The organism is Rhizobium sp. CRRU65 (assembly GCF_048551595.1).
In the GTDB taxonomy this organism is placed as follows: Bacteria; Pseudomonadota; Alphaproteobacteria; order Rhizobiales; family Rhizobiaceae; genus Rhizobium; species Rhizobium leguminosarum_J.
On the sequence record NZ_JBLYZH010000004.1, the window covers coordinates 332,870 to 448,212 of the forward strand.

Here is a 115,343-nt window from a genome sequence, read left to right on the forward strand (position 1 = left end):
CGTGCAGCAATGGGCACAGGGCGGTTATTTTTTCCCCGGTTTCGAAGGCATCTCGGGTGACGACGCCGTCCAGCTTTTCATTTCCGGGCAGGGCGCGTTCCTGATCTCCGGGACCTGGTATTTCGGTGACATGCAACACAATCCGGATATCGGCTTCATGGCGATTCCCGCTCCGAAGGGTGTTTCCAAACCCATGAGTGTCGGGGGCGTGGATCTTGCCTGGGCGATAACGAGCCTTGCCAAAAGCAAGCCGACACAGGACCTAGCCGGCGCATATATCGATTATATGGTCTCAGAAAAGGCTGCTGAAACCTGGGCCAATGCTGGCTATCTTCCGGCTACTTCGCTCGCGGCTGACGCAAAGCCAAAGCTCACGCCGCTCCTCACTTCCGGCATCGAAATGTGGAAGACACTCAACGCAAACGACGCTCTCGGCCATTACCCCGATTGGTCGAGCCCAACGATGCTGAAGACAATAGACGACAACACGCCGCTTCTTCTGTCCGGCAATATCACGCCCGAAGCCTTTGTCGATGCTATGGACAAGGATTATCAGGCGTACCTGAAGGACAAGAAATAAAAATTGCGGGCGCTGGTCACGGCCGTCCCTGGCGGTCGTGGCCTCAGTCGGGTCGATCCAAATAAATGAGCACTGCGATCGGCTTGCTGCGCGATGACCACAGCTTTGGCTTTATGGAGTAATGGATGAAACGCTCCGCACTTGACGGCTCGCAACGGACCAATTTTATCTATTTATTGCCTGGATTGCTGTTCTACGCGGCTTTTGTCTTTGGACCGATCGTCGCGGCTTTGGGTTTGAGCCTGACCAGTTGGGACGGCTTGAGCATGCCCAAGTGGGTTGGTTTGGGCAATTACGCCGATCTTTTTTCTGACAGCCGTTTTTATATTGCCTTGCGTAACAATGCCGAGCTTATGATCTTCTATTGTGTCCTGCCGCTCGTGCTCGGCATAACTCTTGCCGCTTGCGTCTGGAATCTGAAGCAGCGCGAACAACTCGCCCTGCGCACCTTCCTGTTCCTGCCTTATATCATGCCGACTGCCGTGTTGGGCATCATCTGGGCATGGCTCTACAATCCTGCATTTGGCCCGTTCAATCAGTTTCTGAGAGCAGTGGGGTTGGGCGCCTTGGCACTCCCGTGGCTGGGAAATTTCAATTTTGTGCTTCCCGCGGTCGGGATCGTTGCCACCTGGTATTTCTTCGGTTTTTGCATGGTCATCTTCCTGACCGGAATTCAGCGCATCGACCCGTCTCTTTTCGACGCTGCCAAGGTCGATGGCGCTTCGGCGCGAAAAACCTTTTTCTGGATAACGCTGCCGCTTCTCTTGCCTGAAATAAGGGTGGTTTTGCTGCTGACGGTCATAGCGTCAATCAAAAGCTTCGACCTGATTTTTACAATGACCAGGGGCGGACCCGCCAACGCGACGCTCGTGCCGAACATCTACATGTATCAGCTTGGCTTCGAGCTTAATCGGTTCGGCGCTGCGGCGGCCATCGCCATTGTCGGCGCGGTCCTCACATTCGTCATCAACTATGCAATTCACCGATTTGTGGGATCGCAGAACAAAGGACGGGCTTGATGAGCCGTTGGTCTAACATCTCCGCCGGTACGCTATTCCTTCGCCTTGTCCTCTGGCTTCTTGCCTTCGTGACGATCACGCCGTTCCTGCTTCTGCTTCTGACCTCGATAAAGAGCAAGGCCGACGTTCTGCAGGGTGCATTCGCGCTGCCGGCATACCCGCATTTCGAAAATTACGTCGATGCCTGGAATGCCGGACATTTCAACATTTACTTCTGGAATTCGATCATCGTTGTCATACCCGTCGTTGCTGCAAGCGTCTTTTTGGGCCTGCTGACTGGTTTTGCCTTCGCCTACCTGTCGTTTCCGTTCCGGCGCACGCTGTTCGCTATCCTGACGCTCGGCATGATGGTGCCGGCGGAAGCCTTCATCATCCCGCTTTATTACGAAATGCGGTATCTGGGATTGATCAATACCTATGCGGCTCTGATTTTGCCGCAGATCGCGATGTCGATACCGTTCTCGACGATCTTCCTCGCCAGCGCGATGCAGCAACTGCCGGAAGAAGTTCTCGAAGCGGCGGTTCTCGATGGCGCCGGACGCTTCCATATCCTGCGCAAGATCGTTATCCCACTCATGGTGCCGGCAATGTCGACACTGGCGCTGTTCCTGTTCATATGGACCTGGAACGAGTTTCTCATTCCGTTCATTCTGGTCAATGACGACGCCTATCGGACGCTGCCCCTCGGCATGTTGTTTTTCCAGGGACGTTACACCGTCAACACGCCGGTTCTGACCGCCGGCGCGGTGATTGTCATTTTCCCGCTCATCGTGACTTATCTGGTTTTCCAGCGACGGTTCATTGCCGGCCTGACGGCAGGAGCGACGAAATAGACAGCCGATTCGGTCGGCGGCAAGACCCTACGCCGCTCCCCTCATTCTTCGTTCGCGCTTGTGGCGCACTTCCAGCGCCGCGCAGCCCCAGACCGTGCCAAGCAGCAGATAGACATGGCGCCAGTGGTCGATATCGATGACGTTGCCGATTGTCGCATGGCCGAGAACCGAGATCCAGGCGATCATCAGGAACGGCTGCCACGGCCGGTCGAGCAGCAGGTTTCGGAAGCCGAGAGCCAGCGTCCAGACAAGCATGCCGACATAGCTGACGAAGCCGAGCCAGCCATAGGAGGTGAGCGATTTCAGCCAGATATTGTGCTCGTCCTCGGGAAACATCGTGCCGAACACCAGCGGGCCGATGCCGAGCGGCCGCTCCATCATCATCGTGAAGCCGATCCGGTGGCGCTCGAAGCGACCGAGATGTTCGCCGTCATATTGCTGTACCAGCTGGGCGCGCGCCGAAAACAGTTCGGCGACCTTCGGGATCTGCAGCGCCACCAGCAGCGACGCGATCAGCATGATGATCGCCGCCAGCGACAGGACCAAGACGCGCAAGCGAAAGGCGCCGCTGCGCTCCTTCAACAGCATGATGAAGATCAGCAGCACCACGCCGAGCGCAAAGAGCCCCCAGGCGGCGCGAGAAAAGGAGAGGAAAATGCCGAGCGCAAGCACCAGCAGGGCGGCGGCCTTCAGCGGCGATTTCTTCAGGTCGCCGACCAGGATGCCGTGGACGAGATAGAGCGATGGCGGCACCAGGAAGGGGCCGAAGACGTTGGGGTCCTGGAAGGCGCCCTTGGCACGGTCGTAGAGCGTGAAGATTTCCGCGCCCGGAAAGGCGTGGAAATAGCCGAGTATGCCGAGCGCGGAGGTGGCGACGGCGGCAAAGGTCCAGGCATCGAAGATCAGCGGCAACCGCTTGTGGCTGTCCTCGATGATTGCCGCGTAGAAGACCGCCGTCAGCGCCAGGAAGGTCGACACCGCGATATACATCGGCGCGGTTGCCAGGTCCTTCATCTGCGTCAGCGACAGCATGCCGCCGATATTGAAGGTCAGCAGCAGGGCCAGCAGCGGCGCCACGCCGCGCGAAATCCTGAGGCCCAGGATGAACCAGAGGCCGATCAGCCCCGCCATCCAGAGTTCATAAGGTGCCGGCTCGTCGATCACGAAACCGGAAAGGAAGACGCCGAAGGCGACGAAGGCCGAGCCGATCAGGCGCAGCGTCATCCGCTGCGGTTGGGCGACACGGGGATATGTCGCCTCGATCGCGGTCAATAGGCGTTTTCCGTGTTGAGCAGCCGGATCGGTGTCAGGAACAGGATCTTGAGATCGAACCAGAGCGACCAGTTCTCGATGTAATAGAGGTCGTAGGCCGTGCGGAACTTGATCTTCTCGTCATTGTCGACTTCGCCGCGCCAGCCGTTGATCTGCGCCCAGCCGGTGACGCCCGGCTTGACGCGATGGCGGGCGAAATAACCCTCGACGACATCGCCGAAGGCGCGGTCGCGCGCCTGAGCGAGAACGGCGTGCGGACGCGGGCCGACGAGCGAGAGATCTCCCCTCAGCACGTTGAAAAGCTGCGGCAGTTCATCGATCGAGGTCTTGCGGATGAAGCGGCCGACGCGGGTGACACGCGGATCGCCCTTGGTCACCGCTGCCTTGCCGGTGGGGTCGGCCATGTTGGTGTACATCGAGCGGAACTTGAAGACGTTGATGATTTCATTGTTGAAGCCGTGGCGCTTCTGCATGAAGAAGATCGGGCCTTCCGACGTTGCCTTGATGGCGATCGCGGTCGCGACCATGATCGGCCAGAGCAGCGCAAGTGCGACGATCGTGAAGAAGATGTCGAAACCGCGCTTGGCGACGGAATCCCAGTCGCGGATCGGCTTCTTGAAAATATCGAGCATCGGCACCGAGCCGACATGCGAATAGGCGCGCGGCCGGAAGCGCAGCCGGTTGGCATGCGCGGCAAGGCGGATATCGACCGGCAGAACCCAAAGCTTCTTCAAAAGGTCGTAGATACGGGCCTCGGCCGACAGCGGCAGGGCGATGATCAGCATGTCGATGCGCGTTAGCCGCACGAATTCGACGAGTTCGGCGACGGTGCCGAGCTTCGGATAACCGGCGACCATGATCGGCGAGCGTTTCTCGCCGCGGTCGTCGAAGATGCCGCAGATGCGGATGTCGTTGTCGGCCTGCTGTTCGAGGACGCGGATCAGATCCTTGGCCGGCTCGCCGCCGCCGACGATGACGGCACGGCGTTCCATGATGCCGTTGCGCGCCCAGTTGCGGATGCCGTAGGCGACGAGGAAGCGCTCGGCCGCGAGGAAGAGAGCGCCCGCAGCAAACCAGACGATATAGGCATCGACCATCGCCGATGTCGTGCCGCGAAGAAGTGCGAACAGGCCGGTGGTGAGGACAAACGCGATCGTCCACGCAACGAGGATGCGCGGTATCAGACGCAGCTTGGAGCGAAGTGCCGGAATTGTGTAAGTATCGGCAAGCTGCAGGCTGATGACGGTCAAGGCCGAGGCAATCGCCGCCATGCCCGCCCGCATCAACGGGGAATCGCCGCCGTCGCCTGGGCTGAAATAATAGGTGATCAGAGCTATCGCAAAGAGCGCCAGGAATTCGAGCAGCCGCAATTGCCCGATGATGATCGTTGGCGAACGGGTTCCGTCACGGAACTGTTCGGCGATCTGCCGGGCATAGGGGTTGATCTCAGTCGGATCGGAAGGCTTCTCCTGACCCGCTTCGCCGCGCACCTCGATGTCGGAAACCTGCTTGTGCAGTGCGTCCACGTCGAATTGATCGCCTTTTTCCAGCTTGTTCATGGGGTTTCATCGCTCGTTGTTACCCAAGCGAAATAGCAGAAAGCCCCTAAGAAACATTTACGAGGCCACAGGCAATACTTGGCCGGCAGCGGGATTGACGAGCTCTTGGTACAATTTCAGGACATCACGCGCCATGACGGCGGAGGAAAACACCGCCTTCACCGCCTCGGGCTTCGGCATCGTCCTGGCGTGCCAGTCGGGCGTGCTCAGCGTTTCAGCCATGACGCGGGCGAGATCGTCGGAATTGCCGGGCTCCACCAGTGCTGCGCTTTCGGCGCCGAGCACCTCTGGAATGCCGCCGACACGGCTTGCGATGATCGTCTTGCCGGCGCCTAGCCCCTCGAGCACAATATAGGGCATGGCTTCGGCGCGCGAGGGAACGACGAGGTTCTGCGCCATGGAGAAGGCTTCGTGGACCCGCATTGCCGGCAGCATGCCGATGCGTTTGCCAAGGCCGCGTTCGACCATCATCTCACGGTAGCGGTCGCGATCCGGCCCGTCGCCGATCATCAGCGCCGACAGTGGCCTGCCGAGCAGCCGTTCGGTCTTGGCGAAGGCATCGACAAACAGATCGGGACCTTTGAGGTCCCGCAGCATTCCCACATAGATGAAATGCACGGCATCCGAGCGGGTCGGGATCGGCTCGAAATCGCGCTCGCCAATGCCGTTGTAGATCAGTCTCGTCTTCGTCCGCGGCTTACCCACCTTGCGCGCATAGATGTCGCGCTCATATTCGCAGATGAAGACCAGCGCATCGGTGAAATATTCCTGCAGGCGCTCCATCCTGAGGACGAACTGTCCGCTGAGCGAGGAGCGCGAATAATGCAGGCTTCCGCCATGCGCGGTATAGAGGCGGGCTACGCGATACCTGTTCACCCGCAACGCTGAGCCGGCAAGTCGCGCGAGCACACCGCCCTTGGCGCCGTGCCCGTGCAGCACATCCGGCCGCAAACTTTTGATTTTCTTGTATGTATCCCACATCGTCGCAATATCGGACGGGCTGATCGACCGCCGGATCGGCACGCGTGTCAGGCCGAGCGAGAGATAGGGACGGATATCGTCGAACAGGCTGTCCTCGTACTCGCCGCCGGTCGAGCTGTCGCAGAGGATGCCGATTTCATGGCCGGCCTTGCTGTGTTCCTCGACGAGATCGCGGACATGGCGGAAAATTCCGCCGACCGGCGACCTGAAGCAATGGAGGATGCGGAGCGGCTGCTGTTCTGCCATCGCTCAGAAAAGCCGTTCGCGAACGTAGATCGTGTCACCTGCGATGATCGGTCCCGATATGTTGATGCGGCCTGTCAGCACCTGTCCGTTGATCTTGCGGGTAACATCGACCATGCGCTGGTTGGCGCGGCTGGTGAAGCCGCCGGCAATCGCGATCGCATTCTGCACCGTCATGCCGGGAACATAGGCATACTGGCCGGGCTGGCCGACTTCACCCATGATGAAGACCGAACGGTAGCGATCGACATCGATGGTGACGTCGGGATCGCGAAGATAGCCTTGCTGCAGTTTCTGGGCAATCTGGCCTGAGAGTTGCTGCAGGGTTCGGCCGCGGGCAGGGACCTGGCCGATGAGCGGGAAGGCGACATAGCCGGCCTGATCCACCGTATAGGTGTTGGTCAGGCTTTGCTGGTCGAAGACGGTGATGCGCAGCCGATCGCCGCTATCCAGTGTATAGGGCTGGATGGTGGCCTCGTTGAAGGCCTTCGGCGCCGGCTTGTACGTCGTGCAGCCGCCCAATGCTGCCGTCATGGCTGCAAGGCTTAGGGCCAAAAGGATCTTGGGCTGGACGACAGACATCCGCTTGTGCTCACAAAAATGAACTCGGTGCAGTCGTTATCGATCCGTTAGGGTTAATGCCCGGTAAAGGGTGCGTGCAATTTCCCGGTTTCCTTCATCGATCATCGCTCTTTGCCGGTGAGATCGCCATTAACCGTTGAGTTACCATGGTCGTTTACGCTTACGGCACCTTTGTTGTGGAGTAAGAGCATGTCCGGCGTAGCTCGTGATCAGGATGTGGACATCGACCTCGGCCAGTTGGTCCGTGCGGTCTGGGCGCGCCGTCTGCGGATTTTGACAATCACCCTCGTGGGGGCGGGCGTCGCCTTTGCCGGCGCCAAGATCATGTCGCCGCAATATCGCACCGAAACACGTATCCTCATCGAACCTCGGGCGCCGGCCTTCGCCAGCACGCAGCAGATCAACGACGCCAGCGCCGGCCCTCTGATGGATGAGCTGAACATCGCTAGCCAGGTGCAGCTTCTGCAATCGGCCGATCTCCTCAAGAAGGTCATCAACGATCTGAAGCTCTATAACCTGCCGGAATTCGACGATGCCGCCAGCGGTTCAGCCATGAGCAGCATCCTGGTGAAGCTGCATCTGAAGAAGAACCCGCTGGAAAATCCGCCGGAAGAGCGCGTCATCGACGCCTTCGTCGAACGCCTGCAGGTCTATCAGGTGCCGGGTTCACGCGTCATCGGCATCAATTTCACCTCCAAGGACCCGAAGCTCGCCGCCGCCATCCCGAACGCGATGGCGAATGTCTATCTTTCGACCCAGAGCGGCGCCAAGCTCGATTCCAACTCCGAGGCGACCCGCTGGCTGGAGCCGGAGATCGAAGGCCTGCGCCGGAAGGTCAGTGAAGCCGAGAAGAAGGTCGCCGAATACCGTACCGCGCACGGGCTGTTGCAGACGAACGGCACGACCACTTTTCCGGCCCAGCAACTGAACGATATCTCCGCCGAACTGACACGCGTGCGGGGCGACAAGGCCAATGCCGAGGCGAGGGCGCAGGCGGTGCGCAATGCGTTGTCTTCGGGCGAAGCCTCCGATACGCTGCCCGACATCATGTCCTCCCAGGCGATCCAGCGGCTGAAGGGGACGGAATCCGGCCTGCAGTCGCAGATCTCCGATCTGCAGACCAGCCTTCTCAACAACCATCCGCGGCTGAAAAGCCTGCGCGCCCAGCTCTCCGATATCCGTACCCAGATCCGCCAGGAGACGCAGAAGATCCTGGCGAGCATCGAAAACGAGTCCAAGGTCGCGGATCTCCGCGCGAGCGAACTCGAGCGCCAATCGGACACGGTGCAGGCCACCAGCGCCCGCGCCGGTGAGGACGAGGTCGGTCTCAACGCGCTGGAGCGTGAGGCGAACGCCCAGCGCCAACTGCTCGAAACCTATCTGGTGCGCTACCGCGAGGCCGCCTCCCGCGCCGACAGCAATTCGAGCCCAGCCGATGCCCGGATCGTTTCCAAGGCCGTCGAGCCGGTCGATCCTTATTTCCCGAAGGTGGTGCCGATCGTCGTCGTCGCTGCCGTCGCGACGCTGATCATGAGCGCCATCGTCATCATGCTGGCCGAACTCTTCAGCGGCCGGGCGCTCCGCCCTACAGATCTGGCTTCAGAGACAATCGAGGCAGAAGCGGTCGTCGAGGAAAAACATATACCGCAGGCCACTCCGATCGCCGCTACCGCCGGAAAACCCGTTCAGCCGAGTATGCTCGCCGTCGTCGCGGAGGAAGAGGATACGATCGAGGACGTGAAGGTTGCCGATGAGGCGCCAGAGGACGAGCCGGAGGATGACAACGAATTCTCCGTCGCCTCAGTTGCGGATTATCTCACCGGCAGCCGCGCGCCGCTGGCAATCGCCATATCTCCGACTGGTGACAGCGGCTCGGCGGCGACGGTTTCGCTGACCCGCATGCTCGCCGATGCCGGTCACCGCGTCATCCTGATCGATATGACCGGCTCCGGCTACCCCACGGAACTGATGGCCGAGGACCCGGCCGCCCTTGGTGTCACCGATCTGCTTTGCGGCGAGGCTGCCTTCGGCGATACGATCCACGGCGACCGCCTTTCCGATGCCCATCTCATTCCCCAGGGCCAGAGCGACGTGCGCCGCGCCATGCGTGGTGTCGACCGACTGTCGTTGCTGCTCGATGCACTCGCCGCCGCCTATGACCTCGTGGTGGTCGAATGCGGTTCGGCCGATGTCGCCGGCGTCTCGCGGCTGACGCGCAGCCGGGACGTCGAGATCATTCTCTCGCTGCCTGAGGTCGAGGAGACCATTTTCGTTGCACTGATGACGGAATTCCAGGCTGCCGGCTATGAGCGCGTCGTGCTGATGTCGGGCGGCGAAGCGGCCGAACAGACCCTCGGCCGGGCTGCTTGAACGGCTAGCCGATCCGTGCCCGGATGCCTTGGGCGAATTTATAGAGCTTCGGGCGCGCCTTGATGTGCGCCTTGCCGTGGGTGACGATCCGGTGAGCGGCGCCGGCGACGACGCCGAACGGCGATACCGGCAGCACCACGTCATAATGCGCGGTCTCGACCGGCGCCCAGGAACGCTTGTAGGTCTGGTCGCCGAGGCCGAAATCGAACAGTGCGACACCCTTGCCATGCAGTCCCGAGATGGTCTGCCAATAGAGGAATTCGCCGGGGCTAGTATCCGGCACGAGCTCTTCGTCGATCGCGCCGAACTGGCAGATGATATGGTCACCCTTGCGCGAGATGCCTGATATCGCGGCGATCTTACCCTCAAGTTCGCCCTTGAGCCGGAGCATATGCATCTGCAGCCCGAAATACTGCCTGGTGTCGTCCCGCTTGTCGATGAGACCGTGCAGGAAGGTCTGCGTCTCCCTATCGGCAAAGACGTCGGGCAGGCCAAGGCTGGCGAAACGGGCGCTTTTCAGGCGGAAGAAGATATCGAGCAGGCCGTGCTGTTCTTCCGATTTCCGAGGAATGAGGTATTCGAAGCCGCCGGCCGCCTCGAGCCGCTTCGACTGAACACGGAATTTCTTGCGCCGGTTCTTGGCGTTGAGCTGCTTCAGCGTGTCCTCGAAAGCGGGAAGGAACGGCAGCTGATAGGCGTGATTCTGGTTCTGCACCACCGGCAGCCCGGCGAGCGGGCTCTCGCGCCCACGCCATTCCAGCGGAATGTTCTGCAGCAGCAGCAGATCGGCGCGGCCCTTCAGCGCATGCCGGAGCCGGCCGGCGAACTCATGGGGGGCGATGGTCCTGCCGGCTTCGGCAAAGCTCTCTGCGAATAGGCCGGTATTGATATTGCTGTGATCGGCGGCGATGAATTTCGCCGTCGTGAGCCCGCGAGACTTGACGATCTCGGCCGGCAGAATGAAGGCGGTCTGACCCGCATGAGTGCCTTTGAGGATCGCAAGCGGCCGCTGGAAGGCGCTCACCCAGGCGGCGCACCAGTCGTAGCTCTGATGCAGGGACTGGAGATTGTCGCGCTCCAGCGCCCGCCACTCATCCTCCAGCGGCTGCATCGTATCGAAGACTTCGATGTCGATTTCAGCCATGGCGAGTTTCATGCTCAGCTGGCGCAGGCGCGAAATGGCCGTATCGGCCAGCGCCACGTCGTCGGACGGCTGTTCATGGACATCGAGCTTTTGCGTCTGCACGATTTTCTCCGGTCAAGAATGCTGAACGGGAAGGTAGGTATGCCAGACGTATATTTGGTTTAACCGCACGCGCTGGGCGAGGTTTTCCGCGGATCACGGTTATTCGGCCGTTAATGGCCCTAAAGCATGTCGCGCAAAAGTGTGCCGCGGTTTTGCGACAACGACATGCGTAAAAACAAAGACCTAAAGCGCGACAAGCGAATCTGAAAGATCGCGACGCGCTTTAGCGCAGCGGGGGGCCGGCCATCCATTTGATGATAACCATCGCCGGCAACACCCAGAGCAGGCCGGTGAGCAGGAAATAGAGCAGATGTCCCCACCAGGGCGCGTTGCCGAGCGTCGCCACCGCGATCGTATTCGCCACCAGCGCATAAACGAGCACGAGCACGATGATCAGGATCGTGCCGATGAATTTGCGGAGGCGGACGGGCATCGGTTATCTCTCGGCATGGAGGGGCGAACCGGCGCGACGGCATGCCGCAAAGGTTCGGGGCTTGTTTTGCATGAGCCGGTGGGGCAAATCAACTGCCGGATAGAAGGAGACATCATGGCCGTCGCAAACCTGACCACGGAACAGGCGATCCTGAGCGAAATGCGCAGGCAGAATCGCGACCGCCGCGCCCTGCGCTTCTGGCTGGGCTTCGTGCTTTTGGCGCTCTTCTGTCTCGTGCTCGTCGGCGGCGCCACGCGGCTGACCAATTCCGGCCTGTCGATTACCGAGTGGAAACCGATCCACGGCGTCATCCCACCGCTGTCGGCTGCCGAATGGGAGGAGGAATTCCGCCTCTATCAGCGCATTCCCGAATTTCAGCAGTTGAACAGTTCCATGACCGTCGATGAGTTCAAAGGCATCTTCTGGTGGGAGTGGGCGCATCGGCTGATCGCCCGCGGCATCGGCGTGATCTTCGCGCTGCCGCTGATCTATTTCTGGCTGACGGGGCGGATCGAAAAGCGTCTGCGCTGGCCGCTCGTCGGCATCCTGGCGCTCGGCGGCCTGCAGGGTTTTATCGGTTGGTGGATGGTGTCCTCGGGCCTTTCCGTCCGCACCGACGTCAGCCAGTACAGGCTGGCGACGCATCTCGTCATGGCCTGCCTGATCTTTGCCGGCTGCATGTGGATCATGCGCGGTCTCTCCAGACATTCCGACGATCCGGCGCCGACCGGAAGCTCGCGCGGTTTTGCCGCGGCGATCGCCATTTTCGCGCTATTCCAGATCTATCTTGGCGCGCTGGTGGCGGGGCTCGACGCCGGTTTCTCCTACAATACCTGGCCGCTGATGGATGGTGCCGTCATCCCCTCCGATCTGCTGATCCAGCAGCCCTTCTGGATCAATGCCTTCGAGAACCCGAAGACGGTGCAGTTCATCCACCGCATCGGCGCCTATACGCTCTTCGCATTGACGCTGATCAACATGATGATCGCCCTTCGCGCAGCACCTTGGACCACCCACGCACGCCGCGCCATCGTGCTTTTCGCGCTGGTGACGTTGCAGGCGGCAATCGGCATCGCCACGCTGCTGATGCAGGTGCCGCTTCACTGGGGCCTGCTGCATCAGGCCGGTGCGCTGGTAGTTTTCGGTTTCGCCGTCGCCAACTGGCGCGGTTTTTACGGCGAATATCCGCGTGGGACGATGATCGCCGAGCGCGATTGAGGCGAGTGGCCGTAGCTCGGGGGATCTACCGCAGTACGCTGTCGAGCAGCGGCATGCCGATGATGGCGGCGGCGGCGATCAGGACGTAGCAGGCGATGCGGAAGGTCCGTTCTTCGGCAAGCCCGAACAATTTCGAGCCGCCATAGAGCCCGACCGCATAACTCGGCAGAATGACGGCGGTGAGCGCGAAGACGGCAGGCACGAACAGTCCGCCGAAATAATAGCTGATGGCGCTGAAGACGGACGAAATCGAGAAATAGAGCACCACATTCGCCCGGACGCGGGTGAAATTACTCTTGCCGCCGAGCCAATAGGCGACAACCGGCGGCCCGCCGAGCTGCGCAGCGCCGCTGAAAAGCCCGGCAATCAGCCCGACGCCGCTGGTGAGTGGTGCGGACGCCTCCCCGTGATAGCGCCATCCCGATACCAGCAGCGCAAGCAGGCAGATGGCGATGATCGTGATACTCCCGCGCAAGAGCAGCGGATCGAGCAACGTCAGGATCGCCGTGCCGGCTGGGATGCCGAGCGCAGCACCTGCCGCCATGACGAAAACCTCGGGTCGGTTGGCGCCGCGCCAGGCCGGCGGGATCATCCCGAGTGACGCAATGCCGTCGATGACGAGCAGGATCGGTGAGATCAGCTTCGGGCCGACGATCGCGCCGCCGAGCGGAACGAAGATCAGCGCGGCGCCAAAGCCAGAAAAGCCGCGGGCAAGCCCGGCGATGAAAGCAAAGGCCATCAGCGCATAGATGCCGTGGTCGGGCAGGGCGGCCGTAAACCATGCGTGCACGCCATCGACCAGCGCATCGAGCGTCATGACATCAGGCTCCGTGATTCGGGAATGGCGGGCAAGGAAGGTCCGCTCTCATAGCCCAATCGTCGCCGATGATCGAGCCGAAAGCGATGCTGCGGCCGCCGAGGGAGGCGGCCGCGAGAAAGATCGTGATGAAGACATCGGCGCAAGGCTCGAGCGGCATCCACGTCGATGCCGTCGTCTGCGCCTTACGAGGCGAGCATCAGGTCCATGTTCTGGACGGCGGCGCCCGATGCGCCCTTGCCGAGATTGTCGAGCAGCGCCACGAGGTTCACCTGCGAAGCGCCTGCGGTGCCGAAGACGAAGAGCTTCATCGTGTCCTTGCCTTCGAGCTCGATGGCATTTACGCGGGGCAGGGCCTTGCTTTCGGCCAGCGGCACGACACTGACGATATCCTGGCCGGCATAATGGGCAACGAGGGCCGCATGGATGTTTTCCATCGTCGTGCCCTCGGCGAGATCGTCGAGATGCAGCGGCACCTGCACGATCATGCCCTGCGCGAACTTGCCGACCGACGGCGAGAAGATCGGTGCGCGATCGAGCAAGCCGTGCACGGTCATCTCGGGCACGTGTTTATGGGTGAGCGGCAGGCCGTAGAGGAAATGCGGCGCGGAGATCGCATCCGGGTGATCCGGGTTTTCCATCTGCGCGATCATCTGCTTGCCGCCGCCGGTATAGCCGGAGACCGCGTTGACCGTGATCGGATAGCCGTCCGGCAGAATGCCGGCGGCGCGCAGCGGCCGGATGAGGCCGATCGCTCCGGTGGGATAGCAGCCGGGATTGGCGACGAAACGGGCGGCAGCTATCTTGTCGGCCTGCTGCTTGTCCATTTCGGCAAAACCATAGGCCCAACCGGGATTGACGCGGAAGGCGGTCGAGGTGTCGATGACGCGCACATTGTTGTTGGCCGAAACCATCTGCACCGCTTCCTTCGACGCATCGTCGGGCAGGCAGAGAATGGCGATGTCGGCGCCGTTCAGCATATCCTCGCGCAAGGCGGCGTTGCGCCGCTCGGCTTCGGGTATGGACAGAAGTTCGACATCGCGGCGGCCGGCCATGCGCGTGCGGATCTGCAGACCCGTCGTGCCGTGTTCGCCGTCGATGAAGATTTTCGGTGCCATGTTAAACCTGCGCTTTCAATGGGTTCTGAAGGTTTCCGGATTCAGTTTGAGGATGATAGGTCAGCCTTGTGACACGGCGATGGCGCGTCGCTCGGCATGAAGCCCCAGCATATACATCGCCACCGTTGCCCCCGCAATGGCGGTGATATCGGCGTGATCGTAGGGCGGCGATACCTCGACGACGTCGGCGCCGCGAATATCGAGCTGGTGCAGACGCTGCAGCACCGAGAGGATCTTGGCGCTCGAAGGTCCGCCTGAAACCGGCGTGCCGGTGCCCGGCGCAAAGGCCGGATCGAGGCAATCGATATCGAAGGTGAGATAGGCCGGCGCCCCGCGCGTATGGGAGATGATCGCCGAGGCGATATCGCTGGCGCTCATCTCCTCGACCTGATGACCGTAGAGAATATTGACGCCGCAATCCTCTGGCGCATGGGTGCGGATGCCGATCTGGATCGACCGGTCTGGATCGATGATGCCTTCGCGGGCGGCTCGCGCCACGAAAGAGCCATGGTCGATGCGCCGTTCCTCGTCGAACCAGGTGTCCTGATGGGCGTCGAACTGCACGAGCGCGAGAGGGCCATGTTTTGCCACATGGGCTTTCAGCAGCGGCCAAGTGACGTAATGATCGCCGCCAAGCGTCAGCAGGAAGGCGCCGCTATCGAGGATGACATTCGCCTGGCGTTCGATAGCGGCTGGCGTGTCCTGATGATTGCCATAGTCGAGCAGGCAATCGCCGTAGTCGATCACCGCCATGTCGGCGAAGAGCTCGCGGTTGAAGGGGTATTGCGCATCATTGTCGAAGATCGCCGAGGCGCGCCGGATCGCCTGCGGCCCGAAGCGTGTGCCCGGCCTGTTCGATGTCGCGGCATCGAAGGGAATGCCCCAGACGGCGACGTCGACGCCGGCGAGCTCCTTGGTGAAGCGGCGGCGCATGAAGGACAGGGCGCCGGCAAAGGTCGGGTCGCTGGCAGCGGAGGTGAGGCTGGTCGCCGTAAAGGCGTGGTCAATCGATCTGTTCGCCAAATCATGCTCCTTTTTCGGTCGCAAAATCATAGTCGCGTTCGATACGGACGCTGCATTGCAGGATCGCCGTTCGACGCCAGAGCGTCGGGTCTCTTGCGAAGGCCGATCCCCCGCGCGCAGAAAGGCGTAGGCGAGGTGCGGACGGATTTCAAGCAATCGTTCGGACGACGGCCGCTCGTTATCGTCGAGCGACCGTCATTCGCTCGCTGCCTATCGGACCGGCTCCCGCAGGCACCACAATCCAGCCAGCGTCGTCAGCGCGGTCGCTGAGACATAGCCCACGAGTGGCCAGGCGCTGTCGCCGCCCGTATAAACCCAGAAGGGAAGACTTGTAAGGATCGCGCGGAGAGCGATCTTGGCGGTGACGGCAGGGCGGGTTTCGTGCCATCGCATACCGGCGTTGAAAAGCGCGGCAACCGAAAGGAGGCCGATGACGAGGAAGATGGCGCGCCAGCCGAAGCGATCCGCGATCGCGGCTCCGATGATCGGGCCGAGTGCGGGCACGAAAGAGAGGATGGAGCCGAGAAGGCTATAGATCGTGCTGCTTTCGGGACGCCCGGCGTAGACGTCACGCACGGTTGCGAAAGTTGCGACGAGGGTCGCCGACGCGCCGACTGCTTGCAGCAATCTCAAGACCACGAAGATCGGGGCTGACGAGGAGCCGGCAAGCAGGAAGGATGACGCGGCAAAGAGTGCAGCACCGCCAAGCAGGACAGGCCGTCGTCCGATAATATCGGAAATTGGGCCGAAGACGATCTGGCCGACACCGAGCACGAGCATGTAGAGGCTGAGGGTCAGTTGGATGACCGCCGGCGAAGTGCCGAGCGCCTCCGGCATGACCGGCACGATCGGCAGATAGATATCCATGGCGAGCGAAGCCAGGATGTCGAAAGGTGCCATAAGCAGCAAGGCTGCCGGCAGGGAATAGGTCCATTGCTGGATTTTGGGACAAGACATGGGAAAGAACCCGCTCAAATGATTTCATTCGGCGGCGATCTGTCTCTTCATCAGTATCGGGATTGACCGGACAGACGCCGCAACAACAGGGCAGAGTTGTTGCGGCTTATTTGTCTGCGGACTTGGTTGTTCCCATGATTCGACCCTGACTGCGGCTTCGCTCATTTCCGAAGCACTTTGCCAAGTTTCTACCAGCGGAGCTGGAATGCGACAATGGCATGCCGGCACGCTTCCGATTGGTTTAAACAGCGCAAAACAAAAAGGCCGGGTTGCCCCGGCCTTCGTAAATTCCGTCTGTCCGAAGCGATTAACGCTTGGAGAACTGGAACGAGCGGCGGGCCTTTGCCTTGCCGTACTTCTTGCGTTCGACGACGCGGCTGTCGCGGGTCAGGAAGCCGCCCTTCTTCAGTACCGCGCGCAGGCCCGGTTCGAAGTAGGTGAGCGCCTTGGACACGCCATGGCGAACCGCACCGGCCTGGCCGGAGAGGCCGCCGCCGGCAACGGTTGCGACGATGTCGAACTGGCCGTCACGGGCAGCCGCAACGATCGGCTGGCGCAGGATCATCTGCAGCACCGGACGTGCGAAATATTCCGCGAATTCCTTGCCGTTGACGGTGATCTTGCCGGAGCCCGGCTTGACCCAGACGCGGGCGACGGCGTTCTTGCGCTTGCCGGTCGCATAGGAGCGGCCGAGCGAATCGACCTTGCGGACGTGGGCCGGAGCAGCAGCTTCGGAAACCGTGCCGAGATCCTTCAGGGAGGAGAGGTCAGCCATATCAGGCGCTCCTTACGTTCTTTTTGTTGAGCGCGGCAACGTCGAGGGCGACCGGCTGCTGGGCTTCATGGGGATGGTTGGAGCCGGCGTAAACGCGCAGGTTCTTCATCTGGCGACGGCCGAGCGGGCCACGCGGAACCATGCGTTCGACGGCCTTTTCGAGGACGCGCTCCGGGAAGCGGCCTTCGATGATCTGGCGTGCGCTACGTTCCTTGATGCCACCGGCATAACCGGTGTGCCAGTAGTAGACCTTGTCGGAATACTTCTTGCCGGTGAAAACGACCTTTTCGGCATTGATGACGATGACGTTGTCGCCGTCGTCAACGTGAGGCGTGAAGGTTGCCTTGTGCTTGCCGCGCAGGCGCATAGCGATGATGGAAGCGAGACGGCCAACGACCAGCCCTTCGGCGTCGATGATCACCCACTTCTTCTCCACCTCTGCAGGCTTCTGGGAGAAGGTTGCCATAGTGAATACTCTCTTTTGGGACCCTTGGCCCGAAGGCTTGAAGGGCGTTTCTTGTTGCTTGGATTGGCAGGCACGAGGCATGCCAAAAAGAAAGCAGCCCGGATAGGCTGCGTTCTGGCGCGGTGTATAAAGGGAATGTGATATCGGGTCAATATCGATTTCCCGAAGGTTTAGAAAAATTTTGTAGCAAAAACAGATACTTAGATATGTGGTATTTTGATACCTCACATTTCCGCGGTCGCGGACTGCTGCGCTTGACGTTTTTCACGTCGTCTCTGCCGGTTTGAAATAGCATCCGACGGTCGAAAGCGGCTCTTAACCTTTGAACGCGCGCAGACACTTCATCATTTCGCGAAGGCCGCGTGTCAGATGTTTGTCCCGGCGCAGCACCATGCCGAGGCGGCGCGTGAGCCGCGGGTTCAGCGATGAAGTCGTCACCAGGCCGGCGCGGTCGCGCTTCAGCGCCAGCCCCGGCAGGATCGACCAGCCGAGCCCCACGGCGACCAGCTCTTTGATCGCCTCGATGCTGCCGAACTCCATCGCAGGCCGGATCCTGGTATCCGGTGCAGCCAGCCACGCGTCGATTGCGCGCCTGGTATTGCCGCCCTCATAAAGCAGCAGCGTCCTGTCGCGCATGAAGGCGGCGTCCGGTCCGTTTTCGGGCATCAGGCTGCCCGCGGGGGCGACGGCCAGCAACTCCTCCTCGTAGAACGGCTCGATCTCGAAGTTCCGTCCCGATGCCGGCAGGGCGACGACGGCGATGTCGAGGCTGTTGGCCTCCAGATCGCGCAGAATGTCGTCGGCATCGCCGATGCGCACGGTGATTTCGAGGCCGGGCATGGATTTTCTGGCGACGGCGATGGCGCGAGGAAGCAGATGGATCGACGCCGTGCCGCCGCTGCCGATGCGCACGTGGCCGCTGGCGCCATCTCTATACGGCATCATCGCTTCTTCCGCGGCAGCCGATTCCTGGAGCAGGCGCCTTGCATGCACGAGCAGGTCGAGGCCTGCCGCGGTCGGCTGCGCCCGCCGCCCGACGCGCTCGATCAGCCGGACGCCTAGCCGCTGTTCGAGCCCCTTCACCTGCAGGCTGACGGCCGGCTGAGTCAGGCCTTCCTTGTCGGCCGCAGCCGTAAAGCTTCCGAGATCGGCGACATTGACGAAGGCGGCAAGCTGATCGAGATGGAGAGGCATACAAAAGAAATCCTTATGCATATCATAATATCCATAAGCTTCTTTTGCTGCATCTTCCAGCGCATCTTTCACCCGCTGAAGAAAGGAAGAAAGACATGGCCCTGGAATTAAGCGGGATCCCTGACACACCTCGCGATATCGTTCGGTCGAGACTTCGCGGGATGGCGCGATGGAGCCGGCGGCTGCTGATGACGGTCGAACATCACCTCGAAAAGCGCCGCAGCCGTCGCACGCTTTCGGAACTCACCGACGACGAGCTTTGCGATGTCGGTCTGACCCGTACGCAGGCGAAGGCCGAGACATCGAAATCGTGGTTCTGGTCCTGACGGCGGTGGTCTGTGCGGAAGAAGGATCCCGCTCGAAATTGCCGGCGCCTTGTGGCAGAAAGGCGATCTGGAATCGAGCGCAGGGAGCAGCACATGGCCGAAATCGTATCCTTCCGGAAGGACGCCGGAGCGGAAGAGGGCGGCTTGCTGACCCGCTCGCTGCGCGACGGCGTGCTGCGGCTCGTGCTCAACAACCCGCCGGCCAATGTGCTTTCGATCGCGCTTCTCGAAGCGCTGCTGGAAGAGCTGGAGACGGCCGGGACGGAGCCGGGTGTACGCGTCGTCGTCATCGCCTCGACCGGCAATGTCTTTTCCGCCGGGCATGATCTCAAGGAACTCACGGCCCATCGCGCCGATGAAGACCAGGGCGCCGGTTTCTTCGAAAAAACCTTCCGGCTCGCTGCCGATCTGATGCTGAAGATCGCGCATCTGCCCAAGCCTGTCATCGCCGAGATCGACGGGCTTGCAACGGCTGCGGGCTGCCAGCTCGTTGCTTCCTGCGATCTGGCGATCTGCACGGACAGTTCGACATTCTGCACCCCGGGCGTCAACATCGGCCTGTTCTGTTCGACGCCGATGGTGGCCGTTTCCCGTGCCGCGCACCGCAAGCAGGCGATGGAGATGTTGCTGACCGGCGAGACGATCGACGCCTCGACCGCCAAGGATTTCGGCCTCGTCAACCGTATCGTGCCGAAGCAGTATCTGGCGCAGGTGGTTTCCAAATATGCGGCTGTGATCGCCAGCAAGTCGCCGCTGACGCTGAAGATCGGCAAGGAAGCCTTCCACCGGCAGCTCGAACTGCCCGTGGAGGCGGCATATGATTATACCGCCAGGGTGATGGTCGAGAACATGCTGACTGAGGATGCGCAGGAAGGGATCGGCGCCTTCCTTGGCAAGCGCAAGGCCGAATGGACAGGCGAGTGATCACGCCAGTCTCAGAAGCAGCCCGCCGATCGCGATGACGACGCCGGCGACGTAGCGCCAGATGCTGGCTTTTTCCTTGAAGACGGTGATCGAGATCACCAGCGCAAACAGGATTGCGGTTTCGCGCAAGGCTGCGACGGTCGCGACCGGGGCTTTCGTCATCGCCCAGAGTGCCAGCCCGTAGGAAGCGATCGAGCCGGCGCCGCCGATAAGGCCGCGCCACCAGTTGCGACGAACGTGACGCATCACAGCGAAAGCGCCGCGCTGGGACGCTGCCCAGGAAAACAGCAGCACCGGCGGCAGCAGCGACATCCACAAAGTGTAGGAAATCGCATTGCCGGAGATGCGCGCGCCGATTCCGTCGACATAGGTGTAGCTGGCGATGACGCAGGCATTGGCAAGCGAGAGGATGACGGCCCGGCTGCCGCCGCGCCGCGCCTCCAGGGCGAGTGTCAGCACGCCGGCCGAGATCGTCATCGTGCCGGCAAGGGCGCCGCCGGAAAGATTTTCCTTCAGGATGAAACCGCTTGTCGCGGCGATCAGGAGTGGCGCGCAGCCACGCATCAGCGGATAGACAAGGCCGATATCGCCAGCCCGGTAGGCGGCGGCGACCAGTTGAAAATAGGCAAACTGCAGGATGGCAGAGGCGCCGATGAACGGCCAGGCCGAGGCGTCCGGCAACGGCAGGAATGGCAGGAACGGCAGTGCCGAAACCGCGCCGCCGGCCGAGATCAGCGCCGCATCGAGGGACTTATCGCTCCCCGCCTTGATGATGGCGTTCCATGTCGCGTGCAGCAGTGCGCCGAAGAGAACGAGCAGGATGACGTCGAGAGGCAAGGGAGTAATCCGGAAAGGATGAGAGGAAGAGGAACACACCTCGCCTTCGGCGTTTCAAATTCCTGAAAAGACAACTTGGATTTGCACGAAAATGCGCGGCGGCGGTCGCTTATGCGTTCATATGTCGAATAGCATTCTTTCAGTATGTGAACAATGGCGACTCATTTTAGCAATTTTTACGTGCGCGCGACATGCGTTCAATCCATGCGATCCTTTCAACTATGAGCTGTTTCTAATGGATGCGGGAACAAAGAGCGATGGTATCGCGAACAAAAAGAGAAAATCTCTAGAGGAATGCGAGAACCGTTTATTCTATGGTACTGAAATATAGATATTATTCTATAACTTTGATATACGGGAAAATTAAAGCTCCTGATTGTGCAATCGTTACGAAATCGCACCGCGGGATTGATCACAAACCTTTCGCAACCGCGAAAGGCGCGCAGTTCCTGCGTCCGCCATGACGGCGAAAAACATCAGAGCTGATGATTGGGAACGAAGAGCATCCCGTCAAGGTTGTCGATGTTCTGGCAGTTCAGCACTTGGCAGCGAGGAGTGTCTTTCGAAGGGATATGCGTCCATTCCGCATAATCGGTCGCGTCGCAATAATTGCTGTTGCGGACATAGCGATCGTAGAGCGGCAAGCCACGGGGAGACTGGTAGCGGAAGATGACCGCGCCCTGATTGTGGATGGCGGCACGCACGCTGGCACAGCTCATGGTGAGCGGATTGTAGCGCGAGATCGCCGACGCCGGCGATGCGGCGAGCACGAGCATGAGGGCAAGAGCGATTTTTTTCATCGAATCATCCTCAGGAAGTATCCAATTCATATATACGGGAAAGACAGCAGCCGGTTTCATGGAAACCCAAAAAAACATGCCGGCCGTGCCGAAGGGCTCTCGGGAGTTGGAGAAGCGGACATGAATCACGACGCCTACACGGATGATTACCTCGCCGGAATCCTGCATTCGATAAAGACCATAGCGCTGACCGGCGCCTCGCCCAATCCGGCCCGGCCGAGCAACGGCGTCATGGGCTATCTGCTGTCGCGCGGCTACGAGGTCATTCCCGTCAATCCGGGGCAGGCGGGCAAACAGATCCAGGGCCGCACCGTTTATGCCCGGCTCGCCGACATTCCCGTGCCGATCGACATGGTCGACGTATTCCGCGCCTCCGAATATCTGGATGGGGTCGTCGAGGAGGCACTGGCGCTGAGCCCGCTGCCGAAGATCATCTGGTCCCAGCTTGGTGTCCGCGACGATGCGGCTGCGGCAAAGGCGGAGGCTGCCGGCATCCAGGTGGTGATGAACCGCTGCCCGGCGATCGAGTATCCTCGTCTTATTGCCTGAGTTGCGGTCCGCGGAGACGGATTTTCCACGGAACGCCCATGGGTTGAAACGGATCGCGATTAACTTTCGCAAGCGACAGGCTATGATCCTGGACGTCAGCAATAACGGGAGGACGACATGGCCAAGAACGATCCGGGATTCAACACGTTGGCGATCCATGCCGGTGCGCAGCCCGACCCAACGACTGGGGCGCGGGTAACGCCGATCTACCAGACGACCGCTTTCGTCTTCAATGATTCCGATCATGCCGCCGCACTCTTCGGTCTGCAGGCTTTCGGCAATATCTATACCCGCATCATGAACCCGACGCAGGCGGTACTCGAGGAGCGTGTCGCAGCGCTCGAGGGCGGAACCGCAGCCCTTGCCGTCGCCTCCGGCCATGCGGCGCAGGTGATCGTCTTCCACAATATCATGCGTCCTGGCGAGAATTTCATCGCTGCCCGCCAGCTCTACGGCGGCTCGATCAACCAGTTCGGCCACGCCTTCGAGAATTTCGGCTGGCAGGTGCGCTGGGCCGATGCCGCCGATCCGGCAAGCTTCGAAAGCCAGATCGACGATAAGACGCGCGGCATCTTTATCGAAAGCCTGGCCAATCCCGGCGGTACCTTCGTCGATATCGCCGCCATCGCCGACGTCGCGCATCGCCATGGCCTGCCGCTGATCGTCGACAACACGATGGCGACACCCTATTTCATCCGTCCGATCGAACACGGCGCCGACATCGTCGTGCATTCGCTGACAAAATTTCTCGGCGGCCACGGCAATTCCATGGGCGGCCTCATCGTCGACGGCGGCACCTTCGACTGGTCGAAATCAGGCAATTACCCGATGCTGTCGAGCCCGCGGCCGGAATATAACGGCATGGTTCTGCACGCGACTTTCGGCAATTTCGCCTTTGCGATCGCTGCCCGCGTGCTTGGCCTGCGCGACCTCGGGCCGGCGATCTCGCCCTTCAATGCCTTCCTGATCCTGACCGGCATCGAGACGCTGCCGCTCAGAATGCAGCGCCACAGCGACAATGCGATCGCCGTCGCGAAATGGCTGAAGGCGCACAGCAAGATTGCCTGGGTGAATTATGCCGGCCTCGACGACGACCCGAACCACGCCTTGCAGCAGCGCTACTCGCCGAAGGGCGCCGGCTCCGTCTTCACCTTCGGCGTCAAGGGCGGTTATGAGGCGGGCAAGACGCTGGTCGAGGGGCTGGAGCTCTTCTCCCATCTCGCCAATATCGGCGATACCCGTTCGCTCGTCATCCATCCGGCCTCGACGACGCACCGGCAGTTGACCGACGAGCAGAGGATCGCTGCCGGCGCGGGGCCTGACGTGGTTCGCCTTTCCGTCGGCATCGAGGACGTCAAGGACATCATCGCCGATCTCGAACAGGCGCTCTCGAAGATCTGAGATCAACGAAGTCTATGGTGACCATGACAAACTTTCTCACCTTCAGCATCGACGGCGTCGAACCCGAGTTCGGCGCCCCTGAAGCCGATCGGATTATCTCCGGCGATCCGCATTTCCGTACCTGGAATCTGGAGGAGGCCGAAGGCGGCCTCTATTCCGGTATTTGGGAGGCGACACCGGGCAAGTGGCGGATCGTCTACGAGGAGTGGGAATATTTCAGCCTGCTGTCCGGCCATTCGATCGTGACGGAGGACAGCGGTGAGCCGGTTCATCTGAAGGCGGGCGACCGGATGATCCTCAGACCCGGCTTCAAGGGAACGTGGGAAGTCGTTGAAACGACTCGCAAGGACTATGTGATCAAGGTTTGAGCGGGCCAGCAGACCGACGCTGACGATGGCGGACGGTCCCGATTTGCGGCGATGACGGCCCGTTTCTGCGAATGGCGGCGCCTCTTTCCCGGATAGCACGCTTTTAACCAAACCCATTAATCGGGCCTACATCGGCAAATGCTAAACCTTATCTGCAGCGCATTGCGGACATGATGTCTCCTGCCGTCCCACAGACATGGCCTTGCAATTAATCTTTGCGGAATTTGCATGTCGTCGAATCTTGCAGCCAGGCACGTTCGGACTCAAACGTCTTCCATCATTGCGACAACCGTCTGTTTCCTTGTCGTCGCCCTCGTATTGACTGGCCTGATGGCGCATGTCGTCGTCACCATGACCCGCTCAGTGAACGAGATCGACGATGCCAGGGCCAGTCGCGCCGCCCGCGCGGCGGTCGCAGCCTTTGTGGCTCGCCTGAGCGGGACAACGACGGACAATGCCATATGGGACGATGCCTATAGTGCGGTCTCATCTCCGGCCGCTGCGGATTGGGCCTATGAGAATTGGGGAAAAACCAGCGAGGATTATGCGCTTTATGACGGCGCGATCGTGACCGGCCCTGACCGGTCTTCGATCGTCTCGGCCTATGCCAAAGGCAAGCCCTTCCAGCCGAGCACGTTTTTCGGGGAAGCTTTTTATCAGCAGATCAATGCTGCTGCCGCTCCGGCGAAGGCGCCGGTGGTCAATTTCATCAAGACCGAAAGCGGTATAGCGCTGATCGCCTCGCAGGCGATCCAGCCGTTCGAGACCGCCGCCGAGGTTCCGAAGTTCAGCGTGCTGAGTTTCTATAAGGAGTTTACGTCGGAGGTTCTCGACACTCTCTCCAACGAACATGAACTCGAGGGGCTGAGCCTCGAGACGACCCCCAAGCCGGGATCCCTGAACACGCCGATCACCGACATGAAGGGAGCCGTCATCGGCTATCTCGTTTGGCCGAGCAAAGCCCCCGGAAGCGCCGTGTTTCATCAGGTCTATCCCTATGTTGCAGCTTCTACCGTCATCCTTTCACTATTCTTGATCGGCGTTCTGTTGGTTGGCGCATCCGAGGCGCGGCGCCTGCGCCAACTGGCGCAAACAGCTCGCTTCGAAGCGAGCCATGACAGCTTGAGTGGCTTGTTGAACAGACAGGGGCTTCTCCGCCTGCTGGAGGATCTGGAGAGCCGGGATCCTTCATCGCCGCGGCTTTACTTGGTTGACCTCGACGGCTTCAAGGCGGTCAACGATGCTTGGGGACATGCGGTTGGGGATGATTTGATCCGGATCGTCTCGAACGCGCTGATGACCAGTCATCCCGAAGTCCTGGCCGCGGCCCGGCTGGGAGGCGATGAATTCGCGCTGGTGCACGTTGGATCCACTGCAGGCGAAGAGATCGAAGAGGCGATTCTGGCGCTGTTTGCCGAGCCCTTCAAAATTGACGGGCGAACGATCGAAGTTGGCGCAAGCATCGGAGCTGCGGCGCGCGATGGAGACATATCGCCTTTGGAGCTTCTTCGCAGAGCCGACATGGCCCTCTATCGTGCCAAGGCAAATGGCAAAGGTCAGGCGATTGAATACGACCCCGAACTGGACCGGGAACGCATACGGGTCGCCGAGCTGGAAGGTCTCTTGAAAAACGCCATCGTCAGCGGCGCAATCGAAGCCGTTTTCCAGCCTCTCGTCTCTGCTTCGACCGGTGCTGTCACCGGTCTTGAAGCACTGGCGCGCTGGAAAACTGCAACGGGAAACATCAGCCCGGAAATATTCATCCCTCTTGCTGAAAGATGCGGCCTCATCGATGCCCTTGGCGTCCATATGCTGAGAACGTCGATCGGGCATGCCAAGAGCTGGCCCGGTCTGACTTTGTCGGTGAATGTTTCGCCGATCCAGCTCTGCAATCCGGAATTTGCTGCCCAAGTGATCACGATCCTGCAGGAGTTGGATTTCAATCCAAACCGCCTGACACTGGAAATCACTGAGGGCGTTCTGATGACAAATCCGGATCAGGCCCGTCGGTCGATAGACCAGCTCAAGCGCGTCGGCATAAAGTTTGCTCTTGATGATTTTGGCTGCGGCTACGCCAGCATCGGTGCATTGCGGCAGTTTGGGTTTGATCGCATGAAGATCGACCGCTCGCTGGTGTCCGCTCTCGATGAAACCGCAAATGGCGCCGATATTCTTCGGGCAACCATCTCCCTGGCGACTGCTCTGCAGATTCCCGTGACCGCGGAAGGTATTGAGAATAGCCGTCAGGCGGCGATCTTGCGAGACGCCGGCTGCGATCAGCTTCAAGGGTATATGCTCGGAAAACCCATGTCGGCATGCGACATATCCAGCAGGCTGCAAGAAGAGTCGGCCGCGTGATCTCGTAAAGGCCACGAATTCGGCATCGGGCCTGAGCGGCCCGGCATATCGAAATCCTGAAAACGACATTTCCAGGCGTCGCTGCGGCAATCCACCACAGCCATGCGTCAATCTATCCCAATGTTTTTGCTAAGGCTTTGTTAAGTCCGCGATTCAACGAAAAGGCCGCAACTGCAGCATTTGAGGCACGGCCTCACGTTCGGTTGCAACCGTCAAATTCCGTCATCAAACTGTAATAAAACGCGCCTAGCCCGCCTGCTGTGACGAGCGTTTCAGCGCCCCAGACAATGGACACCCCCTCCATGGCGCTGGTCTCGTTGTTTTTCAAATCCATTAGGGAAGCGCTTCATATGCTCACCAAGAAACTTCTTTCGGCCTGCCTCGGCGCCGGCCTGGTTGCCGCTCTGGCGGTTTCGGCGTCCGCCGCCGATATCACCGGCGCCGGCTCCACCTTCGTTTATCCCGTCCTCTCCAAATGGTCTGCGGACTACAACAAGCAGACCGGCGACAAGCTGAACTACCAGTCGATCGGTTCGGGCGGCGGCATCGCCCAGATCAAGGCTGCAACGGTTGACTTCGGCGCTTCCGACGCTCCCATGAAGCCGGAAGACTTGACGACTGGCGGCTTTGGTCAGTTCCCGCTCGTCGTCGGCGGCATCGTGCCCGTCATCAACGTCAAGGGTATCAAGTCGGGCGAACTGAAGCTCACGGGCAAGGTTCTCGCCGACATCTACCTCGGCAATGTCACCAAGTGGAACGACAAGGCCATCGCCGATCTGAATCCCAGCCTGAAACTGCCCGACAGCCAGATCGCCGTCGTCCACCGTTCGGACGGTTCGGGCACCTCCTTCAACTGGACCAACTACTTCTCCAAGGTCAACGAAGACTGGAAGAGCAAGGTCGGCGAAGGGACCGCCGTCAACTGGCCGGTTGGTATCGGCGGCAAGGGCAATGAAGGCGTCGCCGCTTACGTCACCCGCGTCAAGGATTCGATCGGCTACGTCGAATACGCCTACGCCCTGCAGAACAAACTGCCCTACGTTCTGATCCAGAACGCCGCAGGCCAGTATCCGAAGCCGAATGCGGAAAGCTTCTCGGCTGCTGCCGCCAGCGCCGAATGGACCAAGGCTCAGGACTTCTACCTGATCATGACCAATGCTCCGGGCGAAAAAGCCTGGCCGGTGACCGCCACGACCTGGGCGATCATGTACAAGGAGCCGAAGGATGCGGCGCGCTCCAAGGCTGCCTTCGCCTTCTTCAAGTGGGCGCTCGAAAACGGCCAGAAGGAAGCCTCTGCCCTCGATTACGTTCCGCTTCCGGAAACTCTCGTGAAGCAGATCGAGGATTACTGGACGGCCTCGTTCAAGGGCTGATCCTGACGAAACTGCGGTCGGGGCGGGAAGCGAGGCTTTCCGCCCCGAATGTCTTTGACACCCCTCAAAGCATCAGAGCGTACGGATATGAGCGAAGCAATGGCATCGCTGCCCGCCACAACCGCGGGCGTGAAGCGCCGCGACGGCGCCGCAGGCGATCGTATTTTTTACTGGATAGTTTTCGGCTGCGGCCTGTTTGTTCTTGTCGCACTCTTCACAGCGGCGTTCTCCATGGTCTGGGACGGGTTTCTCGCGTTCCGGACCTTCGGCTTTGGCTTCCTGACCGGCATGGAATGGGATCCGGTTGCCCAGCGGTTCTCGGGCCTGGTACCGATTTACGGCACGCTGGTCACCTCGGCGCTCGCCATGATCATCGGCGTTCCCGTGAGCCTCGGTATCGCCGTTTTCATTACCGAAGTTGCGCCGCGCTCCATTCGCGGCCCGATCGGCGGTGCCATCGAGCTTCTCGCCGGTATCCCCAGCATCATTTACGGCATGTGGGGTCTCTTCACCTTTGCCCCCTTCATGTCGGACTACGTCCAGCCGGTGCTGATCGACTGGCTAGGCCCGATCCCGGTAATCGGCGCATTGTTCACTGGCGCCCCGCTCGGCATCGGCATGCTGACGTCGGGCATCGTGCTGGCAATCATGATCATCCCCTTCGTCTCCTCGGTCACGCGCGACGTCTTCCTGGTCGTCCCAGCGCAGTTGAAGGAATCGGCCTATGCGCTTGGTTCGACCAAGTGGGAAGTGGTGCGCGACATCGTCATCCCGCACACCCGCACCGCGGTCGTCGGCGGCATCTTCCTTGGTCTCGGCCGCGCGCTCGGAGAGACCATGGCGGTCACCTTCGTACTCGGCAACACCCATAACATCGCGGTGTCGCTGATGGAGCCCGGCACGTCGATCGCTGCGACGCTCGCTAACGAATTTGCCGAAGCTTCGGATGACCTCTACAGGTCGTCGCTCTCGGCGCTCGGTCTCATCCTCTTCGTTGTCACCTTCATCGTTCTGGCGGCCGCCAAGCTCATGCTGGTGCGCATGGCAAGACAGAGGGGAGAGTAATCATGACCACTCATTCGGGTTCCCTATACCGTCGTCGCCAGATCGGCAGCATGATCGCACTGTCGCTCTGCGGCATCGCCACCGTGGTCGGCCTGGTCTTTCTGGTTTGGATCCTCTGGACGACGCTGATACACGGCTTGTCCGCGCTCAGCCCCAGTCTCGTCACGGAAATGACGCCGCCGCCCGGCGAAGATGGCGGCGGTCTCGCCAACGCCTTCATGGGCAGCCTGATGATGGTCGCTCTCGCTGTTATCATCGGTACGCCGATCGGCGTGCTGGCCGGCACCTTCCTGTCGGAGTTCAGCCGCGGCAAGAAGATTGGCGAGGCAATCCGCTTCGTCAACGATATCCTGCTTTCGGCGCCGTCGATCATCATCGGCTTGTTTGTCTATGAACTGGTCGTCCGCCCGACGTCACGCTTCTCCGGCTTTGCCGGCGGCATCGCGCTCGCCTTCATCTTCCTGCCGGTCGTGGTGCGCACGACCGACGAGATGCTGCGGCTGGTTCCTGATGTCATGCGTGAGGCAGCACTTTCGCTCGGCATCCCGCGCTGGAAGGTAACGGTCAACATACTCTACCGCGCTGCCTCCACAGGTATCCTGACCGGTATCCTCCTTGCGATCGCCCGCATTTCGGGCGAAACCGCGCCGCTCCTTTTTACGGCTCTGAACAACCAGTATTGGAGCTTGGACATGTCGCAGCCGATGGCGAATATTCCCGTCGTCATCTTCCAGTTCGCTATGAGCCCCTATGAGCAATGGCAGAATCTTGCCTGGGCAGGTGCCTTTGTCATGACGGCGATCGTGCTTCTCCTCAGCGTCGGCTCCCGCGCCATCCTCAACCGCAGGAATACGAAATGATGCTTGAGAACAAAGCCTTCGAACCTCGTCCCGCCCACCTGGCCACAAGAGTCGACAAGATGGCGCTGACCGGCGTCAACTTCTATTACGGCGAAACCCACGCGATCCGCGACGTCACCCTGAGCTTTCCCGAGCGTCAGGTCTCCGCTCTCATCGGCCCGTCCGGCTGCGGCAAGTCCACGCTGCTGCGCATCCTCAACCGCATCTACATGCTCTACCCGAAGATGCGCGCCACCGGCTCCGTCACGCTCGACGGCCAGAACATCCTCGACCCTGGCTATTCGATGAACGAACTGCGCGCCCGCGTCGGCATGGTCTTCCAGAAGCCGGTGCCCTTTCCGATGTCGATCTACGACAATATCGCCTACGGTATCCGCCACCACGAGCGCATCTCCAAGGCCGAGATGGACGTCCGCGTCGAGCAGGTGCTGCGCTCGGCAGCGCTCTGGGAAGAGGTCAAGGACAAATTGAAGGGCAGTGGCCTCGGCCTTTCCGGCGGCCAGCAGCAGCGCCTCTGTATCGCGCGTGCCGTGGCGCTTCGCCCCGAGGTGCTTCTCCTCGACGAGCCGACCTCCGCCCTCGACCCGATCTCGACTGCCAAGGTGGAAGAGCTGGTCGCCCGGCTGAAGACGGAGTTCACTATCGTCATCGTCACCCACAACATGCAGCAGGCAAGCCGCATTTCCGACAATACCGCCTTCATGTATCTGGGCGAACTGGTGGAATACGGCCCGACCGCCGAGATCTTCCAGTCGCCGAAGGTCAAGCGCACGGAAGACTACATCACCGGCCGCTACGGCTGATCTGCGACCCCGGGGGAGGAATGGATCACCATTGCAGATCCAGCCGGTCCAGCCCGTGGAAATGGTAGACATCCTTGACCACAGGTGTCTTTGCCAGCCTCAGACCGGCCAGCCGTTCGAACAGGATCGGCAGCACGACGTTGAGTTCCAGCCGCGCCAGCGGCGCGCCGATGCAGAAATGGATGCCGGCGCCGAAGGAGAGGTTTGCCGCCTCGTTGCGGTCGGGCTTGAAGGTGAGGGGATCGGTGAATTTTGCCGGGTCGAGATTGGCGGCGGCGAGGATGAGGCTGACCTTGTCGCCGCGCTTGAAGGAGATGCCGTCGATTTCGGCCGGCTCCAGGGCCCAGCGCTGGAAGATATGAACAGGCGCGCAGATGCGCAGGGTTTCCTCGACGGTGCGCTCTGTCGTGGCCTCGTCCCGGAAAAGTTCCGCCGGATCGCCGCCGCTGTCGAGAATGGTGCGCACGGAGTTGCCGATCTGGTGCACGGTCGCCTCATGTCCCGCATTGAGCAGCACGATCGTCGTCGACACGAGCTCCTCCTCGGTCAGATACTGGCCCTTGTGCTCGGTGTGGATCATGTGGGTCAGCAGGTCGTCGCGCGGTTCGGCGCGGCGTTCGGCGATCACCGTCTTCACGTAGTCGGAAAATTCCTTCGATGCCCGTTCGGCCTCTTCCTCCTGCCCGCGCGTACGGCCGAACATGTACATGCGGACATAGGCGTGCGACCAGGTAAGCAATTGCGGTCCCATCTCCTCGGGGATGCCGATCATCCGGGCGATCATCGTCACCGGGATGATGTCGGCAAAGGCCGAGAGCAGCTCGAGCTCACGCTTCTCCGCGAAGCCGTCGATCAACCGGTTGGCGAGTTCGGCAAGCTCCGGCTTCATCTTCTCGACATGGCGGGAAACGAAGGCGCGGTTGACGAGCGTGCGCAGCCGCGTGTGCTCCGGCGGTTCGAGTTCGAGCAGGGAATAACGTTCCGAAAGATCAAAACTGGCAAGATGCGGCGTCGGCTCGGCAAGCCCGAGCTCCTCGCGGCTGGCGATATGCAGGATCTGCCGGCCGAAGCGCCGGTCGCGCAGCAGTCCGTTCACATGGTCGTAACCGGTGAAGAACCACTGTTTTTGCTCGCTCCAGTAGAAGGTCGGGCAGTGGGCGTGAAGTGCGGCATAGACGGCGTTCGGGTCGCCGTAGAAAGCCGGGTTGCGGCTATCAAGCGAGACATGACGGTTGGCGCGGTCGATCGAGAGAAAGGATGGGATCATCATGCGCCGAGCCTTATCGGATTTGCCGGACCTCGGAAAGATGTGAGGCGCGAGGGATCCCGGACTACCCGGCCCGTGACAGCGTGCCCATGCGTCGTAGCGCCTCGACCTGGTCGTCGACCGTCGGCACAAGTTCGCCGGCAGTGCAGCTCGGCGTGGCCGGTGCAGGGGTTGCGGCCTCCGCTTCGCCGAAGGTGACCGTGCAGTTGCGACCGGCGGCCTTCGCCGCATAGAGCGCCCGGTCGGCGGCCGAGATCAGCTTGTCGATATTGGCTTCGATCGAGGAGGCGAGCGCGATGCCGATGCTGACCGTGACCGGAACGATCGCTTCGCCGGTGCTGACGGGAAGACGGCAGAATTCGGTGCGGATCGCTTCGGCGATCGCCTCGGCTTCCGTCTGGTCCGCGACTGCGGCGAAGGCGGCGAATTCCTCACCGCCCATGCGGCCGAAGATGTTGTTTGGAATATACTGGCGGGCCATGCGCGCAAAGGCGGTCAGCACGGCATCGCCGGACTGGTGGCCGAAACGGTCGTTGACGCGCTTGAAATGGTCGAGATCGAAGAGAATCACCGCGACCTGGCGCTGCTCGTTATGAGCTCTTTCCTGGATGCCGTCGAAATAGCCGAGCAGGCCGCGGCGGTTGAGCACGCCGGTCAGCGAATCGGTCAGGGTGAGGGCACGCAGGTGCCGTTCGGAACGCTCCATGATCAGCCGGCAGGTGAACGCGAAGGCGATGGTCAGCAGGAAGGCGCTGGCCATGGCGGAGGCGCCGCCGAGATTGGTCGCCTCGATATCGCTCGGCAGCGTCAGCGCCATCGTCACTGCCGAGCCGAAGCACAGGCAGCCCTGGATGACGAACACGCCCATCAGCTTGATGCGGGTACGCTCACGGCGCATGTCGCCGGCGGCGACCGCCATCGCGAGTGCCGTTGCACCCGTCGCCGAAGCAAGGTTGTAGAGCACCACCCGGTTTGAATAATCGCTGTTGACCCAGGGCAGGAAGACCCCGGCGAGCCAGATTGCCGGCGGCAGCAGTGCCCACCATTCGATCCGCTTGCGGTCGAGCGCCAGAAAACCCGCCACCCAGGCGCTCTGGCCGAGCAGGGCGATGGCATTGCCCGCCTCTATGGAAAGCACGCTGGGGATTTCGCCGCGCAGCGCGACCATCGCAAAGCCGATGCCGGTCAGGAGGAAGCCCAGGCCCCAATAGAGATAGGCCTCATTCCTGACGTTGTGGCGCCAGGCGACGAACAGCACCAAAGCGAGCGTCATGGCCTCGGAACACCAGATGGCGAGACCTGTAGCAATATTGAACACGGCAGCAACCCCTTGTCTGTCAGTTCGCATCCTTGCCGAGGAAGCTCGCCACTTCCTTAATGCTGCTGCGCTGCGGCATGGTTTTAGGCCGATATCTGCCGGTAGGCTTTCCGTCGGGTAAACGTGTATAAGCACAGTCGAATGGAGTAAGCCTTCCTTCATCCTGTCATGGAGAAAAGCCGGGGGAGACCGTACCAAGGGCTCGCCGTTAACAGGCGTTTGGGGGAAAGAGGCTACCAGGAGCCGAAGTTCAATGCATGTCGCCCGGAAGTGTGCCGCGGTTCCGGGATAACGACATGCATGAAAAGTAGGAGCTTAGCCGCCTTGCCCCGCCTTCTTAACGTTATCCGCATGCGTGTCTTGAAGAGGAGGGCCGGGACACTCTATGTAAGGGTAAGATATTTTTTCTTTGATTCCCGGCGTCGGCCGGCGAGACGTTGACAAAGGACGCACATGAGAAACCCAGTCGATACCGCAATGGCCCTCGTTCCGATGGTCGTGGAACAGACCAACCGCGGTGAACGCTCCTACGACATCTATTCCCGCCTGTTGAAGGAACGCATCATCTTCCTGACGGGTACCGTCGAGGACCATATGGCGACGCTCGTCTGCGCCCAGCTGCTTTTCCTCGAGGCCGAAAACCCGAAGAAGGAGATCGCCCTCTACATCAATTCGCCCGGTGGCGTCGTCACCGCCGGTATGGCGATCTACGATACGATGCAGTTCATCAAGCCCGCGGTTTCGACGCTCTGCATCGGCCAGGCCGCGTCCATGGGCTCGCTGCTGCTGGCGGCCGGCCACAAGGACATGCGCTTCGCCACGCCGAACTCCCGCATCATGGTGCATCAGCCATCGGGCGGCTTCCAGGGCCAGGCGTCAGACATCGAGCGTCATGCCCGCGACATCCTCAAGATGAAGCGCCGCCTGAACGAGGTCTACGTCAAGCACACCGGCCGCACCTACGAGGAAGTTGAAAAGACGCTCGATCGTGACCATTTCATGGATGCGGACGAAGCCCAGAGCTGGGGCGTGATCGACAAGGTTCTGACGTCGCGCCTCGAAATGGAAGGCGAACAGGCCTAGTAATTAATAGGGATGGTGTTTTCCTCGCCACAGTTCTATCCCATTTGTGATTGAACAAGGGCTTTCATACGGCGACGAAGACGCTAATAGTAGCTATTAATGCTATGTTGAATTTTTATGACATAGCATTCGGCATTCGAAGGGGAGTTCGTTGCCGCCGGGACCAGGACATGATTGGTTGGGCCCGGTTCGTAGCCCCTGAAGCCCTTCTCGGCAAAGGCTCCGGAAACGGAGTGCCGCCAGGAGCTGATAGAGTGGACCGCGATTTCGCCTTGAAATGCGGCGTGCTGGAAGGAAAGTGATATGAGCAAGGTCAGCGGCAGCAACGGCGGCGACTCCAAGAACACTCTTTATTGTTCGTTCTGCGGAAAGAGCCAGCACGAAGTCCGGAAACTGATTGCCGGACCGACCGTCTTCATCTGCGATGAATGCGTCGAATTGTGCATGGACATCATCCGCGAGGAGAACAAGTCCTCGATGGTCAAGTCCCGCGACGGCGTTCCGACGCCCCAGGACATCATCAAGGTCCTCGACGAATACGTCATCGGCCAGCGGCAGGCGAAGAAGATCCTGTCGGTTGCCGTTCACAACCATTACAAGCGCCTGGCGCACGCCTCCAAGAACGGCGAAGTCGAGCTGGCGAAGTCGAACATCATGCTCGTCGGCCCGACCGGCTGCGGCAAGACCTATCTTGCTCAGACGCTCGCCCGCATCATCGACGTTCCCTTCACCATGGCCGACGCGACGACGCTGACCGAGGCCGGTTATGTCGGCGAGGATGTCGAAAACATCATCCTGAAGCTGCTGCAGTCGGCCGACTACAACGTCGAGCGTGCGCAACGCGGCATCGTCTACATCGACGAAGTCGACAAGATTTCGCGCAAGTCCGACAACCCGTCGATCACCCGTGACGTCTCGGGCGAGGGCGTGCAGCAGGCGCTGCTGAAGATCATGGAAGGTACGGTCGCTTCCGTTCCGCCGCAGGGCGGACGCAAGCACCCGCAGCAGGAATTCCTGCAGGTCGACACGACGAACATCCTGTTCATCTGCGGCGGCGCTTTTGCCGGCCTCGACAAGATCATCTCTGCCCGTGGCGAGAAGACCTCGATCGGCTTCGGCGCCTCGGTCAAGTCGCAGGATGACCGCCGCGTCGGCGAGGTCCTGCGCGAACTGGAGCCTGAAGATCTGGTCAAGTTCGGCCTCATCCCTGAGTTCATCGGCCGTCTGCCGGTTCTGGCGACGCTCGAGGACCTCGATGAGGACGCGCTGATCCAGATCCTGTCCGAGCCGAAGAATGCGCTGATCAAGCAGTATCAGCGCCTGTTCGAGATGGAAGACGTGGAACTGAACTTCCACGAGGACGCTCTTCGCGAAATCGCCCGCAAGGCGATCGTGCGCAAGACCGGCGCCCGCGGCCTTCGCTCGATCATGGAGAAGATCCTGCTCGACACGATGTTCGAACTGCCGACGCTGGAAGGCGTGCGCGAGGTCGTCATCTCCGAGGAAGTGGTGCGCGGTTCGGCCCGTCCGCTTTACATCTATGCCGATCGCCAGGAAGAAAAGGCCAACGCTTCGGCGTGAGCTTGGGCTTTCGTGTGATTATTTTGGGGGCTTGCCATTGGCAGGCCCCTTTCTATTTGAAAAACCATGCGAAGCGCTGTTAGTATTTGCCGGTGGGAACCGAAATTGCCTTTGCCGATGTTGCGGAAGGGGTCGTGCTTGGCAATGATGCAATGATCCGTAAGCCTCTTGCTGGCGTTTGCATTTTAGCCGGGTCGGAAGTGGTAAGCGCCGGTCCAGCCACGCGCTTCATAGTGTTGGCGTTCCGTTGTAATAAAGCTGTCACATCCGAGGGACGCGGGCGTTAGCGTGGCTTGAAAAGCGTAGTCAGAACCTCCACTTGTAGCAACAAGTGAGATTGCCGGCCGGTCCCAAGCGGCCGTGCAGAGAGCCCGGCAACGGGACGATGGAAAGGACATAAAATGACGAAGAAAACGTCTGTAGCGAGCAGCACCGCCTACCCTGTTCTGCCCCTGCGCGACATCGTGGTTTTCCCGCATATGATCGTGCCGCTGTTCGTCGGACGGGAAAAGTCGATCCGTGCGCTCGAAGAGGTCATGGGTTCCGACAAGCAGATCATGCTGGTAACGCAGATCAATGCTAGCGACGACGATCCGGATCCTTCCGCGATCCACAATGTCGGCACCGTGGCGAACGTGCTGCAGCTCTTGAAGCTGCCCGACGGCACCGTGAAGGTTCTGGTGGAAGGCCGCGCCCGCGCCGAGATCGACACCTATACCAGCCGCGAGGATTTCTATGAGGCGCTCGGCCATGTGCTCGAGGAGCCGCACGACGATCCGGTCGAACTGGAAGCCCTGTCGCGTTCGGTCGTCTCCGAATTCGAGAGCTATGTGAAGCTCAACAAGAAGATTTCGCCCGAAGTGGTCGGCGCCGCCAGCCAGATCGACGACTATTCCAAGCTCGCCGATACGGTTGCCTCGCATCTGTCGATCAAGATCACCGAGAAGCAGGAGATGCTGGAGACCACCAGCGTCAAGCAGCGCCTCGAAAAGGCTCTCGGCTTCATGGAAGGCGAGATCTCGGTCCTGCAGGTCGAAAAGCGCATCCGTTCGCGCGTCAAGCGCCAGATGGAAAAGACCCAGCGCGAATACTACCTCAATGAACAGATGAAGGCGATCCAGAAGGAACTCGGAGACGGCGAAGAAGGCCGCGACGAGATGAGCGAACTGGAAGAGCGCATCTCCAAGACCAAGCTGTCCAAGGAAGCCCGTGAAAAGGCCGATGCGGAGCTGAAGAAGCTGCGCCAGATGAGCCCGATGTCGGCGGAAGCCACCGTGGTGCGCAATTATCTGGACTGGCTGCTCGGCATTCCCTGGGGCAAGAAGTCGAAGATCAAGGCCGATCTCAACAATGCCGAGAAGATCCTCGAAGCCGATCACTTCGGTCTCGACAAGGTCAAGGAGCGCATCGTCGAATATCTGGCCGTGCAGGCCCGCGCCACCAAAATCAAGGGCCCGATCCTCTGCCTCGTCGGCCCTCCGGGCGTCGGCAAGACCTCGCTCGCCCAGTCGATCGCCAAGGCGACCGGCCGTGAGTATGTGCGTATGGCGCTTGGCGGCGTTCGTGACGAAGCCGAAATCCGCGGTCACCGCCGCACCTATATCGGCTCTATGCCCGGCAAGGTCATCCAGTCGATGAAGAAGGCTAAGAAGTCCAACCCGCTATTCTTGCTCGACGAAATCGACAAGCTCGGCCAGGACTATCGCGGCGATCCGTCTTCGGCTCTGCTCGAAGTGCTCGATCCGGCGCAGAACATGACCTTCATGGATCACTATCTGGAAGTCGAATACGACCTGTCGGATGTGATGTTCATCACGACGGCGAATACGCTGAACATTCCAGCGCCTCTGATGGACCGCATGGAGATCATCCGTATCGCCGGCTACACAGAGGATGAAAAGCGCGAAATCGCCAAGCGGCACCTGTTGCCGAAGGCCATCAAGGAACATGCGTTGCAGCCGGAAGAATTCTCGGTCAGTGACGACGCCCTGATGTCGATCAGCCAGCATTACACCCGCGAAGCCGGCGTCCGCAACTTCGAGCGCGAGCTGATGAAACTCGCCCGCAAGGCGGTCACCGAGATCATCAAGGGCAAGACGAAGGCCGTTCACGTGACGGCTGCCAACATCTCCGACTATCTGGGCGTCCCGCGCTTCCGCCATGGCGAAGCAGAGGGCGAGGATCAGGTTGGCGTCGTGACCGGTCTTGCCTGGACGGAAGTCGGCGGCGAGCTGCTGACCATCGAAGGTGTGATGATGCCGGGCAAGGGCCGCATGACGGTCACCGGCAATCTGAAGGAAGTCATGAAGGAATCGATCTCGGCAGCGGCCTCCTATGTCCGCTCGCGCGCTGTCGATTTCGGCATCGAGCCGCCGCGCTTCGACAAGAGCGACATCCACGTGCACGTGCCGGAAGGCGCAACCCCGAAGGATGGTCCCTCGGCTGGTGTCGCCATGGCAACCGCGATCGTCTCGATCATGACCGGCATCCCCGTGGACAGGCATGTGGCCATGACCGGTGAAATCACGCTTCGTGGCCGTGTGCTGCCGATCGGCGGTCTCAAGGAAAAGCTGCTCGCAGCGCTTCGCGGCGGCATCAAGAAGGTGCTGATTCCGGAGGAAAACGCCAAGGACCTGGCGGAGATTCCTGACAACGTGAAGAACAACATGGAGATCATCCCGGTATCCCGCATGGGCGAGGTGATCAAGCACGCGCTGATCCGGCGGCCGGAGCCAATCGAATGGGATGGCACGGTGGAAACGCCGGTCATCACATCGGTCGAAGGCCTCGATGAGACAGGCGCAACCATAGCGCATTGAGTGGCCTTTGCCACATTTATGCCCAATTGGCCCAAAACACGGAAAAAGGCTGGCGGAAACGCCAGCCTTTTTTGTGAAAACGTCATGTAGACGCTTGCTTTTCCTTGATTTGCAGGGCTTTTGGGTTTTCGGCGGGCCTGATGAAACCTATTCTGCGCCTAGCTTACTTTTGAGTCGTTTCATACCATTTAGAAAGGGGTGGAAACATGAACAAGAATGAACTCGTGTCCGCAGTAGCCGAAAAGGCAGGACTGACGAAGTCTGACGCGGCTTCCGCTGTTGACGCGGTTTTCGACGTTGTCCAGGCTGAACTCAAGAACAAGGGCGACATTCGCCTCGCGGGTTTCGGCAGCTTCACCGTTTCTCATCGTGCCGCATCGAAGGGCCGTAACCCGTCGACGGGCGCTGAAGTCGACATTCCGGCTCGCAACGTGCCGAAATTCACGCCCGGCAAGGGCCTGAAGGACGCCGTCAACGGCTGATCTGAGATTATCCGCCAGCCGGAAACGAGACCGGTTGTGTAGGATTTGAGAGGGGTTCGGCTTTGCCGGACCCCTTTTGTTTGGGCGGATCTTGCCGTCGCGGGGGCTTTGATCTACGACAGTTCTGTTCTCAGGGCGGGGTGAAACTCCCCACCGGCGGTAAGGGTTTCGGCCTGAGCCCGCGAGCGCCTTCTTTCGCGCCCATGCGGAGGAGGGGTCAGCAGATCCGGTGTGATTCCGGAGCCGACGGTTAAAGTCCGGATGGAAGAGAATGAGTGTCGGCCACGCGGAGGGCAGGGTTGCCCTGTGTCGCTTGGTCGTGGCTCATGCGTCCTGATTTATGTTGGTCCCTGTTTTGGATGAAAGACATGAATCAGACTTCTGTTGCCGTCGAGCCGTCCCGCGCCGTTGTCGGTGCCATCTGGATGGTCCTTGCCGGCATTGCCTTTTCGCTTCTCAACGTCGTCACCCAATGGCTGACGATGAAGCTTGCCTTTCCCTCGGCGTCCGCAGCCTTCTGGCAATATGGCTTCGCCTTCCTGTTTTCGCTGCCGTTCCTGAAGAGGCTCGGCCTTGCGGCGATGCGCACGCACTATCCTTGGCGTCACCTCGCGCGCGTCGCGCTTGCCGCGCTCGGCGTCGAGGCCTGGGTCGCCGGCCTTGCCACGGTGCCGATCTGGCAGGCGATCGCACTGGTGATGACCTCGCCCTTCTTCATCATTCTGGGCGCCCGGCTTTTCCTCGGGGAGCGCGTGGGCCCGGCCCGCTGGGCCGCGACGGCAGCGGGTTTCACCGGAGCGATGATCATTCTGCAGCCATGGTCTGATGGTTTTGGCTGGGCGGCTCTCTTGCCTGTGCTTTCGGCGCTGCTGTGGGGCGCCTCGTCGCTGATCACCAAGAGCCTGACAGGCATCGAACGGCCAGAGACGATCACCGTCTGGCTGCTCGTTCTGCTGACGCCGATAAATGGCGGGCTGGCGCTTGCGGCAGGCTTTGCAGTGCCGACGGGCGCAACCCTTGCCCTGTTCCTGCTGGCGGGGCTGCTGACCGCGGTAGCGCAGTATTTCCTGACGCTAGCCTATGCCGCAGCGGATGCCGCCTATGTCCAGCCGTTCGACGATCTGAAGCTGCCGTTGAACGTGCTGGCCGGTTGGCTGTTCTTCGGTTATGCGCCGGCGGGTTATCTCTGGCTGGGAGCGGCTCTCATCTTGTCTGCTTCGCTGTTCATCATGCGAAACGAGATGCGCCGGGAGCGCAAACCAGAGCCTGACATGATCTGACGCAAAATGCCGCATCTGTCATGCCTCTGTCATGCCGCTCGCGCAGAAAACTCATGTTTCGAATGTTCGACACATGGGGGATTTCATGACAATTTCATCGCGCAAGGCAGCGCTCGCTGCCGTGCTTCTCGCATCCGTCGCCTTTCCGGCCGCGGCCGAGCCGGTTTTCAACCGCATCGCTTCCTTCCCGGTCGCAGAGAACCTGCCTGTTGATAAGGACAAGCTTTCGGTGAGCTCCGCCGAGATCATCACCGCGACCGAAGACGGCAACACGCTGATCTATAGCGACAGCCCGCTCGGCGCGATCGGCTTTATCGACATTACCGATGCCAAGGCCCCGAAGGCCGGCGGCGCGCTGATGATGGACGGCGAGCCGACATCGGTCACCTGGAGCGCCGGCAAGGCACTGGTTGCCGTCAACACCTCCGAAAGCAAGGCCAAGCCCTCGGGCCGTCTCGCGATCGTCGACGTGGCGACCAAGAAGATCGAAAACACCTGCGATCTCGGTGGTCAGCCGGATTCGATCGCCCTCAACAAGGACAAGACGCTAGGCACCATCGCAATCGAAAATGAACGCGACGAAGACATCAATGACGGCAAGATCCCGCAGATGCCGGCCGGCGATCTCGTCGTCTTCCAGGTCAAGAACGGCACCGTCGATTGCGGCACCATCAAGCACGTGACGCTGGCCGGGCTTACCGGCGTCGCCCCTGAAGATCCGGAGCCGGAATTCGTCGCCTTCAACAGCCTGAACGAGATTGCCCTGACGCTGCAGGAAAACAACGAGATCGTCATCATCGACGCCAACACGGCTGAAGTGAAGACGCATTTCTCCGCCGGCAGCGTCGATCTCACCGGCATCGACACCAAGCGTGACGGCGCCCTGAAATTCTCGGGCGAAGCCAAGGGCGTGCCGCGCGAGCCCGATGCCGTGAAGTGGCTTGACGACAACCGCCTCGTCGTCGCCAATGAAGGCGACTACCAGGGCGGCTCGCGCGGCTTCACCATTTTCGACAGGACGGGCAAGCTTCTCTACGAATCGGGCGCATCCTTCGAACGCGCCGTCGCCCATATCGGCCACTATCCGGAAAGCCGTTCGGGATCGAAGGGCGTCGAGCCGGAAGGCCTCGAAGCCGCCAAGTTCGGCGACGACAAGTATTTCTTCCTGCTCGCCGAACGTGCCTCGGTCGTCGGCGTCTATAAGGATACCGGCGCCGATCCCGAACTCGTCCAGCTGCTGCCATCAGGCATTTCGCCGGAAGGCGCGATCGCCATTCCCGCCCGCAATCTTCTTGCGACCGCCAACGAGCTCGATCTCGGCAAGGACGGCGGCACGCGCTCGCATGTGATGATCTACGAGCGTTCGGAAGGCGAGAAGGCCTATCCGCAGATCGTCTCCGCCGAGAAGGATGGCAATCCGATCGGCTTTGCTGCCCTTTCGGGTCTCGCCGCCGTTCCGGGCAAGCCAGGCATGCTCTACGCCGTCAGCGACAGCGTTCTGGGCTCGCAGCCGACGATCTACACGATCGACGCCAGCAAGAAGCCGGCCGTCATCACCGACGCCCTCGTCGTCAAGCGTGACGGTGCCCCGGCTCAGAAGCTCGACATCGAAGGCATCGCGGCTGCCGCCGATGGCTCCTTCTGGCTCGCCTCGGAAGGCTACAGCGAGCGTCTCGTCCCGCACGCCCTCTACAACGTCAATGCCAAGGGCGACATCAAGGCCGAGATCGCGCTGCCGAAGGAGCTCGTCGCCAACGAAATCCGCTACGGCTTCGAAGGCGTGGCCATTGTCGGCACCGGCGACGACACCACGCTTTGGATGGCGGTCCAGCGCGAGTGGAGCGACGACGAGAAGGGCTTCGTCAAGCTCGTCTCCTACAATCCGAAGAAGAAGGAATGGGGTGCCGTTCGCTATCCGCTCGACAAGACGGAAAGCGGCTGGGTCGGTCTGTCGGAAATTTCGGCCGAGGGCGACAGCGTCTACATCATCGAGCGCGACAACCTCGTCGGCGATGCCGCCAGGCTGAAGAAGCTCTACAAGGTCGCGATATCAGAGCTGAAGCCCGCCAAGCTCGGCGGTGAGCTGCCGGTCGTCAAGAAGACCGAAGCCCACGACTTCCTCGGCGAGCTGAAGTCTGCCACCAACGGCTATGTGTTGGACAAGCTCGAAGGCTTCACCTTCGACGCATCGGGCAAGCCCTACGCGGTCACCGACAATGACGGCGTCAGCGACTCCTCCGGCGAGACCCTGTTCTTCCCGGTCGACCTGGTCGGCACGAACTGAGCTTCTGACGGTTCCACCACATGAAAATGGCCGGGTAAAACCCGGCCATTTTTTCGTTTCGGAGTATTGGATTCCTACCAGCGCTGATGCACATGCGGCGCGATCAGCCGCTCGTAGATCTCGCGCGTTGCGGCCATGACATCGGCCGAAAGCGGCGCAAGGTCGGCGGCGGCCGCGTTGGCCTTGGCCTGCTCGGCATTGCGGGCGCCGGGGATGACGACGGTGACGGCGTCGCTCATCAGGATCCAGCGGAGCGCGAAGGCAGCCATGGTCGCGCCCTCGGGCACCAGCTTGCGCACCTCTTCCACCGCCTGCAGGCCGACCTCGAAGGGAACGCCGGCAAAGGTCTCGCCGACATCGAAGGCTTCGCCGTTGCGGTTGAAATTGCGGTGGTCGTCGCTGGCAAAATGTGTGTCCCGGGTGATCTTGCCGGAGAGAAGACCGCTTGCGAGCGGCACACGGGCGATGATCGCCACATTCCTGCGGCGTGCTTCCTGGAAGAACAGATGGTCGGGGCGCTGGCGGAAGATGTTGTAGATGATCTGGATGCTGACGACGCCGGGATATTCGATTGCCTTCAGCCCGTCTTCGACTTTTTCGACGCTGACGCCGTAACCCTTGATCTTGCCGGCCTTCTGCAGCGCGTTCAGGCCCTCGAAGATCTCCGGCCGGTAAAGCGCGTCGCGCGGCGGGCAGTGGAGCTGCACGAGGTCGAGGCTGTCGACGGCAAGATTCGTCAGGCTGCGGTCGATAAAGCCTTCGAGATTAGCCTTTGTGTAGCCTTCGGCGACATGCGGGTTGAGGCGGCGGCCGGCCTTGGTGGCGACCATCGGCCGTTCACCGCCACGCGTCTTCAGCACGTCGGCGATGATCTTTTCCGAGCGGCCGTCGCCATAGACATCGGCCGTATCGATGAATGTCATGCCGGCATCGAGCGCGGCATTCAACGCCGCGCGTCCGTCCGCCTCGCTGATATCGCCCCAGGAGCCGCCGATCTGCCAGGCCCCGAAGCCGACATTGGTGACGGTGAAAGGCATGCGGCCAAAAGCATGGTGTTTCATGAAAAATCCTCCCTACAGCATGTCGCCCAGAAGTGTGTGGGGACAACGACATGCATAAAAACAAAGAGCCAAAGCGCGTCGGATGATTCAAGCAAGATGCGACGCACTGATGAAAGACAATGGCACTATCAGCCGGGTGACTTTGCGGCAATTGTCGATCCGGCTTTGATTGGTCGCCTCGATGAAATAACGTCGCGATATAAGGCTTCAACCGCAATGGATGGAAAAGGACAGATCATGGAGATCAAACCCGCCGGCTCTCGCCCCTCGACGAAGCCACCGGCCGATTATTTCACCGGCGCCGTTCGCCAGGATCCGCTGATGGAAACGCCGGCGCCGGCACGGGCGAGGGCGGTCTCCGTCACCTTCGAACCCGGCGCCCGCACGGCCTGGCATACGCACCCGCTCGGCCAGACGCTGATCGTGACATCAGGCAAGGGCCTCGCCCAGAGTTGGGGTGGGGACATCCGCGAGATCCGCGCCGGCGATACCGTCTGGTTCGCGCCGGGCGAAAAACACTGGCACGGTGCTGCCCCGGATACGGCGATGACGCATATCGCCATCCATGAAGCGCTGGACGGCAGCCACGTCGACTGGATGGAAAAGGTCAGCGACGAGCAATATTCCGGTAAAATTTGAGCTGATCAGAGTCGCTTCAGGCAATAGGAAAAATGCGCGTGCGATTCGACCGTCAGGAACTCGAATTGCCAGCCGTAATCCTTGCAGAACTTGGTGACCGCCTCGACGACGCCGTAGACGATCGGCTTGACCGTATTGCCGGTGCAGAAATCATGCCCGGCAATGCGCCCCGTCCGCTTCACTTTCTTTTCGCAGAGCAGCAGTTCCTGCCAGGTGAGCTCGAAGGAATGATCGGTATCGATATAGGCCCAGTCGAGGAAATCGTCCTCGAATTCGGCAAGCTTTTCGAGTGAGGTCCCTTGCATCAGGTGCAGCCGGCCGGCCTCGATCTCGGCCGCGAAATTCGTGTGGATCGAGTCGAGCCCGGAGCTGTAGCGATCCATCGACCAGGGATCGATGAGGTAGAGTTGCGCCGGGCGGTTCTTTTCCAGGATCTCCGCCGTATATTCGCCGAAGGCTGCTCCCACCTCGACGCCGATGCCGCCGTTCGGAATCCGATAGAGCAGCTCGCCGCGATCCGGCAGCAGACGGGCATTTTCCATGTGGTGGGCGCTGAGCGGGGTGCGCGGCATGCTCGCCCGGAGCGCCTGCCTTTCTTCACGTGTCTTCATCTCTGATCTCGGGATTGCGGGCGACTGACGGCGGCCCTGATGCGGTTTGACGGGATGGTAGGAGCAGCCGGCACCGATGACAACCGCATGACAGGAATTTGCTTCTTTCGAACAAACCGCTAAGTTCCATCTGTGAACTGACGAAAAAGCCTCGGGAGGAGCGATTTCATGAAACGCATGTGGCCTGAAGAATTCAACGCCATCATCAGCGGAGCTGAGGAGGTGATGTTGGAAACACCAGCCGAGGCCGGCGAAGCGCCGCTGCAGCGCAAGGCGCTGAAGGCGCGAATCACCATGCAGGATTACGAGCGGATCTGGCCGCTCGCCGAAATGCGCTTCCGGCTTGGCGAAAGAGATGGCAAGGCCATCACGCTGATCACCACCAATCCCCATTACCACGCCTGGCACCCGAAGGACGGCGGCAGCGTCGATTCCGTGTCGGACAGCGGCCGCCATTACAAGACGGATTATCTCGTCGTGCACTTCCTGCTCGATGACGTGAAGGAAACATCCCCCGCTTGATGTTGCTCAGATCCGGTGCCGGCCACGGCACCGGTCTTCTGTTGACGCCGAGTTGATCCCGCCGCTGATGACAACGGCGGCGATATCGCTAAGTTTGGCGAACCATATCCTTACGAAATTGGAGGTTCCCGTGACGGGCAATGTGCTGGATATCCCGGTCAAGACTGTGGATGGTCGTGAGACCGCGCTCAACGAATACAAGGGCAGAGTGCTCTTGGTCGTCAATGTCGCCTCGAAATGTGGGCTGACCGTCCAATATGAGGGGTTGGAAAAACTCTATGGGGAAAAGCGCGAGCGCGGCTTTGTCATCGCTGCCTTTCCCGCCAATGACTTCAAGGGCCAGGAGCCCGGCACCGACGCCGAGATCCTCGATTTCTGCACCAGCACCTACGACGTCACCTTCCCGATCTTCTCGAAGATCTCGGTCAAGGGCGAGGCCCAGCACCCGCTTTACCGGCAACTGACCAAGTCGGGCGTGAAGACGACGGGTGACGGACCAATGCGCGAACGCTTGAAATCCCATGGGCTGACCGGCGGAGATGAGGAAGACATCCTCTGGAACTTCGAAAAATTCCTGATCGGCCGCGACGGCAAAGTCGCCGCCCGATTCGCGCCGGATGTGACGGCGGATGATTCGCGGCTGGTTTCCGCTGTGGATAAAGAACTCGCGAAGGCATGAATGGAGGGCGATGAGCACCCACCGGACAGCGGGATGCTCATCGCTCCGATCACGCTCTCACATCTCAGTCGGAGAAAACGAGAAAGCGCATCCGGCGCCGTTCCAAGATCCTCAGATCCCAAGCACGGTCACAAGCGGGGGCGTAAAGTCCTTGAAGCCCACTCTCGGCCAGTCACACCTCTTGTCGAATTTCGTCTTTGGTTCGTGGCGCTGACATTGCGGATTCGTCTTGAATGCATATCCGGGCAGGGTGACGTATGTGGCGCTTGGCGCGCCAAGGGCAATCGCGATGCACAGCATCAATGCGGAGCGCAGGGTCCTCATGGCACACCTCCAGGCGTGATGAACCTTCAAGCGCGGAGACTTTCCGGGCCGCGAATATTCCCACTTTTGCCGGCCCCTATCCATTCGCCCAATAGGAGGTGGCGCGGCGGCCGGGAGTAGTCCGTTTTGGTAGAGCGCTGGCTTTTCAGGCGGCGGGCCGCATCTGAACTTGCCGGCGTGACGCCTTGCTGCGCTGGAACGTGTTGCCGAACGCTGCCTCGAATTCGTGGTCGACAGTCTCTGCAGATGTAGGTGAACGTGTGGGAGCCAACCCTGTCGCGAGGCCTCGTAGGAGGCGACGCATAGCGATCACGATGTCACATCTGCGTCAGAGAAAATGAGAAGGCGCATCGGGCGCCGCTCATAAATGAAACGCGGTTTTGGAAAAACGAAAACGTATATTCATCGCCGCTTTGACCGCTGTCTTTGAAAGACGCGGGGAATCGGCTGATTGTGCTTAAGACGCCGCGCTGGCTGGTTTTCTTGATTTCCAGGCTGCAGGCTGAATTGTCGGCATCGACCGAAAAATTAATCGGCAGATCTGACGGCATTCTCAGGAGATAGGTCCTGGCTTCACGCGCCGGGGTTTCTCCCGAGGTCGTGATCGTCTGGTTTGCGGCAGACAGGAAAACCTCTAGCGCCGGCTCTCTGGCAATGCACGGTGGCGCAGCCACGCTGGCGAGAAGCAGCGCAGAGATGATCGCAACGGTTTTCATGAGGTGTCTCCTGACGAAACACCTTGCGCAGATCGTGACCGGATTAGCGAGCTAATTCGGGAGCCTAAGTCTGATGAACAAGCAGCAGGAAGGTTTGGAAATGGTGGGCGATGACGGACTCGAACCGCCGACATCCTCGGTGTAAACGAGGCGCTCTACCAACTGAGCTAATCGCCCATCGCAAACGAAGCCGGATCGGCCTGCCGCGTTGGTGGCCGTGATCTATGCGGATCGCGGCAAAACCGCAAGAGTGTTTGTGAAGATTTTTTGATTTTTTTGGTGGTGTCCCGCGTCTTGCAATGCCGCTCAGGTTCGGCTCGGCTGTGGAAAAGTGAGGGGAGGGTGGCGAGCATCTTCGTTTCGAAGGCGCTGCGTCTGCGCCTGAGCATCGCTGCAGAAGACGGAAGTGCCGGCTTTTGTTCGTCTGGCACCCAACCCGCCGAAACAATTCGCGAACTGTCATGGTTTTGTCTCCAAACCTGCTTGACACTAAAAGGCGAACCCCGTAGTTAGCCGCTCATCGAAACGGGCAGCCGTTTTGGAGAGGGTGCTAGGGCATCCGGACTGCTTGAAATGAATTGCGGGTGTAGCTCAGTTGGTTAGAGTGCCGGCCTGTCACGCCGGAGGTCGCGGGTTCGAGCCCCGTCACTCGCGCCATTTCAAGTCTTGTAAAACGCAAATGCGATTTGTCGTTTGTCCGGTTGTCTTTATCCTCGCGGCCGCAAAATGGCCGATCAATGCGCGGGTGTAGCTCAGTCGGTTAGAGTGCCGGCCTGTCACGCCGGAGGTCGCGGGTTCGAGCCCCGTCACTCGCGCCATTTCTTCCGAAAGCCATGCAGTTTCCAATGGTCAGGCATGCAGGTTCAAACGGCTTGCACGGATTTGTCGCGACATCGTTGCATCTGCTTGATAATGTCCGCGCGACACGCGTCGAATTGCCTCTGTAAAAGTCTTGCGCCGGGGCCTCGGCTGCGCTAACCACGGCTTGTTGCAACGCACGTTCGCTTGCCGGGCATTTGCCCAAATGCGCCGCCTGGCGTCACCGGCAAGCAGGGATGAACATGATGACTGAACTGCTCAGTTCTTATATTCCGATCGCTATCTTCATTGCTATTGCGCTCGTCATCGGCCTGGCGCTGCTCATCGCGCCGTTCGCCGTGGCTTTCAAAGCGCCTGATTCGGAAAAGCTCTCGGCTTACGAATGCGGCTTCAACGCTTTCGATGACGCCCGCATGAAGTTCGACATCCGCTTTTACCTCGTGTCGATTCTCTTCATCATCTTCGATCTCGAAGTCGCCTTCCTCTTTCCCTGGGCCGTGTCTTTCGGTGCCATCGGCTGGTTCGGCTTCTGGTCAATGATGGTCTTCCTTCTCGTGCTGACCATCGGCTTTATCTATGAATGGAAGAAGGGAGCCCTGGAATGGGAGTAGCCCCTGTGAGCAATCAGCCGCTCGTCGCCCAGCAGCCGAAGGGGATCATCGATCCCTCGACCGGCAAGCCGGTCGGCAGCAACGACCCATTTTTCGGTGAGATCAACAACGAGCTCGCCGACAAGGGTTTTCTCGTCACCTCGACCGACGAACTGATCAACTGGGCCCGCACCGGCTCGCTGATGTGGATGACCTTCGGGCTTGCCTGCTGCGCCGTCGAAATGATGCAGCTGTCCATGCCGCGTTATGACGTCGAGCGCTTCGGTTTTGCGCCGCGCGCCTCGCCGCGCCAGTCCGACGTGATGATCGTCGCCGGCACGCTGACCAACAAGATGGCGCCGGCGCTGCGCAAGGTCTACGACCAGATGCCCGAGCCGCGTTATGTCATCTCGATGGGCTCCTGCGCCAATGGCGGCGGCTATTATCACTATTCCTATTCGGTGGTGCGCGGCTGTGACCGCATCGTGCCGATCGACATCTACGTGCCGGGCTGTCCCCCCACGGCAGAGGCGCTGCTTTACGGCGTGCTTCTGCTGCAGAAGAAGATCCGTCGTACCGGCACGATCGAACGCTAAGGGTTAAGGACAAGGCATATGAGTGAAGCCCTGACTGAGCTTGCGTCCTACCTTGGCGAAGCGCGCGGCAACCTGATCGCCGCATCGCAGATGAAGTATGGCGAACTGACGCTGACGACGACGGGTGAAAACCTGGTCGCACTTCTGACCTTCCTGCGCGACGACGCCAAATGCGGTTTCGTCAACCTGACCGATATTTGCGGCGTCGACTGGCCGCAGCGCGAGCTGCGTTTCGATGTCGTCTACCACCTGCTGTCGCCGAAGAAGAACCTGCGTATCCGCGTCAAGGTCGCAACGGATGAAGATACGCCGGTCCCGTCGGCCTGCCCCGTCTATCCGGGCGCCGACTGGTTCGAGCGCGAGACCTGGGACATGTACGGCGTGCTCTTCACCGGCCATCCGGACCTGCGTCGCATCCTGACCGACTACGGCTTCGAAGGTCATCCGCTGCGCAAGGATTTCCCGACCACCGGCTTCGTTGAAGTGCGCTACGACGACGCGGCAAAGCGCGTCGTCTACGAGCCGGTCGAGCTGAAGCAGGAATTCCGCAACTTCGACTTTATGTCGCCATGGGAAGGCACGGAGTATGTGCTGCCGGGCGACGAAAAAGCGAAGCAATAATTCAAGGTGGTTGGTGGGCTTAGCCCGCCATTCACTAGTTATCTGAGAACGCGAGCCCATCGCCATGACAGAACATAACGTCCGCAACTTCAATATCAATTTCGGACCGCAGCATCCGGCGGCGCACGGCGTTCTTCGTCTTGTCCTGGAGCTTGACGGCGAAATTGTGGAGCGTGTCGATCCGCATATCGGCCTTTTGCATCGCGGCACCGAGAAGCTGATCGAGACCAAGACCTATCTTCAGGCCGTGCCCTATTTCGATCGCCTCGACTACGTCGCACCGATGAACCAGGAACATGCCTATGCGATGGCCGTCGAAAAGCTGCTCGGCATCGAGATCCCGATTCGCGGCCAGCTGATCCGCGTTCTCTATTCGGAAATCGGCCGCATCCTGTCGCACCTTCTGAACGTCACGACGCAGGCCATGGACGTCGGCGCGCTGACGCCGCCGCTCTGGGGCTTCGAAGAGCGTGAAAAGCTGATGGTGTTCTACGAGCGCGCCAGCGGCTCGCGCATGCATGCCGCTTATATCCGTCCGGGCGGCGTCCACCAGGATCTGCCCGAACAGCTCGTGCAGGATATCGGCGCCTGGTGCGATCCGTTCCTGAAGGCGCTCGATGACATCGACAACCTGTTGACCGGCAACCGCATCTTCAAGCAGCGCAACGTCGATATCGGCGTCGTCTCGCTGGAGGAATGCTGGGCTTGGGGCTTCTCCGGCGTCATGGTGCGCGGTTCGGGTGCGGCCTGGGATCTGCGTCGCGCCCAGCCCTATGAATGTTATTCCGATCTCGAATTCGATATCCCGATCGGCAAGAATGGCGACAACTACGACCGTTATCTGATCCGCATGATCGAGATGCGCGAATCGGTCCGCATCATGAAGCAATGCGTCAACCGCCTGCTCTCGGATGCCAGGACCGGTCCTTTCTCGTCGATCGACGGCAAGGTCGTGCCGCCGAAGCGCGGCGAGATGAAGCGCTCGATGGAAGCGCTGATCCACCACTTCAAGCTCTACACCGAAGGCTACCATGTGCCGGCCGGCGAGGTTTACGCCGCCGTCGAGGCGCCGAAGGGCGAATTCGGTGTCTATCTCGTCTCCGACGGCACCAACAAGCCCTATCGCTGCAAGATCCGCGCGCCCGGTTATGCCCATCTGCAGGCGATGGACTTCATGTGCCGCGGCCACCAGCTTGCCGACGTCGCGGCCGTCCTCGGCTCGCTCGACATCGTCTTCGGCGAGGTGGATCGCTGATGCAGCTTCTGCCGCTGGCCGTCGTTATCCTTCTTTCGGCATCCGGGGTTTCGGCTCAGGAATCCGATAGCCTCGGCACGCCGCTCGGCCATAAGGAAGAGACGCCGCCGGCGCAGCAATCGTCCATGGGTGAGCTTTTGTCCAAGGGCTATCAGATCAAGGCTGCCATTCCGAACGGCAGCAAATTCGTAGTGTTTATGCAAAAAGACCAGTCGGCCTATGCCTGCGAAATGCAGTCTTTGACCGCTTCGCGGTGTGGAACCTTAAACTGACAAGGCGTGAGAAAGAATGTCCGTTCGTCGATTAGCCGAAGATCAATTTCAGCCTGCCGCATTCGCCTTCAGCGATGAGAATGCGGTCTGGGCGGACAAGACGATCCAGAAATACCCCGCCGGCCGCCAGCAATCGGCGGTCATTCCGCTGTTGATGCGGGCGCAGGAGCAGGACGGCTGGGTCACGCGCGCGGCGATCGAAAAGATCGCCGACATGCTTGATATGGCCTATATCCGCGTGCTCGAGGTCGCGACCTTCTATACGCAGTTCCAGCTGCATCCGGTTGGTACCCGCGCCCATGTCCAGGTCTGCGGTACGACGCCCTGCATGCTGCGCGGCTCGGAAGCGCTGATGTCGGTCTGCAAGAGCAAGATCCATGCCCATGCCTTCGAGCGCAATGCCGAAGGCACGCTATCCTGGGAAGAGGTCGAATGTCTCGGGGCCTGCGTCAACGCCCCGATGGTGATGATCGGCAAGGACACCTATGAAGACCTGACGCCCGCGCGTCTCGAAGAGATCATCGACGTCTTTGCCGCCGGCAATGGCGCCAGCATCAAGCCCGGCACCCAGATCGACCGGGTGTTTTCGGCGCCCGAAGGCGGCCTGACCTCGCTGACGACGGAAGAGCCGAAGGCAAGGACGCGTGCCAAGAAGGCCGATGCCGAAACCGTATCGGCTCCAGTCGACGCCGCGCCGGTTCCTCCCTCCGAGGCCGCCCGCCCGAAGAGCACCGATGCCGAGACCAATGCTGCCCTGAAGACTCCGGCGACGGCGCCGAAGGCGGCTGCGAAAAACGCAAAGGCAGCCGAGCAGCAGCCGATATCAGGCACGGCGGCTGCCGAACCGGCGCCGAAAGCTGCCGTCAAGGCTGAAGCCGCCTCGGCGGAAAAGCCTGCTCTGACCGACAAGAATCGGCCGGCCGGCATCGAAAAGCCCGCCGCACCTGATGATCTGAAGATGATCTCGGGTGTCGGCCCGAAGATCGAGGCGACGTTGAACGAAATCGGCATCTTCACCTTCGCGCAGGTCGCAGGCTGGAAGAAGGCCGAACGCGAATGGGTCGATGGCTATTTGAATTTCCGCGGCCGCATCGAACGCGATGACTGGGTCAAGCAGGCCAAGGCGCTCGCCAAGGGCGGGGAAGCGGAATATATCAAGGTCTTCGGCAAGAAGCCGCGGTAAGAGGTGAAGCATGTTACAAGATAAAGACCGCATCTTTACCAACATCTACGGCCTCAAGGACAAATCCCTGAAGGGCGCGATGAGTCGCGGCCACTGGGACGGCACCAAGCAGATCCTCGAAAAGGGCCGCGACTGGATCATCAATGAGATGAAGGCGTCAGGCCTTCGCGGTCGTGGTGGCGCCGGTTTCCCGACCGGCCTCAAATGGTCCTTCATGCCGAAGGAAAGCGACGGCCGGCCGCATTATCTCGTCGTCAACGCCGACGAATCCGAGCCTGGCACCTGCAAAGACCGCGACATCATGCGCCACGATCCGCATACGCTGATCGAAGGCTGCGTCATCGCGAGTTTCGCGATGGGCGCCAATGCGGCTTACATCTACGTGCGCGGCGAATATATCCGCGAGCGCGAAGCGCTGCAGGCGGCGATCGACGAATGCTATGATTATGGCCTGCTCGGCAAGAACAACAAGCTCGGCTGGGACATGGATATCTTCGTCCATCACGGCGCCGGCGCCTATATTTGCGGCGAGGAAACCGCGCTGCTCGAAAGCCTTGAAGGCAAGAAGGGCCAGCCGCGTCTGAAGCCGCCGTTCCCGGCCAATATGGGTCTCTACGGCTGCCCGACGACGGTCAACAACGTCGAATCGATCGCTGTTGCGCCGACCATCCTGCGCCGCGGCGCCGGCTGGTTCTCGGCCATCGGCCGTCCGAACAATGTCGGCACCAAGCTGTTCATGCTCTCCGGCCACGTCAACAAGCCGTGCACGGTTGAAGAGGAAATGGGCATCACCTTCCGCGAACTGGTCGACCGCCATGCCGGCGGCATTCGCGGCGGCTGGGATAACCTGCTTGCCGTCATTCCAGGCGGGGCATCCTGCCCGATCGTTCCGGCCAAGGACATCATCGATTGCCCGATGGATTTCGACGGCCTGCGCGGCGTCGGCTCTTCCTTCGGTACGGCCGCCGCGATAGTCATGGACAAGTCCACCGACGTCATCAAGGCGATCGCCCGTATCTCCGCCTTCTTCAAGCATGAGAGCTGCGGCCAGTGCACGCCCTGCCGCGAAGGCACGGGCTGGATGTGGCGTGTGATGGAGCGCATGGCCAAGGGCAATGCCCAGAAGCGCGAAATCGACATGCTGTTCCAGGTGACGAAGCAGATCGAAGGCCACACCATTTGTGCGCTCGGCGATGCCGCGGCATGGCCGGTGCAGGGTCTGATCCGTAACTTCCGTCCCGAGATCGAAAAGCGCATCGACCAGTATACGGCGAGCGCGCTTGATCACGGTGCGGTTCTGGAGGCGGCTGAATAATCATGGCGGACAACGCATCCAAGAGTGGGAAGAAGGAAGAAGTCGCCGATTTCGCGGCCGGTTTCGGCCGTCTAGCCGCCGAGATGCTGGAAAATGCACGGGCGATGCCGGTGCATCCGCTGATGGCGCAGCCCGCGGCAGCCTTTGCCGCCGCAACGGCGATCGGCTTTGGTTTCTCGACCCAGATGGCCGGCGCTTTCTTCGGTGCCTGGCAGAGCGCCCTGGAAACGACCGGCAAGGTCGCCGCCGCCCTCGATGACACGCCGCCGGACAAACTGAAGCCCGATGTCGATATCCGGCCGGAGAATATTCGCTCGGAGGTCAAGGCTTTCACCAAGCCGCCGGCCGACAAGAAGGCAAGGCCGACATTGACTGTCGTCAAGCCGGTCAGCGAGTCGATCCCACCCAGCCAAACGAAGACCAGCCAGCCAAAGCCGGCGGTGAAGGCAAAACCGGTTGCGCGGGGGAAGGCCGACGATCTCAAGCTGATTGCCGGCATCGGCCCGAAGCTGGAGCAGGTGCTGAACGCCAAGGGCGTTCGCAGCTTTGCCGAGATCGCTGCCTGGACCGACGAGGAAATCGCCGGGTTCGACGCTGAACTCGGCTTCAACGGCCGCATCGGCCGTGACGACTGGACCGGCCAGGCGAAAGTTCTGGCGGGGCGGAGCCGCAGAAAGAAATGAACTATCCGGCCGTGTCGATCGGCCGGAAAGATGGGCAGGTCGGCGGACGGGCGGGGGCCTGAAGATGCCGGTGCGGGTTCCGGATCTGGAATGCGCGACAGAGAATTTGGGCGACATCAGATGTCGGCAGGACGAAAGATCCGGCTTGGCAATGAGAGTGTTGCAAAAATAGGTTTGTTTGCCGTCATCAGGCAAACGGGAAACAGGACTGAGCGACGATGGCAAAACTGAGGATTGACGGCAACGAGATCGAAGTTCCGGATCATTTCACGCTATTGCAGGCGTGCGAGGATGCCGGTGCCGAGGTTCCGCGCTTCTGCTTCCATGAGCGCCTGTCGGTTGCCGGCAATTGCCGCATGTGCCTTGTCGAGGTGAAGGGCGGCCCGCCGAAGCCGCAGGCTTCCTGCGCCATGAGCGTGCGCGACATCCGCGGCGGCCCGAACGGCGAACTGCCTGAGGTTTTCACCAACACCCCGATGGTCAAGAAGGCCCGCGAAGGTGTGATGGAATTCCTGCTGATCAACCATCCGCTCGATTGCCCGATCTGCGACCAGGGCGGCGAATGCGACCTGCAGGACCAGGCGATGGCCTTCGGCATAGACACCTCGCGCTATCAGGAAGACAAGCGCGCCGTCGAGGACAAGTATATCGGCCCGCTCGTCAAGACGGTGATGAACCGCTGCATCCACTGCACGCGCTGCGTCCGCTTCACCACCGAGGTCGCCGGCATTTCCGAACTCGGCCTGATCGGCCGCGGCGAGGATGCCGAGATCACCACCTATCTCGAACAGGCGATGACCTCCGAGCTGCAGGGCAACGTCGTCGACCTTTGCCCGGTTGGCGCACTCACCTCGAAGCCCTTCGCCTTCACCGCGCGCCCGTGGGAATTGAACAAGACCGAATCGATCGACGTCATGGACGCCGTCGGTTCGGCAATCCGCGTCGACACTCGCGGCCGTGAGGTCATGCGCATCCTGCCGCGCGTCAATGAAGCGATCAACGAGGAGTGGATCTCCGATAAGAGCCGCTTCATCTGGGACGGCCTTAAGACCCAGCGCCTCGACCGGCCCTATGTTCGCCGCGACGGCCGCCTGCAGCCCGCCACCTGGGCCGAAGCCTTCGGCGTAATCAAGGCCGCCGTCGGCGCCACCTCGGGCGACAAGATCGGCGCGATATCAGGCGACCTCGCTTCCGTCGAGGAAATGTATGCGCTCTCCGAACTGGTGAAGTCGCTGGGGTCGGTCAATCTCGACTGTCGCCAGGATGGGGCGGCACTCGATCCGTCGCTCGGCCGTTCTAGCTACCTGTTCAACCCGACGATCTCGGGCATCGACCAGGCCGACGCGCTGTTGATCATCGGCGCCAATCCGCGCTTCGAGGCAGCCATCCTCAACGCCCGCATCCGCAAGCGCTGGCGCCGCGGCAAGTTCCCGATCGGCGTCATCGGCGAGCGTGCTGAACTGCGCTACAGCTATGATTACCTCGGCGGCGGTCCCGACACGCTGAAGGATCTGGTCGACGGTACCCACGCCTTCGCGGACGTGCTGAAGAATGCCGCCAAGCCGATGATCATCATCGGCCAGGGTGCGCTGGCGCGCACCGACGGCGCCGGCGTTCTCGCCAGTGCTGCCAAGCTCGCCGGCTCGGTCGCCGTGGTCGCCGAAGGCTGGAACGGCTTTGCCGTCCTCCATACCGCTGCCTCGCGCGTCGGCGGTCTCGACCTCGGCTTCGTGCCGGGCGCCAAGGGCGTCAATGCCGCCGAGATGCTGACGGCGATGGACGTGCTCTTCCTGCTCGGTGCCGACGAACTCGACTTCACCGCCAAGAAGGCCAAGCTCACCGTCTATATCGGCTCGCATGGCGATAACGGCGCGCACCATGCCGACGTCATCCTGCCGGCGGCAGCCTATACCGAAAAGTCCGGCACCTGGGTCAACACCGAAGGCCGCGTCCAGATGGGCAACCGCGCAGGTTTTGCGCCGGGTGATGCCCGCGAGGACTGGGCGATCATCCGCGCCCTTTCCGACGTGCTCGGCAAGAAGCTTCCCTTCGATTCGCTCAGCGAATTGCGTGTCCGGCTCTATGCCGCTTTCCCGCATTTCGCTGCCATCGACGAGATCGCCGAAACCGATAGCGCCCAAATTGCCGCAGTTGCGAAAAAAGCCGGCAAGATGAACAAATCCGGGTTTGCGTCGCCGGTGAAAGACTTCTATTTGACGAACCCGATAGCGCGTGCCTCGGCTGTCATGGCGGAGTGCTCGGCATTGGCCCGCAACAACTTCAAAGTCGCGGCAGAGTAAGGGCAGGGGACTATGGATTCTTTCTTTTCGACCTATGTCTGGCCGGCGATCATCATGATCGGTCAGTCGCTGCTGCTTCTCGTCTGCCTGCTCGTCTTCATCGCCTATGTACTGCTCGCCGACCGCAAGATCTGGGCGGCCGTGCAACTGCGCCGCGGCCCGAACGTCGTCGGTCCCTTCGGCCTGTTCCAGTCCTTCGCCGACCTTTTGAAGTTCGTCTTCAAGGAACCGGTCATTCCGGCCGGCGCCAACAAGGCGGTGTTCCTGCTTGCCCCGCTGGTGACGGTGCTTCTGGCGCTGTCCACCTGGGCGGTGGTGCCGCTGGCCGACGGATGGGTGATCGCCAACATCAATGTCGGCATCCTCTATATTTTCGCGATCTCCTCGCTCGAGGTTTACGGCATCATCATGGGCGGCTGGGCTTCGAACTCGAAGTATCCGTTCCTCGGCGCGCTGCGCTCGGCGGCGCAAATGGTGTCCTATGAAGTCTCGATCGGCTTCGTCATCGTCACCGTGCTTCTCTGCGTCGGCTCGCTGAACCTGACCGATATCGTCAATGCGCAGCATACCGGCCTCGGCACCATGCTCGGCCTGCCGGCGTCGTTCCTCGACTGGCACTGGCTGTCGCTCTTCCCGATGTTCATCATCTTCTTCATTTCGGCGCTCGCCGAAACGAACCGCCCGCCCTTCGACCTCCCGGAAGCCGAATCGGAACTCGTCGCCGGCTTCATGGTCGAATACGGCTCCTCGCCATACATGATGTTCATGCTCGGCGAATATGCGGCCGTCTGCCTGATGTGCGCGCTGACGACGATCCTCTTCCTCGGCGGCTGGCTGCCCCCGGTCGATATCTGGATCCTCAACTGGGTCCCAGGCATCATCTGGTTCACGCTGAAGGCCTGCCTGGTGTTCTTCATGTTCGCGATGGTCAAGGCCTTCGTTCCGCGCTACCGCTACGATCAGCTCATGCGCCTCGGCTGGAAGGTATTCCTGCCGCTGTCGCTCGCCATGGTCGTCATCGTTGCATTCGTGCTGAAACTGATGGGTTGGGCATGATCATGCCCACTCTCGTTTCCGGCAAAATTGGAGGTTGAAGATGGCAAGCTTGTCCGGCTCCATCAGCTCGCTGTTTCTCAAGGAATTCGTCGGCGCGTTCTTTCTGTCGATGCGCTATTTCTTCCGCCAGAAGGCGACGATCAACTATCCCTTCGAAAAGGGTCCGGTTTCCCCGCGTTTCCGCGGCGAGCATGCGTTGCGCCGTTATCCGAACGGCGAAGAACGCTGCATCGCCTGCAAGCTCTGCGAGGCGATCTGTCCTGCCCAGGCGATCACCATCGAGGCCGGTCCGCGCCGCAATGATGGCACGCGCCGCACGGTGCGCTACGACATCGACATGGTGAAGTGCATCTATTGCGGCTTCTGCCAGGAAGCCTGCCCGGTCGACGCGATCGTCGAAGGCCCGAATTTCGAATTTGCGACGGAAACCCGCGAAGAGCTCTACTTCGACAAGGCGCGGCTTCTGGACAACGGAGACCGGTGGGAGCGCGAAATCGCTCGCAACATCGCGATCGACTCGCCGTACCGCTGATTGAGATTTTGAAATGCCGCGGTGGAGCGCAGTTGCTCCTGTCGCGGTCAATATGCACAGGAGCTTTTGCCGGTTAGCGCCAGCGAAAGCTCCATCGGGCAGGGAAACTCCCGGCTGCCCGGGGGAAGATGAAAAAGGCACCAACATGGGTCTGCAGGCTCTATTTTTCTATCTTTTCGCCTTTGTCGCGGTGGCGTCGGCGTTCATGGTTATCTGGGCGAAGAACCCGGTTCACTCGGTTCTGTTCCTGATCCTGGTGTTCTTCAATGCGGCTGGCCTCTTCCTGCTGCTCGGTGCCGAATTCCTGGCGATGATCCTGCTTGTCGTCTATGTCGGCGCCGTCGCCGTCCTCTTCCTCTTCGTGGTGATGATGCTCGATATCGACTTCACCGAACTGAGGGCCGGCGTTCTCGAATATGCGCCGATCGGCGGGCTGATCGGGGTGATCCTCGCAGCCGAGCTGATCGTCGTCATCGGCGGCAGCGTCATCTCGCCTGAGATCGCCAAATCAGTCGCCATGCCGATCCCGGCGCTAAGCGAGCGCACCAATACGGCCGCCCTCGGCGACGTGCTCTACACTAACTACGTCTATTTCTTCCAGATCGCCGGTCTGGTGCTTCTGGTCGCCATGATCGGTGCGATCGTGCTGACGTTGAGACACCGCACCAACATCAAGCGGCAGAATATTCCCAGGCAGGTTGCCCGCACGCCCGCCACCGCCGTCGAGGTGGTTTCGGTCAAGCCCGGGCAGGGCGTCTAAAGGCAGGTCAAGGAACAAAGAACATGGTCATCGGACTTTCCCACTACCTGACGGTCAGCGCCATCCTCTTCACGCTCGGCGTCTTCGGCATCTTCCTGAACCGGAAGAACGTCATCGTCATCCTGATGTCGATCGAACTGATCCTGCTCGCCGTCAACATCAACATGGTCGCCTTCTCCTCCTTCCTGAACGACATCGTCGGCCAGGTCTTCGCGCTGTTCATCCTGACGGTCGCGGCTGCCGAAGCGGCGATCGGTCTTGCAATTCTCGTTGTCTTCTACCGCAACCGCGGCTCGATCGCGGTCGAAGACGTCAATATGATGAAGGGCTGAGTGGCTCATGTTCCTCTATAAGGCTATCGTCTTTCTTCCCTTGATCGGTGCGATCGTCGCCGGCCTTTTCGGCCGCGCCATCGGCGCCAAGGCTTCGGAATATGTCACCAGCGGCCTGATGATCATCGCCGCCATCCTGTCTTGGGTCGTCTTCTTCACCGTCGGCATGGGTCATGCCGAAGGCGGCCCGATCAAGGTCGAGGTGCTGCGCTGGATCCAGTCCGGCGGCATCGACGTCTCGTGGTCGCTGCGCGTGGATACGCTGACCTCCGTCATGCTGATCGTCGTCAACACGGTCTCGACGCTGGTGCATGTCTATTCGATCGGCTACATGCATACCGATCCGCATCGCCCGCGCTTCTTCGCCTATCTCTCGCTCTTCACCTTCGCCATGCTGATGCTGGTGACCGCTGACAACCTTGCCCAGATGTTCTTCGGCTGGGAAGGCGTCGGTCTCGCCTCCTATCTGCTGATCGGCTTCTGGTTCAAGAAGCCGTCGGCGACGGCCGCGGCGATGAAGGCCTTCATCGTCAACCGCGTCGGCGACTTCGGCTTCGTGCTCGGCATTGCCGGCGTCTTCGTGCTGTTCGGCTCGATCAACCTCGACACGATCTTCGCCAATGCCTCGAACTTCGCCCCGCATGAAGGCGGCGGCGAAGCGGGCGAGGTGATCCTCAATCTCTTCGGCATGCAGCTCGACAAGGCGCATGCGCTGACCGGCATCTGCCTGCTGCTCTTCATGGGCGCGATGGGCAAGTCGGCGCAGTTCCTGCTGCACACCTGGCTGCCTGACGCCATGGAAGGCCCGACCCCGGTCTCGGCCCTCATCCATGCCGCCACCATGGTCACCGCCGGCGTCTTCCTCGTCGCCCGCATGTCGCCGCTCTTCGAATTGTCGCCGGATGCGCTGGTTGTCGTCACCGTGATCGGCGCGATCACCGCCTTCTTCGCGGCAACCGTCGGCCTGGTGCAGAACGACATCAAGCGCGTCATCGCCTATTCCACCTGCTCGCAGCTCGGCTACATGTTCGTAGCGCTCGGGGTAGGGGCCTATGGCGCGGCGATCTTCCATCTTTTCACGCACGCCTTCTTCAAGGCGCTGCTCTTCCTCTGCGCCGGCTCGGTCATCCATGCCGTCGATGGTGAGCAGGACATGCGCTACATGGGCGGCCTGCGGCCGCACATCAAGGTGACGTTCTGGATGATGATCATCGGCACGCTGGCGATCACCGGCGTCGGCATTCCCTTCACGCCGATCGGCTTCGCTGGCTTCTTCTCCAAGGACGTGATCATCGAGGCGACCTATGCATCGCATTCGCCGGTCTCGGGCTTTGCCTTCTCACTGCTGGTCATCGCGGCTCTGTTCACCAGCTTCTATTCCTGGCGCCTGATCTTCATGACCTTCTTCGGCAAGCCACGCGCCTCGCACGAGGTGATGCACCACGTGCATGAGTCGCCGCAGGTCATGCTTGTGCCGCTCTATCTGCTGGCGATCGGCGCAGTGCTTGCTGGCGTGATCTTTGAAGGCCGGTTCTACGGCGAGGAATATGCCGAGTTCTGGAAGGGGGCGCTCTTTACCGGCGCCGAGAACGAACTGGTCGAAGAGTTCCACCATGTTCCGGCGCTCGTGGCTTTGAGCCCGTTCATCGCCATGGTGCTCGGTTTCGTCACCGCCTGGTACATGTATATCCGCTCGCCGCAGACGCCGCGCATCCTGGCGCAGCAGCACCGCGTGCTCTACCAGTTCCTGTTGAACAAGTGGTATTTCGACGAACTCTACGACTTCCTCTTCGTCCGCTCCGCCAAGGCGCTCGGCCGCTTCCTGTGGAAGAAAGGTGATGTCGGAGTCATCGATACCTATGGCCCGAACGGCGTCGCCGCTCGCGTCGTCGCCGTCACTGATCGCGTGGTCCGCCTGCAGACCGGTTACCTCTATCACTACGCCTTCGCCATGCTGATCGGCATTGCGGCGCTCGTTACCTGGATGATGCTCGGGAGTTCCTTCTGATGACCGATTGGCCTATTCTTTCAACGGTCACCTTCCTGCCGCTCGTCGGCGTGGTGCTCCTGCTATTGATGAACGGCGAGAGCGAAACCGGCCGGAAGAACGTGCTGTGGATCTCGCTGATCACTACCGTCTTCACCTTCGTCGTCTCGCTCTTCATCTGGATCGGCTTCGACAATGCTAATCCGGGCTTCCAGATGCTCGAGAAGCATGACTGGCTCGGCACCGGCATTGGCTACCACCTCGGCGTCGACGGCATCTCGATGCTGTTCGTCATCCTGTCGACCTTCCTCATGCCCTTCTGTGTGCTGGCGAGCTGGCTCTCGATCGAGAAGCGCCTGAAGGAATACATGATCGCCTTCCTCATCCTCGAAACGATGATGATCGGCGTCTTCGTTTCGCTCGATATCGTGCTCTTCTACGTCTTCTTCGAGGCGGGCCTCATTCCGATGTTCCTGATCATCGGCGTCTGGGGCGGCAAGGACCGCGTCTATGCGAGCTACAAGTTCTTCCTCTATACGCTGCTCGGCTCGGTGCTGATGCTGCTCGCCATCATGGCGATGTACTGGCAGGCCGGCACGACCGATATCACCGCGCTGCTCGCCTACAAGTTCCCGCCGGCGCTGCAGACCTGGTTATGGCTTGCCTTCTTCGCCTCCTTCGCGGTGAAGATGCCGATGTGGCCGGTCCATACCTGGCTTCCCGATGCCCACGTTCAGGCGCCGACGGCTGGCTCGGTAATCCTGGCCGGTGTGCTGCTGAAGCTCGGCGGCTACGGTCTCATCCGCTTCTCGCTCGGAATGTTCCCGGTGGCGTCCGATTATTTCGCGCCACTGGTTTTCGCACTGTCTGTGATCGCCATCATCTACACCTCTCTGGTGGCGATGATGCAGGACGATATCAAAAAGCTGATCGCCTATTCCTCGGTGGCGCACATGGGCTATGTGACCATGGGCATCTTTGCCGCCAACATGCAGGGTGTTCAGGGGTCGATCTTCCAGATGCTCTCGCACGGCATCGTCTCCGGCGCGCTCTTCCTCTGCGTCGGCGTCGTCTACGATCGCACCCATACCCGCGAGATCAACGCCTATGGCGGCCTCGTCAACAACATGCCGAAATATGCCGTGGCGATGATGGTCTTCACCATGGCCAATGTCGGGCTTCCCGGCACGTCGGGCTTCGTCGGCGAATTCCTGACGCTGATCGGTGTCTTCCGCGTCAACACCTGGGTAGCGCTCTTTGCCGCCACCGGCGTCATCCTCTCGGCTGCCTACGCGCTCTGGCTTTATCGCCGGGTGATCTTCGGCGCGCTGGAGAAGGAAAAGCTGAAGGCGCTGCTCGATCTTTCTCCACGCGAGCAGCTGATCCTTTACCCTCTGGTCGCGCTGACCATCTTCTTCGGCGTTTATCCGGCTCCGGTCTTCGATGCGACGGCCGCCTCGGTGGATCTGCTGGTCAACAACTACACGGCCGCCGTGCACGCAGCGCAGAATGTTGCGCTGTCTATGAAATGATGACGGGACTTATTGGACATGACCGCTGAAACAATTCTCCTCAGTCTGCATCTTTCCGTGCCGGAGCTCATCCTCGCGGTCGGCGCCCTTGTCCTGTTGATGGTCGGCGTCTTCTCAGGCGAGCGGTCGGGCCTTGTCGTCACCGGCTTGGCGATCGTCCTGCTCCTGGCCTCCGGCCTGTGGCTGCTCTTCGTGCCCGCAGAAGGCCTTGCCTATGGCGGCGTCTACATGGCCGACGGCTTCTCGCGCTTCATGAAGCTGGTGGCGCTGATCGGTTCGCTGGTCGCCATATTCATGTCGATCGGCCACGCCCGTGAAAATCAGCTCGACAAGTTCGAGTTCCCGGTTCTCCTGGTGCTCGCGACCCTTGGCATCCTGCTGATGATCTCGGCCAACGACCTGATCTCGCTCTATCTCGCGCTGGAACTGCAATCGCTGGCGCTCTATGTCGTCGCAGCGATCAACCGTGACAGCCTGAAGTCGACCGAAGCCGGTCTGAAATATTTCGTCCTCGGCGCGCTTTCCTCCGGCATGCTGCTCTATGGCATGTCGCTGGTCTACGGCTTCACCGGCCACACCCACTTCTCCGAAATCGCCCAGGCGCTGTCCGTCGAGGGCGCGCGTTCGCTCGGCCTGATCTTCGGCTTGGTCTTCATCCTCGCCGGCATCGCCTTCAAGATCTCGGCCGTTCCCTTCCATATGTGGACGCCGGATGTTTACGAAGGCGCGCCGACACCGGTCACCGCATTCCTTGCCGCAGCACCCAAGGTTGCTGCCATGGCGATGATGACCCGTATCGTCATCACCGCCTTCCAGCCGGTTCTGGCGGACTGGCAGCAGGTCGTCGTCTTCATCTCGATCGCCTCGATGCTGCTCGGCTCGTTTGCTGCGATCGGCCAGAAGAATATCAAGCGACTGATGGCCTATTCCTCGATCGGCCACATGGGTTATGCGCTGGTCGGTCTTGCCGCCGGCAACCAGACCGGCGTCACCGGCGTCATGCTTTACATGGTCATCTACATGGTCATGACGCTCGGCACCTTCGCGATCATCATGTCGATGCGCCGCAAGGACGGCACCGTTGTCGAAAATGTTGATGATCTCGCCGGCCTCTCCACAACCAACCCGTTCATGGCCGTGGTGCTGACGGCGTTGATGTTCTCGCTCGCCGGCATCCCGCCGCTCGCCGGATTCTTCGCGAAGTACTTCGTCTTCGTTGCCGCTATCGAAGCCAAGCTCTATGCGCTCGCCATCATCGGCGTTCTCGCCTCGGTCGTCGGCGCCTACTACTATCTGCGCGTCATCAAACTGATGTGGTTCGATGAGGCGACCGGCGAATTCGCCCGTGTCTCCGGAGCGCTGCGTCTGGTCTTCGGTCTCTCCGGTTTCTTCGTCACCGCCTATGTCCTCATCGGCGGCCCGATCGGCGGCGCGGCAGAGCTTGCCGCTGCGACGCTCTTTTGATGGCTTCCGACGGACGGCGCCGGATATCGCTCGGCGATTTCAGGCACGAGGCTCTGTCGGAAACATCGTCTACCAACAGCGAATGCCTCGCCCGGGCTCGGGCGGGCGATGGCGGTAATCTCTGGGTGACCGCCGAGAGGCAGACGGGCGGTCGCGGCCGCCGCGGCAGGCTCTGGGTTTCCGAGCGCGGCAATCTCTACGCTTCTCTTCTCCTGATCGACCCGGCGCCTATGGAGCGACTGGGCTCGCTGCCGCTGGCGATCGCCGTTGCCGTGCACCAGGCGATCCGCAGGGTGTTGCCACTGGGCGCCGAACCGCTCGAGGTCAAATGGCCGAACGATATCCTCATCGGCCGAAAGAAGACCTGCGGCATTCTCGTTGAAGGCGAGGGGCTCCCGGATGGCCGTTACGCGCTGATCGTCGGCATCGGCATCAATATCTCGGTAATGCCCGACAATCCGCTCTACCCCGTTACCTGTCTGCGTCAGCAGGGAAGTGCGGCTTCGCCGGAAGAACTCTTCGCGCATCTCTTCGCCGCCGCGGCGGAAGTGCTTGAAATATGGGATCAGGGCCGTGGCGTCGGCGAGATCACGACGCTCTGGCGCGCCATCGCCTGCGGCATCGGCGAAAAGATTACGGTCAATTTGCCGGACCGATCGATTTCCGGACAATTCGCCGGAATTGATGATAATGGCTTGTTGATGCTCGATACCGGCGCTGGCAGGATAATGCCCATTGCTGCCGGTGATGTGTTTTTTGGTTAGCGGAAAAAACGAAAATTATGGCGAAACAGGACGAACTGGTATTCCTGCCTCTGGGCGGTGTCGGTGAGATTGGCATGAATCTCGCTCTCTACGGCTACGGCCCGCCCGAGCATCGCCAGTGGATCATGGTCGATTGTGGCGTCACTTTTCCTGGGCCTGACCTGCCGGGCGTCGACCTCGTATTGCCCGATATCCGCTTCCTCGCCAGCGAACGAAAGAACCTCAAGGCGATCATTATCACCCATGCGCATGAAGACCACTATGGTGCGCTCGCCGACCTCTGGCCCGGCCTCAACGTGCCGGTCTATGCCTCTGGTTTTACATCAGGTCTGCTTGAAGCCAAGCGTAATTTCGAGAAGTCTAAGATCGGCGAAGTGCCGGTGACGCCGTTCAAGGCCGGCGATACGATTAATGTCGGCCCCTTCAGCATCGAAGGTGTGGCCGTCAACCATTCGATCCCCGAGCCGATGTCGTTGATGATCCGCACGCCGGTCGGCAATGTCATCCATACCGGCGACTGGAAGATCGACCACGAGCCTTCGCTCGGGCCGCTGACCGACGAGACACGTTTCCGCCAGCTCGGCGATGAGGGCGTGCTAGCGCTGATGTGCGATTCCACCAATGCGCTGCGCGACGGTGTTTCGCCCTCCGAGAAGGATGTGTCGGAAAGCCTGCGCAAGATCATCGAGAATGCCGAGGGCCGGGTGGCGATCACCACCTTCTCGTCGAATGTCGGGCGTATCCGCACCGTTGCCGAAGCTGCCGAGGCGGCAGGCCGCGAAGTGCTGCTGCTCGGTAGTTCGCTGAAGCGCGTCGTCAACGTCGCCCAGGATATCGGCCTGATGGAAGGCGTGAAGCCCTTCATCTCCGAGGACGAATACGGCTACATCCCGCGCGACAAGGTCGTCGTCATCCTGACCGGCAGCCAGGGCGAGGCGCGGGCTGCCCTTGCCAAGCTCTCGCGCGACGAGATGCGCAATGTGGCGTTTGCGGCAGGCGATATCGTCGTCTTTTCCTCGCGCGCCATTCCCGGCAACGAGAAGGCGATCCAGGACATCAAGAACGGCCTCGTCGAGCAGGGTGTGCACATCATCACGGATACCGAGGCGCTGGTCCACGTTTCCGGTCATCCGCGCCGCAACGAGTTGCAGCGGATGTATGAGTGGACGCGGCCGAAGATCGTCGTGCCGGTGCATGGCGAGGCAACACATCTGACGGCGCATAAGGAACTTGCCGAGCAATCCGGCATCGCACTGGTGCCGCGAGTGCGCAACGGCGATATCCTACGGTTGGCGCCGGGTCCCGTCGAGGTGATCGGCGAGGCGCCGCATGGCCGGATTTATAAGGACGGCACGCTGATCGGCGATTTCGACGAGATGGGCATCGGCGAGCGCAAGAAGCTCTCCTATGTCGGCCATGTCGCGGTCAACGTCGTGCTCGACGCCCGCTATGACATCGTCGGCGAACCCGACCTCATTTCGATCGGCCTGCCGACCTACGATGACGAGGGCGAGGATATGGAGGATACGCTCTTCGACGCGGCGGTCAGCGCCATCGAGAGCATTCCGCGCGCCCGCCGCAAGGATATCGACATGCTGCAGGAGGCCGTGCGCCGCGCCATCCGCTCGGCCGCGAACAACACCTGGGGCAAGAAACCTCTTGTCACCGCCTTCGTCACCAAGGTCTGACCATGCTCGGCCGGGTCAACCATATCGCCATCGCCGTGCCCGATCTGGCCGCGGCGACGGCCGCCTATCGCGATACGCTGGGCGCTGCCGTATCGCAGCCGCAGACTCTGCCGGAACACGGCGTCACCGTCGTCTTCGTCGAATTGCCGAACACCAAGGTCGAATTGCTGCAACCGTTCGGCGATACTTCGCCGATCGCAGCCTTCCTCGAAAAGAACCCATCCGGTGGCATGCACCACATCTGCTACGAGGTGGACGATATCCTTCTTGCCCGTGACCGGCTGGTCGCGGCGGGCGCAAGGGTGCTTGGCGATGGCCAGCCGAAGATCGGCGCGCATGGCAAGCCGGTACTCTTTCTGCACCCCAAGGATTTCTTCGGCACGCTGATCGAACTCGAACAGGCCTGAGCCCTGCTGCGGCAGAGTGACCCGAGGGCGGCTAAACGTTTCGCCGGCTTTGAATTGGTCGCCATTCCGCCGTATAAGGACGCGATATCAGCGCGGCATCAACGGGAACCATAATGCTCCAGATCGTTCTTCAGGGATTTGCCGTCTACTTCATCATCTGGTGGATGACGCTTTTTGCCGTCCTGCCGATCGGCCTGCGCACCCAGGCGGACGACAACGACGTCGTGCTCGGCACGGTTCCGAGCGCGCCAACCCGGTTTCGCGCCGCTTTCGTGTTTTCGCTGACAACGTTGATTTCGGCCGTGGTCTACGGCCTCTGGTACGTCTGCGACACCTATTTCGGCTGGGGCTTCGATGCGCTGCCGCAACTCGGCCCGAGCTTCTATTAAGCGTGGCTTTTGCTCAAACTTTGAGCAGATGTAAACTTATTGAAAGCGAAATTTCGTCATACCAGTGTCATACTGTTGCGGCAAAGAGCTCTCGTAACGGAATGATGGCCATCCCCTTACGGAAGTCGGCTGGATTTCTGGATGGGATGGGGCCGAAAAGCCAAAAAAAAACAAGGCTAAAAGCCTTGTTTTAAGTATCGCGTGATCTGTAACCGTTGCCGGGGCTGCGACGAGCGCGCCTAAGATCTGATCCTCCCAAGACTTGACCGCGAATTCGGCAAGAATTTAACTTCCTGCCTGTTTTGTGAGCTAAAACTAGCTCAAACATTGGGCTTTGTCATCAGCTTTTTTTGCATTTTTGCTACACTCTAGCAAAATTTTTCTGTTGACAAGATTTTGGTTCAAGTCCTTATAAACACGCGCTTTTTTATGCCCTTTCATTTTGCGGGTGCGAACATGCGCTTCCGGGAGGTTGCCGGCATCCGTTGCGGGTTTCCTTCCTGCCGCGAAGCGGCTATGAACGCTCCCGACATTAACAATGGTCTTTCGATTCCGCCTGCTGCGGGATCTCAACCGCTCCGGAATCCGCCATGCGTCTGTCCCGCTATTTCATGCCCATCCTCAAGGAAAACCCCAAGGAAGCGGAAATCGTCTCCCACCGGCTGATGCTGCGCGCCGGCATGATCCGCCAGCAGTCGCAGGGCATCTATTCCTGGCTGCCGCTCGGCAAGCGCGTGCTCGACAAGGTCAACGCCATTATCCGCGACGAGCAGAACCGCGCCGGCGCCATCGAGCTGTCGATGCCGACCCTGCAATCGGCCGAACTCTGGCAGGAAAGCGGCCGCTACGACGCCTACGGCAAGGAGATGCTGCGCATCAAGGACCGCCAGGATCGGCCGATGCTCTATGGTCCCACCAATGAAGAGATGGTGACGGATATTTTCCGCTCTTCCGTCAAATCCTATAAGGACCTGCCGCTCAATCTCTATCACATCCAGCTGAAGTTCCGCGACGAGATCCGCCCGCGCTTCGGCACCATGCGCTCGCGCGAATTCATGATGAAGGATGCCTATTCCTTCGACCTGACGCGCGAAGGGGCGGAGCATTCCTATAACAAGATGTTCGCCGCCTACCTGCGCACGTTCGACCGGCTCGGCCTGCGCGCCATTCCGATGCGCGCCGACACCGGCCCGATCGGCGGCAAGCTCAGCCATGAGTTCATCATCCTCGCTGACACCGGCGAATCCGAAGTCTTCTGCCACAAGGATTTCGTCGATTTCGATATTCCTGGTGCACACACGGATTTCGACAGTGTCGAGGGCCTGCAGGCGATCTTCGACAAATGGACCTCGCTCTATGCTGCGACCTCGGAAATGCACGACGAGGCGGCCTTCAACGCCGTTCCGGAAGGCGACCGCCTGTCGGCGCGTGGCATCGAGGTCGGCCATATCTTCTATTTCGGCACGAAATATTCCGAGCCGATGGGTGCGAAAGTGCAGGGACCTGATGGCAAGGAACACTTCGTTCACATGGGTTCCTACGGTATCGGCCCGACACGCCTTGTTCCCGCCATCATCGAAGCATCGCATGACGACAACGGAATCATCTGGCCGGCATCGGTCGCTCCCTTCGATATCGTTGTGATCAACATGAAGGCGGGCGATCAGGCCTGTGACGATACTTGCGAGCTGATCTATGCCGCGCTGACCAAGGCCGGCAAGGATGTGCTCTACGACGATACCGATGATCGGGCCGGTACGAAATTCGCGACCGCCGACCTGATCGGTGTGCCCGTCCAGATCATCGCCGGCCCGCGCGCGGTCGCCAACGGCGAAGTTGAAGTGAAGGACCGCAAGACCGGCGCCCGCGAAACGATGACCATCGAAGCGGCGATCAACCGGTTCGTGGCTTAAGGAAACGGAGGCGAAATGGCAGACGCAGCAGTGGACCGGAGTTCAAAATCCGGCTTGGGTCCGGCTGGCAAGCCATTTTCCACCTTCGAACGCCTCGTGGCGTGGCGTTATCTGCGCGCCCGTCGCAAGGAGGCCTTCATCTCGGTGATCGCCGGCTTCTCCTTCGTCGGCATCATGCTGGGCGTTGCGACACTGATCATCGTCATGGCCGTCATGAACGGCTTCCGAACCGAGCTCGTCTCGCGCATCCTCGGCATTAACGGCCACATGATCGTCCAGCCGGTCGACGGCCCCTTCACCGATTATCCTGTCCTCAGCAGCAAGCTCGCCGCGGTGCCGGGCGTCAAGATGGCGCTCCCCTTGGTGGAAGGTCAGGTGCTCGCTTCGGCCCAGGCCGGCGGCAGCACCGGCGCTCTGGTGCGCGGCGCCCGCGCCGAGGACCTGACCAAGCTTAAGACGATCTCTGACAACATCAAATCAGGCGACATGGTGGGTTATGCCTCCGGCCAGGGTGTGCTGATCGGCACCCGCATGGCCGATCAGCTCGGTCTGCGCGTCGGCGACCTCATTACGCTGACGTCACCGGATGGCGACATTACGCCGATGGGCGTCAGCCCTCGCATCAAATCCTACAAGATCTCCGGCCTCTTCGAGATCGGCATGTCGGAATATGACTCCTCGATCATCTTCATGCCGCTCGAGGAAGCGCAGCTCTATTTCAATGCCGAGGGACTGGTGCAGTCGATCGAGCTGTTCGTCGATCACCCTGACGATATCGACAATCTGCGGCCCAAGGTGGAGGAGGCGGCCGGCCGCCAGATCGCCATCACCGACTGGCGCCAGCGCAACCAGACCTTCTTCTCGGCGCTGCAGGTCGAGCGCAACGTCATGTTCATGATCCTGACGCTGATCGTGCTCGTCGCGGCGCTGAACATCATCTCCGGCCTCATCATGCTGGTGAAGGACAAGGGCAGCGATATCGCCATCCTGCGCACCATGGGTGCCAGCGCCGGCGCAATCATGCGCATCTTCTTCATGACCGGCGCGGCGATCGGCATCGTCGGCACCGTTGCCGGTGTGCTGCTCGGCGTTCTCGTCTGCGTCAACATCGAATCCGTCCGCCAGTTCTTCTCCTGGATTTCAGGCACCGTGCTCTTCAATCCGCAGGTCTATTTCCTCAGCCAGCTGCCCGCCGAGATGGATCTCAGCGAAACGATCTCGATCGTTGCCATGGCGCTGACGCTCTCCTTCATCGCGACCATCTTCCCGGCCTGGCGTGCCTCCAGGCTCGATCCGGTGCAGGCCCTGCGCTACGAATAAGGAATGCCGCCTTCATGAAACGCAACGTCGTTCTCAAGCTTACCGGCGTCGAGCGCCATTACGGGCAGGGCGATACGCTGCTCTCGATCCTGAAGGGCGCAGATTTTTCGATATCGAAAGGGGAGACTGTCGCTCTCGTCGCCCCTTCCGGCACCGGCAAGTCGACACTGCTGCATATCGCCGGCCTGCTGGAGCATCCGGACGGCGGTGAAGTCAACATCAACGGCCATGCCTGCGACGGCTTGAGCGATGAGAAACGCACCGCCATCCGCCGCAGCGAAATCGGCTTCGTCTACCAGTTCCACCACCTGCTGCCGGAATTTTCGGCACTCGAAAATATCATGATGCCGCAGCTGATCGCCGGGCTTTCCTGGAAGGAAGCCGGAGAGCGGGCCGGCCAGCTTCTCGACTACATGCGCATCGGCCATCGTGGCTCGCATCGCCCCGGCGAGCTTTCCGGCGGCGAGCAGCAGCGCGTTGCGATTGCCCGTGCCGTCGCCAATGCGCCGACCCTGCTTCTTGCCGACGAGCCGACCGGCAATCTCGACCCGGAAACGGCAAGCTACGTGTTCGAGGCGCTGGAAGCGCTGGTGCGCCAGTCGGGCCTTGCTGCCCTTATCGCTACCCATAACCACGAGCTCGCCCGCCGCATGGATCGGCGTGTGACGATCTCTGACGGCAAGATCGTCGATTTCTGAGACTGCGGTCCATGGCTGTCAGGTTGACGCCGATGATTGCCCCTCAGAACTAACCTACCGGGGTCGAGCCACTGGCCTCGCCCCGTCTTTCGGACCCCGTAAATGGGGCGAGGGGACGTGCCATGCGAGAGATTGGCGAGGAACTGAAGGGTCGCGGCATATCCTCTTCGCCCCGTTTACGGGGAGAAAGGTGGCGGCAGCCGGACGAGTGGCTGATCTCGCCGACCTCCTGGCGGGACATTATGCACTTAACAGGACAGCAGTGGGCCACGATCAGGGGATAACCAGTCCGCCGCGGTAGTCGAGCATATAGGCCTTCTGGCCATCGACCATGATGCATTCACTGCCGCTGAACCGCTCGCAGCTGCCTTCGCTGCGGTCGATATAGCGGCCGAGCGGATGGTCGAATTCCATTCCGCCAAGAAACCGCCCCTCTCGATACATCGCCGAAAGTGCTGTCTTGATCACCGTCCCGGCTGCTGCGCCGTCGATGAGATCAGGCGCAATGACGCAGCCAAAATAATTCATCGCCCAGACGGGCTCGTCGGCAAGCCACACCACTTCCTGTCCGGCGAAATCCGTGCCGCCGAAATAGCTGTCGAGATAGCGCCAGTCGCCGCGTTCGTAACCGATATCGTGGGAGCTCGGCCGGCAGGGCGCGCGCGCCGCGCCGCCGCCCACATAGGTCGTAGCCTTCGCCTCCACGATGAATTCGTTCAGCATCGCAATATCGAGCATGTCATTCTCCTCTCGGCCCGATGTTGGCAAATAATCCCTGGCATGTAAAGAACAGAAAGTGAACATAGGCCGGGAGTAGTGGAGTCGCTCTGAGGAGGGCTGCCGCCTGAGCACCATGACCGATCAGCGGCGGATCGGGAAAGGGCAAGGCTGCTGCCGATCACCTCGATCGCCGGCCCTCTAGCCGATTCGTCGCCTATTTCCTGGGATGTTCAAACACAAGAAAGGAGGAAAAGATTCCTGTTGACAATAGAACATACATGGAACAAATTGAAAACATAACGAGTAAAGGAGAGCCCGATGACTGACATGATCCGTGATATCGCAGCATTCACCTCCATCGCAATGTTCGTTGCCAGCTTCTCGCTCATCGTCATGGCGCTCTAAAGTTTTCAGGGGAACCGCATGGCAATCATGCGGTCCGGACGCGGGACTTCTTCTGGACATCATCGCCCTCTATGCCGACAATGCGTCCGATTCATTCGGGTGATTGGGAAGGCATGTCATGGCGGATACGGCAAAGGGTTCAACGGGTGAGGCGATCGGCGGTACGCCGGGTTTCATCCACCTGAGGGTCCATTCCGCCTATTCGCTTCTCGAGGGCGCTCTGCCGCTGAAGAAGATCCTCTATAAGGCGACCGGCGACAGCCAGCCGGCGATTGCAATTACCGACACCAACAATCTGTTCGTCGCCCTCGAATTCTCCCAGAAGGCGATGGAGGAAGGCCTGCAGCCGATTATCGGCTGCCAGGTCTCGATCGACATGGGAGACGGGTTGGAAACGGAAAAGCGCGGCGGCCAGCAGGCCCTGGTCAAGCTGCCGGCGATCGTTCTTCTCGCTGCGACGGATGCCGGTTACGAACGGCTGGTCGATCTCGTCAGTCGGGCCTATCTCGGCGGCGAAAGCAACCAGGCCGTTCATATCAGTGCCTCCTGGCTGGAGGAGGCAGGCACGGAAGGGCTGATCGCATTGACCGGCGCGCTGACCGGGCCGGTCGACGTGGCCATCAAGGAAGGCCATCCCGCTCAGGCGGAAGCCCGGCTGCTCACGCTGAAGCGTCTCTTCGGCGACAGGCTCTATGTCGAGCTGCAGCGGCACGGCACCTATGACAAGCGGCACGAGCAGAAGATTATCGGGCTCGCCTATGCCCACGACCTGCCGCTGGTTGCGACCAACGAGGCCTTCTTTCCGACCCGCGACGATTACGACGCCCATGATGCGCTAATGGCGGTCGCGCACAACGCCATCGTCTCCGACGACAGCCGCTTTCGCCTGACGCCGGATCACTATCTGAAGAGCCGGGCCGAGATGGTCAAGCTCTTCGCCGACCTGCCGGAAGCGCTGGAAAATACGATCGAGATCGCCACGCGCTGCTCCTTCGTGCTGAAGACCAGAAAGCCGATCCTGCCACGCTTCACCGGTGCGACCGACGATGCCGAGGAGGCCGAACGCGCCGAGGCGAGCGAGCTGCGCCGCCAGGCGGTCGAAGGGCTGGACATGCGGCTTGCAACGCTCGGCATGTCGGCGGGTTACGAGGAAAAGGACTATCGCGAACGGCTGGATTTCGAGCTTAGCGTCATCGAGCGCATGCGGTTTCCCGGTTACTTCCTGATCGTTGCCGACTTCATCAAATGGGCCAAGCAGCATGACATTCCGGTCGGTCCCGGCCGTGGTTCGGGCGCCGGGTCGCTGGTCGCCTATGCCTTGACGATCACCGACGTCGATCCCTTGCGTTTTTCGCTGCTCTTCGAGCGCTTCCTCAATCCGGAACGCGTCTCGATGCCGGACTTCGACATCGATTTCTGCCAGGACCGCCGCGAAGAGGTGATCCGCTACGTCCAGGCCAAGTATGGCCGCGAGCAGGTGGCGCAGATCATCACTTTCGGTTCGCTGCAGGCGCGCGCCGCCCTTCGTGACGTCGGCCGTGTGCTGGAAATGCCCTATGGCCAGGTCGACAAGATCTGCAAACTCGTACCGAACAACCCGGCTAATCCGACCCCGCTGTCCAAAGCGATCGAGGAGGAGCCGAAGCTGCAGGAGGAGGCGGCGAAGGAACCTGTTGTCGCGCGCCTGCTCGATATCGCCCAGAAGATCGAGGGGCTTTACCGCCACGCCTCGACTCACGCCGCCGGTATCGTCATCGGCGACCGGCCGCTTTCCAAGCTGGTGCCGATGTATCGCGATCCGCGCTCCGATATGCCGGTCACCCAGTTCAACATGAAATGGGTCGAGCAGGCGGGCTTGGTCAAATTCGACTTCCTCGGCCTGAAGACGCTAACGGTGCTGAAGGTCGCCGTCGATTTCGTCGCCAAGCTCGGCGTCAAGGTTGATCTCGCGGCCATTCCTCTCGACGACAAGAAGACCTACGAGATGCTGTCGCGCGGCGAGACGGTCGGCGTGTTCCAGGTGGAAAGTGCCGGCATGCGCAAGGCGCTGATCGGCATGAAGCCGGACTGCATCGAGGACATCATCGCGCTGGTGGCGCTCTATCGTCCCGGCCCGATGGAGAACATCCCGACCTACAATGCCCGCAAGCACGGCGACGAAGAGCTGGAATCGATCCATCCGATGATCGACCACCTGCTCAAGGAAACCCAGGGCGTCATCGTTTATCAGGAACAGGTGATGCAGATCGCCCAGGTACTATCAGGCTATTCGCTGGGGGAAGCCGACCTTCTGCGTCGCGCCATGGGTAAGAAGATCAAGGCTGAGATGGACCAGCAGCGCGAACGCTTCGTCGTTGGCGCCGTTAGGAATGGCGTATCGAAGCCGCAGGCCGACAATATCTTCGAACTGCTGGCGAAGTTCGCCAATTACGGCTTCAACAAGTCGCATGCCGCCGCCTATGCCATCGTCTCCTACCAGACGGCCTACATGAAGGCGCATTACCCGGTCGAATTCCTCGCCGCTTCGATGACGCTCGACATGTCCAACACCGAAAAAGTCAATGATTTCCGCCAGGATGCCAAGCGCCTCGGCATCGAGGTGATCGCACCCTCGGTGCAGAGCTCCTTCCGCCATTTCGAGACCGGCGACAACCGCATCTATTACGCGCTCGCCGCCCTCAAGGGTGTCGGCGAATCCGCCGTCGACCATATCGTCGAGGTGCGCGGCGACAAGCCCTTTGCCAGCATTGAGGATTTCTGCCTGCGCATCGATCCGCGTCAGGTCAATCGTCGCGTGCTCGAAAGCCTGATCTATGCCGGCGCCTTCGATTGTTTCGACATGGACCGCGCCCAGCTGGCAGCCGGCCTCGACCGTGTTCTCGGTTATGCCCAGCGTGCCCAGGAGAACAAGCTGAGCGGCCAGTCGGACATTTTCGGCAGCACGCTGACGTCGGGGCCTGAGAAGATCTCCCTGCCGCCGTTCTCGCCCTGGCTCCCCTCCGAGCGGCTGCTCAAGGAATTCCAGGTGCTGGGCTTCTATCTGACGGCCCACCCGCTCGATTCCTACAACAACATCCTGCAGAAGATGCGGGTGCAGACCTTTGCCGAATTTTCCGCCGCCATCAAACAGGGCGCGGCCAATGCGCGCCTTGCCGGTACCGTCATCTCGAAGCAGGAGCGCAAAACCCGCACCGGCAACAAGATGGGCATCATCGTCTTCTCCGATTCTTCGGGCCAGTTCGAAGCGGTGCTGTTTTCGGAAATGCTGAACCAGTATCGCGACGTTCTCGAGTCGGGAAAATCCTTCGTGCTGACCGCGACAGGCGAGGAGCGGCCGGAGGGCATCGGCCTGCGCATCCAGACGATCCAGTCGCTGGAGGAAAAGTCGCTGCAGATGCAGAAGGCGCTGCGCGTCTATGTCCGCGATTCCGGACCGCTGCGGATGGTTGCCGGCCATCTGAACGCCAAGGGCGACGGCCTCGTTTCCTTCATCGTCATCAAGGAGGATGGCAAACGCGAGGTGGAAGTGGCGCTGTCGGAGAAATACCGCATCACGCCGGAGATCGCCGCCGCCCTTCGTGCCGCCCCCGGCGTCGTCGACGTCGAACTGGTTTGATCAGCCCCGCGTCACCCGCGGGTGATTGTGATGAAATCCGTGCCTTCGCCGGTTTCCCGGCCGAGGCCTGTATCGGAGATCGTCAGCGTCGAGCCGGGCGCGATGAGGGCGTCGATCCTGCGGCGGGTCTCATCGGGGATGGTAATCCGGCTGAGCGAACGGGCGATCGGCTTGCCTGTAATGATCGAGCTTTCCTGATTGGTGATGCCGAGCCGCTTCATCGTTTCTCGGGAGAGATTGTTCTCGAGCGTGATGCCGAGCCAGTCGGCGGTGCCGGCCTTTTCATCGACTGCATGCAGCGTGAAGAAATGTGTGCCGAGCGCCAGTCCCGGATCGGCGATCGTCACCGGCGCTTCGAAGATCGGCTTGAAGGACTGCCGCACCATGATAACGCCGTTGGGCGGCTCTCCCTTGCCAGCCGCGGCATAGGCTTCTCTGAGGAGCGTGTCGGAAACCAGGCTCCTGTCGGCGGCAAATTCCGCCGGCCGCAGCGTCTTGAAAGCCTTGATCGCCTGCACCGTCGACGGACCGAGCAAGCCGTCCGGACTGCCGGCGGAAAAGCCGAGCTGGTTGAGCAGGGTTTGGATGTCGATCACCGTCTCGCGCAGCGTCCGGCGCGTGACGAGCATGCTGATCGGCTCGGACGGCGGCTCTGGTTCTGTCGCTGCAATCGGCTGCACTGCCGGCATCGGCATCGCAGCGGTATCGTTCATCGCCACCTGCACCGGCTTCTCGGGGCTGTCGAGCATCGAGGGCCGCAGTTCGACATCCGAAAGCAGCGGCATTGCCGTCGGCGTATCTGGACGGAAAAGGGTCGGATGCTCGATTGGCCGCGGCACCAGCTCACCGTCGCTGATGATGACGGGGACACTGAGGTCGGTCATGCCATAGAGCATTTTTGCGAAGGCGCCGGGCATACGCACGCAGCCATGCGAGGCTGGATAACGCGGCACGGAATTTGATTCATGCAGCGCAATGCCGGACCAGGTCAGCCGTTGCATGAACGGCATCGGCGCCGCCGAATAGAGATTGGATTCGTGGTATTTCTGCTTTTCCAGCACCGAGAAGATGCCGCTCGGCGTCGTGTGGCCGTCCTTGCCGGTCGAGACCTTCGAGGTCGCGACGACCTCGGTGCCATCATAGACCGCAAGCGATTGCTTGTCCTTCGAGACGAAGATCTGCAGCGTGCGCGCAGCATCCGCGGCAAGAGCGGGGTGCACGAGTGCGGTGGCCGACAGCAAGCCGAGGCCGAAGACGAGACGCGAGAACATGAGACCCAACCATACGCAATACTTGCCCGGCACATTATGGGACGAAGTTTAAGGAAGATTTTATGGGCCGCCTGGCTGGCAGGCCTCACGCGTTAGTGATCGCGCTTGCTGTTGCCGAACGTATAGCCGGTCTCGACCGTCTTCTTGCCGAACTTGTCGCGCAGCTTATCCATCGCCGCTTCGGCCGCCGCACGCCGGCCCGATTGCTGGTCGATCAGATCCGGCGGATCGGCGCGGGCGGCATCGCCGAGATCGGTGACGCCGATGCCGATCAGACGGAACTTCGTACCATCAGTCTCTTTTTCAAGAAGCTCGAGCCCGGTGCGGAAAATCTTGTCGGCAAGCTGGGTCGGGTCTTCGAGCTTGCGGTTGCGGGTGCGCGATTTGAAATCGGCGCTCTTCATCTTCAGAACCACGGTCTGGCCGGCAATGCCGTTTTTCTTCAGCCGCCAGGAGACCTTTTCGGAGAGGTTGCGCAGGATCGGCACCAGATCGTCATAACGCGAGATGTCATCGAAGAAGGTGGTCTCCGACGAAACGCTCTTGGCGGCATCGTTGAGATGCACTTCGCGGTCGTCGATGCCGCGCGACAACCGTGCGAGCCGTTGGCCGATGCTGCCGTAGCGGCGCATCAGGTCGTTTTCTTCCATCTGCTGCAACTGGCTGATGGTGCGGATGCCGTCCGCCTCCAGCGTCGCCGCAAAGGCCTTGCCGACGCCCCAGATCGTGGTGACGGGACGCGGCGCCAGGAACTCGACCGCTTCCTCGCGGCCGATGACCGAAAAGCCGCGCGGCTTCTGCAGATCGGAGGCGACCTTGGCGAGAAATTTGCAATAGGAAAGCCCGACCGAAACGGTGATGCCGACCTCCCTTTCGATACGGCGGGCGAATTTGGCCAGCGTGCGCGCCGGCGGATCGTGATGCAGCCTCTCGGTGCCGCCGAGCTCTAGGAAGGCCTCGTCGATCGATAGCGGCTGCACCAGCGGCGTCAGATCCTGCATCATGGCGCGCACCTGCCGTCCGACCCGGACATATTTCTCCATGTCGGGGCGGATGACGATCGCTTGAGGGCATGCTTCCAGCGCCTTGAACATCGGCATGGCCGACCGCACGCCATGGATACGGGCGATATAGCAGGCGGTGGAGACGACGCCGCGTTTGCCGCCGCCGATAATGACAGGCTTGTCGGCAAGCTCGGGATTGTCGCGTTTCTCGACGGCTGCGTAGAAGGCGTCGCAGTCGATATGCGCAAGCGTCAATGCGTAGAGTTCGCGATGGCGCACGAGGCGCGGGCTGCCGCAGGAAACGCAACGGCGCGCCTCGCTCTTCTGCTCGGCAAGGCAGTCGCGACAGAAGCCGGGTGTCTTGTCAGGCGTGGGCGTCATCATGGGAACAAAGATTGAACATTCTGAGATTACGCCTTAAGCTTCCGAGTCACAAGAGAGGGTGGAAGCTTTGCCTTTGGATAACGACCTTCGTTTCGAGCCGGTGACAGCAGAACGCTGGGACGATTTCGAAACCCTGTTCGGGCCGCAGGGTGCCTTCTATAACTGCTGGTGCGTCGCATTGCGTCTGCCGCATGCGGTGAGGACGAAGATGGCGGCCGACGAACGCAAGGCGCATATGCGGGAGCGGATCAAGGCGGGTCCGCCGCCTGGCATCCTCTGTTATGCCGAAGGCGCGCCGGTCGCCTGGGTGCAGGTCGGGCCGCGCCACGACGTGTCGCAGTTCAATTCGCCGCGCACCGTCTCGCGGCCGCTGGAGGAGGGCGATGCGCATGATCCATCCATCTGGGCCGTCAGTTGCTTCTTCCTGCTGCCCAAACTGCGCGGCAAGGGAATGAGCCACCGTCTGCTCGCCGGCGCGATCGACCATGCGCGGCGCCAGGGAGCGCGGCTGCTCGAAGCCTGTCCGATCGATCATGTGAAGCAGTCGAAATCCGTGACACTCTGCATCGGCTCGACGGCGATCTTCCATGCCGCCGGTTTCGAGGCGATAGCACGGCGCAAGGACGGTCGGCCGCTCATGCGGCTGGAACTGCGTGCGTGAAGGTGCCGGAAACAAAATGCGCCTTGATCAGCTCGGCCGCATGCGTCCAGTCGGTGGCGCGGGTGATGTCGCCAGCGGCGGCCGGTGCGAAACGATGGACGGGCGAGTTCGGCATCAGGTGAATCAGCAGGCAATCGGCGACGTGATCCCTAACGGAATGCAGATTGCGCGCCATATCATCGATGAAGACGACGGGAAGGGAGCGGCTGGCATGCAATGCGTGAACGATCGGCCCCTTGGGTTGTTCGGTGGCAAGCAGCGGAAAGAGCAGGCCCATCCTGTCGAGCAGGCGACGGCGCTGGTTCTGGAACCGCGGCTGCATGGCTGTCAGGAAAAGCACATCGGCCTCTTCCGAAAGCCGGTCGAGCGTTTCGACGACGCGGTCGAGCGGCGTCTGCCACAGCTCTTGTGCCTCGAAGAATTCCTCGATCAGCCGGCTGACCTCTTGATCCTCGATCTCCACGCCGTCGGCTTGCGAGACGATGTTGCCGTGCAGCCGGAACGATCGCGGCAGAAACGCGTGACCCTGGCTCTGAAGGAAAAGCTGGAAGGGACCTATGAACTGCAGCACGACGTCGTCGACGTCGCAGACGATCAACGGCCGTTCGCCGAGGTGGATATGCGAGATGTCGAATTCCCCGGAGGTCACGGTCAGTATTCTCCGGAATCGAGGCCCGGTGACGAGAAATGCCGCCAGGCCGCCGTCACGGTCTCTGGGCTGATTCCGCTCGCCGCGCAGAAGGCCATGGCCGTCGGTTCATGGTTCATCAGAAAATCCATCAAGCCGGCAAGGAATCCCGGATCGTTTACGGCGTTGCGCACCTGGCCGGGCGCCACACCCGTCAGGGCGAGGAAGCGGCCGAACATGTCGGGATCGTCGGCAAGCCAGCCGAGCACGGCGATCGCTGTCTCGTGCGGGTCGGCGGCCTGTTGTTTCGAAGTCTTGAAGTTGCTTTGCATTTCGCTGGGTAAGTTACCTTTTCTTCAACCAAATACCGGTAGCGTGCGCTATCGGTTTCACGAGCTATTTGTCCGCATGTGCCTTTCTCATGGGACGAACCGCTGCGCGAACGGACGTAGGGACAGCTTGTCATGCCCAAACAGGTGATGATTGTAGAAGATAACGAGCTCAACATGAAGCTCTTTCGCGACCTCATCGAGGCGTCCGGCTACACGACGATCCAGACCAGAAACGGTATGGAGGCGCTCGATCTGGCGCGCAAGCATCGCCCCGACCTCATCCTGATGGATATTCAGCTTCCCGAGGTCTCTGGCCTCGAAGTCACGAAATGGCTGAAGGAAGACGACGAGCTGCACGTGATTCCCGTCATCGCCGTTACGGCTTTCGCGATGAAGGGCGACGAGGAGCGGATCCGCCAGGGCGGCTGCGAGGCCTATGTTTCCAAGCCGATCTCGGTTCCGAAATTCATCGAGACGATCAAGACCTATCTGGGCGATGCCTGACGCATCGGAAAGACGCTGATGACTGCGCGAATACTGGTGGTTGACGATATTCCGGCCAACGTGAAGCTGCTCGAAGCGCGGCTGCTTGCGGAGTATTTTGACGTGATGACCGCCGCCGACGGCTATACGGCACTGGCGATCTGCGAGCGCAACCAGGTCGATCTCATCTTGCTCGACATCATGATGCCCGGCATAGACGGTTTCGAGGTCTGCGAGCGCCTGAAGGCCAGCCAGAAGACCGCCCATATTCCAGTCGTCATGGTCACCGCGCTCGACCAGCCGACCGACCGCGTACGCGGCCTGAAGGCTGGCGCTGACGATTTTCTCACCAAGCCGGTCAACGATCTGCAGTTGATCTCCCGGGTGAAGAGCCTGCTGCGGCTGAAGACGTTGAGCGATGAGCTGCGCATCCGCGCCGACACCGCTCATACGATGGGCATCGATGACCTCACACGGGCAGGCGAGGGCCGCGCCGACGAGACCGCTCAGGTCCTGCTCGTCGACGGTCGCGCCAATTCGCAGGAGCGCATCGTCAAGGCGCTGAAGCCCGTCGCCGACGTGCTTGCCCTCTCCGATCCGCAGGCCGCCCTCTTCGAGGCCGCCGAAAGCGCGTTCGATCTCGTCATCGTCAATGCCAACTTCGACGATTACGATCCGCTTCGCCTCTGCTCGCAGCTGCGCTCGCTGGAGCGCACCCGCTTCCTGCCGATCCTGATCATCACCGAGCAGGGCGCTGACGAAATGGTGGTGCGCGCGCTCGATCTCGGCGTCAACGACTACATCATCCGCCCGGTCGATCCCAACGAACTGGTTGCCCGCAGCCTGACGCAGATCCGCCGCAAGCGCTATAACGACCGCCTGCGCGCCAGCGTCAAGCAGACGATCGAGCTTGCCGTGACCGATCCGCTGACCGGCCTTTATAACCGGCGCTATCTCGACAATCACCTGAACGTGCTCTTCAACCGTTCGATGGCGCGGGGCCGGCCGCTTTCGGTGCTGATCACCGATATCGACCGCTTCAAGCATGTGAATGACACCTACGGTCATGACGGCGGCGACGAGGTGCTGCGCGAATTTTCAAGTCGCGTCCGTTCGACCATCCGCGGTGCCGATCTCGCCTGCCGCTACGGTGGAGAGGAATTCGTCGTCGTGATGCCCGACACCTCGCCGGAAATTGCCGCCGCCGTCGCCGAGCGCCTCCGCGCGGCGATCGAAAGTGCTCCCTTCATGCTGAAACACTCCGGGGAAGCGCTGAGCGTCACTGCTTCCTTCGGCATCGCCTCGCGTATTGCGTCGGTGCTGACCCCGGGCCAGCTGATGAAACAGGCGGATCTGGCTCTTTACGAGGCCAAGAATACCGGCCGCAACCGTGTGGTCGCCGCGGCCGCGTGACGAATCATTTGCCGCCATATGCGCCATTTGCGGGTTTTCCACCGCGGTAAGCCAATTGTTACCGATTTTTAATCTTCGCCTGTGCAAGGCGGAACGAAAAATTTGCAGTTCAATAGCCCAAAAATGGACTCGCTGCGTTGCTGCGGATGTGTTGCCGCGCGACAGTCTTGAGAGCATCAGCCCGTAGCTCAAAATGAAATGGAAAATATAAAAACTGCCTGCCGCCAACAGGGGCAAATAGATTGCGGCGACGTCACCTCACGTAGGGGAGGGGAGGCGTAAGTTATTCAGTTATATTGTCGAATTTCTTCGAAAGGTCAGGCGCTACGCTTCGAGTCCAAGCAGAGCCGACAAATCTTTGTATGTCCCAAATCTGGACTTTTAACCATAGAATCAAGCTGCAAACATTCACCATTAAGAATTTGTTGATTTTCTTTCATTTTTGCGCAAATTATCGGCTCATAAGAGAAGCGCTCCCGTTGAGGAGTTGTCGATACCCCATGATGCTCAGGTCCGCCGCATCTCCTGGGTCGTGGGGTCGGTCGGCTAGTAGGCAAGTTATAGCGGTTCCTCGTGCCGTTTTGCATGCTGGCCGACCCCCTTTCAAGAAAACGCCGCCACTTCCCGAAGATGGAAGGGCGGCGTTTTTCTGTTTGCGCTATCATCTTTTAAAGACGATCAATCCGGGCAATAAAAAACGCGCAACCCGAAGGCGCGCGCTTTTTTGAAATCCGTCAGGCCAAGTGATTACTTGATCTTGGTTTCCTTGAACTCGACATGCTTCTTCGCAACCGGGTCGTACTTCGTCTTCGTCATCTTGTCCGTCATCGTACGGCTGTTCTTCGTGGTGACGTAGAAGAAACCGGTGTCGGCTGTCGACAGCAGCTTGATCTTGATTGTTGTAGCCTTGGCCATGGTCGTCCTGCCTTTAAGAAAATGAAAGCCGTGGAAGCCGGATGGGCTCCACGGCAAATCCTGGCGCGAAACTACGAATCCCGCCCGAAAAGTCAAGCCCGTTTTCGAATGAACATCAGTCTGATGCCGGAAAGTAGGGCGTAAAGACCGAAGAAAGCCGCAATCGCCCAGGCAAAACCGTTATTTCCAGCGACATCGATCGCCGCGCCGATGGCCTGCGGCCCGGCCACGGTTCCCATCGCATAACAGAAGACAAAGGCAGCATTGGCCGCCGCAAGATCGGAGCCGGTCAGCCGCGAGCCGAGATGGCTGAGGCCGACCGTATAAAGGCCTGAGACACAGCCGCCCCAGAAAAGCAGGAGCCCGGCCATCAGAAGCCAGTTGTCGAGCAACAGCGGTAACATCATCGAGCCGATGAAGCCCATCAGCGCCATGCCGGCCAGAAGCGGCCGCTTGTCGGCGATGCGGTCGGAAAGCAGGCCGAGCGGGATCTGAAAGATGACGTTGCCGACACCCATCATGGTGAGCAGCAGTGCGGCCTGCGATTCGGTGAAATGGGCGCGCACGGCAAAGATCGGAAAAAGCGACAGCCCGCCCGCTTCGACGGCGCCGAAGATGAAGACCGCCGCCGTCGCCGTCGGCACCAGGAAAACGTAGCGCATGAAATGCAGCTCCGGTTTTTCCTCGAGCACTGGGCTTTCGTCGCGGGCGATGAAGATCGGGATGGCGGCAAGCAGGATGGCGGCGGCGCCGATCAGGAAGGGGAAGATGCCGTCGCTGCCGAGGATCGAAAACAGCAGCGGTCCGGCCGCGAAGCCAAGGGAAAGCACCGTCGCATAGATGCCGAGCACGAAGCCGCGCTTGGAAGGCGGCGAAGCGGCGTTGATCCAGAATTCGGAGAGGATGAACAGCGTCGTCGTCGCGCCGTGGAAGGCGAAACGCAGCGGAAACCACATCCAGAAATCCTGGGCGTAATAGAAACCAAGCGCGCTCAGCGCCGAAATCAGCACAGCCCAGATCATCGTCGGCGCAACGCCGTATTTATGGGCGAGCTTGGTGGTGATCGGTGCGGCGGCCATCGCCGCGACCCCGGCCATCGCCGTGTTGAGTCCGATCAGGGTGGACGAGATACCGCGTTTTTCGAGGATGATGCTGAGGAGGGGCAGACCGAGGCCGATTGCTATGCCAACGGCTGATATGGACGAGATGGCTGCCACCAGAGAAGGCCAATGGATTTCTTCGACATCGCCCGGTGTGCCGGTTCTCGGCTGAGACATTTATCCATCCTTAGAGAGGTGCGCGAACGAATCGGCCGATCCCGTCAGATAGATAGACACGGACGTGCCAAATCCAGGTGACGGATGCCGCTTCGCAGTATTTCCGATGTGAGTGACCATCTGCGGAATGTAAAGCCCGTTCGGGCAAGAAATGCTAACCATGTCAGGTCTTGAGGATCCTTGGCTCCCGCATTTGGGTGGTGGTCGGTGGAGGGCTGGCACTACACGTTAAATATGTCTGGAAGGTGAAGGGGCTAATTCGGCCGGCCGGGGATGTCATAATCGTCCGGACCATCACTCTCGCCGCCGAAGCCGTGCATGCGCAGTGCCCATTGCAGACCGATGACCCCGCCCTTGATCGGCTGGATCGAGGCAAGCGCGGCGATAACGGTGATCGGCGCCCAGATGGCCAGATGGACCCAGACCGGCAGCACGAAGGTCATGTCGGTCAGCATATAGCCGCCGACCACGACGTGGCCGAGGACGAGGATGACGATATAGGGTGGCAGGTCGTCGGCGCGTTGGTGATGCATCGCCTCGCCGCAGGCCGCGCAATGATCGACCGGCTTCAGGAAGGCACGAAAGAGCTTGCCGTTGCCGCAGGCAGGACAGCGGTTCATCAACCCGCGCATAATGGAGCGCCCAAGCGGACGCTCGACCTGGGGCGTATCCCCGTAGCGGGCAACCGGATCGGTCGGTGTGCTCATCGCATGTTCCTCTTCGGATCTAAAGCATGTCGCGCGAAACTGTGCTGCGGTTTCGCGATAACGACATGCGTAAAAACAAGGACCTACGGCGCGGGGAGCCAATCTGAACGATTGCGACGCGCTTTAGTGCCGTCCGCGCGGCGGCCTCGTTCCGGGCTTCTTGCGGACCTGGCCCCTGTCGCGGCGGCCCGCCTTGTGGAAGGAGCGCACTGCCGCCGGCATCTCGCGACCCTCGCTGACCATTTCGAAACGCAGCGCGCCGGCAAGCGGGATCGCTTCGGCAAGCTTCACGGTGACGCTATCGCCCAGGCGATAGCCGAGCCCCGTCTTTTCACCGGAAAGCGCCTGATGCGCCTCGTCATAGATGAAGTAATCGCTGCCGAGCGTAGATATAGGGACGAAACCGTCGGCGCCATAGTCCGGCAGGGCGATAAAAAGCCCCGATTTCGTCACGCCCGAAACCCGCCCGGGAAATTCCTCGCCGACCCGGCCGCTGAGGTGATGCGCGATCAGCCGGTCGACTGTCTCGCGCTCAGCTGCCATGGCCCGGCGCTCGAATGTCGAGATTTCAGCCGCGATATCGTCAAGTGCTGCCTCTTCGTCAGGAGTGATGCCGCCTTCGCCGAAGCCGAGCGAGCCGACGAGGGCGCGATGCACGACGAGGTCGGCGTAGCGGCGGATCGGCGAGGTGAAGTGGGCGTATTTCATCAGGTTGAGGCCGAAATGCCCGATATTCTCCGGGCCATAGATCGCCTGGCTCTGTGAACGCAGCACCATCTCGCTCACCATGGTCTGATGCGGCGTGCCATCCGCCTTCGCCAGAATGCCGTTGAAGTTGTTGGCGCGCATGTTGCCGCCTTTGGCAAGCGAGATGCCGAGCGTGGCCAGGAACTCGCGCAGGATCTCCTGCTTGGCAAGCGTCGGGCCGTCATGGATGCGGTAGATCAGCGGCTGACGTTTCTTTTCCAAGGTCTCGGCGGCGCACACATTCGCCTGGATCATCATCTCTTCGATCAGCTTATGCGCATCGAGCCGTGGCGGCACGACGACCCGGTCGACCGTGCCGTCGGGCTTCAGGAGGATCTTGCGCTCCGGCATGTCGAGTTCCAGCGGCTGGCGCCGGTCGCGTCCACGCTTCATCACCTCATAGGCGTGCCAGAGCGGCTTCAGGATCGGCTCGAGCATCGGCCCGGTCTGATCGTCCGGCTTTCCGTCGATCGCCGCCTGCGCCTGCTGGTAGGAGAGCTTGGCTGCACTCTTCATCATGATGCGATGAAAGATATGGCCGATCTTGCGGCCTTCCCCGGAAAAGCTCATGCGCACGGCGAGTGCCGGGCGGTCGACGCCTTGCTTCAGCGAGCAGAGATCGTTGGAGATGCGCTCCGGCAGCATCGGCACGACACGATCGGGGAAATAAACGGAGTTGCCACGCTTCAGTGCCTCACGGTCGAGCGGTGAATTGGGGCGGACATACCAGGAGACGTCGGCAATCGCGACGGTGACGATGACGCCGCCGGGATTGTCGGGCGAGGGATCGAGCTCGGCATAGACAGCGTCGTCATGGTCCTTGGCATCGGCCGGGTCAATGGTGATCAGCGGTACGTCGCGCCAATCCTCGCGATGCGACATGGTGGCGGGCCTTGCAGCTTCCGCTTCGGCGATGACGGCCGGCGGGAAGACATGCGGAATGCCGTGGGCATGGATTGCGATCATCGAGAGCGCTTTTTCCGAACCGACGGAACCGACGACGGAAAGCACCTTGGCGCGCGGTAGGCCGAAACGGCCGAGACGGGCGATTTCGACTTCGACCAGATCGCCATCCGTGGCGCCGCCGGTGAAGTCGGGATCGATCACCATCTCCTCGCCGCGCCGTTCGATCGGCAGCAGCCGGCCGCCACCATCAGGTGCAGTGCGGAAAACGCCCATCGAGGCGCCGCGGCGCCTGTCGATCACCTTGATGATCCGCGCCGTATAGGCCGGCCCGCCGCGATCGACGGCCGGGAAGATTTTTGCCAGGATACGGTCGCCGAGCCCGGCGACGGGCGCCTTCCCCTTGCCCTGGCGGCCTGCGGGCGATTGCTGGCGGATGGCGACAGCCGGTGCTACGCCCTGGTCGTCCGGCCATTCCGCCGGCCGGCCGATCAGATCGCCGTCCTTGTCACGCGTGGTGATATCGAGAACGGTGACAGGCGGCAGCGCACCGGGCCGGATTAGCGACTTGCGGTTTTTCTGCAGCATGCCTTCCTGCTCAAGCTCCTGCAGCATCTGCTTGAGTTCGACGCGGCTATCGCCTTTCAGACCGAAAGCCTTGGCCAGTTCACGCTTGGACGCTTTCTGCGGATGATCGGCGATGAAGCGCAGAACCACCTCGCGCGAAGGCAGCGCGCCATGGACGATGTTGAGCGGCTCGACGGTGGGAGCATCCTTGCCGGCGTGTCCGGTCTTGCCCGGGCGCTTGCCCGCAGGGTTCGTTCTCTGGCGCGGTATCCTGCTCACGTCAGCTCTTTTTCGATTTCGCAGGCGCCTTCGCCTTCGTTGCCTTCGGTTTGGCGGCCGTCTTGGTGCTCTTGGCTTCGGCGGCCGCTGCCTTCGGCTTGGCTTTCGTCTTGGCCGCTTTGCCCACAGGTGTCTTTCCGGCCTTCTCGGCGATCAAGGCGAGCGCCTCCTCGACGGTGATCGCCTGGGGATCCTTGCCCTTCGGCAGTGTGGCGTTGACCTTGCCCCAGTTGACATAGGGGCCGTATTTGCCGTCGCGAACGGTAATGGCGCCGCCATCAGGATGATCGCCGAGCGTCTTTAGTGCCGCCGGTGTGCCGCGCGCGCCCCGGCCGGGTGCCTGGTTCGCCTTTTCGGCGATAACAGTCACGGCGCGGTTGAGGCCGACCGAGAACACGTCCTCGACGGTTTCCAGATTGGCATAGGAACCGTCATGCAGGAGGAACGGCCCATAGCGGCCGATGCCTGACGAGATCATCTTGCCCGATTCGGGATGTTTGCCGATATCGCGCGGCAGCGAGATCAGCGCCATCGCCTTTTCATAATCGATGTCCTCGGGTTTCCAGCCCTTCGGCAGCGAGGCCCGTTTGGCTTCCTTGCCGTCGCCGCGCTGGATATAGGGGCCGAAGCGGCCGGAACGCAGCGTCAGTTCCTCGCCGGTGGTCGGATCGGTGCCGAGGTTCTTCGGCTCGTTGAGCGCAGCACCATCCGCATCTCCGCCGTTTTCGGAGGAGAGCTGGCGGGTGTAGTTGCAGTCCGGATAGTTCGAGCAGCCGACGAAGGCGCCGTATTTGCCGAGCTTCAGCGACAGGTTGCCGGTGCCGCAGACCTGACAGATTCTGGGGTCGCTGCCGTCCTCCCGTTTCGGGAAGACGAGCGGTGCCAGCGCCTCGTTCAGCGAATCCAGCACGTTGGTGACGCGCAGTTCCTTGGTGTCCTCGATCTGGGCGAAGAAATCCTTCCAGAAATCGCGCAGCACCTGCTTCCAGTTCAACTCGCCGGCGGAAATCCGGTCAAGCTTCTCTTCGAGATCGGCGGTGAAGTCGTATTCGACATATTTGGTGAAGAAGCTCTCGAGGAAAGCCGTCACCAGCCGGCCCTTGGCCTGCGGGATCAGCTTGCGCTTGTCGATCGTCACATAGTCGCGGTCGCGCAGCGTTGCCAGCGTCGCGGCATAGGTGGAGGGGCGGCCGATGCCGAGCTCTTCCATCTTCTTGATCAGCGTCGCTTCCGAATAGCGCGGCGGCGGTTCGGTGAAATGCTGCGTCGAATTGATCTTCTGCTTGGCGAGCGCCTCGCGCGCAATGATCTCCGGCAGACGGCCATCCTCGTCGCCATCGTCGCTCTGCTCGCCATCTTCCTTCTGGTCGGTATAGGCGGCGATGAAACCATCGAATCGGATGACCGAACCGACGGCACGAAGCCCGGCCTTCTCGCCCTTGTTGTCGGCGGTGATTTCAGCCGTCGTGCGCTCGATCTCGGCCGACGCCATCTGGCTGGCGATGCCGCGCTTCCAGATCAGCTCGTAGAGCCGGATCTGGTCGGCATCGAGGAATTTGCGGACACGGTCGGGCGAGCGGTCGAAATCGGTCGGACGGATCGCCTCGTGCGCCTCCTGGGCGTTCTTCGCCTTGGTCGAATAGAAGCGCGGCTTCTCCGGCATGTAGCGTTCGCCGAACTGGTCGACGATGGCACTGCGCGCCGCGTCGATCGCCTCGGGCGCCATCTGCACGCCGTCGGTTCGCATATAGGTGATCAGACCGACCGTCTCGCCGCCGATATCGACGCCCTCATAGAGCTTTTGGGCAACCTGCATGGTGCGCGAGGCCGAGAAGCCGAGGTTGGAGGAGGCGGCCTGTTGCAGCGTCGAGGTCGTGAAGGGCGGTCCGGGATTACGTTTGACCGGTTTCGCCTCGACAGAGTCGACGACGTAGCTCGCGCCTTCGAGCAAGGCCTTGAGCCGGCCGGCATCCTCGCCGTTACCGATTGCGCGCGGCTGCAGTCGTTTGCCATTCGCCGAAACCAGTCTTGCCTCGAACTCGTCGCCGCGCGGCGTCTTCAGGAGCGCTGAGATGTTCCAGTACTCTTCGGAAATGAAGCGCTCGATCTCGGATTCGCGGTCGCAGACGAGACGCAGCGCCACAGACTGGACGCGGCCGGCCGAACGTGCGCCGGGCAGCTTGCGCCACAGCACCGGCGAAAGATTGAAGCCGACGAGATAGTCGAGCGCGCGGCGCGCGAGATAGGCATCGACCAGCGGCACGTCGATGTCGCGCGGATCGGCCATCGCGTCGAGCACCGCTTTCTTGGTGATCGCATTGAAGACGACGCGCTTGACCGGTTTGCCGTTCAGCACGCGCTTCTTGTTCAGCATGTCGAGAACGTGCCAGGAAATCGCTTCGCCTTCGCGATCCGGGTCGGTCGCGAGAAACAGGCCATCGGCGGACTTCACCGCGTCGGCAATGTCCTTCATCCGCTTGGCGGAGGCGCTATCGACCTCCCAAAGCATTTCGAAATCCTGATCAGGAAGAACGGAGCCGTCCTTGGCAGGCAGATCGCGCACATGGCCGAAGGAGGCGAGCACTTTGTATCCCGGACCCAGATACTTATTGATCGTCTTGGCCTTGGCAGGCGATTCCACCACTACAACATTCATGATGATTCTCTAAAAAGGAAACGACGCCAGCGTTGAAGCCAGCGCGACACACACCGCAACATGGATATCGGCCCTCCGACATGGACAGGGAAATCGCTGCGGTCAAGGGGTTTGCTACAATTTTACCTCTTGTGTCCGCTGCAGCCAAAGGAAGATTATCGGCAAAATACAATTTTAGATATGCTATCGAAGGTTTTCGACTCAGAGTTCGGCAATTCGAAAGCCGCCGCCCGATGTCGTGCCCAGGTTCAATCGGAAAGCGAGACGAGGCCGCCCTGATGCCGGTGCAGCCTGCCTGATATATCGAGTTCCAGAAGGATGAGATAGACCGCGGATGCCGATAGGCCGGTATGGCGGATGACGTCGTCGATCTCGACCGGCGTCGGCCCGAGCGCATCGATGATGCGGTTTCGATCGGAATCCCCGGGCGGCACCGACATCGGCTTGCCATCAGGGGCGGGTTCCTCCGCCATCGATGACGGGAACAGGTCGAATTGCGCAAGCGGCGCCAAGGCCTCGACGACATCGGCGGGAGCGGTGACGATCGAAGCGCCGTCCTTCAGCAGGCCGTTGGTGCCATGGCAGCGCGGATCGAGCGGTGAGCCGGGCACGGCAAACACCAGGCGGCCGAACTCGCCGGCAAGCCGCGCCGTGATCAGCGAGCCTGAACGCGCCGCCGCTTCGATGACGACGAGGCCAAGCCCGATGCCGGCGATCAGCCGGTTGCGGCGCGGGAAGTCGCGGGCGCGCGGCTCCCAGCCGAAGGGCATTTCGCTCACCGCCAAGCCATTGCCGCCTGTTATCTCTTCGAGAAGGCCGATATTCTCCGGCGGGTAGGGCTGGTCGAGGCCGCCGGCGAGCGCTGCGATCGTGCCTGTGTCGAGGCTTGCCCGGTGGGCAGCGGTGTCTATGCCGCGCGCCAGGCCGGAGACCACTGTGTAACCCGCCCGGCCGCAGTCGCGCGCCACCATCGCCGCGAATTTCGCGCCTGCGATCGAGGCGTTGCGCGAGCCGACGATGCCGACGGCCGGCCGATTGGCGGCGGCAAGCGCGCCCTTGACGGCCAGAAGCGGCGGCGCGCCGTCGATCTGCTTCAGCGCTTGCGGGTAGTCCGGTTCGCCAATACCGACGAAGCGGGCGCCGAAGCGACGCGCCGCCTCGAGTTCCCGATGCGCCTCGGCCTCACTGGCTATGCGGATTGCCCGCGTGGCGCCGCCGCGCGCCGAAAGCTCCGGCAGTGCGGCTAGCGCTGCCTCGGCCGAGCCGAAATGATTGATGAGGTCGCGAAAGGTGGCAGGGCCGATATTGTCGGAACGGATAAGGCGCAGCCAGGCAATTCTTTGCCGTTCGGTCAGCGCGACGCCTTTTGGTCCGGCGCTCAGCGCATCCATTATCCCTTTGCCCCGATTTTGCTTTCCGTCCCGCTCATCAGGCGGGAAATATTCGCCTTGTGCTTCCAGTAGGAGATGAGGGTCATGATCGCCATGACAGCCGCAACCTTTTCGTTACCCAGTATCCATAGCGCAATCGGAATGACAAGCATGGCGACCAGCGCCGACAGCGAGGAGTAACGGGTGGTGAAAGCGACCGCCAGCCAGACGGCAGCGAAGAGCACGACCATGATCGGCGCGACGCCGAGCAGGGTACCGATATAGGTGGCGACACCTTTGCCGCCCTTGAAGCCGATCCACACCGGGAAGAGATGGCCGATAAAGGCGAAGAAGCCGGCGATGATCGCGGCCTCCTCGCCGAGGAAATAGCCGACGACCCAGGCCGCGGCCGATGCCTTCAGCGCATCGAGCAGCAGCGTCGCTGCGGCGAGCGTCCGGTTTCCTGTTCTCAGCACATTGGTCGCGCCGATATTGCCGGAGCCGATGCTGCGCACGTCGCCGAGGCCGGCGGCGCGCGTGAGGATCAGGCCGAAAGGGATCGAGCCGAAGAGATAGCCGATAATGGCGGCGGCAAGCGCGATCGGCAGCGTGATCTGCCATGACATGAGATTGGATAACATTTGCCCCCTCAGCCTCTACGTGGCCTATCCTCGAGTCAGCCTTCTCCCGCTGGGGGATGGACGGCGATAGTGTCGGTTCTAAATTGCGTGGACAAGCTTTCCCGAGACGTATGTCGCAACCGCCCGCCCACTGAAGCGCGCATCCTCGAACGGAGTGTTCTTCGAGCGGGAGAGAAGCATGTCTTTGGCGACAAGCCAAGGCTCATCGAGATCGATCAACGCGATATCAGCCGCAGCGCCCGGCTTCAGCGTGCCGGCATTCAGGCCGAAAATCTGAGCGGGACGGGTCGACATGGCGTCGATCAGACGCATCAGGCTCACCTGGCCGCCATGATGAAGCCTGAGGGCTGCCGCTAGCATGGTTTCGAGGCCGATCGCGCCGTCCTCCGCCTCGCCGAAGGGCAGGCGCTTCGTATCGACATCCTGCGGGTCGTGCGAGGAGACGATGATATCGATCGCGCCGCTCGCAAGGGCGTCGGCCATCGCCACCCGGTCGTCTTCCGGGCGCAGCGGCGGATAGAGCTTGAAGAAGGTGCGGTATTCGCCGATGTCGTTTTCGTTGAGCGCCAGATTGTTGATCGAGATGCCGCAGGTCACCTTGGCGCCGCGGCTGCGGGCGCGCTCGATCGCCTCGACCGATTCCGGCACCGAGATCATCGCGGCGTGATAACGGCCGCGCGTCAGCTGCGCGATCCTCAGATCGCGTTCGAGCGGGATGAGCTCGGCTTCCTTTGGAATGCCGGAAAGCCCGAGCCAGCTGGCGAAAAGCCCCTCATGCATGACGCCGTTGGCGCCGAGATATTTGTCGCGTGTTTCGCAGCAGATGACGGCGCCGAATTCGCGCGCATAGGTCATGATCCGGCGCAGCACCTGTGTGTCGTGGACGCTGGAATGGGCATCGGTAAAGGCGACGGCGCCTGCCTGCATCAACAGGCCGATCTCCGTCATCTCCTCGCCGGCAAGGCCCTTGGTGATGGCGGCTGCCGGATAGACGTTGACGGCGGCCGTATCCCGCGCCGTCTTCTTGACGAATTCGACGAGTGCGATGTCGTCGATGATGGGATCGGTGTCCGGCATCATGATGATCGAGGTGACGCCGCCGGCGGCGGCCGCCCGGCTCACCGAGGCGATCGTCTCACGGTGTTCGCCGCCGGGTTCGCCGACATGGACGCGCGCATCGACGAGGCCGGGCGTCGCGACAAGGCCCGTGCAGTCGCGGATGACGGCTCCATCAGGCGCGCCCTGGTTCTGCGCCTTGCCGCCGGCGGCGAGAATCACGCCGTTTTCGGCAATGATCGTCCCCACCTCGTCGAGATTGCGCGACGGGTCGATGATGCGGACGTTCTTGAGGACGATCGGGTTGCTCATGCCATCATTCCATCGCTTCGGGGGCCTTGGTTCTGCGAGACGAGCAGCGTCTCCATGACGGCCATGCGCACCGCGACCCCCATTTCCACCTGTTCGGCGATGACGCTCTGCGGCCCGTCCGCCACTTCCGAAGCGATTTCGACGCCGCGGTTCATCGGGCCGGGATGCATGACGAGCGCATCTTCCTTCGCCGCTTTCAGCGTTTCGGCGTCGAGCCCGTAGAAGTGATAGTATTCGCGCACCGAAGGCACGAAGGCGCCGGACATGCGCTCGCGCTGCAGCCGCAGCATCATCACCACGTCGGCGCCCTTCAGCCCTTCCTTCATCGAATGGAAGACCTCGACGCCCATCTCGGCGATGCCGGCCGGCAGGAGGGTCGCGGGCGCGACGACACGCACGCGGGCGCCCATGGCGTTGAGCAGCAGGATATTGGAGCGCGCCACCCGCGAATGCAGCACGTCGCCGCAGATCACCACGATGATGCGCGAAAGTTTGCCCTTGGCGCGGCGGATCGTCAGCGCGTCGAGCAGTGCCTGGGTCGGATGTTCGTGCTGCCCGTCGCCGGCATTGACGACCGAGCAGGAGACCTTCTGGGCGAGAAGGGCGGCGGCACCGGCGCTCGAATGGCGGATCACCAGCACGTCGGGGCGCATCGCATTCAGCGTCATCGCCGTGTCGATTAGCGTTTCGCCTTTCTTCACCGAGGAATTGCCAACCGACATGTTCATCACGTCGGCGCCGAGCCGCTTGCCGGCAAGCTCGAAGGAGGCCTGTGTGCGGGTTGATGCCTCGAAGAAGAGGTTGATCTGCGTCAGTCCGCGCAGCGTCGACGTTTTCTTCTCTCTCTGGCGGCTGATCTTGACGGCCTCGTCCGCCTTGTCGAGAAGATAGGTGATATCCTGCTCGGTGAGGCCCTTGATGCCGATGAGGTGGCGGTGGGGGAAAAAGACCATGACCCTGCCTCTTGCTGTCTCTGGCGGGTCTATAAAGAGTGCTGCCCGCCGGGGCAAGCATGTGCTGTGGGCAAAGGCTTATGTCCCCATGCATTTTCGCCCGAATTCCGATAGAGCAGAATGAACCGAATCATAACTTCCGGTTTCCCTTTGCCGGGTTCTTACACTAGAAGCGAATTATGACCTCCGCCAACCGGACTGATGACAAACTCGCAGAACTCAACCAGCCGAGCCTGTGGTCCGGCATCAATGCCTATCGATCTGATCCGTTGATCGTCGATCTGACGGCGGCCCTGCCGCGCGGCATCCGCGAAGACCTGGAAAACATGGGCCGCTACGTCACCTCGCCAGAGGCGCAGGAGATGGCGCGCATGGCAAACCAGGGCACGCCGCAGCTGCGCACTCATGGTCCACGCGGTGAGCGCCTCGACGTCGTCGAATTCCATCCTGCCTGGCATGCGCTGATGCGGCGCTCGATGTCGGTCGGCCTGCATTCCTCCGTCTGGGATCCCCAGGCCGATACCGATGCCAAGGACGAGGCCCACAAGGTTCGCGCCGCGCGGTTTTATCTGACGTCACAGCTGGAATCCGGCCATCTCTGCCCGCTGACGATGACGAGCGCTTCCGTTGCGGCGCTCTCGGCTTCGCCCGCGGTCCAGAAGGACTGGGCGCCCAAAATTCTCTCGCGCAAATATGATTCGTCGAACAAGCCCGCCATGCAAAAATCCGCCGTGACCATCGGCATGGGCATGACGGAAAAGCAGGGCGGCACGGATGTGCGCGCCAACAGGAGCGCTGCCGAAAAGGTCAGCGAGGGCATCTACCGGCTGTCCGGGCACAAGTGGTTCATGTCGGCACCGATGAGCGATGCTTTCATCATGCTGGCGCAGACGAAGGAGGGCATGGGCTGCTTCCTCGTGCCGCGCCTTCTGGAGGATGGTTCCGCCAACGGGCTGCAATTCCAGCGGCTGAAGGACAAGGTCGGCAACCGCTCCAACGCCTCCTCCGAGGTCGAGTTTACAGACACGTTCGGTTTTCTGCTCGGTGGTCCGGATGCCGGTATCCGCACCATCCTCGACATGGTGACGCTGACGCGGCTCGACTGCGCGCTGGCCTCGTCAGGCATGATGCGCGCCTCGCTCGCCGAAGCCGTGCACCACACCCGCGGCCGCAGCGTCTTCGGCAAAATGCTCGTCAACCAGCCGATCATGACGCGCGTGCTCGCCGACATGGCGCTCGATGTTGCCGCCGCGACGGCACTGTCCTTCCGTCTAGCCGACGCCTTCGACAAGGCGCGCGGCAACGCCGAGGACGCGGCCTATGCCCGCGTCATGACGCCTGTCGCCAAATACTGGTGCTGTAAGATCGCACCGGCGCTGATCTACGAGGCGATGGAATGCATCGGCGGCAACGGCTACATCGAAGAGCGTCCGATCGCCCGCCATTACCGCGAGGCTCCGGTCAACGCCATCTGGGAAGGCTCCGGCAACGTCATGGCGCTCGACGTGCTGCGCGTGCTGAACCGCGGCAAGGATCTGTTCGAAACGGTCTTCGCCGGCCTTGCCCGCGATCTCGGCCCTGCTGGCAAGAAGACGATCGACGTGCTGCGCGCTGCAATCGCGCTTTGCGAACAGGACGAGGGCGCCGCGCGCCTGCTCGTCGAGCAACTGGCGCTCGCCGCCGGTGCAGCCGAACTCTATCGCCTTGGGGCAGGGCGCATTGCCGATGCCTTCATCGAGACGCGTCTTGCCGGCGGCTGGCGATCCACCTACGGCATGCTCGATTCCCGCTTCGACGCCAGCTACATCGTCGACCTGCTCTATCCGCCAGCGGCCTGACCGCAGCGGGGTAGGCGATCCCGAGGCCAAGACGCTCGGCCATCGGATTGTCCTACGGCGATCATCGTTTATCGTCCGGCCGGTCGCGACGTATCGCGCCGAGGTCGCCTTCCCAGCCTATCCCTGCAAGATCTACGATCGGATTTTTCCGGCGGTGCCTCTCAACGAGGCTTCGCAAAGCCTGGTCGACGGTGGCCTTTTTGTCCCGTGGTGGTCATTGTTGCGTCGAGCAAGGCATCATCGATACCGATATTCGTCCGCATGATCGCGCCCCATGAGTATGATTATCATAGAGATACACATCCACGTCACGGCAGTTCAAGCTCGGCGACGATGTCATCGCCATAAACGAAAATCCGGCCGCGTCGCCGCGGCCGGATTTCAGTGTTTACGTCCAAAAATCAGCGTTCAGAAGAAGCCACGGCGCTGCCACCAGCCGGCTTTCTTCGGCTTGCCGTCATCGCCTTCGACATTCTCGACGCGGGTGGATTTCACCGTCGGCTCGGAGGAGGAGATGTTGGATTCGCGGTTGGCGCGAACCGGCTTTGCCTCTTCCTGAACCGATGTTTCGAGATCGGCGGAGGCTTCTACCAGTTCGGGTTCGGCCTCGACCGCAGGGGCCGTCTCTGCAACCGGTTCCTCAACCGGCGCTGCGGCCGGTTTGCGGCGGCCGCGGGCACGGGCGGGCTTCACCTCTTCGGTTATGACAGGCGCGCTCTCGACGGCTGCCATCGCGGCCTGGCCTTCGTCGGCCTGTTCGGCAATCGCCTCGACCGCTACGGCTTCGCTCGGAGCGCCGTCGTTCGAAACGTCGTCGCCTTCGTCCTCGTCGCCGCCATTGTCTTCACCGGCTTCGCCAGCCGTCAGTTCCGAACCATCCTCGGCGCGATTGCGACGGCCGCCCCGCTTGCCGCGACGGCGCCGCTTGCGGCGCTGCGATTCCTCGCTTTCGGCACGTGTCTCGGGCGTGGCTTCGGTGTTTTCATCACCTTCGCCACCCTCGTCGTCGCCGTCCTCATCCTCGTCGCCGGCTTCGCCTGTCGCTGATAGCGGCTGTTCGGCATTGCCGTTGCGGCCGCGGCGGCGCCTGCGGCGCTTGCGCTTGCGATTGCCGTCGGCTTCGCTTTCCGCGCGGGCCGCGACGGGCCGCTCGGAAACGGCCGGCTTTTCCTCGAGTTCCTCGTCTTCCTCCTCATCCACTTCGATGACGATGTCGTCGTCGTCATCCTCGGGAATGGCTGCGAAGTTGAAGAGGGTTTCAATCTTGACCGGGTTTTCCACCGGCTCGCCGCGATCGATCGCGAAATGTTGCGCGCCGACCGAGCCGTCCGCATCGATGATGATCGCAACGCCGAAGCGGCTCTCATAATCGATGATCGTCTGGCGCTTGTGGTTGAGCAGGTAGAGCGCGATGTCAGGCGTGGTGCGCACGGTGATGTTGTGCGTGGTGTTCTTGAGCAGATATTCCTCGATGCCGCGCAGGACATGCAGGGCGACGGAGGACTGCGAACGCACATGGCCGCTGCCGCCGCAATGCGAGCAGACCTGCGTCGTCGATTCGAGAACCGAAGCGCGGATGCGCTGGCGCGACATTTCGAGCAGGCCGAAATGCGAGATCCGGCCGACCTGGATGCGGGCACGGTCGTTCTTCAGGCATTCCTTCAGCTTCTTCTCGACGGCGCGGTTGTTGCGCTTCTCTTCCATGTCGATGAAGTCGATGACGATCAGGCCGGCAAGGTCGCGAAGGCGAAGCTGGCGGGCGACTTCGTCTGCAGCCTCCAGATTCGTCTGCAGCGCGGTGTCCTCGATCGAATGTTCGCGGGTCGAGCGGCCGGAGTTGACGTCGATCGAAACCAGCGCTTCGGTCTGGTTCATGATCAGATAGCCGCCGGACTTCAGCGTCACCTGCGGCTGCAGCATGCGGTCGAGCTGAGCCTCGATGCCGGAACGCGAAAAGATCGGATGGATGTCGCGATAGGGCTGAACCACCTTGGCATGGCTCGGCATCAGCATTTTCATGAAGTCTTTCGCTTCACGATAGCCTTCTTCGCCGGAAACGATGACTTCGCTGATATCCTTGTTGTAGAGGTCGCGGATCGAACGCTTGATCAGCGAGCCTTCCTCGTAGACGAGGCAGGGAGCGGTGGACGCCAGCGTCAGCGTGCGCACGTTCTCCCAAAGGCGCATCAGATATTCGAAGTCGCGCTTGACCTCCACCTTGGTGCGGTTGGCACCGGCGGTGCGAAGGATGACGCCCATGCCCTGCGGCACCTCGAGCAGGCGCGCGATTTCCTTCAGGCGCTTGCGGTCGGCAGGATTGGTGATCTTGCGGGAAATGCCGCCGCCGCGCGCCGTGTTCGGCATCAAAACCGAATAGCGGCCGGCGAGCGAGAGATAGGTGGTAAGGGCTGCACCCTTGTTGCCGCGCTCTTCCTTGGCGACCTGCACGAGCAGGATCTGGCGGCGCTTGATGACTTCCTGGATGCGGTACTGCTTGCGCGGCTTGCGCTGCACGCGGTCCGGCACTTCTTCCATCGCGTCTTCGGCGCCGACGGATTCGATGACTTCTTCTTCACCGTGATCGTCATCATCGTCGTCGTCATCGTGGCGACGCTTGCTGGTATCGACGTCCTCGGAGATCGAGTCGGTTTCCACCATCGCGGCCATCGCGCCGCCGGTCGAACCGTCATCCTCATTGTCGACGCTCGACGCGCCTTCGGCTTCGACGTCTGTGGGAACAGCGTCCTCGGTCGCGGTCGTTTCGGCAACCGGTTCGGCTGCCTTCTTGCGGCTGCGACGCGGCCTTGCCTTCTTGGCCGGCGCTTCCTCGGCGGCCTCGGGCGATGCCGCGGCCTCTACCGCTGCGGTCTCTTCCGTTACGGCAGCCGCTTCCGGCGCGATGCCGACATCCGGCTGATCCTGCTTGGAAAGATCGACCATCGGCGCGGTTTCGACATGCTCGACGTCTTCGTCGCGGCGATGCTCCTCGGCTTCGGCCCGAAGCAGCGCCTGACGGTCGGCAAGCGGTATCTGATAATAGTCGGGATGGATTTCGGCGAAGGCCAGGAAACCGTGCCGGTTGCCGCCGTAATCGACGAAGGCGGCTTGCAGCGAGGGTTCGACCCTCGTCACCTTTGCAAGATAGATGTTGCCGCGGATCTGCTTCTTGTGCTGGGACTCGAAGTCAAATTCTTCTATGCGGTTCCCGCGAACGACAACGACGCGCGTCTCTTCCTCGTGAGACGCATCGATAAGCATTTTGTCTGCCATGTAAGCTGTGCTCCTCGGCGTGGCCGCGAGAGCGCATTCCCGACTGCTGTTGAGACAGAAAGAATGCGGTCCACTGTAGCCGCGCCGGATAATGAAAGTCGCGCCTGATGCGAGGGGGAGGGCAGCAGCCAGACCGCAGCCGGAACCATTTCGGTCCGGGGCCTGTACACTTCAGATAAAACCTGCTGCGAAACCATCAACAACCAAGCGTGATCGACAAATACGAAGACCCGTTCGGGTCCGATGAGTTTGCTCCCTGAGAGCGTGGTGGCTGATCCACCAATGAATTCCGACAATAAGCCGGAAAATCAGGATCCAGTTCTAGGGATTAAGCGCATGAGACGGCGGACGATGACCGGTGTGGCGCCAGGTCCTGATCTGGCTGGCAGCCTTCGCGGCGACTCTATCCCGTCAACACTTTACCCTGAAATTCGTTGTATGTTTTCTGTGTCACAATAGCAAGGGAAAAGCCAAATGTGCCATAATATTGATGGATTTCGCAACGCATAGAAGCTGGGGATAAAGTGATCGCGATTCGGCAGGCTGCAGCGGGTGTTTCGTCACAGGGACGTTGGCCGCAGCCGCGTCGGGTCCATCGCAATACAGATAGGGTGTGGCGGTTTATTGTTTAAGAGGGCTCGGATCGCGGCGAAATCCGCAGCGCGGCGATCGACATTCGCAAGGCGGGTTCTGGCGGCGCTTCTGGTCGTTAGTCTGCTGCCGGCAGCTGCCAGCTCCGTCGAGGCCAAGGATCCGCTGCTTGCCTATGGCGCGCGCATCGTCGGCGACGACGCAAGGACCCGCATCGTCATCGATTTCGATCGCGAGCCGCGTTTCTCCGTCCACTATATCGCCAATCCGGAACGCATCGTCGTCGACTTGCCGGCGACCGCCTTCGGTTTTGCGGCGAAGGATCTTGCCGCCCGCGGCCTGTTCAAGGATATCCGCTACGGCAAGATGGACGAAGAGAGCGCCCGCATCGTGCTGACGACGACAGGGCCGGTGAAGCTGGCGCTTGCCAAGGTGCAGGCCGATGAGACGGGCAACGGCCATCGCCTCGTGCTCGATGCAGAGATGATCGACAAGAAGGCCTTTGCCGAACTGGTGAAGACGCAATCCTGGAGCGACCGGACTGAGGCGGCTCAGACGACGAGCGCCATTCCGGCACCGCAAAAGGCTGCGCCCGGCGATTTCGTCATCGCCGTCGACGCCGGCCATGGCGGCATCGACACCGGCGCGATCGGCGTCGACACCAAGACCGAGGAAAAGCAGGTGACGCTTGCCTTCGCGAAGGCCTTGACCGACCGGCTGAACAAGGAACCGGGCATCAAGGCTTTCCTGACGCGCGAAGATGACGAGTTCCTGTCGCTTTCGCAGCGTGTGCTGATCGCACGCCAGAATCATGCCGGCCTCTTCATTTCGCTGCATGCCGACACGCTGAAGCAGAAGGATATCCGCGGCGCGACCGTCTACACGATCTCCGACAAGGCATCCGACAAGCTCGCCGCCGACCTTGCTGAACGTGAAAACCTCTCCGATCAGATCGCCGGCAAGGAGACGGTCGCCGAGCCGCCGGAGGTTGCCGACATCCTGCTCGATCTGACGCGGCGCGAGACGCAGGCCTTCTCGATCTCGCTGGCCGAGAGTGTGCTGAATTCTTTCAAGGATCAGGTCGGCACCATCAACAATCCGCACCGTCATGCCGGCTTCCGCGTGCTGCAGGCGCCTGACGTGCCGTCGATCCTTCTCGAGATCGGCTTCCTCTCGAATGCCGAGGACGAGAAACTGCTGCTCGACGAGGCCTGGCGCGGCAAGATCGCCGGTCTCTTGACCGACGCAGTCAAGCGATACCGCGCCGCCGTCATGGCGAATGGCGGCTGACGGCGCCGCCTAAAGATCTGTAGCGGTTGCAGTACGGCGACATGCATGAAAACAAAGATTTAAGTGCGCCGCATGAATCAAATTCTGAGCAAGATACCTCAGATTGACGGCGGCGCCGGGCGTTGCTTGGATGTGACAGTTCTAATGAAACGCGGCCGCAGCCGTGAATGCGGCGCAGACAGCCCTATTTTGCTCACATTCACGCCGTTACTCCGGCTTATGTTTCGCAGCCTGAGGCGCGGAATTCGGCTTGTGGCGGTAGCGCTCATAGAGTAAGCCGCGCAACGTGCAAATTGCCTTGATCTGTGCAATCGTTGCGGCTGCGCCGATTGAAGATCGAAGAGACCGGTAGCTGAAATATGGTTAGACTTCTTGGATATTTCTTCGGAATGGCCTGCGTCCTGTTTCTGGTCGCGGCGGCGGGTATTGCCATCTATCTCGCCAATGTCGCGAAGGATCTCCCGGACTATGCCGTTCTGAACAGCTATGCGCCGCCGGTGACCACCCGCGTGCACGCCGGCAACGGCGCTCTGATGGCCGAATACGCCAAGGAAAAGCGTCTCTTCCTGCCGATCCAGGCTATTCCCGACCGCGTGAAGGCCGCTTTCCTGTCGGCCGAAGACAAGAATTTCTACAATCACCCGGGCGTTGATCTCACCGGTCTCGGCCGCGCAATCCTCGTCAACCTGCAGAATTTCGGTTCCGGCCGCCGCCCGGTCGGTGCCTCGACAATCACCCAGCAGGTGGCCAAGAATTTCCTTTTGAGCTCGGACCAGACGATCGACCGCAAGATCAAGGAAGCGATCCTCTCCTTCCGTATCGAGCAGGCCTACAGCAAAGACAAGATCCTCGAACTCTACCTGAACGAGATCTTTTTCGGCCTGAATTCCTATGGCATCGCCGGCGCAGCACTCACCTATTTCAACAAATCCGTCACCGAACTGACCGTCGCCGAAGCCGCCTATCTGGCATCGCTGCCGAAGGGTCCTGCCAATTACCATCCGTTCCGCCATCCGGAAGCTGCGCTCGAGCGTCGGAACTGGGTGATCGACCGGATGGTCGAGAACGGCTATGTCAGCCAGCCTGACGGCGAGGAAGCCAAGAAGCAGCCGCTCGGCGTCACCGCCCGCACCACCGGCCCCTCGCTCTTTGCTTCGGATTTTTTCGCCGAAGCCGTGCGCCGCCAACTGATCGACCAGTACGGCGAAAAGGTCCTTTATGAGGGCGGCCTTTCGGTGCGCACGTCGCTCGATCCGCAGATGCAGCTCGCTGCCCGCAAGGCGCTGCAGGACGGTCTGGTCACTTACGACGAGCGCCGCGGTTTCCACGGCCCGATCAAGCAGATCGATGCGAGCGGTGATTGGGGCAAAGCGCTTGCCGATATTCCCGCACTGTCCGATGTGCCGGAATGGCGGCTTGCCGTGGTACTCGCCGTATCCGACTCGAACGTCGACATCGGCCTACAGCCGGGCAAGGATGGAAGCGGCAAGGTTGAGGCCGATCGCCAGCGCGGCACGATCGACGCCAAGAACATGCAGTGGGCCTTCCGTTCGGCCGACGGCGCCCGCAAGACCACGAAATCGCCGGTCGGCGCCGTGTCCCCCGGTGACGTTGTCTATGTCGCAAAGCTCGGTGACGACGCGTCGACCTCCTATCGCCTGCAGCAGCCGCCGAAGGTGCAAGGTGGTCTGGTCGCCATGGATCCGAAGACCGGCCGCGTGCTCGCCATGGTCGGTGGCTTCTCCTACGCCCAGTCCGAGTTCAACCGCGCCACCCAGGCGATGCGTCAGCCGGGCTCCTCGTTCAAGCCTTTCGTCTACGCGGCGGCGATGGACAATGGTTATACGCCGGCTTCGGTCATCATGGACGCGCCGATCGAGATCGTCTCGGGCGGCCAGGTCTGGAGGCCGGAAAACTACGGCGGCGAATCCGGCGGCCCGTCGACGCTGCGTTCGGGCATCGAGCATTCGCGCAATCTGATGACGGTGCGCCTCGCCAACGATCTCGGCATGAACATCGTCGCCGAATATGCCGAGCGCTTCGGCATCTATGATCACATGCTGCCGGTTCTCTCCATGTCGCTCGGCGCCGGCGACACGACGGTGCTGCGCATGGTCTCGGCCTATTCGGTCATCGCCAATGGCGGCAAGCAGATCAAGCCGACATTGATCGACCGCATCCAGGACCGCTACGGCAAGACGATCTTCAAGCATGAGGAGCGTCTCTGCGAGGGCTGCAACGCCGGCGACTGGCAGAACCAGGAAGAGCCGAATATCGTCGACAATCGCGAAACCGTTCTCGACCCGATGACCGCCTACCAGATCACCTCGATGATGCAGGGCGTCATCCAGCGCGGCACCGCTGCCGGCAAGATCGATCTCGGCGGTCGCGACGTCGCCGGCAAGACCGGCACCACCAACGACGAGAAGGATGCCTGGTTCGTCGGCTTCACGCCGGATCTGGTCGCAGGCCTCTATATGGGCTTCGATACGCCGGCCCCGCTCGGCCGCGGCGGCACCGGCGGCGTCTTGTCCGCCCCGATCTTCAACGAATTCATGCAGGCTGCCGTCAAGGACACGCCGGAATCGAAGTTCGTCATTCCATCAGGCATGAACCTGATTTCGATCGACCGCAAGACCGGCATGGCGGCCGGCGACGGCGATCCGAACACCATCATCGAGGCCTTCAAGCCCGGCACCGGCCCGGCCGACAGCTTCTCCGTGATCGGCATGGACAGCACCATGGCGCCGGAGGAAATCCTGAAGACTTCGCCGCAGGCGAACCAGGCCGTCCAGACCGGCACGCCCGGCCTGTTCTGACCGAGGGCCTGAATTTTATACGCCCGCTGCGGCCCTTTACATCCGCGGCGGGCGTCTCTATGTCACCAGCACCTGAAGAAGACCGAGACAGAGAAGCAGGAAAATGCGAGCGGAAATCGAAAACGTGGTCGATGAAACCAAGCAGGCTATCACCCTGCTGAGGAGGCATCTTTGACTGGGACCAGGCGATAAGACGGCTGGACTGGTTGAACAACAAGGCAGAGGATCCGAACCTCTGGAACGACGCTTCCGAAGCGCAGAAGCTGATGCGCGAACGCCAGCAGCTCGATGACGGCATCAACGGCGTCAAGCAGCTCGAACAGCAGCTGAACGACAATATCGAGCTGATCGAGCTTGGTGAGGAAGAGGGCGACCAGAGCGTCGTCAAGGAAGCCGAAGACACGCTGAAGGCCTTGAAGGCCGAGGCCGCGCGCCGCCAGGTGGAAGCCATGCTCTCCGGCGAAGCCGATGGCAACGACACCTATCTCGAAGTCCATTCCGGCGCCGGCGGCACCGAAAGCCAGGACTGGGCGAACATGCTTTTGCGCATGTACACCCGCTGGGCCGAACGCCAGCGCTTCAAGGTCGAGCTTCTCGAAGTCCATGATGGCGAAGAGGCGGGCATCAAGTCCGCGACACTGCTCGTCAAGGGTCATAATGCCTATGGCTGGCTGAAGACGGAATCGGGCGTACACCGGCTGGTGCGCATCTCGCCCTACGACAGCAATGCGCGCCGCCACACCTCCTTCTCGTCGATCTGGGTCTATCCGGTTGTCGACGACTCGATCCAGATCGAGATCAACGAAAGCGACTGCCGCATCGATACCTATCGTTCGTCGGGCGCCGGCGGCCAGCACGTCAACACCACCGACTCGGCCGTGCGCATCACGCATATCCCGACGGGCATCGTCGTGCAGTGCCAGCAGGAGCGCTCGCAGCACAAGAACCGCGCCAAGGCCTGGGACATGCTGCGTGCCCGCATGTATGAAGCCGAATTGAAGAAGCGTGAGGACGCCGCCAGTGCCGAAGCCGCTTCCAAGACGGAGATCGGCTGGGGCCACCAGATCCGCTCCTACGTGTTGCAGCCCTATCAGATGGTCAAGGACCTGCGCACCGGCGTCGCCAGCAGCGCGCCGGACGACGTTCTCGACGGCGACCTGAACGAGTTCATGGAAGCAGCACTTGCCCATCGCATCAGCGGCGCCGCCGATGCGGTCGTCGAGGATGTCGACTGATCGGATTGACGATAGATTGAAGTAACAAAGCCCCGGAGACGGGGCTTTTTTGTTTTGGAAGGCTGGCAAGTCCGGCGCGCTTCAGCGGCTCGATCGTCGAGGCGATCATAGCTCTGGTTCGGCGTAAGAACTTATCGTTTCACCTCGAGACGATGGCGGAAGGTCCGCTGAGCCGCCCTCGCATTTATATGTTCGACACTGACTTGACATTTGTCGAGTCGATGTCGAATAATGTCATTGTCGATATCGGGGCTGGAGATCACCGATGTCGATCGGCTCCCGCCAATCGGTTGCCGGTGCATGTGTGGAGGAGAAAAGGGTGGAGCTTTTGCTGGATGTGGAAGGGCTGAAGAAGTCCTTTGGTGGTGTCGCGGCATTGCGCGACGGCCGCTTCGAACTTCGCGCCGGCTCGGTCCACGCACTTTGCGGCGGCAACGGCGCAGGCAAGTCGACCTTTCTCAAGATCCTCATGGGTATCCATAATCGCGATGCTGGCTCGATCCGCCGTCGTGGCAAGGACGTAGACTTTGCCAGCCCCGCCGACGCGCTCGCCTCCGGCATTGCCATCATCGAGCAGGAGTTGAGCCCGGTTCCGCACATGACGGTAGCGGAAAACATCTATCTCGGCCGCGAGCCCTCGACACGTTTCGGCGGTATCGATTTCCGGACGATGAACCGCTCCGCCCAAGGGCTTCTCGACGATCTCGAATTCGATATCCGCGCCACCCAGTACATGATGAACCTCTCCGTTGCGCAGATGCAGCTCGTCGAGATCGCCAAGGCGCTAAGCCACGATGCCGAGGTCATCTTCATGGACGAGCCAACCTCGGCAATCGGTGAGAAAGAGGCTCAGCAGCTCTTCGCGGCCATCCGGCGCCTGAAGGGGCAGGGACGCGGCATCGTCTATGTCTCGCACCGGCTTTCGGAAATCTTCCAGATCGCCGATTCCTATACCGTGTTTCGCGACGGTGCCTATGTCGGCAGCGGAGACCTCAAGCAGATCAGCCGTCCTGATCTCATCCGGATGATCGTTGGCCGGGAACTGGCCGAGGAATATGTCAAGACCAATACGCCGACATCCGAAACCGGCCTCGAGGTTACGGCGCTGAGTTGCCCGAACAAGATCGAGGACATTTCCTTCTCCGCCCGCAAGGGCGAGATCTTCGGCATCTACGGGCTGATGGGCTCGGGCCGAACCGAGATCTTCAATTGCCTTTTTGGCCTCGAAAAATCCTCCGACGGCAGGATCGTCGTCGATGGTGCCCGCATCTCCGTGTCGAAGCCGGCGGATGCGATGGCAAATGGCCTGGCGCTGGTGACGGAGGATCGCAAGCTGACGGGCCTCAATCTCTCCGACTCCGTTCGCGCCAACATCTGTATGGCAAGCTTACCGGAGATGAGCCCTTCCTTTGCCATGAGCCGCCGTCGCGAGGCCGAGGCCAGTCGTCGGATCCAGGCGCAATTTCAGATCAAGGCCGCCCGTGACACCATGCCGATCTCGGGCCTGTCAGGCGGCAATCAGCAGAAAGTGGTGCTCGGAAAATGGTTCCTGCGCAATCCGAAGGTGCTGCTCCTCGATGAGCCGACACGTGGCGTCGATGTCGGCGCCAAGCGCGAAATCTACCGCATCATCTGTGATTTTGCCGCGGCCGGCGGAACGGTCGTGATGATCTCATCGGAAATCGACGAAGTTCTGGGCATGTCGGACCGTATCATGGTGATGCGCGCCGGTAGGAGCGCGGGAATTTACAGCCGGGAGGAAACGGATGCCCAATCACTCGTCCACCTATCGACCTGATCAGGATCAGGTCATCCTTACGGCGCCAGAGGAGCGAGCAAGAGTGTCAGAGAGCGATGATAGCAATGCCGGCGGCTGGTTCAGTTCGGATCGGCGGCGGCTGTTGATACAGGAATACGGTATCTTTCTCGCTTTTCTGCTTCTCGTGGTGGTCCTTTCGTTCTCGAACGAGTTCTTCCTGACCGGCGGCAATATTTCCAATGTGCTCCTGCAGACTTCGATCAACGGCGTGCTTGCCATCGGCATGACCTTCGTGATCCTGACGCGCGGCATCGATCTTTCGGTCGGCTCCGTCGTGGCGCTTGCCGGCATTGTCAGCGCCAGCTTCTCGACGACCTCCGCTACGGCGGCGATCGCCGGTGCGCCCTATCCGGTGGCCATCGGACTTGCGGTCGGCATCCTGGTTGGCGTTGCCTGCGGCGCGATTTCAGGGGCGATCGTCTCGCGATTTTCCGTTCCGGCCTTCGTCGCCACTCTTGGCATGCTTTCGGCCGCGCGCGGCTTGACGCTGATCTATGGCGGCGGTCGCCCCGTTCCCGCGCTGACGCCGGCCTTCCGGTGGATCGGCACCGGCGACGTCTTCGGCATTCCGGCCCCCGTCATCATTCTCGCCGTCGTTTTCGCGGCTTCGTGGTGGATACTCAGCCGGACGCGCTTCGGCCGCTACATCTATGCCGTCGGAGGCAATCCGCATGCGGCAAAGACCTCCGGTATCGACATCGGCCGCATTCGTTTCACTGTCTATGTCATTTCCGGCGGTCTTGCCGGTCTTGCCGGCATGCTGCTCAGCGCCCGGACGGGATCGGCCCTGCCGCAGGCGGGCATTGCCTATGAGCTGGACGCGATTGCGGCGGTCGTCATCGGCGGCACTAGTCTGTCGGGTGGTGTCGGCCGGGTGACGGGCACGCTGATCGGTGCGCTCATCATCGGCGTCATGAACAACGGCCTCGATCTGATGGGGATCCAATCCTACTACCAGCAGGTCCTGAAAGGTGCCCTGATCGTCGGCGCTGTGATGCTCGACCAGAAGCGAACTTACGGGGCCTGAGCCCCATCGGAAACCGTGCCGGCCCTTGCCGGCCTGTTGCAGAGGCGAGCCATGTCGGCCGCTAAAACTTAAAGTGGAGGAGATTGAGATGAGAAAGCTTATGATTGCGCTCGCTTCGGCGACTGCTTTGCTGGCCTCGTCGGCCGTGGCCCAGGAAAAGATCAAGATCGGGGCAGCCCCTTACGGCCTCAATGCGGAGTTCATGCAGATCTGGGCGGCGGCGATGCAGGAGCACCCGGCCGTCAAGAGCGGGGAGGTCGAGCTGACTGTTTTCGACGGTCGCTATGACGCGTTGGTTCAGCAGGATCAGTTCAAGACGATGGTCACGCAGAAATACAATGCGATCATCTTTGCACCGATCGACGTCGATGCAGGCGCAGCAGCCGTACAGTCGGCGGTGGATGCCGGCATTCCGGTGATCGGTTCGAACACCCGCGTCAATTCCGACCTGCTGACCTCCTATGTCGGTTCCGACGATACCATCTCGGGCTACATGGAAGCCAAGACCGTCCTCGACAAGCTCGGCTGCAAGGGCAATGTCGTCATCCTCGAAGGCCCGGTCGGTCAGTCCGCACAGATCTCGCGCCTGGAAGGCAATAAGAAGGCGCTCGCCGAATGCCCTGACGTGAAGGTCCTCGAAGACCAGACGGCGAACTGGTCACGTGCCGAAGCGCAGACGCTGATGGAGAACTGGCTGACCGCGCATCCGAAACAGATCAACGGCGTGATCGGCCAGAACGACGAGATGGCGCTCGGCGCCATCGAGGCGATCAAGGCTGCGGGGCTCGACGAGAAGAGCTTTGCGATCGCGGGCATCGACGGCATCACCGACGCTCTTCGCGCCGTCAAGGCCGGCGAGATGACGTCGATCCTGCAGGACGCACGTGCACAGGCTCAGGGCGCTCTCGACCTGGCCATCTTCCACGCCAAGAAGGGCGACTACAAGCCGCAGTCCGATATCTGGGCGACCTACAAGGATATGCCGTGGAACGACGGCAAGGACAAGAACTACAATGTGCCGTGGACGCCGGTGACGGCCGACAATGTCGACAAGCTGCTCGCAACACGTAAATAATCCATTGTGTGGGGCGGGTGCGCCCGCCCCATTTCTCAGACAAGCCGGGAAAAGATCCATGACCGATTCAAAACAGATTGATCTGAATTTTTCGCTGGGCGGCAAGGTCGCCCTGGTAACGGGCGGCGCCTCCGGCATCGGCGATGCCATCGCATCGGCATTTGCCGCCAAGGGCGCGGTCGTCGGCGTGATCGACATCAATGAAACGGTCGCGAAATCCAAGGCCGACGCCCTCGGAAATGGCGCGAAATCCTTCGTCTGCGACGTTTCCAACCCGCAATCGGTGGAAGCCGTCATCGCTGCGGCGCAGGCGGCCTTTGCCCATATCGATATCGTCGTCAACAGCGCCGGTGTCGCCATGCTCGCCCCCGCCGAGGATCTCACCCTGGAGGCCTGGGACAGAACCATAGACATCAATCTCAAGGGAACGTTCCTCGTCTGTCAGGCTGTAGGCCGGGTCATGCTCAAGGCGGGCAGCGGCGGCAGGATCATCAATATCGCCTCGCAGGCCGGCACGGTCGCCATCGATCAGCACGTGGCCTATTGCGCCTCCAAATTCGGCGTCATCGGTCTTTCCAAGACGCTCGCCGCCGAGTGGGGAAAACACGGCATAACCGTCAATACGATTTCGCCGACGGTGGTTCTGACCGATCTCGGAAGAAAGGCCTGGGATAACCTGCGCGGAGAGGAGCTGAAGAAGCGCATCCCGACGGGACGCTTCGCCTATCCCGAGGAGATCGCTGCGGCGGCGGTGTTTCTGGCATCGAGCGGCGCCGAGATGATCAACGGCGCGGATCTTCTGATCGATGGCGGCTATACCATTGTCTGACACGCGGAAAACAGGAGGAACCATGCAGCGGTTTATCAACAATCCGGACGAGGTCGTCGAGGATACGGTCAAGGGCTTCGTCAAGGCGCATACCGATATGGTCAGGCTCGGCAACGGCAATCCGCGCGTCATCGTTGCGCGCCATGCGCCCGTCGCGGGCAAGGTCGGCGTCATCACCGGCGGTGGTTCCGGCCATGAGCCCGCCTTTATCGGCTATACCGGACGCAACATGCTGGATGCCGTCGCGGTGGGTGAGCTGTTTTCGTCGCCGACGGCCAAGAGTTTTCTCGATGCCGCGCGCGAGGCCAATGGCGGCAACGGCGTCGTCTGCCTCTACGGCAATTATGCCGGTGACAACATGAACGTGAAGATGGCGATCAAGCTTGCCGCCAAGGAGGGCATCACGATCGCGACCGTCGTCGCCAATGACGATGTATGTTCGGCCGGACCGGACGAGCGCGAGAAGCGACGTGGCGTCGCCGGCGAGATATTCATGTGGAAATGCGCAGGCGCCAAAGCGGAGCAGGGGGCGAGCCTCGAGGAAGTGCAGGCGACAGCGCAAAGGGCGATCGACAATTGCCGCTCCATCGGCATCGGCCTCGGTCCCTGCACGCTGCCCGCCGTTGGGCATCCCAACTTCCAGATTGCGCCGGGCACGATGGAAGTCGGCATTGGCCATCACGGCGAGCCGGGGGTCCGGGTCGAGCCGTTGAAGCCTGCCGCCGAGGTCGCACGCGAAATGGCCAGGATCGTTCTGGACGATCACGGCCTGGCATCGGGAACCGAAGTGGCCGTCATCGTCTCCGGCCTCGGCGCGACGCCCTTGAACGAGCTTTATATCCTTCACGACACGATCGAAACCGAGATTACCGGGCGCGGACTGAAAATCTACAAGACCTATATCGGTAATTACTTCACCTCGTTGGAAATGGTCGGTGCGACGCTGACCGTCATGGCGCTTGACGACGAGTTGAAGACGCTACTCGACGTCGATGTCCACTGCCCGGCAATGCCTTGATGGGAGACCAAGCGAATGCAGCAATTTGACAACGCTTCCTCAGGCGACATCGTTTTCTCGCTCGCGGATCGGATCATCGAGAATCGCGCTTATCTCAGCGAGATTGACGGCAAGATCGGCGATGGCGATCATGGGGTTAACATGGCCAAGGGATTTGGCATGGCAGCCGAACGGATCAAGGGCGCAGACATGTCGCTCGCCGAAGCTCTCGACACGCTCGGCACGGTGCTGATGACGGAAATCGGCGGGTCCATGGGGCCGCTCTACGGCGTCATGTTCATTCAGTTCGCTGAAACGATCGAAAAGGCTGCGCAGATCGATGCGGGGATGTTCAGCGCAATGCTGCACAATGGTCTTGAAGGTATTCAGGCGATCGGGTCCGCAAAAGTGGGCGACAAGACCCTTCTCGATGCGCTCGTGCCCGCCATAGAGGCGTTCGATCTGGCCAATAGCGACGGAAAGTCGTTTGCGGAATCGCTGAATGTTCTCGTCGCAGCGGCGGAGGCCGGCCGGGACAGCACCCGCGATCTGGTGGCAAGGATCGGCCGGGCAAGCAGGCTCGGCGAACGTTCGCTTGGCGTTCTGGATGCTGGCGCCACTTCCTGCGCGCTGATCCTCCAGTCGCTCGCGCTTGGCGTAGAGGCAAGGCTTCGGCCATCCGCATAAAAACAGCGGGTTTTGGTGAGAGCCCCGTGATCCTCCCGAGTATCACCTTTCCGGCTGCGTTGGCGGCCGGAAATCATTGTGCGGAGAATGTTGAAAACCGGAGCCTTTGCGCTCATCTTCGCGGGCGATTTGAACATCGCAGGGAAACCAGGAAGCATGACCGTCAAGACATCATCAGCGCGGAAGAACGGTAGCGTGCGAAACAGCGCTGACGATGCGTCGGAACCCATCCCGCTGCGGTTTGGCGATGATCCCTATGTCTGGGCCTGCTGGCTCTATTATGAGGACGGCATGACGCAGGGCGACATTGCCGATACCATGGGAATTTCGCGGGCAACGGTGAACAGCTATCTCGCCGATGCGCGCGCCCGCGGAATCGTCAATATCTCCATCGAGCCGGCGCGCCTGAGTTCGCTGACGATTGCTCAGGAGTTGAAACGGCATTTCGGTCTGCAGGACTGTCTCGTCGTTCCGAGCGACGACAATACCCGCCCGCTCATCGACCGTCTCGGGCGCGCAGGCGCTCAAGCGCTGCAGAGGCTTGTGAAATCCGGTGATACGCTGGCCGTCGTCTGGGGCCGCACGGTCATGGCGGTCGGTGAGCAGACCTCGATAAGTGGCCTGCAGGACGTCACCGTGGTCCAGGCAACCGGCGGAACCAGTGCGACATTCGCCTATACACCCGAACTTTGCGCAGCCGCCTTTGCCGATGCCGTGGACGCGCGGCTGATCAATATCGCAGCTCCGGCAATCGTATCCGCTCCCGATGTCCGCAATATCCTGTTGCGCGAGCCATTGATCGAAAGTCAGTTCGAGGCGCTTTCACACGCCAACAAGGTGATTTTCGGTATCGCCTCCATGCGCCCCAATTCGACCATCCATACCAGCGGATTCTTCGAATCGGTATCGTTGCAGCAATATCTGGCAAAGGATGCCGCAGGCATCGTCGCCGGACGTTTCATCGACGGGCAGGGCCGCCCGGTCGCGGGGCCGCTTGACGACCGCACGATCGGAATATCACTCGACATGCTGAAGAAGATCGGTCTGCGTATCGCTGTCGCCGGCGGTTTCGACAAGGTGCCGGCAATCCTCGCAGCCCTTCGCGGCGGCTATGTCAACGTGCTGATCACCGACGCCGCGACGGGTCGCGGCATCCTGCATGCGGACGGTGTGACGGAGGTCGACCAGAAGCTTTTACAGCGCCCGAGGGTCGAAATTGGCACGCCGCCGTCAGCGACCGGTTTTCGCACTCACATCAAGAAATTTCTGAACAACCCCGACGAGGTCGTCGAGGAAATGCTCTATGGCGCAGTGAAGGCGCACGCTGCCTATCTCGCGCCGGTCGACAGTTCTCGCCGTGCGCTCGTTGCCCGGACGGGACCGCGCGCCGGCAAGGTCGGTCTTGTGATCGGCGGCGGCACGGGACACGAGCCTGCGTTCTTCGGCTATGTCGGGAAGGGGCTTGCCGATGCCGTTGCTGTCGGCAATATCTTCTCGTCTCCGCCTCCCGGCCCGATCCTTCAATGCACCAGGGCGGCGTCCGGCGGAGAGGGTGTGCTTTTCGTCTACGGCAACTATGCCGGCGACGTCATGAATTTCGAGATGGCAGCCGAGATGGCGGCGGAGGAAAACATCGCGGTCCGTACGGTCGTGACGACGGACGACATCGCCTCATCGCCGCTGGAAGACAGGGAGGGCCGGCGCGGCGTCGCCGGCAATTTCTTCATCTTCAAGGTCGCCGGAGCGGCCTGCGACCGCGGGCTGTCGCTTGCCGCCTGCGAAACGGCGACGCGCAAGGCCAACGCACGGACATTTACGATGGGCGTTGCATTGGAACCGTGCTCGCTTCCCCAGACCCGTCGCCACAACTTTGAAATTGGCCCCGACGACATCGAGATCGGCATGGGCATCCATGGTGAACCCGGCGTCATTCGCGAAAAGATGATGACCGCCGATGAAATCACCGATCGGGTGATGGATCGCATATTCGCGGAAATGAAGCCGGCATCGGGCGACCGCGTCGCAGTATTGGTCAATTCCTTCGGCGCAACGCCGCTGATGGAGCTCTATATTCTCTTCCGACGTGTCGAGCAGCGGCTGAGTGCGAAAGGCATCGCGATAGAGGCGAATTGGGTGGGACACTATTGCACCTCGCTCGACATGGTCGGTGCATCCATATCGATCTTGCACCTCGATCAGGAATTGACGGAGTTGTTGCATCATCCTTGCGATACCGCGTTCCTGCGGGTCGCGAACTGAAGGTATAAGCGATGCGCCCGGCTGACACGGGCCGCATCCTGCTCGAACTGGGAGGATCATGATGTCGGAAAGCGCGGCGCGCCACCTTAGCAGGATGTTTCATCGCATCTCCGTTGCGATCACGGCGGAGAAGGACCGTCTCTCGGATCTGGACGGGGCTATCGGCGACGCCGATCATGGAATCACCATGGTGCTCGGCTTCACGGCGGTGAACGGGGAACTCGCAAAACTCGACCTCGATCACATGCTTCCATCAGAGGTGTTCACGTCGGCGGCGACAGCCTTTCTGAATGCCGTCGGTGCATCCACGGGACCGCTTTACGCCACGGCATTTCGCAGGGCTGCCCAGGTCCTGAAAGAGGACCAACACCTTTCAACCGCCGATCAGGCGGCGATCGTCGAGGCGATGACGGCCGGCATCAGGGAGCGTGGAAAGGGCCAGCGCGGCGACAAGACGATGCTCGATGCCTGGATCCCCGCGACCGAAGCCGCCGTCACTGCGCGGGCGCGGGCGGCCGGAAGCCTCGAAATGTGGACCAGCATATTGGAGGCGGCCGAAACCGGTGCGAATTCGACCCGTTCCATGGTTGCAACTCGGGGAAGAGCGGCCCGGCTCGGCGAGAGGTCGCTCGGACATATCGATCCAGGCGCGGCCTCGGCAGTCATCATCCTTCGCGCGATGAAGGAAACCTTCGCCGGTGACACTGTGAAAGAGCAGGATCGGTGACAGCATTTGCATGCAGGGTCATCTGCGCGGAGCAAATGCGTCTTACCGCCGGGGGCTCCTCAATTCGTCGTCTTTTCCGCGATGATGC

General features: G+C 61.1%; 99 protein-coding genes, 3 tRNA genes, 1 pseudogene and 1 riboswitch (2 of these 104 running past the window's edge). Of the genes and pseudogenes, 65 read left to right on the plus strand and 38 right to left on the minus strand.

Features of this window, described 5'->3' with window-relative positions; translation table 11 throughout:
• The 3 genes from ACM5SV_RS10630 to ACM5SV_RS10640 all read left to right on the plus strand — a co-directional run.
• A protein-coding gene (locus ACM5SV_RS10630; protein ID WP_128406356.1) for an extracellular solute-binding protein crosses the window boundary here: on the plus strand, positions 1-580 show its 3' portion. 758 nt of this gene lie to the left of the window's left edge; only the last 580 of its 1,338 coding nucleotides appear in the window; the start codon falls outside the window, past its left edge; the stop codon is at positions 578-580.
• A gap of 125 nt (positions 581-705) precedes the next feature.
• Complete coding sequence (locus tag ACM5SV_RS10635; protein ID WP_222014291.1) at positions 706-1,599, plus strand: carbohydrate ABC transporter permease; 894 nt, start codon at positions 706-708, stop codon at positions 1,597-1,599.
• A complete protein-coding gene (locus ACM5SV_RS10640) occupies positions 1,599-2,432 on the plus strand; it encodes a carbohydrate ABC transporter permease (RefSeq protein WP_222014290.1) in 834 nt (277 codons plus the stop codon). Before ACM5SV_RS10635 ends, ACM5SV_RS10640 begins: the two co-directional genes overlap by 1 nt.
• 27 nt (positions 2,433-2,459) lie before the next feature.
• Here the strand turns inward: ACM5SV_RS10640 and ACM5SV_RS10645 are convergent, their stop codons facing one another.
• From ACM5SV_RS10645 to ACM5SV_RS10660, 4 genes are read right to left on the minus strand one after another with little or no spacing between them, the layout of a single operon-like run.
• On the minus strand, positions 2,460-3,704 hold the full coding sequence (locus ACM5SV_RS10645) for an O-antigen ligase family protein (RefSeq protein WP_222014289.1): 1,245 nt from the start codon (positions 3,702-3,704) through the stop codon (positions 2,460-2,462).
• Complete coding sequence (locus tag ACM5SV_RS10650) at positions 3,701-5,263, minus strand: undecaprenyl-phosphate glucose phosphotransferase (protein ID WP_222014288.1); 1,563 nt, start codon at positions 5,261-5,263, stop codon at positions 3,701-3,703. Before ACM5SV_RS10650 ends, ACM5SV_RS10645 begins: the two co-directional genes overlap by 4 nt.
• A 57-nt stretch (positions 5,264-5,320) precedes the next feature.
• Positions 5,321-6,490, minus strand: coding sequence for a glycosyltransferase (locus ACM5SV_RS10655; protein WP_012756925.1), 1,170 nt, complete (start codon positions 6,488-6,490; stop codon positions 5,321-5,323).
• A gap of 3 nt (positions 6,491-6,493) precedes the next feature.
• Complete coding sequence (locus tag ACM5SV_RS10660; RefSeq protein ID WP_012756926.1) at positions 6,494-7,069, minus strand: polysaccharide biosynthesis/export family protein; 576 nt, start codon at positions 7,067-7,069, stop codon at positions 6,494-6,496.
• Between the two features lie 189 nt (positions 7,070-7,258).
• On the opposite strand from ACM5SV_RS10660, the gene ACM5SV_RS10665 reads away from it, so the two are divergent.
• Positions 7,259-9,439, plus strand: a complete 2,181-nt coding sequence (locus tag ACM5SV_RS10665) for a GumC family protein (RefSeq protein ID WP_017993593.1) — start codon at positions 7,259-7,261, stop codon at positions 9,437-9,439.
• A 4-nt stretch (positions 9,440-9,443) separates the two neighbouring features.
• On the opposite strand, the gene ACM5SV_RS10670 is transcribed toward ACM5SV_RS10665, so the two are convergent.
• Positions 9,444-10,685, minus strand: coding sequence for a GNAT family N-acetyltransferase (locus ACM5SV_RS10670; RefSeq protein ID WP_113545976.1), 1,242 nt, complete (start codon positions 10,683-10,685; stop codon positions 9,444-9,446).
• Positions 10,686-10,908: 223 nt separating this feature from the next.
• Positions 10,909-11,118: a DUF2842 domain-containing protein gene (locus ACM5SV_RS10675; protein WP_012756929.1), complete on the minus strand. Its 210-nt coding sequence runs from the start codon at positions 11,116-11,118 to the stop codon at positions 10,909-10,911.
• 114 nt (positions 11,119-11,232) lie between these two features.
• Here ACM5SV_RS10675 and ACM5SV_RS10680 point away from each other — a divergent pair, with 114 nt between their 5' ends.
• Positions 11,233-12,336, plus strand: a complete 1,104-nt coding sequence (locus ACM5SV_RS10680; protein WP_012756930.1) for a COX15/CtaA family protein — start codon at positions 11,233-11,235, stop codon at positions 12,334-12,336.
• A gap of 25 nt (positions 12,337-12,361) precedes the next feature.
• On the opposite strand, the gene ACM5SV_RS10685 is transcribed toward ACM5SV_RS10680, so the two are convergent.
• From ACM5SV_RS10685 to ACM5SV_RS10715, 7 genes and pseudogenes are all read right to left on the minus strand, one after another.
• Positions 12,362-13,153 (minus strand): sulfite exporter TauE/SafE family protein, encoded by a 792-nt coding sequence (locus ACM5SV_RS10685; RefSeq protein WP_222014287.1) that lies wholly within the window; start codon positions 13,151-13,153, stop codon positions 12,362-12,364.
• A 185-nt stretch (positions 13,154-13,338) separates the two neighbouring features.
• Entirely contained in the window at positions 13,339-14,271 is a 933-nt protein-coding gene (argC, locus tag ACM5SV_RS10690) for an N-acetyl-gamma-glutamyl-phosphate reductase (protein ID WP_222014286.1), read from the minus strand.
• A gap of 60 nt (positions 14,272-14,331) precedes the next feature.
• Positions 14,332-15,294: an agmatinase gene (gene speB / locus ACM5SV_RS10695; RefSeq protein ID WP_113546003.1), complete on the minus strand. Its 963-nt coding sequence runs from the start codon at positions 15,292-15,294 to the stop codon at positions 14,332-14,334.
• Between the two features lie 291 nt (positions 15,295-15,585).
• A pseudogene (locus ACM5SV_RS10700) lies at positions 15,586-16,251 on the minus strand (MFS transporter); the annotation flags it as partial.
• 307 nt (positions 16,252-16,558) lie between these two features.
• Positions 16,559-17,026 (minus strand): 30S ribosomal protein S9, encoded by a 468-nt coding sequence (gene rpsI, locus ACM5SV_RS10705; protein ID WP_003558419.1) that lies wholly within the window; start codon positions 17,024-17,026, stop codon positions 16,559-16,561.
• 1 nt (position 17,027) lies between these two features.
• Entirely contained in the window at positions 17,028-17,492 is a 465-nt protein-coding gene (gene rplM / locus ACM5SV_RS10710; protein WP_003558420.1) for a 50S ribosomal protein L13, read from the minus strand.
• A gap of 315 nt (positions 17,493-17,807) precedes the next feature.
• Entirely contained in the window at positions 17,808-18,707 is a 900-nt protein-coding gene (locus ACM5SV_RS10715; RefSeq protein WP_017993600.1) for a LysR family transcriptional regulator, read from the minus strand.
• A 74-nt stretch (positions 18,708-18,781) separates the two neighbouring features.
• Here ACM5SV_RS10715 and ACM5SV_RS10720 point away from each other — a divergent pair, with 74 nt between their 5' ends.
• Entirely contained in the window at positions 18,782-19,012 is a 231-nt protein-coding gene (locus ACM5SV_RS10720; protein ID WP_221963854.1) for a DUF1127 domain-containing protein, read from the plus strand.
• 93 nt (positions 19,013-19,105) lie between these two features.
• Positions 19,106-19,936 (plus strand): enoyl-CoA hydratase, encoded by an 831-nt coding sequence (locus ACM5SV_RS10725; RefSeq protein ID WP_221963852.1) that lies wholly within the window; start codon positions 19,106-19,108, stop codon positions 19,934-19,936.
• On the opposite strand, the gene ACM5SV_RS10730 is transcribed toward ACM5SV_RS10725, so the two are convergent.
• A complete protein-coding gene (locus ACM5SV_RS10730; protein ID WP_017993603.1) occupies positions 19,937-20,773 on the minus strand; it encodes an EamA family transporter in 837 nt (278 codons plus the stop codon).
• 476 nt (positions 20,774-21,249) lie between these two features.
• Positions 21,250-21,573, minus strand: a complete 324-nt coding sequence (locus ACM5SV_RS10735; protein ID WP_026157315.1) for a hypothetical protein — start codon at positions 21,571-21,573, stop codon at positions 21,250-21,252.
• Positions 21,574-21,693: 120 nt separating this feature from the next.
• Here ACM5SV_RS10735 and ACM5SV_RS10740 point away from each other — a divergent pair, with 120 nt between their 5' ends.
• The 8 genes from ACM5SV_RS10740 (at position 21,694) to pstB (ending at position 30,350) form a co-directional block, all read left to right on the plus strand.
• Positions 21,694-22,122 (plus strand): CoA-binding protein, encoded by a 429-nt coding sequence (locus ACM5SV_RS10740; RefSeq protein WP_017993605.1) that lies wholly within the window; start codon positions 21,694-21,696, stop codon positions 22,120-22,122.
• A 117-nt stretch (positions 22,123-22,239) separates the two neighbouring features.
• Entirely contained in the window at positions 22,240-23,523 is a 1,284-nt protein-coding gene (locus ACM5SV_RS10745) for an O-acetylhomoserine aminocarboxypropyltransferase (RefSeq protein WP_221963850.1), read from the plus strand.
• A 23-nt stretch (positions 23,524-23,546) separates the two neighbouring features.
• On the plus strand, positions 23,547-23,891 hold the full coding sequence (locus ACM5SV_RS10750) for a cupin domain-containing protein (protein WP_026157316.1): 345 nt from the start codon (positions 23,547-23,549) through the stop codon (positions 23,889-23,891).
• 228 nt (positions 23,892-24,119) lie between these two features.
• Positions 24,120-26,249 carry an EAL domain-containing protein gene (locus tag ACM5SV_RS10755; protein ID WP_222014285.1) on the plus strand — a complete coding sequence of 710 codons (2,130 nt, stop codon included), beginning with the start codon at positions 24,120-24,122 and terminating at the stop codon, positions 26,247-26,249.
• 350 nt (positions 26,250-26,599) lie between these two features.
• Positions 26,600-27,622 carry a phosphate ABC transporter substrate-binding protein PstS gene (gene pstS / locus ACM5SV_RS10760; protein WP_222014284.1) on the plus strand — a complete coding sequence of 341 codons (1,023 nt, stop codon included), beginning with the start codon at positions 26,600-26,602 and terminating at the stop codon, positions 27,620-27,622.
• 87 nt (positions 27,623-27,709) lie between these two features.
• Positions 27,710-28,687, plus strand: coding sequence for a phosphate ABC transporter permease subunit PstC (gene pstC / locus ACM5SV_RS10765; protein ID WP_222014283.1), 978 nt, complete (start codon positions 27,710-27,712; stop codon positions 28,685-28,687).
• A gap of 2 nt (positions 28,688-28,689) precedes the next feature.
• The gene (gene pstA, locus ACM5SV_RS10770) at positions 28,690-29,547 is read left to right on the plus strand and encodes a phosphate ABC transporter permease PstA (RefSeq protein WP_222014282.1); all 858 of its coding nucleotides are present in this window, start codon (positions 28,690-28,692) and stop codon (positions 29,545-29,547) included.
• Positions 29,544-30,350 carry a phosphate ABC transporter ATP-binding protein PstB gene (gene pstB / locus ACM5SV_RS10775; protein WP_206642399.1) on the plus strand — a complete coding sequence of 269 codons (807 nt, stop codon included), beginning with the start codon at positions 29,544-29,546 and terminating at the stop codon, positions 30,348-30,350. The genes pstA and pstB overlap by 4 nt, the downstream gene beginning before the upstream one ends.
• A 25-nt stretch (positions 30,351-30,375) precedes the next feature.
• Here pstB and ACM5SV_RS10780 read toward each other — a convergent pair whose 3' ends face one another.
• Positions 30,376-31,620 carry a cytochrome P450 gene (locus tag ACM5SV_RS10780; RefSeq protein ID WP_222014280.1) on the minus strand — a complete coding sequence of 415 codons (1,245 nt, stop codon included), beginning with the start codon at positions 31,618-31,620 and terminating at the stop codon, positions 30,376-30,378.
• 61 nt (positions 31,621-31,681) lie between these two features.
• Complete coding sequence (locus ACM5SV_RS10785) at positions 31,682-33,097, minus strand: GGDEF domain-containing protein (RefSeq protein WP_419425187.1); 1,416 nt, start codon at positions 33,095-33,097, stop codon at positions 31,682-31,684.
• 291 nt (positions 33,098-33,388) lie between these two features.
• Between ACM5SV_RS10785 and clpP the strand changes: the two genes are divergently transcribed.
• The 6 genes from clpP (at position 33,389) to ACM5SV_RS10815 (ending at position 42,464) form a co-directional block, all read left to right on the plus strand.
• Positions 33,389-34,018, plus strand: a complete 630-nt coding sequence (gene clpP / locus ACM5SV_RS10790) for an ATP-dependent Clp endopeptidase proteolytic subunit ClpP (protein WP_012756949.1) — start codon at positions 33,389-33,391, stop codon at positions 34,016-34,018.
• A gap of 303 nt (positions 34,019-34,321) precedes the next feature.
• Complete coding sequence (clpX, locus tag ACM5SV_RS10795; protein ID WP_003547337.1) at positions 34,322-35,599, plus strand: ATP-dependent Clp protease ATP-binding subunit ClpX; 1,278 nt, start codon at positions 34,322-34,324, stop codon at positions 35,597-35,599.
• A gap of 401 nt (positions 35,600-36,000) precedes the next feature.
• Entirely contained in the window at positions 36,001-38,418 is a 2,418-nt protein-coding gene (gene lon, locus ACM5SV_RS10800) for an endopeptidase La (RefSeq protein WP_012756950.1), read from the plus strand.
• A gap of 206 nt (positions 38,419-38,624) precedes the next feature.
• A complete protein-coding gene (gene hupB, locus ACM5SV_RS10805; RefSeq protein ID WP_003547346.1) occupies positions 38,625-38,900 on the plus strand; it encodes a DNA-binding protein HupB in 276 nt (91 codons plus the stop codon).
• Between the two features lie 122 nt (positions 38,901-39,022).
• Positions 39,023-39,177, plus strand: a riboswitch (FMN riboswitch).
• A 91-nt stretch (positions 39,178-39,268) separates the two neighbouring features.
• Positions 39,269-40,180: a DMT family transporter gene (locus ACM5SV_RS10810; protein ID WP_113545965.1), complete on the plus strand. Its 912-nt coding sequence runs from the start codon at positions 39,269-39,271 to the stop codon at positions 40,178-40,180.
• Between the two features lie 73 nt (positions 40,181-40,253).
• Positions 40,254-42,464, plus strand: coding sequence for an esterase-like activity of phytase family protein (locus tag ACM5SV_RS10815; RefSeq protein WP_171815678.1), 2,211 nt, complete (start codon positions 40,254-40,256; stop codon positions 42,462-42,464).
• A 74-nt stretch (positions 42,465-42,538) separates the two neighbouring features.
• On the opposite strand, the gene ACM5SV_RS10820 is transcribed toward ACM5SV_RS10815, so the two are convergent.
• Positions 42,539-43,525, minus strand: a complete 987-nt coding sequence (locus ACM5SV_RS10820; protein WP_017993617.1) for an aldo/keto reductase — start codon at positions 43,523-43,525, stop codon at positions 42,539-42,541.
• A 237-nt stretch (positions 43,526-43,762) separates the two neighbouring features.
• Here ACM5SV_RS10820 and ACM5SV_RS10825 point away from each other — a divergent pair, with 237 nt between their 5' ends.
• Positions 43,763-44,164, plus strand: coding sequence for a cupin domain-containing protein (locus tag ACM5SV_RS10825; RefSeq protein WP_012756954.1), 402 nt, complete (start codon positions 43,763-43,765; stop codon positions 44,162-44,164).
• A gap of 5 nt (positions 44,165-44,169) precedes the next feature.
• Here the strand turns inward: ACM5SV_RS10825 and ACM5SV_RS10830 are convergent, their stop codons facing one another.
• The gene (locus tag ACM5SV_RS10830) at positions 44,170-44,775 is read right to left on the minus strand and encodes a class I SAM-dependent methyltransferase (protein ID WP_011651366.1); all 606 of its coding nucleotides are present in this window, start codon (positions 44,773-44,775) and stop codon (positions 44,170-44,172) included.
• A 168-nt stretch (positions 44,776-44,943) separates the two neighbouring features.
• Between ACM5SV_RS10830 and ACM5SV_RS10835 the strand changes: the two genes are divergently transcribed.
• Entirely contained in the window at positions 44,944-45,297 is a 354-nt protein-coding gene (locus ACM5SV_RS10835) for a hypothetical protein (protein ID WP_017993619.1), read from the plus strand.
• A 130-nt stretch (positions 45,298-45,427) separates the two neighbouring features.
• On the plus strand, positions 45,428-45,976 hold the full coding sequence (locus tag ACM5SV_RS10840) for a glutathione peroxidase (RefSeq protein ID WP_012756956.1): 549 nt from the start codon (positions 45,428-45,430) through the stop codon (positions 45,974-45,976).
• A gap of 111 nt (positions 45,977-46,087) precedes the next feature.
• Here ACM5SV_RS10840 and ACM5SV_RS10845 read toward each other — a convergent pair whose 3' ends face one another.
• The 3 genes from ACM5SV_RS10845 to ACM5SV_RS10855 form a co-directional block, all read right to left on the minus strand.
• Positions 46,088-46,300 (minus strand): hypothetical protein, encoded by a 213-nt coding sequence (locus ACM5SV_RS10845; RefSeq protein ID WP_012756957.1) that lies wholly within the window; start codon positions 46,298-46,300, stop codon positions 46,088-46,090.
• Between the two features lie 317 nt (positions 46,301-46,617).
• Positions 46,618-47,016: a hypothetical protein gene (locus ACM5SV_RS10850; RefSeq protein ID WP_012756958.1), complete on the minus strand. Its 399-nt coding sequence runs from the start codon at positions 47,014-47,016 to the stop codon at positions 46,618-46,620.
• Positions 47,017-47,117: 101 nt separating this feature from the next.
• Positions 47,118-47,193: transfer RNA gene (locus ACM5SV_RS10855), tRNA-Val, on the minus strand.
• 403 nt (positions 47,194-47,596) lie between these two features.
• On the opposite strand from ACM5SV_RS10855, the gene ACM5SV_RS10860 reads away from it, so the two are divergent.
• The 25 genes from ACM5SV_RS10860 to ACM5SV_RS10980 all read left to right on the plus strand — a co-directional run bounded on the left by ACM5SV_RS10860 (position 47,597) and on the right by ACM5SV_RS10980 (position 71,492).
• Positions 47,597-47,673 (plus strand) — tRNA-Asp (locus ACM5SV_RS10860).
• A gap of 84 nt (positions 47,674-47,757) precedes the next feature.
• A tRNA-Asp gene (locus tag ACM5SV_RS10865) sits at positions 47,758-47,834 on the plus strand.
• Between the two features lie 246 nt (positions 47,835-48,080).
• Positions 48,081-48,446 carry an NADH-quinone oxidoreductase subunit A gene (locus ACM5SV_RS10870; protein ID WP_010055493.1) on the plus strand — a complete coding sequence of 122 codons (366 nt, stop codon included), beginning with the start codon at positions 48,081-48,083 and terminating at the stop codon, positions 48,444-48,446.
• Positions 48,437-49,021 (plus strand): NuoB/complex I 20 kDa subunit family protein, encoded by a 585-nt coding sequence (locus ACM5SV_RS10875; protein WP_012756959.1) that lies wholly within the window; start codon positions 48,437-48,439, stop codon positions 49,019-49,021. The genes ACM5SV_RS10870 and ACM5SV_RS10875 overlap by 10 nt, the downstream gene beginning before the upstream one ends.
• Positions 49,022-49,039: 18 nt before the next feature.
• Positions 49,040-49,642, plus strand: coding sequence for an NADH-quinone oxidoreductase subunit C (locus ACM5SV_RS10880; protein ID WP_222014279.1), 603 nt, complete (start codon positions 49,040-49,042; stop codon positions 49,640-49,642).
• Between the two features lie 64 nt (positions 49,643-49,706).
• The gene (locus ACM5SV_RS10885) at positions 49,707-50,897 is read left to right on the plus strand and encodes an NADH-quinone oxidoreductase subunit D (RefSeq protein WP_012756960.1); all 1,191 of its coding nucleotides are present in this window, start codon (positions 49,707-49,709) and stop codon (positions 50,895-50,897) included.
• Complete coding sequence (locus ACM5SV_RS10890; protein ID WP_012756961.1) at positions 50,897-51,169, plus strand: hypothetical protein; 273 nt, start codon at positions 50,897-50,899, stop codon at positions 51,167-51,169. Before ACM5SV_RS10885 ends, ACM5SV_RS10890 begins: the two co-directional genes overlap by 1 nt.
• Before the next feature lie 16 nt (positions 51,170-51,185).
• Positions 51,186-52,352, plus strand: a complete 1,167-nt coding sequence (locus ACM5SV_RS10895) for an NADH-quinone oxidoreductase subunit E (RefSeq protein ID WP_017993620.1) — start codon at positions 51,186-51,188, stop codon at positions 52,350-52,352.
• Positions 52,353-52,362: 10 nt separating this feature from the next.
• Complete coding sequence (gene nuoF / locus ACM5SV_RS10900; protein WP_003547378.1) at positions 52,363-53,667, plus strand: NADH-quinone oxidoreductase subunit NuoF; 1,305 nt, start codon at positions 52,363-52,365, stop codon at positions 53,665-53,667.
• Positions 53,668-53,669: 2 nt separating this feature from the next.
• On the plus strand, positions 53,670-54,350 hold the full coding sequence (locus ACM5SV_RS10905) for a 5' DNA nuclease (RefSeq protein WP_222014278.1): 681 nt from the start codon (positions 53,670-53,672) through the stop codon (positions 54,348-54,350).
• Positions 54,351-54,568: 218 nt separating this feature from the next.
• On the plus strand, positions 54,569-56,650 hold the full coding sequence (gene nuoG / locus ACM5SV_RS10910; protein WP_222014277.1) for an NADH-quinone oxidoreductase subunit NuoG: 2,082 nt from the start codon (positions 54,569-54,571) through the stop codon (positions 56,648-56,650).
• Between the two features lie 12 nt (positions 56,651-56,662).
• A complete protein-coding gene (gene nuoH, locus ACM5SV_RS10915; protein ID WP_012756965.1) occupies positions 56,663-57,706 on the plus strand; it encodes an NADH-quinone oxidoreductase subunit NuoH in 1,044 nt (347 codons plus the stop codon).
• A 40-nt stretch (positions 57,707-57,746) separates the two neighbouring features.
• Positions 57,747-58,238 (plus strand): NADH-quinone oxidoreductase subunit NuoI, encoded by a 492-nt coding sequence (gene nuoI, locus ACM5SV_RS10920; protein ID WP_003547385.1) that lies wholly within the window; start codon positions 57,747-57,749, stop codon positions 58,236-58,238.
• Between the two features lie 145 nt (positions 58,239-58,383).
• On the plus strand, positions 58,384-58,998 hold the full coding sequence (locus tag ACM5SV_RS10925) for an NADH-quinone oxidoreductase subunit J (RefSeq protein WP_003547387.1): 615 nt from the start codon (positions 58,384-58,386) through the stop codon (positions 58,996-58,998).
• A gap of 23 nt (positions 58,999-59,021) precedes the next feature.
• Positions 59,022-59,330, plus strand: coding sequence for an NADH-quinone oxidoreductase subunit NuoK (gene nuoK, locus ACM5SV_RS10930; protein ID WP_003547388.1), 309 nt, complete (start codon positions 59,022-59,024; stop codon positions 59,328-59,330).
• 7 nt (positions 59,331-59,337) lie between these two features.
• Positions 59,338-61,338: an NADH-quinone oxidoreductase subunit L gene (gene nuoL, locus ACM5SV_RS10935; protein WP_012756967.1), complete on the plus strand. Its 2,001-nt coding sequence runs from the start codon at positions 59,338-59,340 to the stop codon at positions 61,336-61,338.
• Complete coding sequence (locus ACM5SV_RS10940) at positions 61,338-62,849, plus strand: NADH-quinone oxidoreductase subunit M (protein WP_017993623.1); 1,512 nt, start codon at positions 61,338-61,340, stop codon at positions 62,847-62,849. The genes nuoL and ACM5SV_RS10940 overlap by 1 nt, the downstream gene beginning before the upstream one ends.
• A gap of 18 nt (positions 62,850-62,867) precedes the next feature.
• The gene (nuoN, locus tag ACM5SV_RS10945; RefSeq protein ID WP_012756969.1) at positions 62,868-64,313 is read left to right on the plus strand and encodes an NADH-quinone oxidoreductase subunit NuoN; all 1,446 of its coding nucleotides are present in this window, start codon (positions 62,868-62,870) and stop codon (positions 64,311-64,313) included.
• Complete coding sequence (locus tag ACM5SV_RS10950) at positions 64,313-65,077, plus strand: biotin--[acetyl-CoA-carboxylase] ligase (protein ID WP_012756970.1); 765 nt, start codon at positions 64,313-64,315, stop codon at positions 65,075-65,077. The genes nuoN and ACM5SV_RS10950 overlap by 1 nt, the downstream gene beginning before the upstream one ends.
• A gap of 17 nt (positions 65,078-65,094) precedes the next feature.
• Complete coding sequence (locus ACM5SV_RS10955) at positions 65,095-66,765, plus strand: ribonuclease J (protein ID WP_012756971.1); 1,671 nt, start codon at positions 65,095-65,097, stop codon at positions 66,763-66,765.
• Positions 66,766-66,767: 2 nt separating this feature from the next.
• Positions 66,768-67,172: a methylmalonyl-CoA epimerase gene (gene mce, locus ACM5SV_RS10960; RefSeq protein ID WP_012756972.1), complete on the plus strand. Its 405-nt coding sequence runs from the start codon at positions 66,768-66,770 to the stop codon at positions 67,170-67,172.
• Between the two features lie 113 nt (positions 67,173-67,285).
• On the plus strand, positions 67,286-67,561 hold the full coding sequence (locus ACM5SV_RS10965) for a DUF1467 family protein (RefSeq protein WP_012756973.1): 276 nt from the start codon (positions 67,286-67,288) through the stop codon (positions 67,559-67,561).
• Between the two features lie 590 nt (positions 67,562-68,151).
• The gene (gene proS / locus ACM5SV_RS10970; protein WP_012756974.1) at positions 68,152-69,474 is read left to right on the plus strand and encodes a proline--tRNA ligase; all 1,323 of its coding nucleotides are present in this window, start codon (positions 68,152-68,154) and stop codon (positions 69,472-69,474) included.
• A 15-nt stretch (positions 69,475-69,489) separates the two neighbouring features.
• Entirely contained in the window at positions 69,490-70,794 is a 1,305-nt protein-coding gene (locus tag ACM5SV_RS10975; protein WP_012756975.1) for a lipoprotein-releasing ABC transporter permease subunit, read from the plus strand.
• A gap of 14 nt (positions 70,795-70,808) precedes the next feature.
• Positions 70,809-71,492, plus strand: a complete 684-nt coding sequence (locus ACM5SV_RS10980) for an ABC transporter ATP-binding protein (RefSeq protein WP_012756976.1) — start codon at positions 70,809-70,811, stop codon at positions 71,490-71,492.
• 273 nt (positions 71,493-71,765) lie between these two features.
• Here ACM5SV_RS10980 and ACM5SV_RS10985 read toward each other — a convergent pair whose 3' ends face one another.
• The gene (locus tag ACM5SV_RS10985; RefSeq protein WP_012756977.1) at positions 71,766-72,230 is read right to left on the minus strand and encodes a DUF5680 domain-containing protein; all 465 of its coding nucleotides are present in this window, start codon (positions 72,228-72,230) and stop codon (positions 71,766-71,768) included.
• 505 nt (positions 72,231-72,735) lie between these two features.
• On the opposite strand from ACM5SV_RS10985, the gene dnaE reads away from it, so the two are divergent.
• Positions 72,736-76,233: a DNA polymerase III subunit alpha gene (gene dnaE / locus ACM5SV_RS10990; RefSeq protein ID WP_017993625.1), complete on the plus strand. Its 3,498-nt coding sequence runs from the start codon at positions 72,736-72,738 to the stop codon at positions 76,231-76,233.
• 11 nt (positions 76,234-76,244) lie between these two features.
• On the opposite strand, the gene ACM5SV_RS10995 is transcribed toward dnaE, so the two are convergent.
• Both ACM5SV_RS10995 and ACM5SV_RS11000 read right to left on the minus strand, forming a co-directional pair.
• A complete protein-coding gene (locus tag ACM5SV_RS10995) occupies positions 76,245-77,504 on the minus strand; it encodes a L,D-transpeptidase family protein (protein WP_017993626.1) in 1,260 nt (419 codons plus the stop codon).
• A 92-nt stretch (positions 77,505-77,596) separates the two neighbouring features.
• Complete coding sequence (locus ACM5SV_RS11000; RefSeq protein WP_026157318.1) at positions 77,597-78,889, minus strand: DNA polymerase IV; 1,293 nt, start codon at positions 78,887-78,889, stop codon at positions 77,597-77,599.
• A 76-nt stretch (positions 78,890-78,965) separates the two neighbouring features.
• Here ACM5SV_RS11000 and ACM5SV_RS11005 point away from each other — a divergent pair, with 76 nt between their 5' ends.
• Positions 78,966-79,553 carry a GNAT family N-acetyltransferase gene (locus tag ACM5SV_RS11005; protein ID WP_032996306.1) on the plus strand — a complete coding sequence of 196 codons (588 nt, stop codon included), beginning with the start codon at positions 78,966-78,968 and terminating at the stop codon, positions 79,551-79,553.
• Here ACM5SV_RS11005 and ACM5SV_RS11010 read toward each other — a convergent pair.
• Positions 79,528-80,202: a hypothetical protein gene (locus ACM5SV_RS11010; RefSeq protein WP_419425183.1), complete on the minus strand. Its 675-nt coding sequence runs from the start codon at positions 80,200-80,202 to the stop codon at positions 79,528-79,530. The two genes, ACM5SV_RS11005 and ACM5SV_RS11010, sit on opposite strands and share 26 nt — an antisense overlap.
• Before the next feature lie 2 nt (positions 80,203-80,204).
• On the minus strand, positions 80,205-80,513 hold the full coding sequence (locus ACM5SV_RS11015; RefSeq protein WP_003558471.1) for a DUF3572 domain-containing protein: 309 nt from the start codon (positions 80,511-80,513) through the stop codon (positions 80,205-80,207).
• 132 nt (positions 80,514-80,645) lie between these two features.
• On the opposite strand from ACM5SV_RS11015, the gene ACM5SV_RS11020 reads away from it, so the two are divergent.
• Complete coding sequence (locus ACM5SV_RS11020; RefSeq protein WP_003547430.1) at positions 80,646-81,017, plus strand: response regulator; 372 nt, start codon at positions 80,646-80,648, stop codon at positions 81,015-81,017.
• Positions 81,018-81,035: 18 nt separating this feature from the next.
• Positions 81,036-82,409 carry a PleD family two-component system response regulator gene (locus ACM5SV_RS11025; protein ID WP_012756984.1) on the plus strand — a complete coding sequence of 458 codons (1,374 nt, stop codon included), beginning with the start codon at positions 81,036-81,038 and terminating at the stop codon, positions 82,407-82,409.
• Between the two features lie 747 nt (positions 82,410-83,156).
• Here ACM5SV_RS11025 and rpmG read toward each other — a convergent pair.
• The 9 genes from rpmG to ACM5SV_RS11070 form a co-directional block, all read right to left on the minus strand.
• Complete coding sequence (gene rpmG, locus ACM5SV_RS11030; RefSeq protein WP_003547442.1) at positions 83,157-83,324, minus strand: 50S ribosomal protein L33; 168 nt, start codon at positions 83,322-83,324, stop codon at positions 83,157-83,159.
• Between the two features lie 92 nt (positions 83,325-83,416).
• On the minus strand, positions 83,417-84,601 hold the full coding sequence (locus ACM5SV_RS11035) for an MFS transporter (protein ID WP_017993630.1): 1,185 nt from the start codon (positions 84,599-84,601) through the stop codon (positions 83,417-83,419).
• A 254-nt stretch (positions 84,602-84,855) separates the two neighbouring features.
• Positions 84,856-85,308 carry a DUF983 domain-containing protein gene (locus ACM5SV_RS11040; RefSeq protein ID WP_113545956.1) on the minus strand — a complete coding sequence of 151 codons (453 nt, stop codon included), beginning with the start codon at positions 85,306-85,308 and terminating at the stop codon, positions 84,856-84,858.
• Positions 85,309-85,431: 123 nt separating this feature from the next.
• Positions 85,432-87,804, minus strand: coding sequence for a ribonuclease R (rnr, locus tag ACM5SV_RS11045; RefSeq protein ID WP_222014275.1), 2,373 nt, complete (start codon positions 87,802-87,804; stop codon positions 85,432-85,434).
• Between the two features lies 1 nt (position 87,805).
• A complete protein-coding gene (topA, locus tag ACM5SV_RS11050) occupies positions 87,806-90,460 on the minus strand; it encodes a type I DNA topoisomerase (protein WP_012756988.1) in 2,655 nt (884 codons plus the stop codon).
• A 248-nt stretch (positions 90,461-90,708) separates the two neighbouring features.
• Positions 90,709-91,851, minus strand: coding sequence for a DNA-processing protein DprA (dprA, locus tag ACM5SV_RS11055; RefSeq protein WP_012756989.1), 1,143 nt, complete (start codon positions 91,849-91,851; stop codon positions 90,709-90,711).
• Positions 91,851-92,471, minus strand: coding sequence for a glycerol-3-phosphate 1-O-acyltransferase PlsY (gene plsY / locus ACM5SV_RS11060; protein WP_012756990.1), 621 nt, complete (start codon positions 92,469-92,471; stop codon positions 91,851-91,853). The genes dprA and plsY overlap by 1 nt, the downstream gene beginning before the upstream one ends.
• Positions 92,472-92,549: 78 nt before the next feature.
• Entirely contained in the window at positions 92,550-93,839 is a 1,290-nt protein-coding gene (locus ACM5SV_RS11065) for a dihydroorotase (RefSeq protein ID WP_012756991.1), read from the minus strand.
• Entirely contained in the window at positions 93,836-94,792 is a 957-nt protein-coding gene (locus tag ACM5SV_RS11070; RefSeq protein ID WP_222014274.1) for an aspartate carbamoyltransferase catalytic subunit, read from the minus strand. Before ACM5SV_RS11070 ends, ACM5SV_RS11065 begins: the two co-directional genes overlap by 4 nt.
• Positions 94,793-94,971: 179 nt before the next feature.
• Between ACM5SV_RS11070 and ACM5SV_RS11075 the strand changes: the two genes are divergently transcribed.
• A complete protein-coding gene (locus ACM5SV_RS11075; protein ID WP_012756993.1) occupies positions 94,972-96,630 on the plus strand; it encodes an acyl-CoA dehydrogenase family protein in 1,659 nt (552 codons plus the stop codon).
• Between the two features lie 408 nt (positions 96,631-97,038).
• Here ACM5SV_RS11075 and ACM5SV_RS11080 read toward each other — a convergent pair whose 3' ends face one another.
• Positions 97,039-99,900 (minus strand): Rne/Rng family ribonuclease, encoded by a 2,862-nt coding sequence (locus ACM5SV_RS11080; RefSeq protein ID WP_012756994.1) that lies wholly within the window; start codon positions 99,898-99,900, stop codon positions 97,039-97,041.
• A gap of 624 nt (positions 99,901-100,524) precedes the next feature.
• Between ACM5SV_RS11080 and ACM5SV_RS11085 the strand changes: the two genes are divergently transcribed.
• The 11 genes from ACM5SV_RS11085 to dhaL (ACM5SV_RS11135) all read left to right on the plus strand — a co-directional run bounded on the left by ACM5SV_RS11085 (position 100,525) and on the right by dhaL (ACM5SV_RS11135) (position 115,255).
• A complete protein-coding gene (locus ACM5SV_RS11085) occupies positions 100,525-101,781 on the plus strand; it encodes an N-acetylmuramoyl-L-alanine amidase (protein WP_017993635.1) in 1,257 nt (418 codons plus the stop codon).
• Between the two features lie 359 nt (positions 101,782-102,140).
• Complete coding sequence (locus ACM5SV_RS11090) at positions 102,141-104,600, plus strand: penicillin-binding protein 1A (protein WP_222014273.1); 2,460 nt, start codon at positions 102,141-102,143, stop codon at positions 104,598-104,600.
• 103 nt (positions 104,601-104,703) lie between these two features.
• Positions 104,704-105,835, plus strand: a protein-coding gene (gene prfB, locus ACM5SV_RS11095; protein ID WP_012756997.1) for a peptide chain release factor 2 whose coding sequence is annotated in 2 segments (ribosomal slippage) — positions 104,704-104,772 and positions 104,774-105,835 — 1,131 coding nt in all. Because the reading frame shifts where the segments join, the coding sequence is not laid out codon by codon here.
• Positions 105,836-106,154: 319 nt separating this feature from the next.
• Complete coding sequence (locus tag ACM5SV_RS11100) at positions 106,155-107,633, plus strand: sugar ABC transporter ATP-binding protein (protein WP_113545999.1); 1,479 nt, start codon at positions 106,155-106,157, stop codon at positions 107,631-107,633.
• Between the two features lie 43 nt (positions 107,634-107,676).
• Complete coding sequence (locus ACM5SV_RS11105) at positions 107,677-108,681, plus strand: ABC transporter permease (protein WP_011651405.1); 1,005 nt, start codon at positions 107,677-107,679, stop codon at positions 108,679-108,681.
• 88 nt (positions 108,682-108,769) lie between these two features.
• Complete coding sequence (locus ACM5SV_RS11110; RefSeq protein WP_012756999.1) at positions 108,770-109,756, plus strand: substrate-binding domain-containing protein; 987 nt, start codon at positions 108,770-108,772, stop codon at positions 109,754-109,756.
• Between the two features lie 58 nt (positions 109,757-109,814).
• Complete coding sequence (locus ACM5SV_RS11115; protein ID WP_113545953.1) at positions 109,815-110,585, plus strand: SDR family oxidoreductase; 771 nt, start codon at positions 109,815-109,817, stop codon at positions 110,583-110,585.
• Between the two features lie 22 nt (positions 110,586-110,607).
• The gene (locus ACM5SV_RS11120) at positions 110,608-111,603 is read left to right on the plus strand and encodes a dihydroxyacetone kinase subunit DhaK (protein ID WP_128407357.1); all 996 of its coding nucleotides are present in this window, start codon (positions 110,608-110,610) and stop codon (positions 111,601-111,603) included.
• 15 nt (positions 111,604-111,618) lie between these two features.
• Positions 111,619-112,269, plus strand: a complete 651-nt coding sequence (dhaL, locus tag ACM5SV_RS11125) for a dihydroxyacetone kinase subunit DhaL (RefSeq protein WP_012757002.1) — start codon at positions 111,619-111,621, stop codon at positions 112,267-112,269.
• Positions 112,270-112,425: 156 nt separating this feature from the next.
• Positions 112,426-114,528 carry a bifunctional sugar-binding transcriptional regulator/dihydroxyacetone kinase subunit DhaK gene (locus ACM5SV_RS11130; protein ID WP_012757003.1) on the plus strand — a complete coding sequence of 701 codons (2,103 nt, stop codon included), beginning with the start codon at positions 112,426-112,428 and terminating at the stop codon, positions 114,526-114,528.
• A gap of 61 nt (positions 114,529-114,589) precedes the next feature.
• Positions 114,590-115,255, plus strand: a complete 666-nt coding sequence (gene dhaL / locus ACM5SV_RS11135; RefSeq protein ID WP_012757004.1) for a dihydroxyacetone kinase subunit DhaL — start codon at positions 114,590-114,592, stop codon at positions 115,253-115,255.
• Between the two features lie 59 nt (positions 115,256-115,314).
• Here dhaL (ACM5SV_RS11135) and ACM5SV_RS11140 read toward each other — a convergent pair whose 3' ends face one another.
• Positions 115,315-115,343, minus strand: partial view of an alpha/beta hydrolase family protein gene (locus tag ACM5SV_RS11140; RefSeq protein WP_222014272.1) — the end only. The gene runs 997 nt beyond the window's last position; the window shows 29 of its 1,026 coding nt (coding positions 998-1,026); the start codon falls outside the window, past its right edge; its stop codon occupies positions 115,315-115,317.

Excerpts from the sequence above, each read along its gene's own strand:
- ACM5SV_RS10635 (WP_222014291.1), top strand. The coding sequence starts at position 706 with ATGAAACGCTCCGCACTTGACGGCTCGCAACGGACCAATTTTATCTAT.
- ACM5SV_RS10640 (WP_222014290.1), top strand. The coding sequence starts at position 1,599 with ATGAGCCGTTGGTCTAACATCTCCGCCGGTACGCTATTCCTTCGCCTT.
- ACM5SV_RS10650 (WP_222014288.1), bottom strand. The coding sequence starts at position 5,263 with ATGAACAAGCTGGAAAAAGGCGATCAATTCGACGTGGACGCACTGCAC.
- ACM5SV_RS10655 (WP_012756925.1), bottom strand. The coding sequence starts at position 6,490 with ATGGCAGAACAGCAGCCGCTCCGCATCCTCCATTGCTTCAGGTCGCCG.
- ACM5SV_RS10660 (WP_012756926.1), bottom strand. The coding sequence starts at position 7,069 with ATGTCTGTCGTCCAGCCCAAGATCCTTTTGGCCCTAAGCCTTGCAGCC.
- ACM5SV_RS10665 (WP_017993593.1), top strand. The coding sequence starts at position 7,259 with ATGTCCGGCGTAGCTCGTGATCAGGATGTGGACATCGACCTCGGCCAG.
- ACM5SV_RS10675 (WP_012756929.1), bottom strand. The coding sequence starts at position 11,118 with ATGCCCGTCCGCCTCCGCAAATTCATCGGCACGATCCTGATCATCGTG.
- ACM5SV_RS10680 (WP_012756930.1), top strand. The coding sequence starts at position 11,233 with ATGGCCGTCGCAAACCTGACCACGGAACAGGCGATCCTGAGCGAAATG.
- ACM5SV_RS10685 (WP_222014287.1), bottom strand. The coding sequence starts at position 13,153 with ATGACGCTCGATGCGCTGGTCGATGGCGTGCACGCATGGTTTACGGCC.
- argC (WP_222014286.1), bottom strand. The coding sequence starts at position 14,271 with ATGGCACCGAAAATCTTCATCGACGGCGAACACGGCACGACGGGTCTG.
- rpsI (WP_003558419.1), bottom strand. The coding sequence starts at position 17,026 with ATGGCTGACCTCTCCTCCCTGAAGGATCTCGGCACGGTTTCCGAAGCT.
- rplM (WP_003558420.1), bottom strand. The coding sequence starts at position 17,492 with ATGGCAACCTTCTCCCAGAAGCCTGCAGAGGTGGAGAAGAAGTGGGTG.
- ACM5SV_RS10715 (WP_017993600.1), bottom strand. The coding sequence starts at position 18,707 with ATGCATAAGGATTTCTTTTGTATGCCTCTCCATCTCGATCAGCTTGCC.
- ACM5SV_RS10720 (WP_221963854.1), top strand. The coding sequence starts at position 18,782 with ATGGCCCTGGAATTAAGCGGGATCCCTGACACACCTCGCGATATCGTT.
- ACM5SV_RS10725 (WP_221963852.1), top strand. The coding sequence starts at position 19,106 with ATGGCCGAAATCGTATCCTTCCGGAAGGACGCCGGAGCGGAAGAGGGC.
- ACM5SV_RS10735 (WP_026157315.1), bottom strand. The coding sequence starts at position 21,573 with ATGAAAAAAATCGCTCTTGCCCTCATGCTCGTGCTCGCCGCATCGCCG.
- ACM5SV_RS10740 (WP_017993605.1), top strand. The coding sequence starts at position 21,694 with ATGAATCACGACGCCTACACGGATGATTACCTCGCCGGAATCCTGCAT.
- ACM5SV_RS10745 (WP_221963850.1), top strand. The coding sequence starts at position 22,240 with ATGGCCAAGAACGATCCGGGATTCAACACGTTGGCGATCCATGCCGGT.
- ACM5SV_RS10750 (WP_026157316.1), top strand. The coding sequence starts at position 23,547 with ATGACAAACTTTCTCACCTTCAGCATCGACGGCGTCGAACCCGAGTTC.
- ACM5SV_RS10755 (WP_222014285.1), top strand. The coding sequence starts at position 24,120 with ATGTCGTCGAATCTTGCAGCCAGGCACGTTCGGACTCAAACGTCTTCC.
- pstS (WP_222014284.1), top strand. The coding sequence starts at position 26,600 with ATGCTCACCAAGAAACTTCTTTCGGCCTGCCTCGGCGCCGGCCTGGTT.
- pstC (WP_222014283.1), top strand. The coding sequence starts at position 27,710 with ATGAGCGAAGCAATGGCATCGCTGCCCGCCACAACCGCGGGCGTGAAG.
- pstA (WP_222014282.1), top strand. The coding sequence starts at position 28,690 with ATGACCACTCATTCGGGTTCCCTATACCGTCGTCGCCAGATCGGCAGC.
- pstB (WP_206642399.1), top strand. The coding sequence starts at position 29,544 with ATGATGCTTGAGAACAAAGCCTTCGAACCTCGTCCCGCCCACCTGGCC.
- ACM5SV_RS10780 (WP_222014280.1), bottom strand. The coding sequence starts at position 31,620 with ATGATGATCCCATCCTTTCTCTCGATCGACCGCGCCAACCGTCATGTC.
- ACM5SV_RS10785 (WP_419425187.1), bottom strand. The coding sequence starts at position 33,097 with ATGAAGGAAGGCTTACTCCATTCGACTGTGCTTATACACGTTTACCCG.
- clpP (WP_012756949.1), top strand. The coding sequence starts at position 33,389 with ATGAGAAACCCAGTCGATACCGCAATGGCCCTCGTTCCGATGGTCGTG.
- clpX (WP_003547337.1), top strand. The coding sequence starts at position 34,322 with ATGAGCAAGGTCAGCGGCAGCAACGGCGGCGACTCCAAGAACACTCTT.
- lon (WP_012756950.1), top strand. The coding sequence starts at position 36,001 with ATGACGAAGAAAACGTCTGTAGCGAGCAGCACCGCCTACCCTGTTCTG.
- hupB (WP_003547346.1), top strand. The coding sequence starts at position 38,625 with ATGAACAAGAATGAACTCGTGTCCGCAGTAGCCGAAAAGGCAGGACTG.
- ACM5SV_RS10810 (WP_113545965.1), top strand. The coding sequence starts at position 39,269 with ATGAATCAGACTTCTGTTGCCGTCGAGCCGTCCCGCGCCGTTGTCGGT.
- ACM5SV_RS10815 (WP_171815678.1), top strand. The coding sequence starts at position 40,254 with ATGGGGGATTTCATGACAATTTCATCGCGCAAGGCAGCGCTCGCTGCC.
- ACM5SV_RS10820 (WP_017993617.1), bottom strand. The coding sequence starts at position 43,525 with ATGAAACACCATGCTTTTGGCCGCATGCCTTTCACCGTCACCAATGTC.
- ACM5SV_RS10825 (WP_012756954.1), top strand. The coding sequence starts at position 43,763 with ATGGAGATCAAACCCGCCGGCTCTCGCCCCTCGACGAAGCCACCGGCC.
- ACM5SV_RS10830 (WP_011651366.1), bottom strand. The coding sequence starts at position 44,775 with ATGAAGACACGTGAAGAAAGGCAGGCGCTCCGGGCGAGCATGCCGCGC.
- ACM5SV_RS10835 (WP_017993619.1), top strand. The coding sequence starts at position 44,944 with ATGAAACGCATGTGGCCTGAAGAATTCAACGCCATCATCAGCGGAGCT.
- ACM5SV_RS10845 (WP_012756957.1), bottom strand. The coding sequence starts at position 46,300 with ATGAGGACCCTGCGCTCCGCATTGATGCTGTGCATCGCGATTGCCCTT.
- ACM5SV_RS10850 (WP_012756958.1), bottom strand. The coding sequence starts at position 47,016 with ATGAAAACCGTTGCGATCATCTCTGCGCTGCTTCTCGCCAGCGTGGCT.
- ACM5SV_RS10870 (WP_010055493.1), top strand. The coding sequence starts at position 48,081 with ATGACTGAACTGCTCAGTTCTTATATTCCGATCGCTATCTTCATTGCT.
- ACM5SV_RS10875 (WP_012756959.1), top strand. The coding sequence starts at position 48,437 with ATGGGAGTAGCCCCTGTGAGCAATCAGCCGCTCGTCGCCCAGCAGCCG.
- ACM5SV_RS10880 (WP_222014279.1), top strand. The coding sequence starts at position 49,040 with ATGAGTGAAGCCCTGACTGAGCTTGCGTCCTACCTTGGCGAAGCGCGC.
- ACM5SV_RS10885 (WP_012756960.1), top strand. The coding sequence starts at position 49,707 with ATGACAGAACATAACGTCCGCAACTTCAATATCAATTTCGGACCGCAG.
- ACM5SV_RS10890 (WP_012756961.1), top strand. The coding sequence starts at position 50,897 with ATGCAGCTTCTGCCGCTGGCCGTCGTTATCCTTCTTTCGGCATCCGGG.
- ACM5SV_RS10895 (WP_017993620.1), top strand. The coding sequence starts at position 51,186 with ATGTCCGTTCGTCGATTAGCCGAAGATCAATTTCAGCCTGCCGCATTC.
- nuoF (WP_003547378.1), top strand. The coding sequence starts at position 52,363 with ATGTTACAAGATAAAGACCGCATCTTTACCAACATCTACGGCCTCAAG.
- ACM5SV_RS10905 (WP_222014278.1), top strand. The coding sequence starts at position 53,670 with ATGGCGGACAACGCATCCAAGAGTGGGAAGAAGGAAGAAGTCGCCGAT.
- nuoG (WP_222014277.1), top strand. The coding sequence starts at position 54,569 with ATGGCAAAACTGAGGATTGACGGCAACGAGATCGAAGTTCCGGATCAT.
- nuoH (WP_012756965.1), top strand. The coding sequence starts at position 56,663 with ATGGATTCTTTCTTTTCGACCTATGTCTGGCCGGCGATCATCATGATC.
- nuoI (WP_003547385.1), top strand. The coding sequence starts at position 57,747 with ATGGCAAGCTTGTCCGGCTCCATCAGCTCGCTGTTTCTCAAGGAATTC.
- ACM5SV_RS10925 (WP_003547387.1), top strand. The coding sequence starts at position 58,384 with ATGGGTCTGCAGGCTCTATTTTTCTATCTTTTCGCCTTTGTCGCGGTG.
- nuoK (WP_003547388.1), top strand. The coding sequence starts at position 59,022 with ATGGTCATCGGACTTTCCCACTACCTGACGGTCAGCGCCATCCTCTTC.
- nuoL (WP_012756967.1), top strand. The coding sequence starts at position 59,338 with ATGTTCCTCTATAAGGCTATCGTCTTTCTTCCCTTGATCGGTGCGATC.
- ACM5SV_RS10940 (WP_017993623.1), top strand. The coding sequence starts at position 61,338 with ATGACCGATTGGCCTATTCTTTCAACGGTCACCTTCCTGCCGCTCGTC.
- nuoN (WP_012756969.1), top strand. The coding sequence starts at position 62,868 with ATGACCGCTGAAACAATTCTCCTCAGTCTGCATCTTTCCGTGCCGGAG.
- ACM5SV_RS10950 (WP_012756970.1), top strand. The coding sequence starts at position 64,313 with ATGGCTTCCGACGGACGGCGCCGGATATCGCTCGGCGATTTCAGGCAC.
- ACM5SV_RS10955 (WP_012756971.1), top strand. The coding sequence starts at position 65,095 with ATGGCGAAACAGGACGAACTGGTATTCCTGCCTCTGGGCGGTGTCGGT.
- mce (WP_012756972.1), top strand. The coding sequence starts at position 66,768 with ATGCTCGGCCGGGTCAACCATATCGCCATCGCCGTGCCCGATCTGGCC.
- ACM5SV_RS10965 (WP_012756973.1), top strand. The coding sequence starts at position 67,286 with ATGCTCCAGATCGTTCTTCAGGGATTTGCCGTCTACTTCATCATCTGG.
- proS (WP_012756974.1), top strand. The coding sequence starts at position 68,152 with ATGCGTCTGTCCCGCTATTTCATGCCCATCCTCAAGGAAAACCCCAAG.
- ACM5SV_RS10975 (WP_012756975.1), top strand. The coding sequence starts at position 69,490 with ATGGCAGACGCAGCAGTGGACCGGAGTTCAAAATCCGGCTTGGGTCCG.
- ACM5SV_RS10980 (WP_012756976.1), top strand. The coding sequence starts at position 70,809 with ATGAAACGCAACGTCGTTCTCAAGCTTACCGGCGTCGAGCGCCATTAC.
- ACM5SV_RS10985 (WP_012756977.1), bottom strand. The coding sequence starts at position 72,230 with ATGCTCGATATTGCGATGCTGAACGAATTCATCGTGGAGGCGAAGGCT.
- dnaE (WP_017993625.1), top strand. The coding sequence starts at position 72,736 with ATGGCGGATACGGCAAAGGGTTCAACGGGTGAGGCGATCGGCGGTACG.
- ACM5SV_RS10995 (WP_017993626.1), bottom strand. The coding sequence starts at position 77,504 with ATGTTCTCGCGTCTCGTCTTCGGCCTCGGCTTGCTGTCGGCCACCGCA.
- ACM5SV_RS11000 (WP_026157318.1), bottom strand. The coding sequence starts at position 78,889 with ATGACGCCCACGCCTGACAAGACACCCGGCTTCTGTCGCGACTGCCTT.
- ACM5SV_RS11015 (WP_003558471.1), bottom strand. The coding sequence starts at position 80,513 with ATGCAAAGCAACTTCAAGACTTCGAAACAACAGGCCGCCGACCCGCAC.
- ACM5SV_RS11020 (WP_003547430.1), top strand. The coding sequence starts at position 80,646 with ATGCCCAAACAGGTGATGATTGTAGAAGATAACGAGCTCAACATGAAG.
- ACM5SV_RS11025 (WP_012756984.1), top strand. The coding sequence starts at position 81,036 with ATGACTGCGCGAATACTGGTGGTTGACGATATTCCGGCCAACGTGAAG.
- rpmG (WP_003547442.1), bottom strand. The coding sequence starts at position 83,324 with ATGGCCAAGGCTACAACAATCAAGATCAAGCTGCTGTCGACAGCCGAC.
- ACM5SV_RS11035 (WP_017993630.1), bottom strand. The coding sequence starts at position 84,601 with ATGTCTCAGCCGAGAACCGGCACACCGGGCGATGTCGAAGAAATCCAT.
- ACM5SV_RS11040 (WP_113545956.1), bottom strand. The coding sequence starts at position 85,308 with ATGAGCACACCGACCGATCCGGTTGCCCGCTACGGGGATACGCCCCAG.
- topA (WP_012756988.1), bottom strand. The coding sequence starts at position 90,460 with ATGAATGTTGTAGTGGTGGAATCGCCTGCCAAGGCCAAGACGATCAAT.
- dprA (WP_012756989.1), bottom strand. The coding sequence starts at position 91,851 with ATGGATGCGCTGAGCGCCGGACCAAAAGGCGTCGCGCTGACCGAACGG.
- plsY (WP_012756990.1), bottom strand. The coding sequence starts at position 92,471 with ATGTTATCCAATCTCATGTCATGGCAGATCACGCTGCCGATCGCGCTT.
- ACM5SV_RS11065 (WP_012756991.1), bottom strand. The coding sequence starts at position 93,839 with ATGAGCAACCCGATCGTCCTCAAGAACGTCCGCATCATCGACCCGTCG.
- ACM5SV_RS11070 (WP_222014274.1), bottom strand. The coding sequence starts at position 94,792 with ATGGTCTTTTTCCCCCACCGCCACCTCATCGGCATCAAGGGCCTCACC.
- ACM5SV_RS11075 (WP_012756993.1), top strand. The coding sequence starts at position 94,972 with ATGACCTCCGCCAACCGGACTGATGACAAACTCGCAGAACTCAACCAG.
- ACM5SV_RS11080 (WP_012756994.1), bottom strand. The coding sequence starts at position 99,900 with ATGGCAGACAAAATGCTTATCGATGCGTCTCACGAGGAAGAGACGCGC.
- ACM5SV_RS11090 (WP_222014273.1), top strand. The coding sequence starts at position 102,141 with ATGGTTAGACTTCTTGGATATTTCTTCGGAATGGCCTGCGTCCTGTTT.
- ACM5SV_RS11110 (WP_012756999.1), top strand. The coding sequence starts at position 108,770 with ATGAGAAAGCTTATGATTGCGCTCGCTTCGGCGACTGCTTTGCTGGCC.
- ACM5SV_RS11115 (WP_113545953.1), top strand. The coding sequence starts at position 109,815 with ATGACCGATTCAAAACAGATTGATCTGAATTTTTCGCTGGGCGGCAAG.
- ACM5SV_RS11120 (WP_128407357.1), top strand. The coding sequence starts at position 110,608 with ATGCAGCGGTTTATCAACAATCCGGACGAGGTCGTCGAGGATACGGTC.
- dhaL (WP_012757002.1), top strand. The coding sequence starts at position 111,619 with ATGCAGCAATTTGACAACGCTTCCTCAGGCGACATCGTTTTCTCGCTC.
- ACM5SV_RS11130 (WP_012757003.1), top strand. The coding sequence starts at position 112,426 with ATGACCGTCAAGACATCATCAGCGCGGAAGAACGGTAGCGTGCGAAAC.
- dhaL (WP_012757004.1), top strand. The coding sequence starts at position 114,590 with ATGTCGGAAAGCGCGGCGCGCCACCTTAGCAGGATGTTTCATCGCATC.